Origin of the sequence: Sporolactobacillus pectinivorans (genome assembly GCF_002802965.1) — a bacterium.
In the GTDB taxonomy this organism is placed as follows: domain Bacteria; phylum Bacillota; class Bacilli; order Bacillales; family Sporolactobacillaceae; genus Sporolactobacillus; species Sporolactobacillus pectinivorans.
In genome coordinates, this window is sequence record NZ_NXGA01000001.1 from 3,037,041 (window position 1) to 3,152,383 (window position 115,343).

The window sequence follows — 115,343 nt, forward strand, 5'->3', positions numbered from 1 at the left end:
GGAATGTCCATTTCAGCATTAGCAGCCGCCTGCTCCACAACGCTTTCACGCTTGCTTGACTCGGCATCCGATTCTCTGTGCTCTTTCAGATGGTTTCTGGTTTTCTCTTTCAACTCAGCAAACGTGTCGACATCCTCGTCAACATCTTTGGCAAATTCATCATCAAGTTCGGGAAGCTGTTTCTGCTTGATTTCATGTATCTTGACTTTAAACGTTGCTTCCTTGCTCTTCAAATCTTCTGCATGGTAGTCTTCCGGGAACGTTACGACAACATCTTTTTCACTGTCAGCCTTCATGCCGATCAGCTGATCTTCGAAACCCGGAATAAATGAACCTGAGCCAATTTCAAGCGAGTAGTTTTCAGCTTTGCCGCCTTCAAACTGCTTACCATCCACATAACCATCGAAATCGATTACGACTGTGTCGCCTTTTTCAACTTCACCGTCGTCTTTGACAACCAGTTCAGCATAGCGTTCCTGTAGATGCCCGATTTCATGATCCACATCGGCATCCGTTACTTCGGTACTTTTTTCTTCCACTTCAAGGCCCTTATATTCACCAAGCTTGACTTCCGGCTTGACGGTGACATCTGCTTTCAGTACAAGCTTCTTGCCCTTGCCAATTTCCTCAACATCAACCTGAGGCTTGTCTACAGGTTCAATGCCGGTCTGGTCAATCGCTTCGGAATAAGCATCCGGAAGGACAAAGTCAATTGCGTCTTCATACAATGCTTCAACCCCGAAACGCTGTTCAAAGAGCACACGCGGCACACGGCCTTTTCGGAATCCTGGTACATTGACTTTTTTAACGACTTTTTTGAACGCCTTATCCAGCGCCTGGCTAAAACTGTCAGCATCCACTTCAAAAGTCAGCGTGCCGACATTTCCTTCTTTCTTTTCCCAACTTGCTTCTACAGTCATTTATTTTTACCTCCAACATCTATCTTTGCAGCACAACGGCTTTCTAATGGCGGGCGGACATCCGTCATGCCATTTTGCAGTCGGAACGTCTTTTTCACGCACATTAAAATAATGCAACTACGTTATTATAACATAAGAGTCTGACTGAAAAAACTGATTTGGACCAAATTATCATGGTTTGTACAATTCCAGCTTCTGAAAATTCACGCTGCCTAACGGATTCCGTACCCTTCAATTTCATGCACCATCCGACATGCGTTTTGAAATTCATTCCCTGAAACGCCGAAAAGTTCAAGCATATCCTCAACTTTTTCTCCCATTTCGCCGGTCTGAGAAGCCTGAATAGAAAAAACAGCTGCCCACACGCGGGCGGACGGAGGATCAAACGGTTTCGGATAAACGGTCATCGTAAAAAAGCGTTCTGTCTCAATAGCCAAAGTTGCCAGTGTCGGATTTTCCGAATTAAGAACCTGACCGATCTGCGCTTCAATTTGATCAGAAAACTCCTTATGCAGAAAATTGTGGTCGAATGTCACCCGATAAGCTTTCCCAAATTTCCATACGTCCATTTTTTCCGTCAGCCGGTTTTCCTTGACCGCGCACAGCAGCATGGTTTTAATCTCCGGGTTCTGTTGCTTATCAAGGAGAAAGTGCTGAATTTCCGGTATGCTTTCCTTGTCCAGCCGATCGGCAATGTTGTGAATCAACATCATTTGATCTTTAGGCTTAGCCTGCTTCAGCTCAGTCCAGTCAATCTGCCGTTCCTTTTTAGAGACGTTTGCCGTCCAGTCTGCATGGTACCGTTCACTGTTTTCCGGATCCCTAGCATCCGTTTCCCGTTCGTTAAGCCGGATTTCACAGAACTTTTTCATCTGACGAAGAAATTCCTTCGACTCTGGAGGAAGGTTCTTACGCCCGCCCAGCCGCCGGATTTCACTCAGTGCCCCGTGGTAATCCTTTTTTTCTATCAGGATCGTCAGATAAAGCCGGAAAACATCGTAGTAGTAGGGTGTATTACCCAAAAGCAGCTGCCGTGCGGCTTCTTCCGCCTGAGGATAATCGCCCAGCTCAACCGAACAGACCGCCCAGCCATACAATCCTTTCAGATCATGGCTGTTCAATTCGAGAAGTTTCCCGAACAGAGACCTAGCTTCACGATAGTGTTTTTCCGCAACAAGCGCCGTGGCCTTGTTGAGAAGTCTGCTCTCCAGATCTGGGAACAGAACGATATTGTCACCGCCGGGCACCGGCTTCTTTCTGTTTTTTTTCATCCTTCCCAGTCCCGTCCATGTGTCATTACCTTTAGAATATCAGTTTCACTGCCGGTTCGCAATGAACTTTGGAGAACGCCGCAGTGCACGTTTCAATATTATCTGAAATCGAAGGCCCAGTCCCCATGGCGAAAAACCGGTATCTGAGTCCCATCTGCCTTCACCCCGTCAATGTCCAGTTCAGCTGACCCAACCATAAAATCTTCATGCACAATGCTGTCATTGACGCCCGCTCGATCAAGCTGTTTTTCATTCATGACGTTCCCACCTTCGATGCAGATCGGATAAGCTTTTCCAAGCGCCAAATGACAGGAAGCATTCTCGTCAAATAAAGTATTGTAAAAAACCATGCCGGACTCTGAGACAGGTGAGTGGTGCGGCACCAGTGCGACTTCTCCGAGCCGGCGGGATCCTTCGTCTGTTGCCAGAAGGTGTTTCAGCGCTTCTTCCCCTTTTTCTGCTCTGAAGTCCACAATTTCCCCATCTTTAAAAGTCAGCGAGAACCGGTCGATAATCTGTCCGTTGCTGTTCAGGGGCATCGTGCTGGAGACTGTACCGTTCACCCCTCTTTTATCTGGCAGTGTAAACACCTCTTCTGTCGGGATGTTTGCATTGAAATCTATACCTGCTTCGGAAGTACCGGAACCCCCGCCCCAAATATGCCCTTCAGGCAGGCTGATTGCCAGATCTGTACCCTCAGAATGGTAAATCAGCTGTCTGAACTTCTGTGTGTTCAGAAAATCTCTGGCAGCATGCAGCCGCTTATTGTGTTCTTCCCACACTGCAACCGGATCCTCGTTTCCTGCCACGCGGCTGATTCTCAAGACTTCTTTCATGAGCAGCTCCTGAGCTTCGGCAACCGGCTTATCCGGAAACATTTTCTTTGACCAGGCAACTGTCGGGTATGCAACAATGGACCACTGTATCCTGTCATTCATCAAATATTCACGGAATGGCGCGGTTTCCTTGCCGGTAGATTTCATATAAGCAGCCACACGGATTCCGTCCATTTTTTCCAGAAGATCCGGATTGGGCCCGTAAACACTCAAAACGGCATAATCATCCCGCACGGCTGTGTTCCTTGCGTAAAATTTCCATGCCGGTATATGTTTCAGTGCTTCAAGTGGCGCATGCTGAAGACGGAGCAGGGAAATTGCATCATCCTCCCAATCCATCTCGACATTTCTGGCCCCCGCTTTGTAGGCCTCCTCCGCAATCAGATGTGCAAAGTGGCTGGCCTCAATCGGTGCGGAAATAACAAGCCCCTGTCCCTTCTGCAGATTGACGCCGGTTCTGACTGCAAGCCGGGCAAATTTCTTCAGTTCTTCCTCAAATTTTCCCATCTGATCCACCCTCAGTGCACCTGAACACCATGGATAGCCTATGCCGGACAGCTGCAGGAGGTGGTAACTTCGGCATGCGCACGATGTGTGTTTTTAGTCGAAAATCCCCTGCCTGTTCGGCCACTTTCCTCCGCCCAGGCGCTATGTATTTTTATTCTATTATAGGCTGTTCGAAAAGGAGGACAAGGTCATCAGATTTAGTCGAAATTTCACTCCGTGAAGCAGTACGAGACGTGTACGTATTTAGCGAAAGATCCTTTTGAAAGTTCCTTCTTCTGTTAGCAGAAGTCCCTCCCTACCTTTTTCCGAGCTTTTCGAACCCTTCCATTATTATAGCCGACTTGCTGTGGAACGGAAAAGAGCGAAAACGAGGCAGTAAAAAAGAACGTATGTTTTTATTTTCCTGTGATTAAGAACGTACATTCGTGTATAATGGAACCAAATTTAAAAAGTGGGGGATGAAAATGGATCGCGTGATTTTTCTCGTCGATATGCAGACTTTTTATGCTTCCTGTGAGAAAGCCGACCATCCGGAATTCAGATATAAACCGCTGATTGTCGCCGGCGATCCCCAGCAAAGGAGCGGCATTGTGCTGGCGGCCTGCCCGCTGGCTAAAGATCGTGGCGTGATCACCGTTGAGCCGCTGGGTCAGGCGCTGATCAAGTGCCCGGAAGCAGTTATACGTCGGCCGAGAATGCAGCATTATATTGACATGTCCGTCCGGATCACACAGATTCTGGAGCGGTTCACAGACGGGGTTGAGCCCTATTCAGTTGACGAACAGTTCATCGATGTGACCGGAAGTCTGCACTTCTTCGCGTCGCCGAACGAATTTGCCCATTGCATTCAGGACACATTGCTGGAACAGACCGGCATTTACGCCCGGATCGGCATTGGTCCGAATAAAGTGCTTGCAAAAATGGCCTGCGATCATTTTGGAAAAAAGAATAAGACAGGTATATTTGAACTCACTCGAGAGAACATTGAGCAAAAGCTCTGGCCATTGCCCATCAGTGAGTTATTCGGTGTGGGTCGCCGGATGGAACGAAATTTGATTGGCATGGGTATCCGAAAAATCGGCCATCTGGCTCACTACCCGCTTAATCTGCTGCGCAAAAGATGGGGTGTGAACGGTGAACTGCTTTGGATGACCGCGCACGGGATGGACACTTCTCCTGTTTCCGCGGGAACATTCAGGGAGCAGAAAGCAATCGGCCATCACATGACGCTGCCTTACGACTACTCGGAAATCAAAGATATCCGCGTGATTCTGCTCGAGCTCAGTGAAGAAATCGCCTACCGGGCTCGAACAAAGAAATACATGGGGCATGTCGTGTCTGTCAGCATATCCGGCAGTCTTGAGCGTCACGCAGGATTCCACCGACAAACCAGGCTGCCCGCTGCCACCAGTTTTGGCCTGGATATCTATCGGGCGGCCGATCGGCTGTTTACGGAAAACTGGGACCGGAAGCCGGTGCGCAGCGCCGCGGTGACTTTGTCGGAGCTCCAGACCAGAGATAATTGCCAGCTTGATTTGTTCGGACGGCTGGAGGAAAAGGAGAAGCTGAGCACCGCTGTCGACGCCATTTATCGAAAATACGGGAAAACAGCTATTTTTCGCGGGCCATCGCTCATGCCGGCAAGCCAGCTTCAAGTACGTGCGGCAAAGATTGGAGGGCATTATAAATGAAAGGTAATAAGCTGACAAAGGGTTCGAATATGCGCTGGGAATCCAGCCGGATGATGCTGCCGGAGCATGTACAGGCGCTGCGGAAACACTTCCGGAATAATGAAAAAATCAGCCGGCCGCTGCTGGATGAACAGGAATGGGAAGAAATTGGCCGCACCATCAACATCGCAATAGCTGAAGCCCGCCCTGTCAGCGTTCGCTATTACAAAAACGGATTCATCGAAACTATGACAGGCTGTGTCTCCCTGCCGGACGGTCCCGACAGTCATCTGCAGATTCACGATCCATTCGGTATCTCATGGAAAATTTTCTTTCGCGATATTACCGATGTGCAGTTTCAGTAGCAGGAAAAAATTCTTTTTCTTCCTCATCACATAGAGTTTTTCAAGCGAACAGCTTCAGTATCCTGTTTTTCTAAAATTTTCACACCCTTAGTGCAGGTCCCAGAACGCAAGAAGGCCGCCCCAATAAAATGGGGCAGCCGCTTTTTTGTGCTCAAAATCAGAGTGAGGCCCGGAGAATTGCCAGTGTATCTTCTCGGTTCAGCCGTTTAAACTGGCCAAATTCGCCTCTGGCCATAGCCCGATCGGCAATCAGATCGATTTTGCTGTCATCAATGTCGTAATCAGCCAGTCGGCTCGGCGCACCGATGCTTGTCCAAAAACGGCGCAGCGCTTCGATGCCCTCCAAAGCCGTGTCGCGATCCGATTTGCCCGCCGGATCAACACCAAACACGCGCACCGCCAACTGTTTGAAACGTCCGACATTCACATCCAGATTATGTTTCATCCAGTTCGGGAAAAGAATCGCAAGACCGCCGCCATGGGGAATATCATAAACCGCCGATACGGCATGTTCAATATTATGCGATGCCCAGTCGCCCGCAAAGCCCATAGAAACCATCCCATTCAGGGCCATTGTGCCGCAGTAGAGAATCGTTTCGCGCAGATCATAATTTTCGAGATCGTTAACCAGCTTTGGCGCGGTTTCCATAACCGTCTGCAGAATTGACTCGCACAGCCTGTCCTGAAGCGGTGTATGCTCAGTTGGATGGAAATAATGTTCAAAAACATGAGCCATCATATCAACCATGCCATAGATTGTCTGATTTTTCGGCACAGAAAAGGTAAATGTCGGATCAAGGATGGAGAATGCCGGGTAAGAATAAGCGCAGCTCCAGCCATATTTTTCATGAGTGTCCCAATTGGTGATGACCGAATTGGCATTCATTTCCGATCCGGTAGCAGCAAGCGTCAGCACCGTACCAAACGGAAGTGCATCATGCACCGCTTTTTTTCGAGTCACAAATTCCCACGGATCACCGTCAAATTTCGCACCGACCGCAATCGCTTTCGTGCAGTCGATCACACTCCCACCGCCAACCGCGAGCAGAAACTGAATATCTTCTGTCGCACAAATATCAATGCCCCGTTTCACGGTCGTCAGTCTCGGATTAGGCTCCACGCCGGACAGTTCCGAAACCTCCGCATGAAGCCCGTCCAGGATCTGCTTTACCTGATCGTAGAGGCCCGTCCGTTTGATACTGCCGCCCCCATAGACAAGCAGCACCCTTCTGCCGTACTTTGGAATCTCATTTTTCAACTGTTCAAGCTGTCCTTTTCCGAAAATAAGCTTCGTCGGATTGTGAAATGTAAAATTATCCAAGATCCATCGCCCCATTCAATAAAATCCAAATCTGAAAGAAAAACCTTTTCACTCATTTATTATAAACTTGTCCGTCTATTCTTTGCACGGAATCTACATGAACACCCATGCTATGTAATAGCGACAGAATTAGGTCAACTCGTTTCCTTTTATCATACTTCCGTCTATACTGGTACATGTACATAAGATAATGACGGCAATCCGCAGCATTGCTTCTCGTCCCGCATTTTCTTGACAGGTGACCTTAAATCGACACAATGATGCTCGTTACATCAACAGCTTAGGATGTGTGTTCCCTTGACTTTCTCACGTTATCGTCTTTTCCAGCTTATGCTCTCACTGTCTCTGGCCCTTTTCATTATCTGTCTTGCCGTGCAGCTGACCCTGCTGTTTACGCCGCTATACTACTTTGATGTCCGCCATCTGAACATTATGGCGCAGTCCGGCTTGAGCTACAGGCGGATCGTCGATAATTACAATTACATGATTTACTATCTGCTGAACCCGATGCCGCAGCCATTCCATCTCCCGTCCTTAGCTTACTCCGTGCACGGGCGCATCCATTTTGAAGATGTTAAAAGGATTTTCACCTTCATCGACATTCTGCTCATTGCAACCTTGCTGATCAACGTCACCGGTTTTTGGATCAAAATCAAACACAGAGATTATTATTTTTTAAAAACAGCGGCTATCGCTTTAGCATTTTTTACAATTGTTCCGCTGATTGCTTTTACACTGGACTTTAATGACTCATTTATTATTTTTCATAAAATTTTCTTCAGGAATAATTACTGGATCTTTAACGCTGCAACAGATCCCGTCATCACAATTCTGCCGGAAACCTTCTTTCTCCATGCTGCACTGCTTGTCCTGGGGATCATCATCCTTGGCATTATTGCGCTGACTGTTTTTTACAGAAAGCTGTCGGGAGAAAAATCCGCTAAATGAACAAACAAGCGGATTCTAACCTGAAAAATGAAAACAAACATTGACAGGACAAACATGAACCTCTAAAATAATATAGGTCGTCGTTAGTCTTTTTAAAGACGGGTTCATCTGTCCCAGTAGCTCAGCTGGATAGAGCAACGGCCTTCTAAGCCGTGGGTCACGGGTTCGAATCCCCTCTGGGACATACTAAAAAAGCCTTTATTTTAAAGGCTTTTTTTCTTTTGTTAAATCATGTTTTCTCCCACTAAAAATCATCAAGGTGCAAATCGGGTGCAAAAATGAATTAACACACGTTTATAGGTGGGGTCTAGAGTCAACCAATGTATCCAAACAATAAAATTGTTTAATCGCAAAACAAGTCGTTTAATTTACAATAAAGTGTAGATTTGAAATAAAGATGCACCATTTTGAAAAAAGTCGAATCGTTTATAAAAAAATTGCAACGTTTTCCCCCTTTGGATTGAATATCTAAGGGGTGTTTTTATGTCCAAAAGGAGATGAACATCTGAAGTTAAAAAGTAGATTACGCAAGGTCGAGATACAGAAATCGGCGCAGACTATCCGTGGTTAAAGGTTCAAGATGTCTCCTCATTAGCTCATTCAACTCTTTTGAAAGGAATTAAGAACTAATCGATCGGAATCCATTTAACGACAGAACTCTATATTTTTCATAGAGACAAAATTTTACTTTTAATGAAACATTATCATCAACTTCTCTACATTGCTCAACCGATATTAGGTGGGCATATTCCTGTTCTTATTTTGCAGATGCATTTATAATTGTTAGTAAAAATATTACAATTTTTCAAAAAGTGATTCTTACAAGCAACCCGCCCCATAATCGAAAGGAATGATGGATTTGGCTATTTTATCGACCTATGAAAACACTCAGATTTATTATGAAGAAAAAGGAAATGGCAATCCGCCTATCTTATTAATACACGGTGTAACAAATAGTCATTTAACATTTGATCAGGAATTTGAGTGGATGAGCAAAGAACACTTAGTCGTCCGCTATGATCTACGGGGCCACGGCAACTCATCAAAACCTGAAAAGTACACGCTTGACGATCATATCCATGACGGGATTGCGCTGATCACCCGATTAGGTCTCAGGAATGTCATACTTCTGGGCGAGTCTCTGGGAAGCTACATCGCACAAGGGATCGCAGTCAAACGGCCTGATTTGTTATCAAAGCTGATCCTTGTTGTCCCAGCATCGCATGGTGAAGGATCATCATTTGGGAAAGTGCAACGGGAACACGCCCATGAATTAATCGGTAAAACAAGCGACGAAGCATTCAGGATTTTATTTAAATATGTGATTCATACACCCTCAAGATTGGATCCAATCGTAGAGCAGACGTTACAACATGATCATCTGTCCGTTATCCAAAAACAGGCGGCGATCCAGTCGATCACCCGATTTGATTTCCGAGAAGATCTCCCAAAAATAAAGCTGCCTACACTCGTAATCAGCGGAAAGTTCGATAATTTAAATCCGCCTGACCTGGGAAAAGAAGTTTCAGATTTAATTCCGGATGCGCAATTCATTGAATTTGACAATGAAGGTCATTTGCTAAGACTGGAAAACCCTGAACGTTTTAAAAGGGTCATAAGCAAATTTTTAAACATAAGCTAAACAAATCAATTTAAGGTTCCCACAGATCAAACTTTTTCAAAGACAAAAATTAATCGTATTGATTGATATATGGACGTTCCTACCATATAATTAAACTTTTTTATAAAGCAGAAAGTTCATTCAAGAAGAAAAGTATGGTTTTGTCGAACGCTTTTTAACAAGCTTTATTTTAAAACTACATAAAGTTGTTAACGATACTGAGAAAGAAATCGGAAAGCAGGCCTCGAGTAGGAGGAGATGATTTTCCCCCCCGTCCTCTCAGTCGAGTAGACTTCCACCTACAGGCTCTTACAAACCGTACGTGAACCTCTCGATTCACACGGTTCCTATCATTCACCTTTTACGGTTTCCATCCGAGTGCCCAGTGGCCAAATAATCGAGGTTCTCTCTGGACCAGTTCTTCGAGCCATAATTCAACTCTTTGTGATCGACCTCTTAGATGTTTGAATTCACACATGATCCATTTGATGAGTCTTCGAAGGAAGCAACATACGATGAGAATCCAGATGGATGATCTTACCCCCGGGTGGCATTAATTTTTCCTCAAATGCATAGAATCAAGACAAACCATAAACTTGGACGAAGATGCTTTGCTGTCTATCTAGAATAACGCTTTTGGAGGAACTTAAATGGGAAAAAAAGCCTTTTTAATTCTCTGCTTGGCTCTTGTGACTATTGCTGCAGTTACTGCAGGGGTTTTTTCGATGAAGAATGGCTATGCAAGCAGCACAAAGCAGATCAAAATTCCAGATTCAGAACGATTTGACCTGAGCGGACAACCCTTTAACGGAAAAAAACAAGCAAAAAATATTATCATTGAATTCGGCGATTACCGCTGTCCCTGGTGCTATAAATTTCAGAATGAAGTCTACCCATCCATCCAAAAAAATTTGCTGGATACCGGTAAGGCAAAATTTTATTATATTAATTATACAGTCTTAGGTCCAAACTCATACAAAGCCGCTAACGCAGCTTACTATGTCTCAAAAAAATATCCCAAATCCTTCTTTGCTTTCCATGATGCCCTTTTTCATGCACAGCAAAATGAAAATAAAAATTGGGTGACAGATACATTGTTAATTAGACTTGCTAAAAAAGTTATTCCGAAACTAGACATCCGGCAATTTAAATCAATCATAAAAACCAATAAATATATGAGAAATGTTGAATCTCTTGAAAATAACGCTGAGAAAATTGGGGTTAGAGGAACGCCAACACTTCTTGTCAATGACAAAAACGTAAATCCATTTAATTACGAAGCCATCAAAAAAGAATTGAAATAACTGAATCAAACAGGAAGAAATGGAATCATTTCTGCAAGCATCTAAAAAATGATTCTGTGTTATTTTACTGGCTCTATGAGTTAAAGATTTAAAACGATATATGTGCGACTAAAGGTCACCTGTCAAGACTGAAGAATTTTCAAATAATACTTTAAACTGTTTAAAAATCAATTTTTTCCAAGTATAGTCCACATGCATCCGCCATTCGCCCTGTTTGATTTCGTTCTTTTGAATTTAAAATGCCAGGAATGTTTTCAGCATCTATTTCATTCAATCCGACTTCTATTAACGTTCCGACAATCTTTCTTACCATATTATAAAGAAATCCATTGCCGCTTACTCTAATTTGGATAAAGCCGGTATTTTTTTCGATATCCATAGCATATACTTTGCGCACCGACGTCTTTTTCTTGGACTTGGCATTTGAATAGGAAGTAAAGTCATGTTCGCCAATAAAATATTGGCATGCTTTTTTCATTCGATCAATATCCAGCTCTTTTTCAACGTGCATACTGTACTTTCGCATGAATGGATGCGTATATTCCTTATTCCATATCTTATATAAATAGGTTTTACCCTTAGCATTATAACGTGCATGGAAACGTTCAGGAACAAGCATCACTTCGCTAACACTAATATCTTGAGGTAAATATCTGTTTAGATAACTTTTGACTTCAGATTCAGCCAAATTCTTTTTCAACTTAACATTGGCTATTTGAGCCAGAGCATGCACTCCGGCATCTGTTCGACTGCTCCCAATAATTTCAACTTTTCCTCCCTCCAGCTCTGATAAAACATGCTCTATTTTCCCTTGAATGGTATTTTCATTATTCCCAAGCCGTTGCCAGCCTTTATAACGTCCGCCATCATATTGAATGATCAATTTATAATTCATTGTTTACTCCTTAATTTAGCACTTAATGATTCGCTCACGTGCCTAAAATACGTCTGTTCGTCCTTCACCAGTTGTAACAATTATTAACTTAGCGAACCACATTCTTTCAAATATTTTTATAAAACCTCATTTACTTATGATACGGTTCTCCGCAATCAATGTAAATGAGGTCTATTTTCAAAAACTGATCCTTTAAAGAGCCTGTTCAAAAACGTGGCGAAGGGGATGGTTGCAGGCTAAAAACGCAACATCGTGTTGCAACGCCTGCACTAGGTCATCCATGACCGTCGGAAGGTCGAGGTAGCGAAGTTTCGAGGACCAGAGGAACAAGCGTGCGTTGAGATTCGCCGTTGATCATTCGGTGACTTTTTGAACGCCCCCTTAAAATAAAATTTTACTCCAAGATAAAAGCTTTAATGTTCCTTATCTTGAAAACTTGTTTCTCACGTTGGCAGTGTAAAGAATTTCTTTTCGCCAGAGTTCTGTTGCGCATTAAGGCGCCACCCACCGAAGGCTTCTGATCTTAGGGATATAAAAATATATACAGCCGCAATCAAACAATCAAAACCATCGGGACATTTTATCGAAAACAAATAGCTCCGCATGATACTCTCTGGCAAAACATCGTTGAAAGTCGAGGAGACTTATTTTTCCTGCTTGCCGTAAAGATCATCTTCGAACGTGTATTCTCTACAATTCTTTTATATTGAATATGCTTTTGTGACTAAAGAGAAGTATAAGTTAATTGTATACTTATTTATTCTTTTTACACTATCATTCTGCCATTTGCCATTGTAGAAACTTTCTTTATTTCATTTCACAAATATGCTTAAGCTGTTTATTCATTGCTTCGAATCCAGCCTTAGTGCTTTTATCAAGCGTGTTTTTAAGAAGGGGAACCAATATACCATAAAATTTTTCCCGCTGAATAAATAGGGTAGCATTGTTTGGAATGTTTATTATTTCAAATATGTGCTCCCCATCAAATAAACCAGGTATAACTATGTGCCCCAGCCAACGAAATTCCTTGCATCTTTGGAACTTCAACACCTTTGGTTTAAGAATCATACCTTTAGATCCGGCAGAGGCCATTTTTACCTCTATCTTTGTACCTTCCATCGGTTTTCCCTTTAAATATTTAATGAACGGATTCCACTCAGGATAGCGTTTGAAGTCAGTCAACACATCCCACACCCTGTTTGCAGTCGCTTTAATTTGTATTTCTGTTCTTATTTCCCTCAAGGCACTCATCTCCTAAATACTTTTTCCTTCTATTACTTTGTGACTGCTGAATCAATAAGTGAAGGTAAGAATTAAATTTCTTTTTTTACAGTTCTGCAAGATCAAAAATCCATGTGTTCTCAAGATTTTTATTCAAAGGAGTCCAGGCAACTTGTTGAAGTAGTGATGTTCCCTAGTGTGATATATGGGATCTCCTCCGTTAAATCAAACTTTGCCTGACAACAATGAATCGAAAACTATCGGAAGAAGATTCAATCCAAATAAGTGTCTTTGCTTGGTAGCGCCTTGATTATCCATAGGTATGTTTAAAATCATCCGTATACTTGAGACCGTAGCCCAACATTCTATCCATAAAAATGTGGCACAACCATATCAATCCTAATGCGATCCAGATATCATCAGTCAAACACAGACCCAAAACAACAACAATCGTTGGAACAAACAGGACATGAAAGACGTTATAACAGTAGGCACCAATTGTTGTATTAATTCCATAACCAATTGCACTGATATCCGGAACTAAGAGCAGGGCAATGAACCAAAAGAAGGAATAATGAAAATGAGCAAAGTACAAATACAGGACCAAGATGAAAAATACGGTGTTTTCAATTTTCACCAAGAATATGGGCTGTGCGAATTTCATTTACTAACCCCATTTCTAGCCAATCTTTATCCAAATGTAAAAGTCCACAATTATTGCAAAGATTTGATGATTGCATCATAGGCGACTTGTTTATTACCTACCTGGCAATACTGTTCACCGCCAGTAGATTCATCAAGTACCACACCTGCTATGGACTTAACATTCACTAAACGTTGTTTGAAACAGTCGAAACGTTCAAAATTGTACATATTGGTCACAGATTCCAGCGAGCAGCAATACATCCTGAGTGATACGATCTTCAATTCCATTCAAAGTATACTGTATAACAGTTTTAATCATTATAGACGGTGTTGCAATACATGTAATACCATCGTGTTAACCGGATGATTCGGTTTGCTTAGCAAATGGCGCCCAAGCTGGAGAACCGGCTCTCAGTATCATGGATTTTAGTGGCTGCTTCACGAATGGATTGTCGCCCATAACGATTACAGTAATAAGGCTCCATAAATCGATTAATTTGAAAGTTAAACTGTTCGTTGCCCATATACGTTTGAAACATTGTCCGATTCCCCTCCCATAATATTATTGAACGTCATTTGCCCGATAGCCAGAATTAAAAAGCAGATGAATGGTACATAAGCCACAATTATAGTACAATGTGATCCATAAGTGACATATTGATTTATTTCGTCAAAGGGAGCCTTCCGATGAACAAGTCAGATTTACGAGTTATTAAAACAAAACGACTGCTGGGCGAAACCATGATTACTTTACTACAGCAAGAAAGTTTTAAGGATGTGACGGTCCAACAATTATGTGATGAATCGTTGACCGCACGCAGCACCTTTTATCGGCATTATTCAGATAAATACGCATTACTTGAAGAAATGGTTAAACACTATACCGATGATTTTGAAAAATACATTACCGAACGAATGCATCAAAAAGATATTACTGCTATTGTGCAGCAATTGGCCCATCACTTAGTAGAAAATCGACAGGCCATTTTGTCGTTATTAAATGTACACGAAGAACATGCGAATTTAAGCGATGCATTGCAAGCCATCTTATGTAAACATGTTTTACAATTAATCAATGCACGACAACTGGCAGTCCAGATTCAAGTGCCTGCTCACTATTTAGCTAATCTTTACGTTTCTAATACGATGACATTTATTACATGGACATTGACTAACGGTGAAGATAATCATATTGTGCACTTAATGAACCGGATTCAAAACAGCTTAGTAATCAATAAGTAAGGGAAAGATCCGATTTTTGCCGTTGGTAATGAATTAAACAGACAGGGTTAAATAAAAAAAAGAATCTGCAATGTTACTGCTCTATAATTGTTTAAAATACTGATTACATTACAAATTCAATTTAGGTAATTGTTTTTGTGATCGCGCAGCAGGACAGGAGACAGATGAAAAATCTGCTTTGAAATTGCCGGTAATTGAACAGATAACAAAATTCACCTGACAGGCTTGAAGATGTTTCTTGTCCGGATCATAAAAGTTGCCAGTAAATGCCCACTTTAGTATCAGAAATCGAGCAGCCAGTGCAAGCGATCCAGACTCTTCTTCGGATCAAATTGAATACCTTTAACATTGAACCCTCGGCCGATCGCGTTTTATAAGAGCTGAATCCGTCGCTCTGGAGGTCATTCCCTGCTCAAGTGCCGCTTAGGTAAAGACCTTCAGCGTATCACCACTGATATCCGTAACGATCTGCATTTTTACGCATTTGGGAAGCCCCGCAGGAAGGAGAGAGACAAACCGATCACCACTATCTCCGTGCCACGTCCACCATTTTTTCCCCCTTAAGCTGGCACACCGAAAGAAGCGTCATCCATTTCATTGAAAACAAATAGTTTTCGCACGCCTGCTCGGTAGCAGAACACTGTCGAAAATCGAAAAGATTCAGTTGTTCTGTTTCGAACATACATTCTTCATAGTTCACAGAGAACATATATTCTTAACAAAAGAGAAACATGAGCTAAAGGTACACTCATATTAACTAATTGATAGTTCAAGAGCGAGGTTAAGGTTATTATAAAATTCTGTAGCTGCTTCCGATAAAATTCTCTTTTTTATCTTGCTAATTCGTACCGAATGTTTTTCTGTCGAATGATCTGGATCCTTAGCTTAATAAAACATGCCTATCGCCTATTCCGCTAATCCCTATATCCGCATAGATTAAAAACGTACCTAAACATATTAGGGAGGAGCGGAAATATGAATATTGAGGATCAGCAATATTATGTTCCATATGGCGATTATGAAAATATAAATCCAAGTTGGTATCAACGGCCTGACAGCCTGCAGCAACAAGTTCTTCATTCGATTGACCCTGCTGTAAACCACGGTTTACGGGAAGCTCAGCATCTTGGCTATAAGCATGCATTAACAGAAGCTGTTGCGATCGGTTATTTAATGGGGAGAGGCTACGATTTCGATTCTGCTTGGAAAACCGTTGAATCTTGGTGGCATGGAACTCACCTTCCGACCCAGTATTAATCGCTGCCATCCGATGAAATATCCTATTTTTTACCTCAGCCAGACCATACGTGTAAATCAGACTAAGGGATGTCTCGCAAAATTATCCTATTGATCATTTACTCGCCCATTGAAATCTTCACACAAAGTTCTGGAGAATTATTTCTCACAAGAACCTTGACGGATTGAGGCGGAACAGTATTTCCACAGTGGGCAACTGTTTTGACTTCAGATAGTTTCTCTGTGTGGTCATGTTCATTGATGTAGCTGTTATACAAAAATAGTCTCTCTGGATAATTGAGCTGCTTAACTGGCAGGCGATGATTTTTTCTTTCAAACTTGCCTGCTCTTCAATTGGGCACTTTAGTCATCCCACATTCATTTATCCGCTCATATAATGCAGCATCAATTGATAAGGAGGGTGTCTCTAATGTGGGGTCATCCTGTTGACAGCGCATGCGGATGCGGTTCTGGTTATGGATATGGTGGCTATGGATATGGCTGAGGTTTCGCGTTGATCATCGTTTTGTTTATTCTGCTTATTATCATTGGCACAACTTTTGTTTATTGATGTAAATTTAATCAGTAACCATTGGCTCATATTACAGACCACTCTTTCAGAGGGCACCTGCACCCAGGTGCCCTCTGAAACATTTTTCAAAACGAATTGTTATCCCAACTCAATGAGTCATTTTACTGCATCCATTTGTCCTCTCTGGATCACTTGACCCGTTCATAATTACAAATATCCCGTGATGATTGGGAGATAAGTATCATCTGCAATACTGCTTATCCAGCGAGCGGATATGGTTTCGGGATTTGATGCACTTTCTGTCGATATGTTCTTACCTGACCACTTTCTCCATGTGATACAATGACTTTATTAAGCCGCCAACGGTCATGTATACTTTCTAAAACCTATAAGGGAGCGGATCAAAATGAATCACAAGACTTTGCACGCTCATCACCTGGATCTGCATAAGCAGCATAACGAACGTGTCGCTAAATTCCACAGATTCCATGCAGCACAAATCACCAAGGGCAGAAACGGAAGCGGCTTTTTTGCCAAACTCGAAAGGTACTTTTACAAAAAAGTGATTATTCGTTTCGTCAGATAAAAATTATCATTTAATCGGAATGCCAGGATGCCTGTAACTGGGTATCCTTTTTTTCCCACAGTCCACTGATACTTCTTCCTGCATCGCTCTGACATTTCCTTCAATTGGGCTTTTCAATTATTCCACATTCATCTATCCGCTCATATAATGCATCATCAATTGATAAGGGGGTGTCTTTTATGTGGGGTTATCCTGGTTATCCTGTTGATGGCGCGTGCGGATGTGGTCCTGGATATGGTGGTTATGGATTTGGTCGTGGTTTTGCCTTGATCATCGTTCTTTTCATCCTGTTGATTATCATTGGAGCAACTTTTGCTTATTAATGTTATTTCCGCTGCAATCAATAACTGAGCCACCACCAATTGCCCAAACCACTCCTTTAGAGGGCACCTCGCATCCAGGTGCTCTTTTGAGTATTCAAATTTTCCCCTGTCGTTCTTTCAATCTCTATAACGTAATCCATAGGCGGCGGCTCATGTCGCTATTTACCAGCAAGGAACGGTACCAGGCAGTCATCACGCTCACGCTCCTGCTTCTCTGCCTCACCTTCATTAAACGGGCTTTTTTACTCATCTATCTGTCCCTTTCGTGAATGTGTTTCATACATAAAATGTATTATCACGTGATGAGGAGGTGTTCGATTATGTGTTCTTGTGGTGGATACAGCGGTGGATATGGCAGCGGTAGCAGCTTTGCGCTTATCGTCGTTCTGTTTATTTTGTTGATCATTGTCGGTACTGCATTCGTTTACTAAAAATTTCCGTAACCGTCGACAACCCCATACAGTACCTCCTCTTTAGAGGACACCTTGCACCGGGTGTCCTATTTAACTATTTCCCCGCTATTTCTGTCCTGTGCTGGAGTCAGCGCTGTTAGAATAATCATTGCCCTATTTATTAAGAACACCAGCTTAGAACGATAACAGCACCAGCCAGACCAAGTAGTATGGCGTGTCTTGATGGTTTATCTAAATAGCTTCATGCCAGCCTAAGTTATTCAAAACACATTTTTCTGAAGCATCACTTATTTTGAGAATGATCAGATCCGGTCAGAGCTATAAGAAATATTTTATGCACCCTTTATTCATCAGCGGTACTTTCTTCCGTTTATGATTTTTTGTTTTTATCTGCGCATAATATCACTGAGGTGATATGAATGCTGCGAACGATGTGGAAAGGATCAATCCAATTTGGTTTGGTCTATATACCCATTAAACTTTACACGGCAACGGAAGATAAAGACATTAAACTGCGGATGCTTCATAAGGACTGTATGGCGCCGATTAATTATACAAGAACATGTTCAAAATGTGGTAAAGAGGTAAAGAATGAAGATATTGTGAAGGGATATGAATATACGCCTGGGCAATTCATCGCGATAAGCGAAGAAGAAATCAATGATTTACAGGATGACATGAGTAAAAGCGTTGAAATCATAAATTTTGTCAATCTCAGCGATATTGATCCTATTTACTTTGAAAAGTCTTATTTTATCGGACCTGATAGCGGTCAAGGATTACGGGCATATTCTCTGCTTCGGCAGACGATTAGCGATTCGGGAAAAATCGGGCTGGCCAATATCATTATGAGATCTAAGCAGCATCTTGCGGCGATCCGAAGTTATGGAAACGGGATGCTGCTTGAGACACTGTTTTATCCCGATGAAGTTCGGGCCATGAATGATGTCCCCGGTCTCAATGATATCATCGCTGAAAATGCACCGAAAGAAGTAGAGATCGCTACACAGCTGGTTGAACAGCTTACCGCTGAATTTAAACCGGAAAACTATAAAGATAATTATCGGCTCAAGCTTGAACAATTAATCACAAACAAAGTGGCCGGTGTGAAACCTGCGCAAAAAGAAGAGATACCGAAAGCTAATAATGTGGTTGATCTTTTATCTGCTCTGGAGGCCAGTGTCAAGCAAAACAAGCCCAAGAAGAAAACAACGTCACGACGGAAAAAGACAATATAATGAAACTTAAACCAATCAAACCGTTTGAACCGGTCATGGTCGATAAAATTCCAGCCGGCCCCGGCTGGATTCATCAGATAAAGTGGGACGGAGTCCGAATACTGACTTACTTTGATGGCAAAGAAATTAAACTGTTTAATCGAAATCAAAATGAACGAACACAAAATTACCCCGAACTCACAGATGTGAAATCATATGTTTCCGCTCAATCCGTTATCTTGGACGGCGAAGTCATCGCTCTAGGGGCCGACGGTAAGCCGTCGTTTCATGAAATTATGCGACGCGATGGTATCAGACGATATGAACGGGTGAAGACCATGATGCAAAAAGTGCCCATCTTTTACATGATTTACGATGTCATTTACTTCAACGGCGAGTGGATCAACAATGAGACGCTCAAAGCAAGAACGGGTTTGCTGTCTAAAATAATAAGAACAAACGATACGATCCAGGTCCTGTCAGCACAAACAAATGGCGTAGCCTTATTTGATACCGTCAGGCAGCAGAACATGGAGGGGATCGTTTCAAAAAGGCTTGACAGCAGCTATATTTTGAGCGGCAAAGATGATCGGTGGCAGAAAGTCAAAAATTATAAAGATCTGATCGCTGTTGTCGGCGGCGCGACCTACCGGCAAGGAAAAGTGAATGCCATTCTGCTTGGTCTCTACAATGAGCAGAATCAGCTCATCTATGTTGGACATTCGGGATCAGGAAAGCTGTCGTCGGCAGAGTGGGGTATCATCGCCCAATTTATTGAGCGTATAAAAATAGAAAAGTCACCTTTCTCTAATCAACCCAAAGAAGGAAGACAAGCTCAATGGATCCGGCCGGTTTTAACCGTTAAAGTGCACTATACAAATTGGACAGCTGACCGATCATTAAGGCAGCCTGTCATCCAGTCTTTTGTGAATCAAGATCCCAAATTGTGCAGATTTGAGGCATAGCATATGAATGTATCCATTAATAAAGACATCGAAATTACTCACCCTGAAAAAACGCTTTGGCAAAATCCATCGATTAACAAAGCACAATTCATTTCTTATCTTGTAAAAGTTTCACCCCACATGCTTCCTTTTTTGAGGAATAGAGCATTAACCGTCATCCGCTATCCGCACGGTGTCCCCGGAGAATCCTTTTTCCAAAAACATTGTCCCGACTACGCACCAGAATTTATTCAAACCGTAAATGTCAATGATGAAGAAAGCATTCTTTGTAATGACTTATCGACGCTTATTTGGCTTGGAAATCAGCTGGCTATTGAATATCATATTCCTTTTCAGGCCGTGAATAGCGACTATCCAAATGAAGTCGTCTTTGACCTAGATCCGCCCGACCGTCAGCATTTTTCTCTGGCCATTAAAGCGGCAAAAGAAATGCATGAGATGTTTATTCGTTTTGGTATCGTCAGCTATCCTAAGCTTTCCGGCAGCAGGGGTATTCAAATACACATTCCTGTTCACCATCTCACGCTACCCTACGCGGATACCCGTCTGTTCACATCCTTCATCGCCCGTGTGCTTACCGAAAAATTTTCTAGCGCTTTCACAATTGAACGGCTGAAGAAAAACCGGAACGGCCGGCTGTACATTGATTACGTCCAGCATGCCAGAGGAAAGACCATTGTCTGCCCCTACTCTCCCCGAGGGAAAGAAGGGGCGACAGTTGCTGCACCTCTGCGGTGGGAAGAAGTAAATGATCAATTAAACATGGAAACATTCACGATACCTTTTGTATTGAAGAGAATATCAAACGAGGAATGTCCCATGAAAGATTACTTCAATCAAAGTAATAAAACATTATTGCCCTTAATTGATTTCATTAAGAAAAACGCATAAATAATTAATGCGGCCTCCCTTCTTTAAAGAAGAATTATGAAGCGATCATCATTGAGAGAACAATGCGGGTTGTTTGCATTTGTACGATTCCCCTTTGTTTTTATATCCAATGTTTATTTGTCCGAATCAAGCCGAGTTTTGTCCAGTTATTGTCCCAATCCAAACCATTACTGTCCGGTTCAGGCCTGCTTCCGTCTTAATTCGATTCAGGGACACTATACCATTCATAAAGACAGCACGATTCAGTATTGATAATTTCCAATACCCGGTTTTGTTTAATCATTTTAGTAACTTTTATGTATCTGGAGAAACATGTTTTCTGTCCACCCATTTTTCAATGTACCAACACACCGTCAATTTCATACACTATCCAAAAACGTGGAGTTGATCGCATGGCGGTACGGATTGACATATCAACATCAAAACATGAATTAAAGCTGTTTGATGATCACAGTCTTATCAAAACTTATCCCATCGCCGTTGGTAAGAGATCGTCCCCCACGCCTATTGGAAGCTACCTGATTATTAATAAACAATCGAATCCCGGCGGCCCCTTTGGTGTGCTTTGGATGGGTTTGTCAAAACCCCATTACGGTATACATGGGACAAACACCCCATCCTCAATTGGCAAGGATGTGTCGCTCGGATGCATTAGGATGTTCAATTCGGATGTTTTAGACTTGTCGTCTAAAATTCCGATTGGGACCAGAGTTTTTATTCATCAATGATATTTTGTTATCTTGTCTGCTGGGCATTCGCCGTTAAACAATCACAAATGACCACACACAACTTTGTTGCTAAAATTAACAAAGCTGTCCCTATTGATGAGTCAGGCCATCAATAGCCTTATCAGTCGTAACAAGCCCTGATTGTTCCCCCCTCTTGTTTAAATGGTTGTTTCCACTGATTTATTTATCCCTGTCACATACACCAATCCCTCCATATACTGAATTAACACGTGATAAGGAGGTGTCACTTATGGGATATGATGGTGGATACAGTGGCGCTGGCAGCAGCTTTGCTCTGATCGTTGTTCTGTTCATTCTGTTGATCATTGTTGGCACAGCATTCGTCTATTAAAAAAAATCTTCCTGCGAGTCGCCGTGCACACATGCAGCGCTCCTTTAAGGGAATCCCCGCACCGGGTTCCCTTTTTATTATACCGTTAAGAATGGGTATCCCTTTTATCGACGTGAAGTGTTCCATCACTTTGAATTTCTGCAAAAAAGACGTCATTAATTGAACCAACTCCTGAATTTTTCAATTGAGTCTGAATCCATTCTCTGTCCAAATTTAATTCCTTTAAATTATGTTCCACTATTTTTCCATCGACTATGATTTCAGCCGGCAAAAAGAGTGGTTGATGCGTTGGAATATGAAGATCCTTTTTTGTAACCGTCTGCTGGCCGGACTTTTTAAGTACAGCCAGTTGACCGTCCGTTTCAAGAATGGCATAGTCTACGTCTTCAACGGAAAATACATTATTGCATCTGAGCAACATTTTCAAAGTATCCATATTCAGTTCTGCAGAGCGCATCGCCTTTTCAATAATTTTTCCTTTTTTTATAACGATTAAAGGTTCGCCATTAAGAATTAATCTTGCCCTGGGCGACTTAAGACTTAAGTAACCAATAAGAAGGGCAGCGAATGTCCAAATACCCAGGCTTATAAAGCCCTGAATGATACCAATAGTCTTGTCAATTACAATGTTTGCAGTAATCGAACCTAATGTAATCCCGGTTGCATAATTGAAAGAGGTCGAGTGATTTAATTGAATTTTCCCTAAAACGCGTGTTAGCAGCAGTAATACAAAAAATGCCCCCAGTGATCTTTCCAGCATCTCGAAGATATCCAAGGCAATGCCCCTTTAGCTTTTTATTTATTTTTACCTGAACATTGGAAAATAATCGCCTGTTGATAACAGGGCGTGATTTTCTTACCGCTTTTCTTTCAAGTACTCTCATTACCATTAACACGTGTCGATTTTCGAACATTCGCCTTCCTTCGCCAAATGTGATAAAAAATACTGGCGTGCTGTGTTGAGAAAACAACGCTTAATCATTTATCCCATTATTTCTCCCCTGCTTCGAGATCCGATCATCCATGTAATAAGTCCAATTTTGACGTTCTCAGCCTTTATCCGTATCTGTCCGCTATAGATTGCATTTACTAATAGTGAAAGAGGTGATCCATATGGGTGAAGAACACCATGATCCCGGCTGTAAAAATAAGCCAATTTACTGCGATCCTCGGTATATCGTTCACGACACTTTTGTGCCTCGATTCGTTCCAGTCATACATCCGATTGTTCATGTGAACAGGCAAAACATCGTCAACGTTCCGCGCCATATTTTTCAGAATTCCGAGCAAACAGAAGTCATTGATCCCGGCTATCCGGATAAGTGTCAAGTATGCTCGCGCCCCCAATGTCCGGGATGGTTTTGGTAAATATTCATGGCCTCTCTTTGTTTGAGAGGCTTTTCTTGTTTTCTTGAATCGCACGATCCATTTTTGGAACCTGGACTTCCGGAACAGACTGAGCCTTAGCACACCCGATACCCTATTTTTATACATAGCTTAATAACATAAGAAAAAGAGCCCCTTTCGGAGCCCTAAAATAATGAAACTAAAGAGAGTATCCCACTACTCAGATTCAGAATGGTCTTAGTGTCGAAAATTGTCAAAAAATATGCTTATGCAGATCTGCACAAAGTAAAAGATTTTCACATTCCAAAAAAAATAAGCACCATTAAAGGGCTTAAAATAAAATCTATTTTAACAGGGGTTAATCAATGCTTTAACAGTTATTACTATAACAGATTTGTTTTACAAAAAAATGACTGCTTTCTAAATGAATTGTAAATTATTGTCCGGAAGCATCATTCAATCTGATTCGCAATTTCACCTGATTGTCCATCCGATTTGATCCCAACTACGCCATGGCCTGCAATAAAATAAAAGAACACTTGTCAATGCTTGCTTCAACCAGTTAGATCGATTTTTATAACGATGCCACAATTATCCGCCTATGGTATAAATCAGGTCAAAATCAAATTTTCCAGTAACTCCGCTAAAATGACAACCCACTTAATATCTATGAATAATCTATCAGAAAAATTGATGAATTAGTAGACTGCGTAAGAGAAATATTGCTTTTATATTCCATGCATTCCGATTTTAAGAAGGATGCACTAAATTTCATACCTTCTGGAATAATAGCTGCAATTCAATAATTTTTTATCGATAAACAATAAATTAATACTGTATTTCGATAAATAACGGTGGTATACTCTTTTCGATGATCAATCAGAGGTAGGTGCTTATGTTGATTCTTGGTGAAAAGGGGCTTTCAGGACTCGTCAAGCGATTGCTGGATTTACTTTTTTTAGGCGGAATAGGGTTGTTCCTCAGTCTGCCATGGTCAGTGAAATGGTACATGAGTCTGCTTTTTTACAGACCGGGTGAAAAATATTGGTTTTTGCTCTTTTTTCTTTATGTTACCGGCTTTTTCGCGCTGCAGATTGTGTATGAAATAAGGCAGATTTTTAAAACGCTGAACAGACGAAATCCTTTTAAGATGGACAATGTCAAAAGCCTAAATCGAATTGCTACTGCATCTTTTCTTATTTCCATCGCCTACATTGTCAAAATTATTTTTTTCAACTCTTTTATGACGATTATTCTTGTGATGGTATTTATTATCACGGGCTTTTTTTCAGTTATTCTTGCTGAAGTATTCCGCCAGGCAGTAATCGTCAAAGAAGAAAACGACTTAACTATTTAAAGAGGTGCAAGATGGCTATTGCTGTAAATCTTGATGTCGTCATGGCTAAAAAGAAAATGAGCGCATCCGAGCTGGCATCGAAAGTGCACATTACACCTGCAAATCTTTCGATCTTGAAAAATAACAAAGCCAAAGCCATCCGTTTTTCTACATTGGAGGCCATATGCAAGGCTTTAGATTGCCAGCCGGGTGATTTATTGGAATATGTTGCTGATGATTAATGAGCAATGGGAAAAAATTGATTTTCGTAATAGGCAAAGGAGCGTTTGAAAATGGATGATCTTACAGTGAAAAACAGAACAGTTAACCGTCATCATGTTCCGATCCTGCATAGAAAAAGCAATCTCCTTCTGTTAAGTGCCGCGTTGCTTGGCACCCTTGTTGATGTGTTATTTTACGATAAATTTTTAGGTGTTTCGTATCCTGTCTTTGTCATTGCTTTTTATGTTTTGTTTCTTTGGAATGTGCGAAAGAAAGTTCAGGTAAAGTTGGATCTCGGCTGGCTCTTGCTGATCCCAATTTTTATGCTGTCATTTGCTTATTTGTTCTTTTCCAATCTTGTCTTTTATGCTTTGAATTTTATCGTCATCCCGGTCCTCGTTGTCATGCAGACCACATTGATCACCAAAAGCGCAAAAAGAAAATGGTATTCCGTTTATTTTATCGCTGATCTTCTTTATAGTTTTTTTTACCGGCCGTTTGCCTGTATTGCCCTACCATTTATGTTTGTGGCCAAGGCACTCAGTTCAAGAATCGGCATAAAGAAGGACAGTGCTTTTCTAAAAGTTTTCTTTGGCATCTTAATTACAATTCCTCTGCTCGCTCTGATTGTCTCGCTACTCGCCTCAGCCGATCAGGTGTTTGGACACTTTGTCGATCAGATTCCGTCTCTATTTGACGCTATTAATCTCGACGCACTGATGCCAAGGTTTCTGCTTGCAACACTTACGGCGCTCCTGTCGTTCAGCTATATCTGGAGCCTTATGAAACCGAAGCCGGTATCCATCCTCCTGCCGGAAGCAAGCACTCCATTCGCTAAAAACAATGGGTTTGATCCTGTTATCGCGATGACCTTTTTAAGCATCATCAATGCGATTTATGTGCTTTTTACCTTGATACAATTTTCATACTTATTTGGCGGTTTTTCGTTCGCACTCCCGGCAAATTTCACCTATGCGGAATACGCCCGCAGAGGTTTTTTTGAATTGATTGTTGTCACGTTAATCAATTTCAGCATTTTATTGTTTCTCCTTTATTTTACAAAACAGGATGGAAAGACCATCAATCGAATGATTCGGTTCTTAGAATCTCTGCTTGTTGTCTGTACTTTAGTCATGCTGGTTTCCGCTTTTGTCAGAATGTACTTATATGAACAGATGTATGGCTATACGTATCTACGTGTATTGACACATGCTTTTATGATCTTTCTGTTTGTCCTTTTCATCTTTACTTTTTACCGCGTTTGGAAGGAAAACGTGAAACTCTACAAATTTTATTTGCTGACCGCAATTACCGCCTTTGTAATCATTAATTATATGAACATTGATGTGCTGATTACGAAATTCAATATACAGAGATATGATCACACGGGAAAAATTGATGTTGATTATCTCACATCGCTCTCCGATGACGCAATTCCGGAGATGACAGAACTGCTTCATGCAAAGGATGCCACAACCGCAGGAAAAATTGAGAACTATTTATTGGAAAGGAGACAATACCTCGAAAAAAAGCACCCGTGGCAATCCTTCAACTTATCCCATTATAAAGCGGAAAAAGTGCTTTCTAATTATAATCTTCACCTGAACAACAAATAAAATTCTTTCCGATTTACCAAAGAAGACTAATCTTCAATGTCCCTGCCAATTTTTGCTCATTATCGAAGACGATCAGCGCGGACGGCATGCCAAATATCGTCGCACAATGATGATGTGCTGTTTCCTGTTTTTGTATCACATGTTTCCCGGCAAACAAACCAAAATAAATCTGTACCTAATTTATTGGAGGTGAAATCAAATGAGAAATAACAATGCTTTCTGGTCGTTTATCGCAGGATGCGGTGCAACGCTCGCCTTTTTTTGGATGAGAAATAATCAGAATGCCATGCCAAATTGGGCAAAACGTCCAATGAATCAAATGGGTAAAACGGCACAGCAGGTCGCCGGCGCTTTCAATCCCCAAGGCTAATCATTCGAATATCGCCATGATCAAATAAGTCCCGGTTGAAAAACCCGGGGCTTATTTGATGTATATTTATTTATTTTATGACTGTGTCCCGCAGACCGTGGATATTTTTTCACGCGCAGGAAATATTAATGTTGAATTCGTTTGAAAAAGGGGATATAGCACATGTCGAGACTGATGAATATTGCCGAAACAGCGCTGGATACAATGAAATCTCTAACGGACAACAAAAAAGGACCGCTTCATGTCGGTGAGATCATGGACTGTTGGACGTACGCTTCATATCTGGACGGAGTCATTGATCAATACCTGGTTGCACGGAATACGACACAGGATAAAGAACTCCTGGACTTGTTTAAAGAAGCGTCTGACGTCACGATGGCCCATAAAAAAGAACTGGATCAATTCATGAAGGAGGAACATATTCCGCCAACGGACGGCTATCATCCGAAACCAAAATCAGATGCCAACGCAATTCCAAACAGTGTGAGGCAAACAGATAAAGAGCTGATTAATGTACTGCAAATTAATGTTGTTTTTGCAGTAGAGCAATGTGCACGTGCAGCCACCAGAAGCCTTCGCGCAGATGTAGGCATCATGTTTTTTAAATTTCAGACGGACAAAATGATGATCGGGTTAAAATCAAAATCACTTGCGCAAAAAAAAGGATGGCTCAGAATTCCGCCTTCCTGCAACCAGACATTGTTAAATTGACTCATAAAAGATACTGACATCAGCTTAGGCAGAAGAACACATTTCCCTGTGGGTGAATATCCTGTTCATTGCAAAGGAGGAATGTGAAGTGAATGAAGAAATCGGCCAGTTTTATGATCAGCGGAATGTACCGAGTAATTTAACGAATAATTATCCGATGGCAGAAAATCCGGGCCATCACCACGATTACAAAAAGATTAAAGGTTTATGTCAAAAACACCTTAACCATTATGTGATCGGCCACTTAACCGATGGAAGGATCATTGAAGGCATCATTTTAAGCGTCGATGATGAATCAGTGACTATGCTCATTGTAGAAAAAGATCAGCATGCAAGGGAAGACGACAGCCGGCAATTCGGGCGTTTCCCCGGCTTTTTCCGTTTTTCTCCCTTTCGGGTTCCATTTTCTTTTTTCGGGCCCCCATTTTTTTCACCATTTTTTTCACCATTTTTCTGGATTTAAAGCATCAATGTCTGACCCCGCCGTCCGGGCGGGATTTTTTATACTGTTACCTTCAAAGTTCATACATTGACTGTAAAAACTTTATCAAGGTCGTGATCATTATGCCTTCAGAGCATATCAGCATGACTGCGGCCGAGTCAAGAAATCATTTGCGAATGCTCTGGGGGCAGCATGTTTACTGAACCGGCTGACGATTAGTGGAATTGTGTTGGGTTGGTCCGACAGTGAGTACACAGCGGCGCGCCTGTTCAGGAATCCAAAAGATTTTGAACAGGCTCCGGGCTCCACTTTACGGTCGTGGAACTGCATCAAAATTTGCAAAGCTTTTCATGAATCATTTGGCGATGGCAGTCCAAGAAACGCCGATAGTATTGCTGTTTTTCTTGAATGAATTGAAAGTGGTCCATGCGCGGAGTGGAGAAATAATGATCGGCAAAGTGTGAAGTTCCGATGAAGCAAACTATTTTATGTAGCGCCGGTATTGACCGGCGTTTAAAATCCGGGGCCCGTGAGTCAGTTAATTCAGATGAGTCCGATATCTGTCCCATAACACAGAACCAATACACGGAAGAATGACAACAATTATACCAAACACACCTACTGCTACCATCTCTCTCACTCTCCTTGTATAATTGAAAGCGCTTCATCATCTACATTATACTCCGCGATCCGTGACTGATACAATTAATTTGTCCTAAATCGACAATCCATCTTCAGCAGTTTTTCATAAAAAAAACAGGATCTGTTGCAGATCCTGAAATGGGGGGGTATTGCTTCATTCAGTTATAATAACAGCATCGGAATTTTTCCATGCTTTCCATATAATTACGATCCAACAGTATGTTTTGTTTCAAAACAACTGTCACCAGAAAGCACAATTACTGGAGCTGTCAAGCTGATAAATACACCTTAAATTCTAAACCTTAATTTTCGCTTAATTCGCGGATAAAAAAAGAACCTGCCGGGAAATAAGGGCAATTTTCCGCAGGATCTTACAAAATTATATTAAACTCCCCTTTAATACAGTAACAAAAGGATCTATACAAAAAATAGACAAAGCCTATATGTCTGACGATTTTCCGAAACGTTCCTCCTAAATACAAGGCTCAAATGGGCTTTTTCATGCCGTTATCCGCCTTGAGCACCACTCCAGTTAGCGGTGGATTCGTACATGGAAACAGTTCTGCATTGTTGCTTGTTCTGTTCATAATTATCGGAGCCGTTTTTTGCTATTAGCGCAGTAGGCACCTGCCAGGGACTCTTTGACTATAGGCTGTGTTTAAAAGTTCAATGTTGGTTTCACCAGTACATTGATTGAAGCGGAAGGTGCGAGACTCCTGCGGGAACAGTAAGCCAGGCAAGATCCCGCAGTGAAGTATTGAGCGAGGAGACTCGCGATCGCCCGCAGAAAACGAGCGCATGGAGCGAAAAGCAACAGATTAGTTTAACAAAGCCTCACTATAAAGAATTTCGTCAGATTATCCCGCACAAAAAAAGCTCTCTGCGTCCGGGCAGAGAGGTGAGAAAAAACAAAAACAGAAGGTAATTCATATTATACAGCTAGGTTATATATGAATTCCACTATTTAATAAAAATTTATCCTTTCTAAGAAATAATATATAATTCAGCGACTTCCGGCCAACAAATCTGTTTCATCTGCCGTTTGTGCAAAGCAGTGTAACCTATCCAATACAGAAAAATTTATGGGCAAGGGAATGATTTCCGATAAGGAATACTGTTGTGCATTTTACCGACATGGAAAGCTATATTTTTTCTGCGAAGAGGGATATATCTTGAGGACAAGCGATATTTCCTAGGGAAGATCGATCTATTTTTGCGGTGAGCGATAAAATCAGACTGGCCTTTGACTAATCAAATGCTTCTACAAAAAAGAAAAGAGCCCCATATGGGCTCAAAGGGGGACATTGCTTTAATAAAGTGCTCTACTAATATAGCAGAGAGTGAAATAATTTTCCATACTTTTTTAAAAATTTTTTAAAATTAACATCATAAAAAATACCGCCTTAGAGAGGACAGAACCTTCAGCGCCTGACTGACACAACTCACCCTTCGTCGCTGCAATTTTTACTCTTTGAAACAGTACCCGCCATGGGGGGCAACCGAATCAGAAGAACAAAATCAAAAAGACGACAGCAATCCAGAATGGCAAACAGAAAACCAGTGCCCATACCACACCTTTAAAAAAGTTTTCTTCCACAAAAACCACCTCAAGTTTATACCATGAATCGGCTCTATCTCCGATTCGCTGATACTGGGCAGTTTTTCCAGGTTTGTCACTTTCCATTCCGCAACTCGGAAAAAAGGCTTTTTTGCCCCTTCATCTAACCCTTTCATATGTATTCAGTGCTTCATAAAATAGAGAGTAACAGGCAGGCATTCAGGACTGTCTGAGGATCCGCCATATAATTGCTCCTCCCTATCACTCCTCGTGGCACTTGAAGAAGGCGTCACCTTGCAACGCGAGAAGCGGCCCGGTTTCGTTCATACTGAAGAAACCGGGCTGCTTTTTATTTAATAGCGTCTGCGGATCAATGATCCCATGTGTACTCCGCCGAGAACTTATTCACCGGTTGGCCTGCAAAATTGTAATAGTTTACCTTGATCTCTTTTTGATTCGCGCTGAGATCGAGGATTACATATGTACCTTCATTATAATTTCTTGGCAGGCGGAGACTCCCAGGATTAATGACGATCATGCCCTGTTCCTTGAACGATCCGGCAAAATGGGTGTGCCCGTAACAGATAATATCGGACTTTTCTTCGAGTCCGCGGTAAATCAAGTTGACCGGTGAATTCCTGACGCCGAGCAGATGTCCGTGAACAATCAGAAATTTGAGCGAACCCGACTGGCGGATCATTTCATCTGGAAAAGTCCCCGGGAAATCACAATTTCCTTCAACAGTCAGGTAATCCTGAATTTCCGGACTGTCCGCACGAAGTTCCGAATCGCCGCAGTGGATAAAAGCTGCCACTTCCCCCCGATAACGATTTTTCAACTCAGCAACTTCGCTCTTCAGGCCATGCGTGTCACTGACAATCAGCCATTTCATTTTTCTTCACCGACCCAGTTCTTCCAGTTTTCCCGCAGTTGCTGAAGTGCAAGGGCGCGATGGCTGATTCTGTTCTTCTCTTCATTACCCATTTCCGCAAAAGTTAATTTTGCACTGGGTACAAGAAAAACCGGATCGTAGCCGAATCCGTCATTCCCCCGCCGCTCCAGTGTGATTAGCCCGTTGCAGCGCCCCTCGGCAAAGCGGGTTGTTTTTCCGGGCCGGCTGAGCGCCAGCACACAGGTAAAATGAGCCGTGCGCTTTTCCAGAGGAATTCCGTCCAGTTTCCCAAGCAGCCTGTCAATGTTCCGCGCGCTGTCTTTCTCCGGGCCCGAGTAACGTGCCGAAAAAATTCCCGGTTCGCCGCCAATCGCGTCAACAGAAAGCCCAGAGTCGTCGGCAAGCGTGATCATATTTGTTTTTTTTGAGAGCGTTTCTGCCTTTAGAGCGGCATTTTCCTGAAAAGTCCTGCCCGTTTCCGGGACGTCTATGTCGATACCCAAATCCTTCAGCGAACGTACCTCCACCTGAAAATCCGCAAGCAGCGTTTTTATTTCCGTGATTTTCCCCTGATTATTGGATGCAATCAAAATTTGTGTCACTTGTTGATCCCTGCCTTTTGCTCCGTCAGTATATCGCCGATTACGGACTGTTCGGCAGCAATCAGTTCATGAATGCCCTTTTTTGCAAGCCGAATTAATTCAGTCAGCTCATCGTCGCTGAAAGTAGCCTCCTCGCCTGTGCCCTGAATCTCCACAAAACGATCTTTGCTGTTCATGACAATATTCATGTCCACATCTGTTGTCGCATCTTCTTTGTAGCACAGGTCAAGAATCGGACCGTAAACGGGATGAACACCTACCGAAGTCGCTGCCAGGTACGAATTAACGGGAATTTTATCAATCTGCCCTCGATCCATGGCTTTTTTAAACGCCAGAACCATGGCAACAAATGCACCGGTGATAGACGCTGTACGGGTGCCGCCATCCGCCTGGATGACATCACAGTCAATCCAGACCGTCCGCTCGCCAAGCGCGTCAAGCGCCACCACCGAGCGCAGCGCGCGGCCGATCAGGCGCTGGATTTCCATTGTCCGGCCTCCTACTTTCCCGCGGGAGGATTCACGGATTGTCCGTTCCGGAGTTGCCCGCGGGAGCATTGAGTATTCGGCAGTGATCCACCCTTTTTTCTGCCCACGCATAAACGGCGGAACCTTTTCCTCAATACTGGCATTGCAGATCACCTTTGTCCTGCCAATAGTGATCAGCACAGATCCCTCGGGATGAATGATAAAGTCAGGCTGTATTTGAATGGGTCGAAGTTCGTCATTCTTTCTTCCATCTGGTCTCATTGCACTTATTTCCTCCGATAACCATATTTTTATTCAAACTGAAGAGGGGCAGCACACTGCCCCTCTTACTATACCATAACTTGTATCTTGCCATTACAGCCCAGTCGCATTTACCATTGATCGCGATACCGGTCCCGTAATCGTTTTTCCTGATTCCAGCAGCACTTTGCCGGAATTGCCGATCTTTATCGATACCTGGCGTATGCCGCTTTCTCCCGTAAGCGTCAGAACCAGACTTCGCAATGCCTGATCACTGATCGCTTTCGATGCTTTGTCTTCATAAATCGCGCTGTTAAAGTGGAGGTGCACTACACCATCAGAAACGACCGGTTTCTCTAGCAGCTGTGTATCCGGGTTGAATGCCGAGATAAAATCGCTCCCTACCGGTTCATGAATCAGCGCATTGACCAGGCCAGACAACAAGTCACCCGTATCCGATATCCGAACCGTTACCGGCACATCAAAAGACTTTCCTTTGTCAGTGGCCAAGTAGTATACAGTCTGCGGCTGGCTGGCTGTCACATCAGCCACGCTCCCGAAAGTTGTATTAATTCCATCCGCTCGGGTCAGATCCCTGCCAACCGGAAGCCCACTGCCCGGCCACTCGTTCAGCGTTTTTCCGTTGACACTGATCGTCACGCTTTTGACCATATCAAATTGGGTTGCCGTCCAAACAATCGACTGAACAATCTTTTCCTGATCTTCAGGCCGTGCTCCGAGGAGTTCTTTGGAAAAGTCTGCCGTCAGCTGGCCGCGTGAGTCAACCACTGCGCTGTTGACCTCTGTATCAGATGGGAGAACAGCCTGAAATCCACTGGGCAGCAAATCAGTCACCGGACCGTCTTTCACCAGATAGCCAAGAACCTGCTTCACCGGTGCATGAGTTTCAGGAAGACCGGTCGGCTGTGGAACGAGCAGCCCGGAGGCATCGGTCAGAAACAATTCCCTCTGAATGTACTTATTACTCTTTGAAATCTTAGCCAAATCTGATTTGTTTTTAACATAGCTCACACTGTCCGGCTTCTGGTCGGCAGCTCCGCCACATGCGGCAAGCAGCATCAGTAGAAGCAGCACTGCCGCCACAATGGTGAGTGATCGACGACGATACATCATAGTTGACCCTCCCTGATCCCTATGGGTTGTACTACATGTATACGAGCACTGCCGCCAATTAGACCTGAATCTCTGTCAATCCTGTGAATAAGTGACCATACGGGACACAGGGCCGCCACCCAGTTCCCAATAAAAATCACATAAAATGGAAATAATGATTATAGACGGTACAGATCGCCGGCTGAAGAGTGCTGCAGCATTGAAAAGCGAATAGCACACGGACTATAATAGACACATTGTATGCTGAAAAAAGTTGAAAAAGAACGAATCGCTGCCGATTAATTTATTAAGAAAATATTTTTTATGGACAGCTGCTAAAGCTGTTGTTTGGAGGTTTTAAAAATCAGACTTGAGCCAACCCGCTGTGTGAAGGTACCCGTCCTGACCCAATTAGACGAAGAATCTGTTTCAGATCTATCGACCGGCAAAAATTTTTATCCATACATTGTGAAAGATGGGGAACATGTCTTTCCTAAAACATTTGCTTTTGAAACATGTGGAGCAAATATTATAGATTTTATCGGCGTTGCGCCCTTTTCATTGTGGATCGTTGAACAGCGCCGTCTGTTTCTTAATGGAGACCGCGTCATTGTCCAAATGGAGGATGGGCGGATTTTTGCAGGAAAATCAAAAATATTAACCCATAGTAGCCTGATCATCCGAAATACTGAAGGGATTAACTGCGAGGTCTTAGATTTTTCAAAAGTTCGTTTCATCGGGCGGTTTGTCAAAGGACTTAATCGTGATGAAAATCTGTAAAAAATACATTGTGACTTCTTTTTATACAGTATAAATGCGGATGATGCAGAACCACACTTTTCTATGAAATCATAGACACTGTTTTTAAAACACTCAAAGGCTAAAAACAAAAAACGACCCTATTGCAGACCTTTTTCGGATCGCATATACCCACGTTCAGAGTGTATAAGGATTTACACGGGAATTTGACTTCTAACGCTCTCTTCGCTTCGATCAGATACTTCCTCTGCGGCATCAATCTCCGGACGAGAAGGAACAACGAGATGAAGATCAATGTATCCATTCTGTATCCGGCTGGGTCTATGGCAATCTGCTTTCAGTGATGGATCTGACTTTTCGTAATAATCATATGTTTTGTATTAATAACATTATCCTGCGCACCTGGACAATCCGAATATACGCTTTTTGCGCTAATCATTCCCTTATAATTTCAAGCTTGGTTGAAAACTCATGGCGGCTTAACAAAGTTTCTCGATGCCCCATCGGCTTAGGCTAATCTTGTACCCGTGATAATCTCAAACTGTTCAGTGTAACGATCACCGTTGCGCCGACATCTGCAAAAACAGCCATCCAAAGGGTCAGCCATCCCGGGAAGATCAGCACTATGGAAACGGCTTTTATGGCTAAAGACAAGGACACGTTTTGCCTGATGACCGCCATTGCCTGATGGCTCAAGTTTATGATGTAGGGGAGTTTTGTTAAATCGTCGGACATGAGTGCAATGTCGGCTGTTTCCAGTGCCGTATCGGTTCCTGAAGCCCCCATGGCAATTCCTACGGTCGCCTCGGCGAGTGCCGGAGCATCGTTCACCCCATCACCGACCATCGCAGCTTCCTGATATCTTTCACAGAGATCTTTAATTAAGGCTAATTTATCCTCCGGAAGCAGCTCTGCCTGAACTATGGAAACACCGGCTGCTTTTCCAACGGATTCTGCCGCTTTTTTATTGTCACCCGTCAACATAACAGTCTGCCCAATGCCGGCCTGATGAAGCTTCCGAATGACGGCACTTGAAGCCTCACGCAATTCATCTGCGACCGCAATGAGGGATAAAATTTCACTTTCTGTTCCAAATACGATAACCGTTTTCCCTTGCTTCTGAAGACTTTGAATCTGCTTTCCGATCACCATGTCTATGCCATCCGGAAGTGTTTCTTCAAAAAGAAGCGGGCTGCCGATATAGAAATTTTCCTGATTGACTCTTGCTCTGACTCCCTTACCAATAACTGATTGAAATGCTTCAACGACAATATCATTAACGTTCAACCCGTCCTTTTCCGCCTTTCTGCAGATGGCCGATGCAAGCGGATGCTGTGATCCTTTTTCAATTGCAGCTGCGAGGGTCATAACACTCTGTTCATTTCTGCGAAGAGCCACTATATCCGTGACCTCTGGAACACCTTTGGTCAGCGTTCCTGTTTTATCAAAAGCGATCACTTTGAGCGCGCCCGCATTTTCCAGGGGAATCCCGCCTTTAATGATGACACCATTCCTTGCCGCGTTGCCAATCGCCGTGACAATAGCTACAGGCGTCGAGATTACCAGAGAGCAAGGGCAGCCAACAACGAGCAGTGCCAGCCCCCTGTAGAGCCAGTCGCCCCAGCTGGCACCCATAACTAACGGGGGAATGCCAGCCAGTAACAGAGAAGATACTATAATGACCGGTGTATAAACTTTTGCGAAACGATCGACAAATGTCTGGGTAGGTGCTTTTGCCGTTTGAGCCTCTTCAACCAGGTGAATAATTCTGGCAAGTGTTGTATCTTCTGCCCGTTTCGTAACTTTAACTTCCAATAAACCTTCTTCATTCAATGTTCCGGCATAAACCGGGTCATTGACTGCTTTTGTGACCGGAATGGACTCGCCGGTAATAGCCGCCTGATTAATTACCGACGCCCCCTTGACCACCCTGCCATCCATTGCCAGCTTCTGCCCGGGTTTGACGACCATGATATCACCGATCTTAATCTCTTCAACCGGTACCATCAATTCCAGTGTACCCCTGCGAATCAGCGTTTCTTTCGGCGCGATCTCCATCAATGAATGAATAGACTGCCTTGCCGCATCGACCGAATAACTCTCTAATGCTTCGCTGATTGCGAAAAGGATAACAACGGTCGCCCCTTCTTCCCATTTACCAATTGCCGCGGCACCTAAAATGGCAATGGTCATGAGTGTATCCATATCAAAATCCAGATGAAGCAAATTTTTAAGCCCCTCCATAAAAAGGGCGTATCCGCCAATCAGAATGGCTGCGGCATAGCCAATAATGGGCAGAGGGCTCTGTCCACCCCATTGCATGCTTAAGATCCAGCTCGCCATCAAAATGACTGCGGACAAATAAACCTTAAGACTTTTCTTTTGTTTCCAAATGGGCTGAGACTCCATGGTCCCTTCTTTTTCATCCTGTATTTTTAAATTTTCAAAAGCTCCGGCTTTTTCCAGTGCTTCAATTGTCGTACTGCCATAAACAACGATCTTTGACGCACCAAAATTTACTTTGGCGTCCTGTACCTCAGCCAGCCGTTTTACATTTCTTTCAAATTTATTCGCACATTCCACGCAATCTAATCCATGAACCCGATAAACTTTCATCTGCACTTCAGCCAATGGTTTTTACCTCTCTTTGATCATTAAAAACGATTGAAAGAAGCATCCGGATCTCTTCCTGATCCAAAGAGTAAAAAGCCATCTTTCCCTCCCTGCGATAGTTAACAAGGCCTTGTTTGCGCAGCGTGCGCAGATGATGGGAAGCCGTCGCGACTGAAGAACCGATAATGTTGGCAACATCACAGACGCACAGTTCCTTCTCGTGGCATAATGCGAAAGCAATTTTTGCACGATTTGCATCCGCAAGTGACTTAAACAGTTGTACGGGACGGGATATATCCTTATTCGATAACAGCCCTCGTATATGGTTCACCTTCTGCGCATCAAAACAATAAATATCACAAGTATCTTTTTCAGGCATCAGCAACCACCCTCAATCATTCAAATGTTCATTTGAATGTATTATAGTACAATGATCCGTTTCATTCAAATATTCTTTTGAATGAAACGGATCATTTAGGAAACTGATTAATGTTCACACAAAAAAAGTCTATCTCAAGTTGATGAAACCCTTGTTTGAAAAAAGTAACTTTACAAACAGTGAATGCAGAAGTAAACTACTGTTTAATATAAGAATAAAACTTTCCAACATCTTAAATCGCTTAATTCAAAGAAGCGGGGGAACCGGTTTTCAGGGGTGAATCCTTTTTAGGTAGGGCAACTTTCTTGCCCGAATCCGTCAGCTAACCTCGTCAGCGTTCGGAGAGAAGATGGGACAACTTTGTGTGCTGAAATCATGCCGCGAGCTTGTGCTCAGCGGTATTTTTATTTTGATACACTTCCATATTAAGTGATAAGACTGGAATCTGAAAAGGGTGGGACCTTTGGAAAACGTAGAGTGGTTAAATGTCTTATTGATTGTTATCGTGGCTGGCGGAGGCTGGCTGTGTCTGCAAAATTTTAGTCTGGTCAAGCGTGTGCTTATTGGCCGTCCAATGAAAACGGAGTCGCTTCATTCAAAAAGCAATCATTTATTCTGGCTCATCGCCCTTCCGATACTATCCGCCGACTTGTACTCATCAGTGGCCTATGGTCCTGAAGCGGGGATGACCGAGCTGGCTCAATTAGGACCGGATGCGAAATGGCTCATTCTGCCAATCACGGTTGCGGCCGTCCTTCTGCTCGCCATCTTGATTAATTCCTATATTATGGGTGTTCTTGCTTATCCGAATGGCGGAGGAGCCTACGCGATTGCACGGGACAATTTTAAACATTCCTGGGTGGCAGTTACAGCGTCGAGCGCTCTTCTCATCGATTATGTATTGACCGTCGCAGTTTCCGTTTCTGCGGCCATAGCCGCTATTTCCTCTGCGTATCCGGTCGTAACGCCCTACCGGACAACCATTGCCCTGATCTGTATTCTCGTTTTACTGCTCATCAATTTGCGCGGTGTTGCTGAGGCGGCAAAAGTACTTGCATGGCCGACTTTCTTTTTTATGGCCTGCATGATGGCACTTATTGCATTTGGCTTTTTCAATGAATTCAGATATGGTTTCGTTCAGGCAGCGACTCCATCTTTTGGCACTGTGCCGAAGGATTTGACAGCGCTGCTGGTGCTGAAAGCATTCAGCTCATCCTGTTCCGCTTTAACCGGCATTGAAACCATATCCAACTCCGTACCCATTTTCCGTAGTCCAAAACAAAAAAATGCTATCAAAACGTATATAGCGCTTGGTATTCTTGAAGGCATCACTCTGGTGGGTATCTCCTATCATCTGTACGTACACGGTATTTCTGTTAATCCCAGCAACACGATGCTCTCACAGCTGACTGCTTTGATTTTTGGCAATGGGCTGATTTATCAGCTGATCACTTGGTCAACGTTTGTTGTTCTGATTCTGGCAGCCAACTCAACGTTCAATGGATTTTCCCAGCTCGCAGCGATTGTTGCTTCCGACGGATTTCTCCCGCGTAAGCTGGCGCAGCGCGGTGACCGGCTTTCTTATTCAAACGGCCTGATCACACTGGCCGCGCTTGCCGGCTTACTGGTCGTATTCTTCCATGCGGAAACCAATGCGCTGATTCCACTTTATGCCATCGGCGTGTTTGTTTCATTCACGATTGCCCAGATCGGCCTTGTTCGTCGCTGGGGCCATATCAAGGGCCGTCACTGGAAAGTGAACTTAACTGTTAATGGCATTGGCGCTGTAGTGTCCGCATGTGTCGCACTGATTTTCGCAGTCACGAAGTTTACAGGCGGGGCCTGGATTATCATCGTCATTTTACCTTGGTTTGCCTGGATTTCCTTAACGATATCAAAGCACTATAAAGAAGTTGGTTCTCAGCTCCATATAGACTTGCTGAAAGATCGGCCAATTGCGCATGAGGTGACTTCGATCGTCCTGATATCTGGTATTCACCGTGTCGTTAATAACACATTGTCATTCGCAAAAAGCATTGACACAAATGTCATCGCCGTTTACGTCGGATTTGATGACGCTTCGATCGAAACCATTCAAAAGCAATGGAAAGAGTGGGGAACGCCATGCAAACTGATTGTGCTCCAAAGTCAGTATCGTTCTCTGATTGCGCCTATATCATCTTTTATACATGATATCCAGAAAGAAAAAGGAAAGGACAGCTATATCCATATCCTGATGCCGCAATTCATCATGAAGAAAAGCTGGCACAACCTCCTCCACAATCAGAGTGCTCTGATTCTGCGTACATGGCTTTTTCTGCACAAGGATGTCGTTATCACGACTGTTCCGTTCCATTTAAAAAAATAGACTAATGAAGAGGGTTCAATAATAAAACCACCATCTCCAAATGATCTTCCCCCTGTCAACTCAAAGGGGAGCATATCTCAAATAAGATGGTGGTTTTGTCTGTCCGTTTTTGTTAACCGATTACAAAATGACCTAAATACTTATTGAACTGTCGGTGCCTCGTTCGAGGCGATGCAGCTCATCTGCTTCGTTTCATGATTCTTCCAAAACCTTTTGTGCTGATTTTGGGCGGTGAATTATTCTTCGGTACTGAAATTCTAGAATTTTTTGGGAATACATTATTGCTCCCCTGGCCAGTATTCGATTTAAAGATTTTCCCGGTACTGTTTTCAGCTGAACGAATCGCCTGCCCCACATCATTCGTCACGCTGTTTTTAATTTTTGAAAATGTGCTTGATAACGTGTTCGGACTGTTACCGGAACGGCTTCTTTTAATAATCGAGCCTGTTGTCTGCTTCGTTATTGGAGGAATTGTTTTCTTTTCACTGGCAGTGGGTGGCTGATATTTTGCCGATGACGGGACCGTCCTACCACCTGTGTATCCGCGATAGCTGCCAAGGGAGCCACTGCCTAGTTGAAACAAATGATCCAAAAGAACTCCAGACAGAAAGCCCCTCAGAAACGACGAACTATAATTGTTACGTACAAATTCTTTGTTACTCACTTCAATCAGGGTATTTGCTGGATTCTTTTTGTCTCTTTGAATGTCGTATAATTCATTAGGATAGACAAGGAACATTTGCTGAACGCTGTTTTTGGATATCTGATCAGGCTTCTTCTGGCTGCTTAGTTTCTTGGCTACTTCGGGAACGGACTGCTTATCGGCCTGATAAATATAAGACTCCTGGTTCCCGTTTTTGGATACGGAGATCAGCGGATAACCTCCGCTTACAGCCTGTTGTCCGGGCCCGGACGCGGAACATCCGGCTAATATGGAAACACCGACTACTACGGCGAGAATCATTTTTATGGTTTTTGACAATCGTCTGAACATGTTCAACGCTCCCCTCTTTTCATGACTGAATGATGCTGACATCCATTGGCAGGATGTCTTCCCCTTCATAAAGCATCATCTGGCCGGCCTGCCATTCAATACGGAGCAGCTTCCCATTATCGGATTGAAAATCCCAAAGATAACGTTCCTCAGTGGATGAAAAAGGTGTATCGCCCGATGCATGAGCCGCGCCAATCGCCTGATCCTCCAGATGATACAAAGTCCCTTCCATTTCAATAGTTGTTGGAATTTCATTGATGTCTTCAAGACGCCCGTCAATCGCATCATAGAGTGCCAGATTCAGTTTTTCTCTCTTGGCCACTCGAAAATATTTAATGGCACTGCCGTCCTTTAAAGTGAAGAAAACCTCTCTGCGCTGTGGAAAAAGTGCTCTGCCGGCAACAGTATAGCTGGCCAGAGAGATATCCACAATATCACCAATTGTTAGCGTGTAAGGTGTTTTTTCTTCAATTGGAGGTTCAGGCTTTTTCACTAAATTGACAATTCGATGAAAAATCGACATTTTTTTCTCCTCTCAATCCATAAAAATAACGCCGACAGCCGTCATTAAAATCCACTCGGCATGCCGGCTCATTATTTTAGCCTATTGTTCTTTCTTTATTTTTTGTGCTCCGCGATTAATCTTGCCAGTTCGTTTTCAACTTTCTTGTCCTTTCCCAAATTCTCGAACTCTTCGTCAATGGATGTCTCTTTCTTATAAACTTCGCCACTCGCTTCGGCTTCTGCCTCCATTTGCAGTGTCTTTTCTTCCATGCGTTTTAAACCAGCCATGGCCGTATTCGCATCGAAACCGGACATGGTGTCATTGATCTTTTTCTGCGCCTGGGCGGCGTTGACTCTTGCGACCAGCGTTTCCCGCTTATCTTTCAGCTCGGCAACCTGCTTCCGCATATCATCCAGTTTGTGGCGGAGTTTTTCTGCAGCCGCCTGATTCTGATCATAGCGTTCTTTGTACTCGTTCATTTTCTGCTCAGCGCTCTGCTTGTCTTCAATAACCCTTCGCGCCAGATCGATGTTTCCGTCTTCAACAGCAAGGTGTGACTGTTCTTCACGTTTGGCTACAAGCGCTTTTTGCTCTTCATAGAGCGCTTTGAATTTCTTTTCAAGAGCGATTTGCGCGGCGACACCGTGTTCCGCTTCCTGTAGGTCCTCCTGCATATCGCGCAAATACTGGTCGGTCATCTTGACCGGATCTTCCGCCTTTTCAATTAAAGCATAGATATTTGAAACAGTAAGGTCACGCAGTCTTTTAAATAGCGACATTCAATAAAACCTCCTGATTGTTTTTCAAGTCAATACTCCTTTATTTTAAAGGATAATCAACTATTTTTAAACGGCTTGTAGTTTTTTTCTCCGATTAACGATTACATTCGATCACTTGTTTTACTCCAATAGCAGAACTCTTATTAATATAATATTACACGATGAAACTGAAGGAGTAATGAAAATAAATGATGTTTTTAATGAAAAAATAGTGGGTTTTATTTTAAATTCATGAGATGTGACAAATTCCGATAACATTCGATGACAATACTATTTCATTTCAACAATTTAAATGCGTCATTGATTCTCTTTAAAACGGTCTTTTCTTCACATTTTACGGTTTTTAGGAAGAATATTCCTCAACTTTTTAAATGCATAAGCCCTGATCTGTCAGTATCCCGTAACAACCGTTCACTCATTTACCTTGCCTCAACTACACCGTCCGTCTTCAACCGCAATAAGGTTACACGATAAATGTATAGAAACAATGTAAAATAAGTGATATTTCTCAAGAAACTCCATACTTGGCGCATTCTATGTATTAAAAAAGTGCCCCAGCCCATTTCAGGCGAGACACTTCTCTAAATTAATTCTGTCCAACGACATCGTAGCCCTGTTCTTCAACAGCTTCCTTCATCTTGCTAAACTGGACTTTAGTTTCATCATACTCAACAACGGCTTTACCTTTTTCAAGATTCACCGAAACATTTGATACACCGTCCAATTCCTTTAAAGCATTTGTGACGGACATCTTACAGTGTCCACAGTGCATGCCTTTTACATCAAGCGTGGTTTGTGCCATAATCTCAGTCTCCTTTTTTATGTGAAAAATTTGTTTGAATAATGGGTTACGGGGTTTCAAGATTAGTGCTGCCCGGCGACGTCGTAGCCTTGTTCTTCTACGGCTTCTTTCATCTTGCTGAATTGGACTTTAGCTTCATCATACACGACAGAAGCTTCACCGGATTTCAGATCAACGTCAACTGCCGATACGCCGTCAAGTCCTTTCAATGTCTTCGTCACCAGGTTTTTGCAGTGATCCCCCATCATGCCTTTAACATCCAATGTTGTTTTTGCCATAGTTATTCAAACCCCTTTATTATTTTTTTACAGCTTTTAAAATTCACCGGTTCAGACTTTGACTCGTTTCAGACGTAAACTGTTTGTGACAACTGAGACGGAACTGAAAGCCATCGCCGTACCGGCCACCCATGGAGCAAGCAAACCCAGGGCAGCAACCGGAATGCCTACCGTATTATAGAACAGAGCCCAGAACAGGTTCTGACGGATGTTCCGCATCGTTTTCCGGCTCAGGTCGATCGCTTTCGGAATATGCAGAAGGTCACCGCCAACCAGTGTGATATCAGCAGCTTCGATCGCCACATCCGTTCCGGTGCCAATCGCCATGCCAATATCCGCTGTAGCTAGGGCCGGAGCGTCATTGATTCCGTCACCGACCATCGCTACTTTCAATCCTTTTCCCTGCAGGATTTTGACTTTTGCCGCCTTCTCTTCAGGAAGGACTTCAGCAAAGACATGATCAATGCCTGCCTGTCTGGCAATCGCCTGTGCCGTCCGTTCATTGTCCCCCGTAATCATGTACACTGAGAGCCCGCGTGCCTTCAATTCTTCGATTGCCTGCTTCGAAGACTTCTTAATCGTGTCGGCTACAGCGATGATGCCCTGAAGTTTGCCCTCATAGGCAACAAACATTGCGGTCTTGCCTTCTGATTCGAGTTTCTTCATCTGATCCTCGGCGTCCGAATAAGGAATGCGCTCCTCTTTCATTAAGCGACGCGTCCCGATCGCGATTTTTTTTCCGGAAACGGCAGCTTTGATTCCATAACCGGCCAGTGCTTTAAATTCATTAGAAGAAGGAAGGTTATGGATTGCCTCTTTCCCATAGTTCACAATCGCCTGCGCGAGCGGATGCTCACTGGCCGATTCAGCCGAAGCGGCCAGTGCCACGAGCTTTTCCTTTTCAGCGCCATTTAGGGTAATAACGTCTGTGACTTCCGGTTTCCCATTGGTGATCGTACCCGTCTTATCGAACAGAACAGCCTGAAGATTTTGCGTCGTTTCGAGATATTCACCTCCTTTGAAGAGAATACCGTTCTCAGCCCCTTTACCGGTTCCAACCATAATTGATGTCGGTGTTGCCAAACCTAATGCGCATGGGCAGGCAATGACAAGCACACTGATTGCCGCAACCAGTGCCGGTGCGAATTGACCGGGTGTGACAAACAGGATCCAGACGAGAAAAGCAGCAGCAGAGATGCCAATGACAATCGGGACAAAAACACCTGAGATGCTGTCTGCCAGACGCTGAATCGGCGCTTTTGATCCCTGTGCTTCTTCAACAATTTTAACGATGCCGGCAAGTGCCGTCTCTTTGCCCACTTTCTCTGCTTTCATTATCAATGTACCGTTGGCATTCACAGTAGCACCGATCACCTTGTCATTCATTCCTTTTTCAACAGGAATGGACTCGCCGGTGATCATCGATTCGTCAACCGATGAACTGCCGTCAACAACAACACCGTCTACAGGAATTTTTTCACCGGGTCTTACTCGTAACAAATTTCCGACCGTAACCTGATCAATTGGTATTTTTCGTTCTTTTCCATCTTCAATAACCGTCGCTTCTTTTGCCTGAAGGCCCATGAGTTGCGTAATTGCCGCAGTCGTCCGGCGTTTCGCCCGGGTTTCAAAATATTTACCCAGCAGTACAAGCGTAATTAAAATCGCACTCGTCTCAAAATATAGATCTGGATGGATCAGCCCAGCAAACTGATAGCGTAAGGCTTCAAATGTACTGTAAAAGTAAGCAGCGCTCGTACCCAGTGCAACCAGAACATCCATATTAGCACTTTTATTTAAAAGAGCTTTTGTTCCACTGACATAAAACTGTCCGCCAATATAAAATTGTACAATACCGGCTACCACAAGTTGAAACCACGGATTCATTAACAAATGAGGAATCGGAAGACCTGTATTAAAGGGCAGATGAGCAATCATCGTATAGAGCAGCGGCAGCGAAAGAACAGCAGAAAGGATCAGCTTTTGAAGTTTTCCGCGCAGTTCCTTCGCTTTTTCATCTTCCGCCTGTGATTGTTTTGGAACAGCTTTGTAACCGAGTTTCTTGACCTGATTATATATCGCATTGGGTTCGGTAATCCCCGGCTGAAAGACCACAGTCCCTGACTCAGTTGCCAGGTTAACCTGGGCCGATACCACGCCAGCCAAACGATTTAATCCTTTTTCAATACGCGTGGCACAGGAAGCGCACGTCATGCCGAGAATATCGACGTCCAGTCTTTGTGCCCGTACCCCGTATCCCAGCTTCTCAATTCTTTGTACCACGTCTTCAGGTTTTGCCCTTTCTCCGTCAATTGTCACCTTCGCTTTTTCCAGAGCGAGGTTGACATTGGCCTCGACACCCTCCATCTTGTTGAGCGACTTTTCTATTCGTGTTGAGCATGAAGCGCATGTCATCCCAGTAATTCCAATCTGCATGGCCTTCGAACTCATGAATCTCATCCCCTTAACATCAATTCATATAGAAGAAAATGGCATATCCAGAATCGGCCAGTTGCATGGACTGAATCAAACCAGCTCTGTCCATGAAAGGATTTTCAGATGCTGCTATTTTCTTTTTCAGCTAAATCATACCCATTGGGGGTATTTATGTCAAATTATTTGTTCGACAGTTTTTTATCTATTTAGGTGGATCAACGTCTCTGCTCCTTCTTGACTTTCTATTTTGATGGACAAATATATAGTTTTCGTGGGAAAATAAAATATATCATATATTTTTCAGAAATCATTCATACGTACTGGAAGTACACTGGATAATCAGAAAGCCATAAAGCTCTGTCGTTGAAGCCATTTATAAATAAAACATCTTTATTGTCTCTTCATAATTTTCCTCTACAATTTCTGAAACCAAACTTGAGCAGGATTTTTTATATTGCGCCAGTGGGTTATGGTAAAATAAAAATTGAAAGGCTGGTGACCCGTCATGATGGGTTGGTATGGCAATGGTATGATGAACGGTTTTGGTATCGGTATGGGCCTGGTAGGATGGCTCGTTCAATTGTTGCTGTTCGCCGCTGTGATTTATTTAGTGATTATCCTGATCAAAAAATTGTTGAATCAACCTCAACCGCCAGCGACCGATAAAAGTCAGGCGATTTTAAATGAACGCCTGGCCAAGGGCGAGATTACGGAAGAAGAGTATCGGAAATTAAAGAATTTATTACATGAGTGAAATCAGCTTGAACAAAAAGGTACAGGGAGAGAGCCACTGGCTTTCTCCCTGTACCTTTTTTTATATACATATCGCAGAAACGATACTTTTACGTACTGTCAATGAAAACTGCAGGTTCATTGAGGCGGATTAGTCCCCTAATGAAATCATACAGATTAGGTGTTTTGCTGTTGATTCACCTCCCCCCGAACAGGTCCATGGAATAAATACCTCACCATAAGTCAGCATAGACCCGCCCGAATTTAGGAAGGGCTTCCAGGTTGAGATGATACCACAGAAAAAAGCACAAATCCCTCGATCACCGAATCATCCGGAGACACCGGCACGATGCTATTACCAAATCTAGTATCCTTCCCCGATTTCGGTACATCCTGTGAGGAAAAAGATTAAGAGTGCGCGCACCATCTATCTGTACTCACCCGCTTCAGCCAAAAATCAGGACGGATAAATACGCCCCGAACAACGTTACAAACAGAACCGGGAGTGTAATTACAACGCCAATTTTAAAATACTGTCCCCATTTGATTCTAATCCCTTTTTCGGACAGGACATGCAGCCAGAGCAATGTAGCAAGAGAACCAATCGGAGTCATTTTCGGGCCGAGATCCGCCCCGATCACATTTGCATAGACAAGTGCCTGATGCATCACACCGGAAATTGATGTCGCATCGATAGACAGCGCGTTAATCATAACCGTCGGCATGTTGTTCATCATCGCTGAAAGGATAGCGGACAGGAAACCCATCATCAGTGTTCCTGTGAAAAGTCCACCCTTGCTCCCTTGTTCAATTACACGGGCAAGGAGATGAATTAGGCCTGCATTTCTTAGTCCATAGACAACGACGTACATGCCCAGCGAAAAAAAGACAATGCTCCACGGTGCACTTTTTAGAATTTTTGTCGTATGAATGGCTGAACTCCGGACCCCAAGAAACAAGAAAAAGGCGGCAATCGCCAATGCAATAAAAGAAACCGGAATTTTGGCCAGGCTACTGAGAAAATAGCCAATGACTAGGACTGCGAGGACAAACCAAGAAATATGAAACATGCGGATATCCTTCAGAGCTGAGGACGGTTTCTTTAAGTCAGCGAGCTGATAGTGATCCGGCCAGTCTTTGCGGAAGTAGAGGTACAGAACGGTGATGCTTGCGATCAGCGAAAATATCGTCGGAAAGACCATGTGCAAAGCATAGTTTCCGAACGAGATACCGAAAAAATCAGCTGACACAATATTGACAAGGTTGCTGACGACAAGCGGCAGCGATGTTGTATCCGCGATAAACCCGCTTGCAATCACAAACGGAAAAATGCACCGCTCGTCAAAGTTAAGCGCACGAACCATTGCCAGAACAGTGGGCGTCAAAATCAGCGCGCCACCGTCATTAGCGAAAAGCGCCGAGATCAGCGCACCGAGAATGGATATGAAAATAAACATACAGATGCCGTTCCCGTGCGCGATCCGCGCCATATGCAAGGCGGCCCACTCGAAGAAGCCTATATGGTCTAGGATCAGTGAAATGATAATAATGGCGACAAAAGCAAGTGTCGCATTCCAGATGATACCGACAACGGTCAGGACATCACGCAAGTGTACTACACCGGCTAGCAGGGCGAGCAGCGCACCGCCGCAGGCCGACCAGCCAATTGATAGGTTTTTCGGTTGCCAGATCACGAGAATGAGCGTAAGCAAGAAAACAATAATAGCTAAGACTGCGGACATTTTCTGTACTCCTTCAGTAACTGAGAAAGTTGATGGACTAACCATAGGTTTTCCTTGTATTATTGATGGAGACCGGCTTTTTCACCTTCAGCGAATTGGCGGATCCGCAGGCCTATCCCATCACGGACACGCCGGAACACGGCCCATTTTTCTTCTTCTGTTCCTTCGGCTTTTGCAGGATCATCGAAGCCCCAATGCTCGCGCCTCACGCCCGGAGGCGTCATCGGGCAGCGTTCTTCGGCATCGCCGCACAGTGTAACGACGAGGTAAGCCTGGTTTAGAAGATTCATGTCAATAAGCTTGGATTTCTGGCTGGAAATATCTATTCCGGCTTCCTTCATTGCTTTCACGGCATTGGGATTCAGCCCGTGCGCCTCGATACCCGCGGAACGTACATCATATTCCGCTCCAAGGTATTTCTTGCCAAAACCTTCAGCCATCTGGCTTCGACAGGAGTTGCCGGTGCAAAGAAAATAGATGGTTTTTTTTGTCATGTTTCTTTTTTCCTCCATGTTGTTTCTTTTATGAGCAGCAGTCCGGATTATCACAGGCTTTAACGTCCTGATCCGGCAGTGAATCAATGACGGCTGACAGATAAACAGGAAGTTGTTCGTTTAAACGGTAGTACACCCATGTACCCTGTTTTCGTTCTCTGATGATCCCCGAAACGCGCAGCTTCTTCAGATGCTGACTGATGGCGGGCTGGGAAGCATTCAATAGATCGACCAATTCGCAGACACATAGCTCCTTTACTTTTAAATAAGACAGGATGGTCAGCCGCGTCCTGTCCCCCAGAAGTTTGAGTTTGGACGACAGATCGGAAATGTCATCGATTTTTGTTATCATACATTTTCCTCCGATTATATATACATATGATTATATTATTACTTACTTATGTATCGAGCAACTTAGAAGACACAAAGAGATATTTTTATAAATTAATTAGTACCTGATAATAATATCTGGTATAATAAGCATAAAAAAAGCAGGTAATATAATGAAATCAAAAGCAAGAATAGTTGCTATAGGTGCTTATGTACCAGAGCGAAAGCTAACAAACGATGATCTGGAACAGATGGTCGATACTTCAAATGAATGGATTGTAAGAAGAACCGGGATAAGAGAAAGAAGAATACTTCCGGAAGATCAATTTACCAGCGATCTGGCATTTGGAGCTGTACAGAATTTGACCGACAGATACCCTATTTCTCTGGATGATGTCGATTTGATTATTGTATCTACCTCAACGCCCGATTTTGCTTTTCCAAGTGTTGCCGCTCAGGTGCAGGCAAAATTTCATATAAGTGGAGCCGGTGCTTTTGATCTGAATGCGACATGCGCAGGATTTGAATATATCCTCCATGTTGCAAACGGACTTGTAACAAGTGGGCTAAATAAAAAAGTTTTAGTTGTGGCCGCTGAATCGATGTCGAAAGCAACGGATTATACAGATCGCTCGACATGTGTGCTTCTTGGTGATGGGGCTGGTGCCGCGATCGTTGAGTATAGTGAGGGCAGCTCTGATTTTTTAGGATCATTTATGGGCTCAGATGGCAGTATGGGCAAAATGCTTTATAGAACCGGGCTATCAAAAGTGATGAATGGTGCAAAACTAATCGACACTGGAAAAATGGTGCAAAACGGTCGTGAACTATATAAATGGGTAGTAAAAAACGTTACCAGAAGCGTTATACAATTAGTTGAAAACAGCGGATTTGATTTCACAGATATTGATTGGTTTATACCTCACAGTGCAAATCTTAGAATGGTTGAATCAATCTGCGAGCGATTAGATTTTCCAATGGAAAAAGTACTGTACAGCCTTGAGTATTACGGAAACACATCATCCGCCACGATTCCTCTTGCTCTTTCAGAAGCCATTAAGGCTGGAACAATCAAAAAGAATGATTGCCTGCTCCTTTATGGATTTGGAGGAGGACTGGTTCATTGCGGACAGATTATCAGATGCAGGCTTAATGAACAGGACAACAGCAACATTATGAAGCAGTAAAGTCATTTGTTGCGGGGATAAATCAGTCGTTCTCAAAAAGTATCGGTCGTCCAGCATCTATCACCCTTCACAGACATTTTTGTAGGCACTGATTTGGGTGAAATTCATTCTACATTTGAATTCATGCGACGTTAATTTTAAAAAAAGTGAACTGTCTATGAACAGCAAATATATTTCCAGGCTTGTTAAGCGTTGTCAATAATATCGGGGAAACGCGTAAAACTGAATATATTGAGCAGTGCAAAAAACTTGATCGTTCATCCTTCACCCAATCGCTCATTTCATTTTGCAGCTGCGCAGTAAAGACGAACTGCGAAGCTCATATGATCATTTCAAAATTTTTTACATATACAGCATTTCCAGTAACTTCAACATCATAAGTAGTACCACTTTTTGAGATGTTTACAATAACCCGACCATCTTTTTTAATTTCATTTCCTTGTTCGATGATAAGATTTAAAGATGCATCAAAGTTATTTTTTTTAATATATTTAGCGTAAAATGCCCCCATTACGCCTGAAGCAGTACCCGTAACAGGGTCTTCTGTAGTACCTGAATAGGGTGAAGAAAAGTGTCTGCCATGCATATCTGCAAGAAAATCAAACGTTTTCAAGCAAAAAGGATGAGTCGATGCTCGTGGTTCTTCTTTTAATAGAGATGGGAACGATGCGTTTTCTGGTTTCATTTTCTTAAAATCAGAAAGTTGACGAATCGGAACCAAAAGAGTCCAAGTCCCTGTACTCCCGTAAACGATGGGAAGATTGTCGTCAATATCACCCTCATTTAATCCGATTAAATTTGCGAGGTCCTTCTTAGAACCCTTAAATTCTTTAAATTGTGGGGCAGCTTGTTGCATTGTAATGGTTATTTCATTATTTGTATTTGAATTAACTCTTATTGGCAAAATTCCTGCCAGGGTTTCAACAGTTATTTCTTTGTCATCACCTATCATTCCTCTCGTTTTTAATGCATATAGGGTTGCAATAGTTGCGTTTCCACAAAGACTCATTTCTTGACCTGGTGTAAAGTAACGTAGCTTGAGGTCAGCAACTCCGGATTTTAAAACAAATGCTGTTTCATTAAAACCCACTTTATGGGCAATGTTATGCATCTCTTCTTCTGTCAGAGTGTCACTATCAAAAACGATGCCCGCTGGATTACCTTTATTGACTTCTTTAGTAAATGCATCATAATGATAAACTTTTATTGATTTCATTTTTATGGCCTCCTCTATGCAAATGTTATTCCTTGAGGTTAGACTAGGAAGAAATCACTTATGTTAAAAGATACATGAACGGTTTATCAAAAAATTATAATAAACAATCCAATTTTTTTAGTAGTCCGTCATAGTGTCTCAGTGTATCTTTATCTTCCACTTTTTCACCGGATTTATAAAATGTAATTAATCCGGTTCCTCCACCAATTTGATGACGTTTTTCTAGCGTTCTTTTCAAATTCATTGCGGTTCCCATACTCCCATCGATAATACTTGTACCCTTTGGAAATGATTTCTCGATGATATCCTTAAAAAATGGAAAATGAGTACACCCTAGGACAACAGTACCGTACTGGCTCAAATCAAAAGGTTTCAGCTGCTCTTCTAAATAAGGTACAATCTGTTCTTCTTGAAAGTTAAAGGCTTCAGCAAAAGTAATAAGTTCCGGTAGCGGGAGACCATCAACAATGTCATTCTTATCGATACGGTTAACCAGATGATGATACTTTTCTTCCTTAAGTGTCAGCCTTGTCGCCAAAACCAGTACCTTTTTATTTTCTGTCTCACTCTCCAAAACAGCGGGTTTGACAGCAGGTTCAATGCCGATAATTGGAAATGAATAACTCATTCGCAAATCTTCAATAGCTGCACTGGTCGCCGTATTGCATGCGACAACAAGAGCTTTAATATCATGATCAATCAGAAAATCAACTGCTTGGAAAATATATTTTTTCAAAATTTCTTTGGGCTTTTCACCGTAGGGGAGATGTGTTGTGTCTGCATAATAAATGTAATCTTCATTTGGCAATAATTTAATAATCTGATGGAGAACTGTCATTCCACCAATACCAGAATCGAATACAGCTATTTTCATGAATGTCACTCTCTTTATATGTTTGTTATTCACAGCGCTCAATTATATCATCTTTTAATTGCACAGTATTCGTCTACTGTTCATTATAAGGCACTCGTTATTGATAACTTTAAACAGCTTTATTTTATAATGGAACAATTTACAGCGTAGGAATGCGGCTTCACGCCTTCACTATTAAACAATTTTATTGTCACTGTACACCCGATTGTTATGTCAACGATCATGAATTTATCTCTTGCTCTGAGTGGGGTGGCATCCGGAATTTTCCTTTGCACAACTGGCTTATCTCAACCATTTTTTTATGGTCTCGGAAGATGGACTCCTTTTCATGTAACTGTGCTTTATTCGTGCAGCCCTTCTTCTCAGTATAAGCAGACCCAATTATTGCAAATGATCCAGCCTCTCCAACAATTTTTGATACTGGTTAAGAGTCACCTGATCTTCTACTTTTACACTTGATTTATAAAACGAAACAGCGCCCGTCCCGCCGCCGACTTGATGACGACCATCCAATACTCGTTTTAGATTCTTAGCCGTTCCTATACTTCCGTCGATAATATTCACGCTTTCAGGAAATATTTTCCTGATCATGTCTTTGAAAAATGGAAAATGGGTACAGCCTAACACCACAGTACCGTACTCTTTCAAATCAAACGGTTTCAGCTGTTCTCTTAAATAAGACGTGATCTGATCTTCGTGAAAATTAAAGTTTTCAGCAAATGTGACAAGCCCTGGAAGCGGGAGCCCGTCAACGATATCATGCTTATCAATGCGCTCCACCAAATGATGGAACTTCTCTTCCTTAAGCGTTAATCTTGTTGCCAGAACCAAAACTTTTTTCCTTTTTTTTTCACTTTCCAAAACAGCCGGTTTTACCGCAGGTTCAATCCCGAGTACAGGAAAACTGAACTTTTGGCGAAGGTCCTCGATCGCAACGCTTGTCGCCGTATTGCAAGCCACTACCAGCGCTTTTAAGTCTTGGGCAGCCAGAAAATCCGCCGCCTCAAGAACATATTTTTTTACGTTTTCTTTTGGTTTTTCTCCATAAGGCACGTGTGCCGTATCTGCATAAAAAATATAATCTTCGTCCGGCAGCAATTTCATCGCCTGATGAAGGACTGTCATCCCTCCGATACCGGAGTCAAAAATGGCTATCTTCACTGATTCCACTCTCTTTTTTTCTTTTTATCACTCATAATACCCAGTATATCTTCCCCGCATTAAAAATGCATGAAATATAATAAAAAAAAAAACAGTCAGCACGTACTGAAAAAAACCGGTTAATGACCTAAATTAGGGGAAATGAGTACCTCATAATTATAGATACTCCGATCGCTAAGTGCCAGAGAGCGGTCACACAAAACCGGCAGATATTTTTTTCATATACGAATGATCGACTATGACTGGCTACACCATGAAATGATCATTGACGGAAAGCCATTTCAGTTAACGATCTGGGAAACGATGCGGTTAAATGGATTATGGATACGGCTGACGAATGTCTTAAAGGAAACGAAGGCATGACGTGACTATCTATCTATGCATATGCTTTATTCCCTGTGCTGCGATGTGAGGATTTCTCGTATTAAAAAAGAGCCCGCACGCTCGCAGGCCCCACCTTTTAATCAAGCAAATCTTGGCTTCAGAATTTCAGTTGTATGCCTTCGCTCTATTTTTTCATCAATTCTCTTCATTTCCTCTTTATCCTTATTGATTTCCTCTCTATTATTTTTCAGAAGTTGAGTGTATGATAGTCTTTTTTTCATGCTTGATCATCCTTTCTTATATGTTACATCCAATTATAAAAACGAATTATGAATTTTCTATTAACTAATCAACAAAAAATGTATACTATCTAATCTATCCCGGTGTAACCGGGTGTCGTGCTCCCCCACAACTTTACGCTCTTATAAATAGTTTTACCGCTTATTTAAAAGAGGTGACTGTACTGTATTCGTCTCCGAAACAACAGCCGGCCCTTCATCAGGAACCGGCCGGTGTTATCATCGTGTTTATTCTTTTTCAATATGAACATATTTACTGTAAACCGGTTTCCCAACCAGTTTCTCAAGTGGAATAATATCCTCTATCCGCACTTCAGCCTCAAGATCAGATCGTTTAAAAATTTCATTTTTAATCATGTCAGCCGATATATCCTGATCCGGCTCATATTGCAGTATAAACGTAACGGTTTCTCCATTTTGTTTGACCTTCCACAATAGCGGTATACGATCCAAAGAATAGATCAATTCTTGTAAATCATAAAAGGTCCATTCTTTTCCATGCCAATTAATTGTATTTTCATCTCTGCCGTAGTGGATCAAGATAGGGGTTTGATCCTCACTTGCCGGATCCGGGTCCCTAATTTCTAACAGATCGTGATTATAATAACGTAATAGAGGCATTCCCTCCCGGGTGGTTGACAGGACACCATTGCCGCGGACGCCATGAGGCACCGGATAGCCGTTATCATCAACAACTTCAATCTTTACATGTGGATTATTCAATCGATAATAACCATCCTGATCGCTTACAAACAAGCCTCCTGTTTCTGTACTCCCAAAAAAAGTAAATACAGGAACACCCCAAAGTTTTTCAAAATATTCCTTTCGTTTGGGTGAAACTAATTCTCCCGCGAGAAGAAGGGCCCTTAATCCCTCTGTAGGGAATGGGATGTGGAGCTGTTTGGCAACTTCATATATTTTTTCAGCCTCTGACGGTAACAGTGCCAAGATACTTGGTTTTGCTCTTTGCATGATTTCTACAACTCTTTGATCAGGAGTAATCATGCTTGCCTTATCTGCGCCAATATGAGCAGCACCTGCCTCCTGACATGCCCAGTACAAAATAAAAGAAGGAATAGCTAGGGCAAAAGGGAATCGATTCAGAAGAATGTCACTTTTATTCAAATTTAATTTCGATTGAAGAATCACTTTGAATTCTTTAGTTACATCGGAATGACTGTACCAGCTTGGAGTAGGTGTACCTGTCGTACCACTTGTTTCATGGTATGTGGCAATGCTTTCAATAGGCGCACCTAACAGATCATATGCTGAAGTGTTTCGAAGCTCATCCTTTGTCGTAAAGGGAATATCCTCCCATCTATTAATGGATAACCCCGCTAATTTTTTCCGGTAAAAAGATGACCTTAATGCTGAAGTGACAAAGACATCATTCATGATCTTAACCCCCTGTAATTTCTTATTCGATACCTGATTCTAAGTCGCTATAATTTTTTTTCATCGTTTCAAAAGAAGACTTGAATTCTTTTAAAAGAGTATCCAGCTGGGTGATCTTAGCTGTTCCGCCTTGTTGCACTTTCATGGTGAATTCAGTAATATTTTTAACCTCTTCGGTTCCCGCCGACAGCTGCTGTACGGCAGCTGTCATCTCCATAATTTGATCAGAAGTACCGCTTACTTCCTGAATAATCGTCTCAAAATAGCTTTTCGTAGCGTTCATTGCTGTCATGCCGTCTGAGACTTTTTCCATACTGTTTGACACCATGTCGACCGCTTTTGCTACGTTTGATTGAATCGAAGATAAAATGTTGGAAATATGATCTGTTTCTTCTTTGGATTTATTCGATAGCTTTCCGATTTCATTAGCCACGACTGCGAAGCCTTTTCCGTATTCACCGGCTCTGGCCGCTTCAATATTCGCATTAAAAGACAATAATCTTGTTTGCTCGGCTATGCCTGTGATTGTATGGACAATCTGATCAACTTGACCTGAATGATCGGCAAGATTAGCTATGAACTTTGACAGCTGATCTGTCATCTGATAAATGGATTGCATTTTTGTGAGCAAATCACCGATTAATTTATAGCCCTCATCCGCTGCAACCGATGCTTTTCTTGATGTGTCTGAAACCTTTTCTGAACTGGAAGCAATCTGTTGAATACCACTTGTAATTTCTGTTATCGTATCTGTGCTTTTAACCACATTCTTCGTCTGGATCATTGCACCATGCGATATGTCTCCGGCAACATTAACGAGTGTCTCTACCCGATCATTTAACGCAACTGTTTGGTGAGACAAGTCAGAGACTGCATATTTCGTATTTTGCCCAGTATCACTTCCCCGAGAAGTTGATGTGTCATTTTCTGCAAACGCATCTGACAGCTTGTTAGGTGGCTGAAGCGGCACGCCCCGGTAAACTATGATAAGTCCAATGATGGTCGCGCAGAGGGAAATAAATGGTATAACCCCCTCCCACACTTTAAAACCGCTGCTTACAAAAAAATACGTAAGTAATAAATTTGGGAAAATGAAAATAGCAGATATGACTATGTACAACTTTAATCTGATGTTCATGCTCCAATTCCTTTCCCTAAATTATTTATATATTACGTTTTTAATATCGGCGATCAAAAATAAACATTTAGTTTTTAATTCGTGAAAATCAACGATAGATATATCTGAAGAAAACTTGCTGACTTGCAAGACTTTACAGTATAAAAAAGGGAGAACAGATTGATTGACCTGTTCCCCTAAAAGGACTACAGACATTATTTTCGAAAATCCAACGTGGAATGGCTCTGAATGAACGTTGCCGCCCATAAAAAGATCTTTCATTACTTGTATATAAAAAACAACAGCCGGCCCTTCATCAGGAACCGGCCGGTGCTATAATTTGAGTTCTCCGAGCCTGAGCAGTTCGACAACCGCCTGGGAGCGTCCTTTCACACCAAGCTTCTGCATCGTGTTTGAAATATGGTTGCGGACTGTTTTCTCGCTAATGAAGAGTTCTTTGGCAATATCTCTTGTTGTCTTGTCTTGAACGAGCAGTTCAAAGACTTCTCTTTCCCTCTTCGTCAGCAATGGTTTCGGACGATGATATTCTTCCTTCAACAATTCCCCCTCCTTGCTCAGCAAAAGAGCGGGCGGGGAAGGCTTTTAGTCACTAGTATTTTATGACAGCCGCGATTGATATGTGTGTACCATTTTAAATGCCGGTGCCGCTTCTCATGCCGCTTTATTGATTATCGCTGCCAAAAAAATCTTTAAATGATTGGGTAACCGTTGCCCGGTTCAATGCGGCAATCGATGTTGTCAGTGGGATGCCTTTAGGGCATGCCTCCACGCAGTTCTGGGAATTTCCGCAACCCTCGATGCCCCCCTTCCCCATAATAGCGCGCAGCCGCTCCGCTTTGTTCATCGTACCTGTCGGATGCGCGTTGAAAAGGCGAACCTGGGACAGCGGGGCCGGCCCCATAAAGCCGGACTTGCTATTAACATTGGGGCAGGCTTCCAGACAGACCCCACAGGTCATGCACTTGGACAATTCATAAGCCCACTGGCGCTTGTTTTCCGCCATGCGCGGGCCCGGGCCAAGATCATAGGTGCCATCTATGGGTATCCAAGCTTTGACTTTCTTCAGAGCGTTGAACATCCGGCTGCGATCAACAACCAGATCACGAACAATCGGAAAAGTTTTCATCGGTTCCAGGCGCACCGGCTGCTCCAGTTTATCAATGAGTGCGGTGCAGGCCTGGCGCGGGCGTCCGTTGATGACCATTGAACAGGCACCGCACACTTCTTCCAGACAGCTCATCTCCCATTGCGGCGGCGACGTTTTTTCACCTCTTGCATTGACCGGATTGCGCCGGATTGCCATCAGTGCGGAAATAACATTCATGTTCGGCCGATAGGGCACCGCAAATGTTTCTTTATAAGGGGTCGAATCCGGCCCATCCTGTCGTGTGATGATCAGCTGAATCGTTTTCGGATGACTCACTTCACTCATGTCCCTCTCCCCCTTATTTGCTGTGTGAATAGTCTCTCTTGCGCGGCTTGATCAGTGAGATATCAACATCTTCGTATTCAAAATCCGGCCCGTTTTTCCCATGATTGAATTTGGCCTTTGTTGTCTTCAGCCAGTCTTTGTCGTTTCGTTCCGGGAATTCCGGTTTATAATGTGCGCCGCGGCTTTCATTGCGATTGTAGGCACCCAGCGTAATAACCCTTGCAAGTTCAAGCATATCCCAAAGCTGGCGGGTGAACGAGGCGCCGCTGTTGCTCCATTTCGACGTGTCATTGATATTAATATTTTTATAACGCTCCATCAATTCCTGAATATGCCTATCTGCTTCCAGCAAAGTCTTGTTCTCGCGGACAACGGTCACATATTTTGTCATCCATTCACCCAGTTCCTGGTGCAGAACATAGGCATTTTCGCTGCCGTTCATCGATGTAATCCGGTGATATTTTTCCTGTTCACGCTTCAAAGCATCTTCAAAGAGCTCAGATGAAGTTTCCTGGCTGTCTTTACCCAGCCCGTCGATGTATTCCACCGCATTTGGACCGGCAACCATGCCGCCGTACAATGCGGAGAGCAGCGAATTCGCGCCGAGCCGGTTCGCACCGTGATACTGGTAATCACACTCGCCGCAGGCAAACAGGCCCTTGATATTGGTCATTTGATTAAAATCAACCCAGAGCCCGCCCATCGAGTAATGGACAGCCGGGAAAACCTTCATCGGTACTTTGTGCGGATCTTCACCGACAAATTTTTCATAGATTTCGATGATCCCGCCCAGCTTGATATCCAGTTCATGCGGATCTTTATGAGACAGATCGAGATAAACCATGTTTTCTCCATTGATACCCAAGTGCTGATTGATACAGACATCGAAAATAGCCCGGGTTGCTACATCACGGGGCACGAGATTTCCATATGCCGGGTACATCTCTTCAAGGAAATACCACGGTTTTCCGTCCTTGTAAGTCCAGAGCCGTCCGCCCTCGCCGCGCGCCGACTCGCTCATCAGCCTTAGTTTATCTTCACCAGGGATCGCTGTCGGATGAATTTGGATAAATTCCCCGTTCGCAAAGTAAGCCCCCTGCTGATATAAAGTTGATGCCGCCGAACCGGTGTTGATCATTGAATTCGTTGATTTTCCAAAAATCACACCCAGACCGCCGGTTGCCATAATGACAGCATCCGCGCGGAAAACCGAAATTTCCATCGTTTTCATGTCCTGAACCACAATCCCGCGGCAGACGTTGTCTTCATCAGTGACTGCTGAAAGAAACTCTTCATACTCATGTTTATGGACCAGTCCGTTGACTTCCTGGCGCCTCGCTTGCTCGTCCAGCGCGTATAACAGCTGCTGACCCGTCGTCGCTCCGGCATAAGCCGTACGGTGATATTGCGTGCCTCCGAACCTGCGAAAATCAAGCAATCCTTCCGGCGTACGGTTGAACATCACGCCCATGCGGTCCAACAGATGAATGATACCCGGCGCCGCTTCGCACATCGCTTTTACAGGCGGCTGGTTGGCAAGAAAGTCTCCGCCATAAATTGTATCGTCAAAGTGTTCCCACGGAGAATCTCCTTCGCCCTTCGTGTTCACTGCGCCGTTAATACCGCCCTGCGCACAGACAGAGTGTGAGCGTTTAACAGGAACAACTGAAAAAAGATCAACTTCCACGCCTGCCTCCGCGGCCTTAACCGCGGACATCAAACCACCGAGACCTCCGCCGACAATGATGATTTTTCCTTTACTCATTTGGGGTCACTCCTTTTTGCCATTTGATAGCGGGTGTTCGAAAAGTCAATGATCAGCGGTGAATCTCTCTGTCATCCCTTCGAACACTAGCCTGATAGTCTGTAAGATTAAATGAACGCGAACAGCGCCCGTATACCGACATAAGACAACAGCACGAAAATAACGAGCGTGACATAAGTTCCTATTTTCTGGGACTTTGGCGAGACAAGAATCCCCCAATGCACACCAAACGACCAGAGACCGTTTGAAAAATGATAGACGGCACACAAGATCCCAATAATATAAAAAATAATAATTCCCGGATTGCTAAGAATATGAGCCATCAATTCATAATTGAGGGGCGTGCCGAGCGCCATCGCTATTCTTGTCTGCCAGACATGCCAGGCTAGAAAAATTACAAGAAACAGTCCTGAGAGCCGTTGGAGCAGAAACATCCAGTTCCTGAAAAAGCTGAAATTTCCGACATTATTTTTGGCAGTAAACGCGATGTAAACACCATAAACAGCATGAAACAAGATCGGCAAATAAATCAGAACGATCTCCAGAAAAAGCAGATACGGCAAACTTTCCATAATTGACGCTGCCTGATTGAAAGCCGCAGGCCCTTTTGTCGCCTGATAATTAATTGTCAGGTGAACAACAAGAAATAAACCGACCGGTATGACTCCTAACAAAGAATGCAATCGGTGATTGGCATAATCGTGATCAGCCATGCTTCTCCTCCCCCTCCAATGGATGATAGCGCTTTTATTTAATTATAGTACATATAGATTGTAGTCATTTGCTTCGAATAAATATAACCACAATCACTTCAAATTAATTGTAAACCCCGGATTTTTCAGAGTCAATTCTCAGCTGAAAACGCTATCTTCTATGTTTTCATAGTGAATGGCGATAAAAAAAGATATAATAGTGCGTGGAGGGATTTAGAGATGACAAAAAAAGAAACCAGTCCGCAGCCCGAACAATATGGAGACACCACTGTTCCGGCCTTTGGCTATGAATTAATCAGAAATCAGCTGATTCCGGAATTGCTTGGAAAAGAGACTGCATCGATCCTGTATTGGGCCGGTCGCAAACTGGCACGACTGCATCCGCTTGAAAACGAGGAAAAAATTGCGGTTTTCTTTGAACAGGCAGGCTGGGGAAACCTTGAATTAACTGAAAAAGGAAAAAGCAAAATGGTTTTCGAATGCCATTCAGCTCTCATAGAATCGAGAATTAAAGATAATCCCGGATCCGTGCAGTTCACAATGGAGGCCGGATTTATCGCCGAACAGATCCAGAAGATCCATGGTTTCATTGCTGAGGCCTACACAGAGGTGCGTACGGGCCGCGCCAAAAAGGTGGTTTTTCTTGTCAAATGGGATGCACAGGATACTGTTGAGGACCTATCGGATTCAGAATAACAGGCAAAAATTGAAAGGGTAATTAAGCGCATCAAATGCCGGGCGATCTGTCCGGCATTTTGACTAATCATATTCAAACCGTTCCAAAGCTGAAAGGTAAAGGGGGGCTCCCATGTTTACCATTTTTGTTGTAGAAGACGACCCGATAATGAAAGAAATAATCATCGACACGTTGAAAAAGTGGCGTTTCAACGGGATTGGCGTGGCTGACTTTGATCACATCATCCAGGCATTCATCAATTGCAAGCCCCATCTTGTCCTTCTTGATATCAATCTGCCAGCGTTTGACGGTTACTACTGGTGTCAGCAATTGCGTGCAATCTCCAAAGTTCCGATCATCTTTATTTCTTCACGGGATACACGGATGGACAAGATTATGGCCATGAACATGGGAGGCGATGATTTTATTCAGAAGCCGATTGACATGGATGTGCTGATGGCTAAAATCAACGCGCTGCTGAGACGTACCTACTCTTATCCAGATCATGAGCCGCAAGTTCTGGGGTACGGGGGCACCGTGCTGAACCTGAAAGATTCCCGCCTTATTTATCACGATCATCAGATCGATCTGACAAAGAATGAATTCAGGATTCTCTATATGCTGATGAAGCACGCAGGAGAAGTGCTGTCACGCGATAAAATCATGAGGGCGCTCTGGGAGGATGAAAGCTTTGTGGATGACAACACGCTGACTGTCAATGTTGTCCGTCTGAGGAAGAAACTGACGGAAATCGGACTTGAATCACTGATCAAAACAAAGAAAGGACAAGGGTATCTGCTGGAGTGAGAGTGACAGAATATATAAGAGACCGTGTGTTTCTTTTTATTTTTTACATAGCTGCTATGGTATTCATTACGATTTTCCTTTATCTGGAACCCTCTGTCCGGTTGAGAATCGGCAACCTGATCTATCTGCATGCCGTGGTCCTTTTTTTATTTCTGCTCTACTTGCTTTTTGATTTTCTCAGATGCAGCCGCTTTTTGTCAGGTTTGGTACAGGCAGCGAATGCCTTGTCCGGGTATCGGCTGACCGCTATGCCTGCCCCAAAAACGGCCGGGCAGAAAAAAATTTGCCGACTGCTGGACAAAATAGAGCGGGACAACCGACAGAAGGTTCAAGATTTGCAGCACAGCATTGAAGAAAACAAAGATTTCGTCATGGCATGGGTCCACCAGGTGAAAACGCCGATCGCAGCCGGAAAGATGCTGATCAATCATAACGAAGGGCAGTCTCAGGAACAGATTCTTGACAGACTGGAAGATGAATTTTCAAAGATTGACTACTTCGTCGAGCAGGCACTGTATTACTCACGTACGGACAGTTTTTCAAACGACTATTTTATCAGTGAGTACGCGTTCCATGATCTTGTGAATCCTGTGCTCAAAAAATATGCCAAGCTTTTTATTGCAAAAAAAATCAGTGTGGCGCTCTCTGACTTGGATCTACAAATTTTAACCGATAAAAAATGGCTGGAATTTATCATTGATCAGCTTATTTCTAATGCCTTAAAATACACAGATGTCCGGGGCAGGGTCAGGATCAGCGGAAGAAAATACAGCTCAGGAAACCGGCTGATCATTGAAGATAACGGCCGGGGCATCAGTCCTGAAAATATCAGGCGTGTTTTTGAGAAAGGGTTTACCGGTGCAATCGGCAGGAAAGCGCGTCATTCAACAGGTATCGGGTTGTATCTCGCAAAGACACTGGCGCTGAAGCTGGGGCATAACATCTCAATTTCGTCGGAAGAAGGCAAGGGAACGACGGTTATCCTGGATTTCCCGAATAACATAGATTACACGGGAGTCGCAAGAGAACATTCAATGTGACAAGAATGTAAGGCAGCAGTACCCAATTGTAAGATAGATCGAGGGAACCGCCCTGTTTTGCAGCTTACAATCATAAGTGTAAGGTCCGAACATAAGCGCCGCGTCCTGCGGCATGTTCGGCACTAGGCCGTCCTGGCCGCCGCAATGAATAGAAACGGGGGTTCTTAATTTATGAGTGAACTGTTAGAAGCAAAGGGGATTCAGAAAATTTATGGACGGAAGGGCAACACCTATACGGCGATCCGAAGCATTGATCTGACAATTGTTAAAGGCGAATTTATCGGCATTATGGGACCATCGGGTTCCGGGAAGACCACGTTGTTAAATGCGTTGTCAACGATCGACAGGCCGACATCAGGAAGCGTAACGATTAACGGTGCAGACATTGTCCAAATGAACGAACAGGATCTCGCTACTTTCCGTAGAAAACGGCTCGGTTTTATTTTTCAGGATTACAATTTGCTGGACACCCTGTCCGTCGAAGAGAATATTGCGCTCCCTCTTGTTTTGGCAAAAGCCAATGCAACTGAAATTGTCAGCCGTGTGCAGCGCATCGCTGCAAAACTCGGCCTGGAGGAGATATTAAACAAGTTTCCTTACGAAATTTCCGGAGGACAAAAACAGCGCACTGCTGCAGCAAGAGCGATGATCATAAGCCCCGATCTGATTTTTGCCGATGAACCGACGGGCGCGCTGGATTCGAAATCGGCGACTGCGCTGCTGCAGATGATGGCGCAGATGAACGTGGAAGAAAACGCGACAATCCTGATGGTCACACATGATGCCTTCTCTGCCAGCTATTGCCACCGGATTTTATTTATTAAGGATGGTGAAATTTTTACGGAGCTGGATCGGGGCGATCTGACGCGCAAAGTTTATTTTCAGAAAATCCTCGATGTCCTTTCCGCACTGGGGGGTGGGCAAAGTGACATTATTTAATCTCGCCCGCCGCAATATGTCACGCAACTTTTACCGCTATTTTCTTTATTTCGCTTCGATGATTTTCAGCGTAATGATTTTCTTCACCTTCGTCTCCATCCAGTTTAATCATCAGGTGGCGCAGGCATCCTCAGTCAAAATCGATACATCATTTAAAGCGGCTTCGATTGTCCTGATTATCTTCGTATCGATTTTTATATGGTATTCGAACAGTTTCTTTACCAAGCAGCGAAAAAGGGAAGTCGGGCTTTACGCCCTGCTCGGTCTGCGAAAGAAACAGATCGGCCGGATGCTTTTTTATGAAAATCTGATTCTAGGGCTGCTGTCACTATTAATCGGTATGCTGATCGGCATGCTGCTGTCCAAGTTTTTTGTCATGATCCTGATGAAACTGATGGACGCGGCAGTCCATGTCCGTTTTTCGATTTCTTCGCAAGCGGTCCTGGAAACGACCGCTGTTTTTCTTCTGATTATCTTGCTGACTTCTCTGGATGGCTATCGGCTGATTTATCGGTTCCAACTAATCGATTTGTTTCATGCAGAAAAGGAAGGAGAGAAAGCGCCTAAAGTGTCTGCGATTCAGGCGTTACTGGCTGTGTTGCTGATTGCAGGCGGTTACTGGATGGCACTGCAGAGCCTGAATTCAAGGCTTTGGCATCTCGGCCTTCTTCCGGTCGCCCTGATTATTTTATTTTGCATCATTACCGGGACCTTTTTGTTGTTCCGTTCACTGACCGTCTATTTTCTAAAGAAGTCCAAAAAGCGTAAAACGCACTATTACCGGGGAATGAATATGATCAGCACCGCTCAGCTTTTCTATCGCATCCGGGGGAATGCACGAGTGCTGACTGTGATTGCGACGCTGAGTGCCGTCACGCTTTGTGCCGTCGGAACAAGCTTCAGCCTCTATTATGAAACCGGAAAATACACAAAAGAATCCAAGCCGTTCAGCTACGCTTACATGGCTCAAAAAGGGGATCAGACCAAAGCGGATAACACTTTTGAACAAGTGGTTAAAGCTGAAGGCCGTCATCGGATTTTGAATCAAACAGCGGTGCGCATGATCCCGGTCACAGGCAGACTGAACGGATTCAAATCGCCTATCTCTCCCCAGTTCCTGACACTTATTTCCAAGTCTTCATTCAATGAACTTGAGAAGATTATAGGATTAAAAGACCCTGCCAGACTCAATTCCAGTGACGCTCTTATACTGGACAGATATTACAGCAACCAATTTTCGCCAGATTTTCAAGGAAAGACCGGAAGCATTCATACGACAACAGGACAAAATACAACGCTTCATTTTATCGGTTACAGACCCTACAGCGTTCTGAACAGCCCGTTTGCCAATTTTACCATTGTCGTTTCCGATGCCCAGTTCAATCAACTGGAGCAGCGTAACCATCCGCTCACCGTAACCCAGATCAATATAACCGATCCCGGTCATTCCGGTCCGCTGACGGCGCAATTGTCTGCGAAATTAAATCCTTTAATTATGTCCGCTACTTTTTCAATCGGAAGCTATTACGACTCGTATCATGGAATGATGTCTGCATACGGACTGGTGATGTTTCTGGGCGCCTTCCTCGCGCTTGTTTTCCTGCTTGCCACCGGCAGCATTATCTACTTCAAACAGCTGACGGAAGCAGAACAGGAGAAGGCGCAATATGGCATACTCCGAAAAATTGGTGTAACAAGGAAGGAAATCCAGGAAGCCGTTGCCAAACAGGTCGGCTTTGTCTTCGCCCTGCCGCTTGTTCTTGGAATTGTTCACAGCATCGTAGCCCTCACCGCGCTGTCGAAGATGCTGGACCAGAGCCTTCTGATGCCGGTTGGGGTATGCATGCTCGCCTACACCTTGATTTATCTCGGCTACTACTTCTTTACCATTCACTCATATACGAGAATTGTAAATTTGGAAAGCCAGTGAACGACCCTCTACTTAGCGTTCAGTCCTTAGAGAAGGGAAAGACTTCTCGTCAGTTACGTTAAAACTCATTCTCATACACCAAAAAGGCACTCGGATTCGGGTGCCTTTTTGGTGATTCGATAAAAGATCAGTGACACTGCCGCAAGTTTTCTATCAAACATTCAGGTCCCTTTTCCGATAAAAAAAGTACGTTGATACAGAAAAAGCAGCAATAAGCAAAAGAGTGAGGATCACAACAACCAGGCTGAGTCCGTCCCCGTTCACAATGTCCGTGTAACTGAAGTATTTGAAGGGCGAGAGTATATTCAGAAAATCGAGATGATTCGCCAGATCCGTGATTTTAGAGATTACATACGAACCGAGCAGAATCGAGGTGGCCAGAGATCCTGAAGCTTTCGGGTTCTTCATAAAGGCCGAAAGCAAGGCTCCCAGTGACAGGAAGATTAACTGAACAATAAACATTGTCAGAAGGAACACGGCTATTTCACCGAAAATATCTTTTCCCTTATTATAAGCGGCAACCAGAAAGAATGAGGAAAGCAGCGTCACAACATTAATGACAACGATGTTCACCAGTGCTGCAAGAAGTTTTGAGGTAATCACTGCTGTCCGTGAAACAGGTTTAACCATCAGGAACTCCGAAGTTTTATCGCGCTCTTCTTTTGCGATAATGCTACTTCCCAGCAATGCAGCATGTATGGCAGCTGCAAGTACAATATAAGAGAACAGGAATGCGAAAAAACCGCTCATGGTTGAGACATTGAACGACCCCATTCCGAACAGCGCCCTCATCGAATGAGGCAATTCGGTCAATGCCTGGCTTGCTGCACCGCCGGAGGAATAAGTTGTATATTTGCTCATGCCGCTTAATACTCCCAGAAACATGCAGACACTCCAGATGATCAAGGCTTTACGGTTAGCCTTCAGTTCTCTCAGAAAGATATTCATCATCATGCCTCCTCGTTAAGTCAGTCCCGTAAGCCATTCAGCTCACGGCATGGATATCCTTTCGGGAATAAATGATATAGCTTGCCACGATAGGCGCGATAACAATGACTGCTCCGGTAATCAGATATGAAGCTTCATAATTTGCGTTTTTAATGATATTCGTGACATTAAAGTAATTGAAGGGCGAGAGGTATCTGGCCGCATCATCATTTTTTCCAGTCGAAATCAGTGCACCGATCATGTAGAAACCGAGTACGACACCGAGAGAGATCGGAAGCACAGACTTAAGTTTACTGAACAACACAGAAATAACCAAACCAATCGCAAAGAACATGAATTGGAGAAAAAGCAGCGTTAAATTGATCAGGAAGAAAATCTTCTCATCGAAACTGCCCGTATTTATGAAGTGAACCATAATGGACAAAGCGGCGTAAAAGACGATGTCCAGTGCAAGGATCATCGTCAGCGAAGCCAGAAGTTTTGCCGTGACGATCGCCGGACGCGACACCGGCTTAACCAGAAGAAAATCTGCCGTCCGTTCCCTCGATTCTTTCGAGAGAATGGAAACACCGAGATTCATAGACTGAATGGCCCCGCACAGTGTAATAAAAGAAAAAATCATCGAATAAAACCCAACGATTGATGTAATATAGTTAAGATTAATGCCAAGCATGGCTCTCACTGGTGCCGGGTAGTTGCCGAGCAATTTTTTAAAGCCCTCCGCATCTTTGACCATACCCGGATAAACAGATAGGTAAAGTGCCGCCAGTGCAATGATGACGATCGTCCACACGATGGTTGATTTCCTCAGTGATTTCAGTTCGTGAAGGTACATATTCATGTTGATCAGCCCTCCTTTTCGTAATAATGCATGAAAATTTCCTCAAGGTCAGGCTCTTCAATAGATATGTTCAGAAGGTCCATCCGGGCAACTTTTTGAATAATTGTATTGACGTTGCCTTTATAGATGAACTTTGCTGTATTTTCTTTGACTTTGAAGTCGCTCACACCGTCAAGTTGAAAATCCTCGGAACTGATCCCGGATCTTGCCTCAATACTGATCCTCTTGTAATTGTTCTCCTGCAGAGTGCTAATTTTTTCAAGTTTGATGATTCTTCCTTCCTTGATGAAAGCAACGCGATCGCACATTTTCTGAACTTCAGTGAGAATATGAGAAGAAAAGAAAATGGTCGCGCCTTTCTGATTTTCCTCTCTGATAAGTTCAAAAAATTTCTGCTGCATCAGAGGATCGAGACCACCAGTCGGTTCATCAAGAATGATCAGTTTAGGTTCATGAAGCAGTCCCTGCACGATGCCGACCTTCTTCTTATTGCCATACGACAGGTCGTTTATTTTCTTTTTCAGATCAAGATTCATAGCTTCCGCCAGTTCATGGATCCGTTTTGTACAATCCTTTTTATAAAAACTGGCAGAATATTTGAGGAGATCGATCACCCTCATGTTATCATAATAGAAAACTTCTGAAGGCAGATAGCCTAATTCTTGCCTCACTTCGGGATGATCAAAGCAGCTTTTTCCAAAAATGGTTGCACTTCCGTTCGTCGGGTGAATCAGCCCCAGCAGTGTCCGGATCGTCGTTGATTTTCCTGCTCCGTTCGGCCCGATAAAGCCGAATATTTCACCCTGTTCGACATTTAAATTCACATTAATAATGCCTCTCGCCTTGCCAAACTGTTTTGTGAGATTTTTAATTTCAATGACGTTCATGAGTGGTCCCCTCCCGGATGATCATTTATAACAGACTTGTTTAAGCAAAGTCAGGCAGTCAAGGAATTCTTTATAAAAAACATCTATAGCCTCTAAGTCCGCATCCGCATTGCCCGTTATATCAGTGAAATACCCTTCGGACATCCACGTCAGCATTTTGACGATCAGTTTCAGATCAACACCGTCTTTGAATTTTGAAGTATCCATGTCTTCAAAAACGACATTTTCCTGGAATTTCACGACATTCAAATCGGCAAGAAGATTGCGGATATCCTGCCTGACTTCACTATCGTTCTCATGAAGCATATTTTTGAAAAAAGAGAGCATTCCCGGGTGTTGTTGTATCACCGCAAGTTTAATGTCACCAGCGAGCCTGATTCTGTCAAAGAAATCAGTGACACTTTTATCGAGCTTTTTACTTATTTCATCCATGAAAGTAGTCCCGCTCAGCTCGATCAAATATAAATACAGTGCCTTTTTTGTACCAAAGTAATGAAAAACCATCGCTTTTGAGATTCCGGCGGCTGCGGCGATATCACTCACGGATGTTTTTTTATAACCGTTCGTGCCAAAGGATATCAGCGCTCCATCGACAATCGCATTTTGTTTCTCTAAGGGCAAACTCATAAACTTATTCAATAAAATCACCTCACAGTTTGCATTGACCGAATCGGTTTACAAGATAAGTATATTCCCATAAACCGATTCGGTCAATATTTTTTAGATTTAGATTGGAAAATTCAGCCAGGCTGCGGCTTTTTTTTCGACCAGACGAGATCTATTTAAACACGCTTGGTATTTCGCGGTTTCCATCTTATTTTTCCACATAATTCAAAAAAGGCCTCAAGGGATCACACACCCTTGGGGCCTTGGCCTTAATTATTTATTCCGTTCAATTTTAAAGGCTGATTGATTCCTCTTCAGCGAGATGAAAGGTCGTATGCAGTGTTTCAAGTGCTTCGAGCAAGTTTTCTTCATCGATAATTGTTGAAACTTTGATCTCCGATGTACTGATCATTTTAACTTTAATGCCGTTCTCAGCCAATGCGTGGAACATCTGTGCAGCGACACCAGGATTGGAAGCCATGCCGGAGCCGACAATCGATACTTTGGCCAGTTCTGATTCAAAAATCAACTGGTGGAACTCAAGATCCTTTTCCTGCGTGCGCAGAACATCCAGCGTTTCATTCTGCAGATCCCGGTCAACTGTAAAGGACAGGCTCGTCTTTGCTTCATCCAGTACATTCTGGACAATGACATCAATATTGATGTGTTTGGCAGCGATTGCATCAAAGACACGCGATACTGCACTAACATTATTCGGCAGTCCGAGCAGTGTTATCTTAGTTACATTTTTTTCAAAAGCAAGTCCTCTGACTGTTTTAGTCGTCTCCATTGATACTTCCTCCTTAATCACCGTTCCCTCTTCTTCAGAGAATGAGGAGCAGACAACCAGTTCGATGTGGCTGTTCTTAGCGTATTCGACAGCGCGCGGGTGGAGTACACCCGCACCCAGATAAGCCATTTCAAGCATTTCATCGTAACTGATTTCTTTAAGCTTTCTCGCCTTGCTTACGTAGCGCGGATCAGTCGTGAAAACGCCAGTCACATCTGTGTAAATTTCACACCTAGCCGCACCGAAAGCAGCGGCCAGCGCAACGGCCGATGTGTCCGAACCGCCCCGCCCGAGCGTCGTGATTTCTCCGGCGTTAGTCACACCCTGAAAGCCCGCAACAATCACTATCGTTCCTTTTTTCAGCTGCGGACGGATCAATGAGGTGTCAATAGAGCTGATTCTTGCGCTTTCATGGACATCTTCCGTCTTGATCCCCGCCTGCCAGCCCGTATACGAGATCGCATCATAGCCGCGTTCAATCAGCACCATGGCCAGAAGGGCAATAGTCACCTGTTCACCGGTAGAAAGGAGCACATCCATCTCACGTTTCGACGGCCGGTCCGAAATTTCTCCCGCCATGCTCACCAGTGAATCCGTTGTTTTGCCCATTGCCGACACAACGACAATAATCTGGTCGCCAGCCGTTTTCTTTTTAATAATTCTTTCCGCTACCCTCTGCAGTCGTTCAACCGTTGCCACCGATGTTCCACCAAACTTCATCACTGTTAAAGCCACTCTTCACTCGCTCCTTTAGATTATGAACGGCAAATAAATACCGCTGCTCTTCCCCATCCTCTCTGTACCATCTGCGGGACGATCTTTGAAAGAGCCTACACCTTTGCTTTTTTCCCTTCAGTGATAAAAAGAACAGCGAGCATCTCCCCGCTGTTGAACAGACAATCTTTTTCAGCATGCTGAGATAGTTCTCCACACTTTCGCTCGTGTGACAGCCCTACACTTGTTCAATGCAGATCCAGCCCGGAAACGTGATGAAACATTTCCTACTTCGGCAGTGTCCCCTTTAATCCGCGGTCAGTGAATCTCATCCTTCTCGCGCGGCCTACTCATGAAGACTGCTCCTCTATCACTTCAGATATTTGAAAAAATTAAGTTATGTGAATTATAGCAGAACTGTGATTAAGAGACAACACTTTTCAGGTTGGATTGTCCAAATATTTCTTAACGGTCTCAGCGATTTTCTGTGGCAATCCTGCTTCTCTCAGCATTTCACTGCTCGCTTCCCTGATTTTTTTAATTGAACCAAAGTTTCTGAGCAGCGCCTGCTTTCTCTGCGCGCCAATGCCTGGTATATCGTCGAGAACCGAGTGAAGCATTTCCTTCTGGTGTACCTGTCTGTGAAAAGTAATGGCAAAGCGGTGCACCTCATCCTGTATCCGCTGCAGCAGATAAAAAGCCTGGCTGTTTCTCGCCAACGGAACAAATGACGGCGGATCTCCGGCCACCAGCTGGGCCGTCCGATGCTTATCATCTTTCGCCAGACCGCAGACCGGAATATAAAGTCCGAATTCATTTTCCAGAACATCAATGGCGGCGGACAACTGACCCTTGCCACCGTCGATCAGAATCAGATCGGGCAGGACGGCTCCTTCCTTAAGCAGTCTGGAGTAACGTCTGCGAACCACTTCCTTCATCGTCGCATAGTCATCCGGCCCACTTACTGTTTTCACCCGGTATTTGCGATAGTCGCTTTTCTTCGGACGCCCGTCTTCAAACACCACCATCGCCGATACAGGATCCGCGCCCTGAATATTTGAGTTATCGAATGTCTCGATTCGGCGCGGTGCGAGCATATCCAGAGCTTCTCCCAGCTGTTCCACGGCGCCTACCGTTCGTTTCTCGTCCCGTTCAATCAATGCGAACTTTTCCTTGAGCGCAATCTGCCCGTTTTTGATCGCCATATTGACGAGATCTTTTTTCCGGCCACGCTGCGGCTGGAGGACCGAGATGCCAAGCATCTGTTCGATAAGCTGCTGATCGACATGATCCGGAATTAGAACTTCCTTTGGTTTAATATGATTCTGGTGTGAATAGAACTGTCCGATAAATGTCAGAAAATCTTCTTCCGGTTCCTGATAGAACGGGAACATGGAAGCCGCCCGCTCGATCAGTTTTCCCTGGCGCATGAAGAAAACCTGAACACACATCCATCCCTTGTCAAAGGCATAGCCGAAAACATCGCGATCATCCAGATCATTGAAGACGATTTTCTGCTTCTCCATAACCGTTTCAATGTGCTGGATCTGGTCACGGAACTCTTTTGCCTTCTCGAAATGGAGCTGTTCCGCTTCATTCAGCATTTTTTCCTTCAGAATCTTTTTGACATCCTGATAGCCACCGTTCAGAAAATGGGTGATATCCTCTGCCATGTTCTGATAGGTCTCGGCTGGAATGTCGTTGACACAGGGGGCCAGACACTGGCCGATATGATAATAAAGGCAGACACGATTAGGCAGCGTGTGGCATTTACGCAGCGGATAAAGCCGATCAAGCAGCCGTTTTGTTTCATTCGCCGCCGTCACGTTCGGATACGGTCCAAAATATTTGCCGCTCCTTCGATTAACTTTCCGTGTGATGATCAGCCGCGGATACTTTTCTGAAGTAAGTTTGATATAGGGATAACTTTTGTCATCCTTCAGCATGATGTTATATCTTGGTTCATACTTTTTAATCAGATTGATTTCAAGAAGCAGCGATTCGATTTCTGATGAAACAACGATATATTCAAAATCGGCTATATCCGCAACAAGGCGCTGCGTCTTCGCATCGTGGGATCCGCTGAAATATGAATGAACGCGGTTGAACAGATTTTTTGCTTTGCCGACATAAATAATCTGCCCTTGGCTGTTCTTCATTTGATAACAACCCGGCTGTTTCGGGAGTAAACTAAGTTTTTCTCTAATTTTCTGACTCACCATATTTTTACTCATCCTCTAATAAAAAATCAGGCTTGCCGCGACTGCGAACAAACTATCTCTTTTTATTATTATAAAGATTTTAGGAACATTCAACTGCTAAGATTGAAAAGAAATCTGATCGCAGCATCTGCAAGTTCCGATATATTCTTCTGAGTTCCGATAAATTGGCGTGAGTTCCGATATATTCCTCTGAGTTCTGATAAATTGGCGTGAGTTCCGATATATTCTTCTGAGTTCTGATACGCTCCTGTGTCGCTTCCATTTCCGATCATTTAAACAAACGGTAAGAAAAAAGGGACTGCCAAAAAGGCAGCCCCTCCGGGTAAAGATTTTTAACTAGGAACAACCGGATCAGCCGACGTGCTCTTTGATCCGGTCTACCAGAGCTTCTTTCGGTGTGAAGCCAACGATCTTATCAACAACTTCGCCGTCTTTGAACAGAAACATCGTCGGAATGCTCATGACACCGTATTTGCTGGCTGTCGCCTGATTTTCATCAACGTCCAGCTTAACAATTTTAAGATTATCTGCTAATTCTGAATCCACTTCTTCGAGAACAGGAGCCATCATTTTGCATGGCCCGCACCATGTCGCCCAAAAGTCGGTGAGAACAAGTCCCTTTGATGTTTCATCCGCAAAATTTGTATCGTTTACCTGATTGATTGCCATTGTGTATAAACCTCCTCAATTGATTCATTATGCTTCATGTCACAAAGTATAGCATCTCCAGTTCAGATAATCCATTAACCTGCTTACGAACATCTTTTCACTTAAAGTCGACAACCGTGACACCGCTGCCGCCTTCACCCTGGCTGCCAAGCCGCGAACTTTTCACACGCGGATGGCGCTCAATTAGTTTGGAAACCCCGTTCCGCAGTGCACCGGTTCCTTTACCATGAATGATTGAGACCCGTGGAAAGCCGGCGAGCATCGCTTCATCAAGATATTTTTCAACCTTGAGCATGGCGTCCTCATAGCGTTCACCACGCAGATCGAGTTCCGGTTTCACCGTCACTCCAGACGTGCGAACATTGACGACAGGACGCACTTTTTTCTCCTCTCTCACTTTCTTCAGGTCATTTTCGGCAACATTCATTTTCAGAATGCCTGCCTGAACCAGATATTCATGATTACTGATCTTCTCAACGATATAGCCTTCCTGGCCAAAACTGATCATTTTAACATGGTCGCCAACTGCGAATCCTGCGAGTTCGTGTTTTACCGGGGCCGCCGGCGCAGCCTGCCTGTCCGGCTGATCCAATGCATCCAGCGCATGTGAAAGTTTGGTTTTTGCATCAATCAGCTGATGTTCCTTAACCTGACCGCGATTTTTGTAACTGCGCAGTTCATCAATAATTTCTTCTGCTTCCCGCCGGGCCTCTTTAACCGCGCGCTCCGCTTTTTCTTTCGCCTGTTTGAGAATTAGTTCCTTATTGCGCTCCAGATCGTTCAGTTTCTTTGTAAGAGCAGCTTCCTTTTCCTCAGCATCAAGTTTCAGCCTACGAGCGTTCTCTTCCTCAACCTCCGCAGCCTTACGGTTTTTTTCGAGTGAAGCAATCATTTTATCAATCTGATTTGTTTCACGGCTGATCTGAAGCCTTGCTCCATCAATGATATCAGTGGGGAGACCTAACTTTTTCGAAATTTCAAATGCGTTGCTTCGTCCCGGCACGCCGAGCAACAGCCGATATGTCGGGCTGAGTGTTTCCACATCGAATTCAACGCTGGCATTCATCACGCCGTTCCGCTCGTACGCATACGCCTTCAGTTCACTGTAGTGTGTCGTACAGATAATTGTCGCCCCACAGCCATATACAGCGTCCAGAATGGCAATCGACAGTGCTGCGCCTTCCTGAGGGTCGGTGCCGGCTCCCAGTTCGTCAAACAGCACAAGGCTCTGAAAATCGACTTCTTTGAGGATGCCGATGATGTTGGTCATGTGTGACGAAAAGGTACTGAGACTTTGCTCAATTGATTGTTCATCCCCGATATCGGCAAAAATCTTTTTAAAAACACTGACTTCGGATTCCTCTTCTGCAGGAATTTGCAGACCGGACTGAGCCATTAACGTAATCAGACCCGTCGTCTTCAGTGAAACCGTCTTGCCGCCGGTATTCGGACCGGTAATGATCAGCGCATGGGTATGTTCATCAAAAATGACATCAATCGGTACAACCCGCTCAAGGCTGATTAGCGGATGGCGCGCTTTTTTGAGCCGAATAATCCCCTGATCATTTAACTTTGGCCTGGAAGCTTTCATTTGGTGTCCGTAAGATGCCTTGGCAAAAATAAAATCGAGCTGTGCCAGTCCTTCGACCGATTCAAGAAGCTCGTCAGCATATTCGGCGGTTTCTTGAGACAGAACACGCAGAATCCGTTCAACTTCATGCCGCTCTTTGGCCCGGGCTTCACTCAACTGGTTATTCAGGTCGACAATCGCCTGCGGTTCAATGAACAGCGTCGCACCGGATGCCGACTGATCGTGCACAATCCCCCCGAAAGATGTGCGGTATTCCTGTTTTACCGGGATAACCTGTCTGTCGTTGCGGATCGTGATGATCGCTTCCGACAGCATCTTCCCGTTTGAATGAACAATGTTTTCCAATTTCTGTTTCACCCGGCTGTCAAATGTGCGGATCTGTCCGCGGATGTGCCGCAAGGCAGTGCTCGCCGAATCCATCACACCGCCCTGATCGTCGACTGCACTGCGGATTTTCCGTTCCAGGCCGCCGGGAACCTCCATTCCTTCCACAAGACCGGCCAGGATCGGCAGCTCAAGTTCCTCATCTTCCGCCAAATCAAGAATAAACGACTTGATCAGCCGTACACCGCGTATCGTATCGGCAATATCAATCAGTTCCTTCGCCTGGAGGATGCTGCCGATTTTTGATCGTTTCAGGCCGGGCCTGACATCCGTGATGCCGCCGAAGGGCACTGATCCCTTCAATCGAAGTACCGTTGCTCCTTCATCTGTTTCTTCCTGCAGCTTTCTGACTTCTTCCAGATCGCCGGATGGCTGCAGCTGTCCGATCCGGCTTTTACCAAGCGATGACGCAGTGTAATCCATTAGCTGCTGCTTGATCTTTTTATATTCCAATGCTTTTAAAGCATGTTCGTTCAAAAGGTACATCTCCCTCATTGAGAATAAGCGCCGGATTAAACCGGTTTCTTTTCTTTATAAGGAAAACTTGGGCGAAACCAACCCTGGGCAGGCTGAGCCTTAGTTGACCTCACTAAATCCACTAAATTTTATATTTTCTTACAGTGTAAAAAAGCGGCAAACTGTTCCGCAGTCATTGTATTCAGCACAGTTCCCGGACGGATCCAGCCGCGCACTGCCGTTTGCACGCCAAGCGCCATGTCCTCAATCATTTTCTTGGAGTGGCTGTCAGTATCAATGGCGATTCTGACCCCGGCCTCCTGGGCCTTGCAAACCCATTCAGAGGAAAGGTCAAGACGATTGCGATTGCTGTTCAGCTCAAGCGCCGTTCCAGTTTCTTTGGCCAGCCGGATCAGGCCCTCGACGTCTATCGCATAGCTGCTCCGTTTGCCAAGCAGCCGTCCGGTCGGATGGGCGATCAGCCGCACGTAAGGATTTCTGCACGCGTTTTCCAGACGTTTCATGATCTGGTTCTTGCTCTGTGAAAAAGAAGAATGGATCGACGCAATAACAAAATCCAGACATTTCAAAATTTCATCCGAATAATCAAGCGAACCGTCCGGAAGTATGTCCATTTCCACCCCGGAAAAAAGTGTAAAATCCTCATAAAGGGCATTCACGCGCGCCACTTCCTCGAGCTGTTTCAGCAGCCGCTCCTCGGAAAGACCAGTGGCGACCCTCAGTGACTTTGAGTGGTCGGTCAGGCACGCGTAGGCATATCCTTTCGCCCTCATCGCGTCTGCCATTTCCTGAACCGTATACGATCCATCGCTCCAGGTCGAGTGCATGTGCAGGTCGCCCTTAATATCCTCCAGCCGTATCAGCCCCAGCGGACCGGATTCAGCCCTTTCAATTTCACTTGCACCTTCCCGCACCTCCGGAGGAATCTCACTGAGCCCGAAGTGGTGGTATAGATCGGCCTCGCTCGAAAAAGTCTGGACCGGTTCATTTTCCGATTCGATCCCGTATTCACTGATTTTTTCGCCGCGCTCTTTTGCCAGATGGCGAATCAATATGTTGTGCTCTTTAGAACCAGTGAAATGATGCAATGTGGTCACAAAAGCTTCAGCTGTTGAAAAACGAAAGTCGACAGAAACATGATAGGGGTCATTGAGCACTACCGTCATTTTTGCATCGCCCCGCCCGGTTATTTCATATATGGGCAGAAGCTCAACAATCTGATTTGCCGTTTGTTCCGGATCGTCTGTCTCGATGACGAAATCCAAGTCTTTCATCTTTTCTTTTGCCCGACGGAGGCTCCCGGCGCGTGAAAAATGTCTGATATCCTGATCCGAGCGCAGAGCCGCTTCGATTTTTTCAGCCAGACCAACCATGTAAGCAATAGAAAGTTCGCTTGGACGCTGATTTATTTTTTTAACTGCATCCAATAATTTTTCTTCCGTCTTTTCGCCGAAACCCGGGAGCGCGCGGACCTGCTCCCCTTCGCATGCTTCCCGCAGCGCCGCCAGATCAGTCACATTCAGTGCCTGGTACAGTTTGCCGATTTTCTTCCCGCCAAGCCCGGGGATTTTCACAAGCTCAAGCAAATCGGGTGGAATCTCTTTCTGCAGATCGCGCAGCACAGCAGATTCGCCGGTCAACATCAAATCTTTGATAACATCCGCCGTTCCGCGGCCGATGCCTTTAATTTTACTGAAGTCGTCAATGCCTGCCACCGAACGCTGATCCGTTTCCAACGCCTGTCCGGCGCGGCGGTACGCGGCAATTTTAAAGGGATTGTCACCGCGGATTTCCAAATAAAGGGCAATCCGGTCCAATTGGTCAATAATCTGTTTTTTATTCACTTAGATCACTCTTTTCCAGTTGAAAGGAGAGAGATTTTATCAAAGCAACTGTCAGCGGACGAAAATCAAGGCCATCCACATATTATGCAGCATTTTTGAAAATACCGGCGTACTCCCGATAATCGATTGAGCCAAAGATGAACTGTTAATGGAGGACTGAAGCCCGCTGATCGGCGTCAGTGCCCCAACATAGAGCAGAATAAAGATCACCAGATAAAATTCCGCGAAGCCGAACAGCCCGCCTGTCAAATGATTCACTGAACGGATCAAAGGCAGCTCCGCGAGAAAATCAAGCATGTGTCCGAAAATCGCCAGCACAATCTTGGTTGCGATAAACAGCATCAGGAAAGCAATTGCCTGATAATAAGCCGACTGCAGGTTCATATTGCCCAGAAAGCTGAACGTGCCGCTTTGTGCAGCCGATGTCGGGAAGGGCACCCAGAGCTTGACTACCGGAGTCAGCTGCTTATAGTACATGAACGCTACAATGTAGGCAACGACAAATCCGGCCAGATGGACAAGCTGCAGGACAAGACCCCGCTTAAATCCGATAAAAAAACCCCAAGCAAGTAAAACTAAAATAATTATATTAAACAGCATCGATTGATCCCATCTTTCTTTAATTGACATAGTTCTTGTGGAACATTCGAAAAGCGTCACATTAGCTATCCATTCTTAACCTTTGGCGCAGTAATAAATCAAGGGAAAAAGACAAGCTTCAACCCTATGTGATTTTATCATATCAAAAACACTCCAAATATAGAAGAGCGAGCAGCTTCTGTGACACTATATTCGTTTTTTCTCAGAAAGATTGGGGTGCCAATCACTTTTTCCTTTTGTTGCCTGATCTCCCGTTCGCAAAGTTACCAACAGTTTCGTCCAGTTTCGCCTGCTTGACTCAAATTTTTAAGAAAAACCGGGCAAGGCTCAGCCTCTGGCGCAGGCTGAGCCTTAGTTGTGACGGCCATGGATGGCCAGCCCGAATATGCCAGAGGACGTACTGCCGCAGGATGCGGTGACTCTGACGTTGTGCACAGGACCGTGCATGTTCTTAGTCTAAGATCCAATGCCTGTCCGGCTACTTATAATCCGCTAAAATTTATATTTTAGCATGAAAAGAAACCGGTGCGCCCCCATTGCTCACACCGGTTTCTTCGATTTCATTTGTATCAGCCACGCAATTCTGCGCCACATTCCTGCTCGCAGGCTTTGAGAATTTTTTCGTGAACCGTGTTGACTTCATTATCTGTCAGTGTGCGTTCCGGATCGAAATAAGTAAGCGAGAACGCCATCGATTTCTCATTCTCGGCGACGTGATCACCTTCATACACGTCAAACAGTTTGACTGACTGAAGCAAAGGGCCGCCATTTTTTCGGATCACCTGATAGAGATCCGCCGCCGGAACAGAACGTTTTACAACGAGAGCAATGTCCCGTGCAGTCGACGGAAAGCGTGGAAGCCCGGTGTAGTCGATTTCCGGCTGTTCGCCGCGCAGCAGCGGTTCAATGGCCACTTCGAAAACAAACGTTTCATTCAGGTCCGCCTCTTTCTGAACCGATGGATGAAGCGCACCGAGGTAGCCGATCACCTTGCCATCGAGCAGGATGTCGGCCGTCTGTCCCGGATGCATTCCCTCCCGCCTGGCGGGTTGGTAAGCAATTCGTTCGGCCAGTGCCAACGAATCAAACAGCTTTTCAATGACTCCTTTAGCCGTATAGAAATCAACAGGGAGTGCCTCACCTTCCCAGTTTCTCTCGGCACGGCTTCCCGTAATCGCTCCTGCAAGGTGCTCCTCTTCGTCCGGACGCGCGCTGCCTGCATTGGGAATGAACACTTTACCGATTTCGTACAAAGCGACATCCGGCATCTGACGGTGCAGATGATATTTCACAACATCGATCAGCTGACGCACGATGCTCTGGCGGAGAACCGCATGCTCTTCACTCATCGGCCAGATCACTTTGGTTGGCTTTTCAGCAGACGGATGGACCGCATAAGCTGTTGCATGCTCGTCTGTAGTCAATGAATAGGTATACACCTGGTAAAGGCCAGCGCTTTCCATCAGTTCCTCCGTCCGTCTCCTTAAATTCTGATAAGGGGTCAGTGCCGCATGGATTGCGGCGCCTTCCGGCAAAGTCGCCGCGATGTGATTATACCCATAAATACGCCCGACCTCTTCGACAAGATCTTCTGGAATTGATACATCGAATCGCCGGGTAGGAACTTTAACCCGGATGATTTCACCGTCAGCTTCTGCATCAAAGCCAAGACGCGCGAGCGTTCCGCTGATTACGCCAAGAGAAAGATCCGTACCCAGTACCTGATTTATCTTCTGCCATGGCATTTCTATCACTGATTCAGGCACTGTCCGTTCGCCCTGTTCCACGATTCCTTTTAGGACATGGGCGGAGGCATATTGAGTCAGCAGCTCCGCGGCCCTGTCGGAGGCCAGCGCCACTCGATTGCGGTCGAGTCCCTTCTCGTAGCGGCTGCTGGCATCTGTCCTCATTTGCAGACGTGCCGCGGTTTTCCGGATTGATATCGGATCAAAAACCGCTGATTCAAGCAGTACTTTACTCGTTGAGCCTGTAACTTCCGAACTTTCTCCGCCCATCACGCCGGCAACTGCGGCCGCTTCTTTGCCGTTCGTTATGACAATATCTTCAGGCGTCAGTTTCCGTTCCTGATCGTCCAGCGTCTTCATGGTTTCATTCTTTCCGGCAAACCGGACAAGCACACGGTTCGATCCGAACGCGTCAAAGTCAAAAGTGTGGAGCGGCTGGCCATACTCAAGCATTACGTAGTTGGAAATATCAACCACATTGCTGATCGGCCGGACACCGGCTGCTATCAGGCGCAGCTGCATCCAGCGGGGCGACGGGGCAATCCTGATTCCCTCAATCAACCGGGCGCCGTAATACGGCACTTTCTCTGCAGCTTCGACAGAAACACTGACTTTTTCCGCAGCGGCTTCATCTGTTTCTTTTGGATCCGGTACAGGAATGCGCACAGGACGGTTTAAAAGGGCAGCCACTTCATAGGCGACGCCGATCATGTTCATGCAATGCGCACTGTTGACCAGTATGTCGAGATCAAGAATCGCGTCGTCCAGATTCAGGTACGGGAGCGCGTCCGCGCCGATCGGAACATCATCGTCGAACACGTAAATTCCGTCAGCATACGGTGCAAGAGTTTTATCTACACCCAGCTCACTCAGCGCGCAAATCATGCCGTTCGATTCCTCGCCGCGGAAATTTGAGCGCCTGATTTTGACATTGCCGGCAATCCTGGCACCATTTGTTGCAACAGGAACCTTCTGGCCGGCCGCAACGTTCGGTGCCCCGCAGACAATCTGCACGGTTTCCGATCCGAGATCAACTTGGCACAAATGCAGGTGATCTGATTCGGGATGCGGCTCACACGTCAAAACTTTTCCGATCACGATGCCCTTCAGCCCTTCGCCAGGGTATGTCAGGTGCTCCACTTCAATCCCGGAATTCGTGATCCGATTCGCAAGTTCTTCAGGCGTTACTCCTTCCAAGTCTACATAGTCTTTTAACCATTTATAAGAAACCAGCATGTTATGATTCTCCCCTCTTATGCCCGATCGAATTGTTTCAGGAAACGGATATCATCTGTATAGAAATGTCGGATGTCCTCAATGCCGTACTTGAGCATTGCAATCCGCTCAGGTCCCATGCCGAAAGCAAATCCGGTATAGACAGCCGGATCAAAACCGGACATGCGCAGCACATTCGGATGCACCATACCGGCACCCAGAATTTCAATCCATCCCGTGCCCTTGCAAACGGAACATCCATGCCCGCCGCACCTGAAGCAGGAAATATCCATTTCTACGGACGGTTCCGTAAAGGGGAAGAAGCTGGGCCGCAGGCGGATTTCACGTTCGGCGCCAAACATGTGCCTGGCAAAAACCGTCAAAACGCCCTTCAAATCGCTCAGTCTAACATTCTTGTCCACGCAGAGACCTTCAATCTGCATAAACTGATGCGAGTGCGTCGCGTCGTCATTGTCACGTCGATAAACTTTTCCGGGACAAATAATTTTAACTGGCCCCTTCCCCTTGTGAGCTTCGAGCGTTCTCGCCTGCATCGGCGAAGTATGGGGCCGGAGCAGAATTTCATCCGTGATGTAAAAAGAGTCCTGCATATCGCGGGCCGGATGATCTTTTGGAAGATTCAGCGCTTCAAAGGCGTAATAGTCTTCTTCCACTTCAGGTCCTTCAGCAACTGAGAAGCCAAGTCCAATAAAAAGATCCTCCACTTCGCGAATCACCGATGCGAGCAAATGGTGACTGCCCGTCTGCACCTTTCTTCCCGGAAGCGTGACATCAATTTTGTCGCTTGCCAGCTTCCTTTCGAGCAATCTGGCCTCAATCTCGGCCTTCTTCTCTTCAATCAAGGTTCCAATCACGTTTCTGACATCATTCGCCAGCTGGCCGATGACAGGGCGCTCCTCCTTGGTCAGCTTGCCCATGCCTTTCAGAACTTCCGTAATCGGTCCTTTTTTGCCGAGAAAATTCACGCGGATGTCCTGCAGCTTTTTCAGATCGTCCGCGGACTTCACATTTTCCAAAGCCTTCTCCCGCAGTTCCAGCAGCTTTTCCTTCAGCATCTTCTGTTCCAACCCTTCTGTTGATCTGATTTTCGAACATCAAAAAACGCCCCGTCCCTGAAAAGGGACGAAGCGTCGCGGTACCACCCTTGTTGACAATGTAAGAACAAATGCCCACTCAAAACCGTTTAACGGCGGTCGGCCGGCGCCCTCTAGGCTGAAATCAGCGTTCAAGCGGCAGCTCCGGAGTGAATTCCTTTTACCCTTCCCGCAAATGCGCTTCCAGTCGATGACGCATTCTCCCTTAGCGGCGGTATAAAAGTACTGCTCCCCATCTCAGCTTTTAGTCTAAGTTCGATAAAATCCAGAATAGTAAGACGAGCTTCGACTAAAACGTGCAAATCCTGTGCACAACGTCGGAGCCACCCAATCCTGTGGAAATTCTTTTCCAGTCGGTACTTTTTAGTATAAGCATTTTATCATTCAGTTGCAAGCCCTTCCGCACTCAGCCAGTACAACAGGATGCCCGCCGCCACAGCAACGTTCATCGATTCCGCACGCCCGGCCATCGGTATTTTAATTTCTTCATCCGTTTCCGCCAACAGTTCCGGCTGCGCACCATTGCCCTCATTGCCGACAATGAGAGCGAAATCTTTCTTTCCACCGGCATTTTTTTTCATGTTTTCTCCCTGAAGGGATGAACCAAAGACAGGAATACGATGTTTCTTCATTTCCGCTACTACGTCAAACAGGCTGCGGTGAATCACGGGAAGATGAAAGTGGGAACCCTGAGCCGAACGCAGTGTTTTTCCATTATATCCATCAACGCAGCCTTCACCTAAAAAGACGGCGTCCAGCCCGAAAGCATCCGCCGTCCGGATCAAAGTACCGAGGTTGCCCGGATCCTGCACACCGTCAATCAGCAGATAACGGCCCTGATGAATCGTCACCGACGGCTGGACCATCTTGCAGACGCCAATGATTCCCTGCGGTGTTTCCGTCTGTGACAGTTCGGTAAAAATTTTATGTGTCACCTGATAAACTTCCACATCGTCAAGCAGCCAGTCCGCTGGAAGATGGAACGCCTCATCAATCAGAACAGCGGACAGCAAATGGCGTGCAGAAAATACCGCCTCCTGTACGAGATGCGGCCCTTCGAGGAGATAGGTTTGTTCCTTTTCCCGCCACTTTCTGATTTTTAACTTTTTCCACAACTTAACTTTTTCATTCTGCATCGATACCATTCGTCTCAAAAAAAAGAACCCCTTTGTCCTGTCCAGCACATAAACCGTTGCTTTTAATCCATACTATACCATATTGCCTGAATACATTGCTTAAAGAAAGGGGCATGACTCACTATGGATCTGGACATCCGCCGTGCGGTGCTGCATAACCTGTCCGGCAACAGCAAAACCCAGCTTCAGGAAACGATCGTCGACGCCATAAAGGACGGCGAAGAAAAAATGCTCCCGGGACTCGGCGTACTGATGGAAGTGATTTGGAACAAATCGGACCCCTCATTCCGCGATCAGATGCTGACACGGCTGGAGCAAGGTGTTTAAAAAAATCGGGGCGGACCCCCGATTTTTTTTATTAGTTGATTTTTCCCGGGTTGTGCTGATTCTTGCACCAGTTCTGTCGATTCTTTTCACTTTTGTGTTGATTCCGTCGGCCTGAGACAAAGTAGATATCGCCCACTCACTTTTGGTACGCAGCTCTCGTTTGCTGATTATCATCAGTTACTGGTAGCATCATTTTTAGTATGAACATTACAAAAGCGCCGATATTTCTTTGTCAAGATCCTCGGGCTCAACCCTGGAACCAAAGTACTTAAAGCGATCCCCCTGACGATTGACAAGGAATTTGTTGAAATTCCAGGTGATCTTTTTCTCACCGGACAATTCAAGAAGTTCCTTAAATAAAGGATTCATTTCTTTCCCTTTCATTTTGCTCTTTTTAAAGAGTGGAAAAGTGACGCCGTAATTTATTTTACAGAACTCCGCCGTTTTTTCACTGTCGGCAAATTCCTGTTTAAGAAAACTGTCGCTTGGAAATCCCAAGACACTGAAACCTTGATCCTTGTACCTCTCATAAAGAGATTCAAGTCCCTCATATTGCGGAGTGAACCCACATTTGCTGGCAGTATTGACAATAAGTAAAACTTTTCCCTGATAGTTGCTTATTGACTCCGTTTCATTTCCGGTCAGTCTTTCAAACGTGTAATCGTAAATGGACATGATTTTTACCTCATTTCCTGTTTGAACTTTAATTATTTTTAACGATACTATTTTTCAGATTTTCCTTAATCAGGGACACAAGACGGAATAGTTCAAGAGATAAAATCATCCCGCTGATCCAAACTGCTCCGAAAACGTATCCCGCCATTAAGTCGCTTGGATTAATGTGAGCGATATAAACGCCACAAACAGAATACGCCAGCAAGAAAGAGAGAAACACAAAAAACAGCACCGCGCCCGAAAAATAATTTTTCTGGTGACGGATTAACATCATCAGAAGAAGGCCATAAAAAACAATTAAGATCAAAGATTGTTCATTGGGAAAGTCTGAGACGATATACTTTCCACTTAACATAAAACGAAACAGCCAGTGGATCGCGCCCGAAAAGAGAAAACTTCCACTCAGAGTAAGAGCCAGAAAAAGCATTTCAAGCCACTTGTTTGTATTGTTGACCAGAATAACAGCGACAGTGATCAAGCCAATTGCGACAAAAGCGGCCCACGAAGAAAAGAAAAGGAAGGCGCTCATAATTCCCCGCCAATTAGAATTGAAAAGTGAAAAAATGATTGTTCTGGAAACGGTGTCAAACGGATCAAATTCATCGCTTAAGAAATCCTGAATCATACCAACCATTAAAGTAAAAAGGGAGACAAACAAAACCAGGATCAAAAAAATAAACAATTTTATTTTCACGAAGCTTTTGTATCGTTTAAAAACGGACTGAAACAAAAGCAGCGCGGATTCTTTAATATACTTTTTATTCGCTTTGAAAACAATATAACAAAGAACTAAAACACCGATGACAATGCAGGCCAGTACCAGCCATTTTTTAATGATGCCCTGATATTTATCCCACTCGGGCCCAAGCAAATAGCCAAGCGAAATAAAGGTCCCTGTCCAGAGAAACACGCCTATATAAGAAAAAATACTGAAATATCGAAAGGGAAGGCGGATAACACCGGAAATAATACTTGCTACATGACGTATGCCCGGGATAAAGTATGAAAAGATTAACAGCACTTTCCCGTAGTGCTCATACCATTTTGACAGTCTATCCAATTTTTCCGGTCCCATATGTATATAATGGCCGAATTTTCGGAAGAAGGGTGCACCAAGCTTATAGCCGATCCAATAAGAAATCGTGACACCACAAATTGCCCCTGCCTCTGCAGCAAGAAGGCAAAAAACGATATTCAGCTTCCCGTGAAATGACAGGACGCCCACATAGCTCAAAAGTGCCTCATTCGGGATGGGGATGAGAATAAGTTCTAACATTAATGATAAAAAAAGAGTGATGTACCCGTATTCATTTAATAAATGGATCATTCCGCTCATAAAGGTCTCCCTCCGCGACAAGACAGACAGTTGATTTTAAAAAGAGAAACAGAATAAACTTCGTGACGGATATTGTAGAAATGACTGCAAAACGTGAAATACACATTTCATTATAAGTGCCCGCTCTGTATTACTTCGCCTTTTCGAGATGGATCATTACTTTATTGCCCGTTGACCTTCTTTCAGGCAGTTGCTCATATTCTCTAAAGGTTAGTTCCAATTCCGGATAATTATCCGGCAGCGGGGGTGATATAATATAGTCCATATTGAACGTTCCGCCGCTGCCTGAACCTGAGTCGGAACAGCAGTCATATCCTTCAATTTCCAGTTCAAACCTCAGAAATTGTTGATGGTTCATCGGCGCATGGAGAGGATCATCGGGCGGCGGATATTCAGCGTCAGTATACTTGCATTACCGTATTGCTGGATATACGTTACATAGAAGAAGCTATCACCTTTTTGTGTCCCCTGCATGACCGGCAGAAATTTACGGAAACCTTTTGGTTCGACACGTGATTTGAAGTTTTCCTCATTACGGAGTTTGGTAAACAACGCGCTTAACAAGTTTTCATAAATACCGTATTTTTGGGACCAGTTTTGCAGAAGGGCTTCACCCGGAAGTCCGGGATTCTCACCGCAAATCGATCTGCGCTTCTGAAAAAGGGTGCAGATTTTCTCATCAACAGATGCAAGACAAGACGTTCGTCATAATACATTGAATCCGGTACGTTTCGATGATAGCAATACATGATCGTCACCTCTTTAAAACTTAACCTTATAAATGAAGCATATCGCTCATGTTATAACGCGTCAATCCGGACGTGCATTGAAGCAGCTCAGCCGACAGACCGATCGCGCCTCCATCTTATGTCTCTTGGCTGATTAATTTTGAATCATGTATGATAGACTTATCAATTCATAGTTAGGGTCTGACAACGATGAAAATTGCGGTCTGTGACGATGACAAAACCCAGCGCGACTACCTGGCCTCACTTGTGCATAAGTGGGCGGAACAGAGCGATGGACACACGGTCGTTGAAACTTTTGCAAGTGCTCAAAGGTTCCTTTTTTCATGGCAAGCAGATAAAAGCTACGATGCACTGTTGCTCGATATTCAGATGCCCGGACTGAACGGTATGGATCTGGCCCGGACCATACGTCAAAGCGATGAATGGCTGGCAATCATTTTTATCACAGGTTATTCGGACTACATGAATGAAGGTTACGAAGTCTCCGCGCTTCATTACCTGATCAAACCTGTAAAAGAAGAGAAACTTTTTTCCTGCCTGGATAGAGCCTCAAAAAGAATGAAGATTGAGCCGAAGATGCTGCTCTTTGAATCAGAGAGTGAAATGATCCGTATTCGTCAGGATGAGATCATCTGTGCTGAAGCATTTGCCCACTCAGTCGAAATAACAACTGTGACTCAGCGTTATAAAATAAATCTGAACATAGCTCAACTGGAAAGAGCGCTTGAGCCTGCCTTATTTTTCCGCCCGCATCGTTCTTATCTGGTCGGGCTTAACTATATCCGAAGATTTGGAAAAAATGAAATGATCCTTGATAATGGACTTCTGATACCCGTTAGCAGGCGCCGCTATCAGGCCGCTAATCAAGCTTTCATCGATTTTTTCAAGGGGGCACAGTAATATGATCTATTTATGGATACTGGTCCCTCCCGCCGCTGTCATTTTAGCCGCCATATTATACCGGATCATCAGCAGCGGCATTTCCCGCCATATTGACAAGCGCATTGCCGGGTACCAGAACGATCTCCTGGCCAAGCATTATGAGGAAGTTCAGAATATCTATATGAAAATGCGCGGCTGGCGCCATGACTACCATAACCATATTCAAGTGATGAAAGCGCATCTGGCAATGGAACAGCTGGATGAGTTGAAAGACTACCTCGACATGCTGGATCATGATCTGCAGACGGTGGACACCGTCATTAAAACAGGGAATATTAGGCTGGACGCCATTCTGAACAGCAAGCTCTCATTGATGGCTGTCTATCGGATCAAGGTCAATGCCAAAGCGCAAGTCCCCGCCTCACTCTCCGTCAATGAATACGACCTGTGCAGCATCATCGGCAACTTGCTCGATAACGCAATGGAGGGCTGTGAAAAAGTAACACAGATTGAAGATCGCTTTATCCGGATCTATATTGGTGTATTCAAGGGACAACTTTACATATCTGTCACAAATTCAGCCGGCGAGATGAAAAAAATCCGAGCCGGAAACTATCTGACCACAAAAGGCAACGGGCATGGATTCGGATTGAAGCGAATCGACACCCTAGTTAAAAAATATCACGGGTACCTCAACCGCCAGAATGAACCCGGTGTCTTTGCAACCGAGGTGATGCTTCCGCTGTAACAACTTGTAGCAGGGGAATATTTGTACTTCTGCTGTAACCAATCTGATGGGAGCAAGCTGATCTGGCCCCGCTTTGACTGAAACACAGAAGGTGAATAAAACCCCTTTTTAATAAAAATAACCGTTCGTGCGCGATTCCATACCATTCGTGCACGTTTTCTTATATCCGGCAGGCCGCATGCTACAGTAAGACCATAAGGAGCTGATTCTTTTGAAGGCACAAAAAACGAATGCCAAGCCCGCATATTCCACATTTCAAAATGTCGGCTATGTTCTTAAAAATTTATGGCACTGGAACAAGAAATTGTTTCTTGCTTGCGTTACGCGTGTTCCCGTTCTCGTCTTCCTGCCTTTTCTAGGCATTCTGATGCCAAAACTCGTCATTGACTGCCTGACCGAAAAAGTGAGCCCCTGGCAATTTGCAGCAGTGATTGGACTGGCGACGCTGGGTATTATCACCTGCAATGTGATCAGCCAGTCTCTGGACGGGTGGATTAGATGGAATGTAACGTCCATCCGAACCAATTATATTGTGCTGATGTATCGCAAAATCATGGACACAGACTATGAAAACCTGGAAAGTCCGGAAGGGCAGAATAAGCTGGAAAAAGCCCACCAGGCGACGAATTCCAACAGTAAGGGAACTGAAGCGATCGTTCATGCACTGATCCTGCTGGCCGCCAATCTTTTCGGTATCGTGCTTTACGGGGGCGTACTCGCTGCATTAAATCCGCTGATTATCGCTTTTCTGCTAGGCACCGCAGCGGTCGGTTTTTTATTCTCGCGGCACGCTCAAAACTATGAGCACTGGCACAAAGACGACTGGACACCAATTGAAAAAAAGCTGGATTATCTGATTGACAAGTGCGACGATTTTTCATCCGGCAAAGACCTGCGTCTTTACCGGATGACCCGCTGGTTCGGACAACGGTTCGGCTCACTGATGGCCGAACGCACCCTCTGGCTCCAGCGCATCGCCCTTCGCCATTATCTGGCCGACGGTGCAGTCGGAATCATGGCACTTTGCCGGGATAGTCTGGCCTATGCTTACTTGCTATATCTTGTTCTGAACGGCCGGATGACAGTCGCAAATTTTACCCTCTATTTCGGAACAATTGCCGGATTTTCGACCTGGCTCACCGGTCTGACGGACCAGCTCTCGAAGGTCCAGCACATGAGCCTGGAAATCTGCGACGTCCGCGGTTATCTGGACATCAAAGATCATTTCAATCGCGGCAAGGGAACCCCTCTTCCTGAAAAAGAAAAATGGCCCTGTTCAATAACGTTTGATCATGTCACATTTTCCTATCCCGGGGGAGATAGAAAAATTCTCGACGATGTCAGCCTGCATATCCGTGCGGGCGAGAAGATTGCTCTTGTCGGCCTGAACGGTGCCGGAAAAACGACGTGTATCAAATTGTTGTGCGGTTTCTATCATCCGACATCCGGACGGATTCTTATCGATGGCAAAGATATGGCCACTTTCAACAGAGATAACTATTACAAGCTGTTCACTGCAGTTTTTCAGGATATCCATATACTTCCGGTTTCCATTGCACGCAACATTGCACCCCGGCTGAACCAGCCGATTGATTTTGATAAAATCAATCGTTGTCTGCAGCTTGCCGGATTAAAAGAAAAAATAGACAGTCTGCCAGGCGGGCTGAATGCAATGATGGTCAAGGAAGTGAATGAAGGCGCTGTGCAGTTCTCCGGCGGGGAGCTTCAGAAATTACTGCTCGCGCGTGCATTGTACAAAGAGTCTCCCGTTCTGATACTTGACGAACCAACCGCCGCGCTCGACCCGATTGCCGAGAACGAGCTCTACCAGCGCTATGGAACACTTGCATCGGGGAGAACATCACTGTTTATTTCTCACAGGCTGTCGAGCACCCGATTCTGTGACCGGATTATTTTCCTGTCGGACGGCAAGATCGCCGAATCCGGAACACATGACGAACTGATGAAACAGAGCGGAAAATATGCGCGATTATTCGCGATCCAGAGCCATTACTATCAGGATCATGTCGCAGAAAAAGCAGCCGGAGGTGAAGCTTATGAATCAATCAGTACATGCATCTGTAGTAAAAAATAAACTTCACATTCTTTGGCACAGTCTGGGACTGATCCAGCGGAAGATCCCTTCCCTGCTTCCGGCGACCGTCGCCGGAGCTCTGCTGAAATCATTCAGCCCTTTTATCACAATCTTTTTAACGGCACGAATAATTGATGAACTTTTTGGCGCACGATCGATTACCCGGCTTGCCTGGTATGTCGGCGTTGCAGTTTCTCTGAATCTGATTATTTTCCTCACGCAAAAAGCGATGGAACGGATTAAAGACATGGGCACGTACCAGCTATACTATCATGGTTTTAACGAGCTCGATCAATTGATTCTGAGCACCGATTATGAGAATGTGGAGAAACCCGATTTCCATCTGAAGAAACAGAAAATCGATGAAGCCTGCAACATGAGCATGAGAGGAATCTGGCAGCTTCCGGAGCTGACAGATCTGTTCATTTCCAATCTCTGTGCCGTTATTTTTTCAATCGTGCTCGCCTTTCCTCTCTTTATTGTTTCTTCAGCCAGATCCCACTCCTTTTTCGATTCACCTTGGCTGTCTCTGCTGTTTTTGGGGCTAATTATACTTTCATCCGCTTATTCGGTTATGTCGAATTCCCGGTTCAGCAAAGTAGTTTTCAAAAAAATGGACGGCATGATGCCGATCAATCGTGCTTTTTCGTTTTACTGCAAGTTAATGGAAGATCACCATTCGGGAAAGGATGTCCGGATTTATCAGCAGCAAAAACTGATCGACCAGGCCTATTATCATTTTAATCAAAAATTTCTCCGGCTTTTCTGCATCGATGCTTCAAAAATGCAGAGCCGTTTCTTTGGCATCAGTGCCGCCATCTCCTCGCTGATCAGCGGATTCGTTTATCTGTTCGTCGGCATAAAGGCGCTGGTCGGCCTGATCAGCATCGGCTCGGTCGTTCAGTACGTCGGGGCGATCAGCCAATTCACTGCCGGTTTTTCACAGTTAATCACATCGGCGGCTGACAGCTGGCAGAATCTCGATTACATCAAACTTTATTTTGATTTTCTTGATACACCGAATCCAAAATACAACGGCACACTGCCTGTCGAAAAACGGACGGACAACGATTATGAAATAGAATTTCGGAATGTGTCCTTCACGTATCCAGGCGCCAAGACGTATGCCCTGAAAAATCTTTCACTAAAAATAAAGATCGGGCAGCATCTCGCGGTCGTCGGCAGGAACGGATCAGGAAAAACGACAGCCATCAAACTGCTCTGCCGCCTCTATGATCCCCAGGAAGGCGAAATTCTGCTCAATGGGATCAATATACAGAAATATGATTATCAGGAATACCTAAGTCTTTTCTCCGTTGTTTTTCAGGACTTTCGGCTGTTCGCCTTCTCTGCCGGCCAGAATGTCGCAGCAGATGTGAATTACGACCGGAAACGCGCGATGGATTGCCTGGATGAGGCCGGTGTCGGTGAACGTATCCGAAAGATGGCTAAAGGTCTGGACACGCCTCTTTATAAGATCGATGACGGCGGCGTTGAAATCTCCGGCGGTGAAGCTCAGAAAATTGCGATTGCCCGTGCGCTTTATAAAAATGCCCCTTTTGTTGTTCTTGACGAACCGACTGCCGCGCTGGATCCTGTGGCAGAATACGATATCTATTCCAAATTCCAGAAAATTGTCGGTAATAAAACGGCCATCTATATTTCGCATCGGCTGTCTTCCTGCCGTTTCTGCGACACTATTCTCGTGTTCAACAAGGGTGAAATGATTCAGCATGGCAGTCATAACGAATTGATTCATGATGAAAAAGGCCAGTACTACGCGCTGTGGCAGGCGCAGGCACAGTATTATAAAGATGATAAACGAGCTTTTTCCAGTTGATTGTTTTCGCCCATAAAAATTTATGATATTGTTTTCATAGTATAGGATTTTAAAGATGGGGATGAGTTATTTTATGAGTGACAGCCTTTTTTACGGCAGTCTAGTGCGGCTTGCCGCCCGAAGAACTGACGATATTGATGTCATGGTCCGGTGGTATGAAGATGCGGAATATCTTCGCAACGTGGATACAGATATCGCTCTTCCCAAATCGAAAAACCAGCTGGAAGCGGAAGAAAACAATGAATCCACTTCTATTGAATTCAGACTGCGGACGATTGACAAGGATGACCTGATCGGCTTCGTGGCCCTTCACAGTATAGAATGGAATAATCATTCAGGGCTTTTGGCAATCGGCATCGGAGAATCCCAAAACCGCAATAAAGGCTATGGAACAGATGCCTTGAAAATCATTCTTCGCTATGCTTTTCATGAACTGAATTTAAATCGTGTTGGTCTGGATGTCATTGAATATAATACACGTGCTATCCGGGCTTATGAGAAAGCCGGATTTCGGCACGAGGGGAAAATGCGCGCCGCCGTGAACCGCGATGGAAAGTTCTATGATCGTCTGATCATGGGTATTTTACGTTCAGAATGGGAAGCGTTGAACCAGGACTGACAATATAGCTATTTTTCTTAGCTCTGAAGCACAACTAATTGGCAAAGAAGGAGCGCGCTCTGCCGTTGCCCTCAGCCATAAAAATATGTTGCCTCACAATAAGAAATCGGTCGCTGCACAGAAAAATCATTTATCACTGTTATTTTCCTTACACGATTAGCTTCGGGGGACATGACTCGCTTGATCTTCAAGTCTATGATGTCCGTGTTTTAAAAAAACGTGAATGAGAGCCCGCTTAAGCTAAGCAGGCTCTCATTTATGATCCATTTATTTCTATTATTTTGCAGCTTTAGCTTTTTCAGCGAGCGTTGCAAATGCTTTTTCGTCATGAACAGCCAAGTCGGCCAGCATCTTACGGTTAACTTCAATGCCGGCTGTTTTCAGTCCGTAAATCAATTTGCTGTAAGACAGGCCGTTGATACGCGCCGCAGCGTTGATACGCGCAATCCACAGTTTGCGGAAATTACGCTTTGTCTGACGACGATCACGATAAGCGTAAGTAAGGGATTTGAAGACCTGTTGCTGAGCTACTTTGAATAATTTATGTTTTGCGCCGAAATAACCCTTCGCAAGTTTGAGCACTCTTTTGCGTCTGCGCCGAGTCACATATCCACCTTTAACTCTTGCCATTGTAAAAACCTCCTAAAATAGGTCGTCCGAAACATCCGGGAAAAAAGCTGTTCTCCCTTTCGGACGAACATAAAAAAATATAACAAATCTTGTTGTGTTCTTTTGATTAAGCGTTGATCATTTTTTTGACTTTTTTCGCTAAAGTAGATGTTGCGATGGCACTCTTGCGAAGATTGCGCTTTTGTTTCTGAGACTTGTGAATCATCATATGGCTTGTATATGAGTGGTTCCGTTTCATTTTTCCGGTACCTGTTTTCTTGAAGCGTTTTGCGGCACCTTTGTGCGTTTTCATTTTTGGCATGAAAATTCCTCCCGACGGAGCTGGCTAAAAGCAGCCGATGAAACCTTTGCCTCCTGCTCCAATAATTGCTGTTTTACTTCTCGGCTTTCGGGGCCAGCACAAGGAACATGCTACGGCCTTCCATTTTTGGCCTGGCCTCAACGACACTGACTTCGGCACATTCTTCAGCGAGTTTTTCAAGAACCTGGCGTCCAAGATCAGAGTGCGTGATTGCACGTCCCCTGAACCGAACCGATACCTTGACTTTGTCGCCCTTTTCAAGAAACTTTTTCGCATTGCGCATTTTGGTATTAAAGTCATGATCCTCAATGCTTGGGCTTAAACGAATTTCTTTGATGCTGATTACTTTTTGATTTTTACGGGCTTCCCGATCCTTTTTCTGCTGTTCGAAACGGAACTTGCCATAGTCCATAATGCGGCATACCGGCGGTTTCGCACCGGGAGCCACCATGACTAAATCAAGATTGGCATTCTGAGCCATCACCAAAGCTTCCGCCTTGGTCTTAATGCCAATCTGTTCCCCATTCTGACCAATCAGACGAACTTGCTGAGAACGGATCCCCTCGTTGACAATCATGTCTTTGCTAATATTGAGCCACCTCCAGATTAATTTGAGCAAAGCCTTTGGCTGTAAGAACATAACAAAAGATGCAGGCACACAAACGCCCGCATCATTAATTCAGTCAAATATTCAAACCTGACAACAACATTTCTGCATCGTTCAGGTGAGAAGCCGGGCGCCTCTGCTTTTACTCATTATTCATTAACCTATTCACTATAGCATGTCAATGCTCATATGGCAAGGCTGTGATCAGCACTTTCTCATTGTAGAGAAAAAAGTTGCATTTGTAAAGAAGAGATGCGAAATTTTTTTCACACCATTCTCAAAGATTCATTATTTGAGCGTGTCAGCCAATATCTGTTTCCCGATTATTTGACAACAGGTTTTTTCGTTATCCGATTTTTAATTTCTTCGAGTATCTGAGTTTTGAATGCTTCGTATGGAACTGTATTTGTTTCTTTTTCTCCGTATTTACGGACATTGAGCGTGTTGTCTTCGATCTCATGATCGCCAATGACCAGCGTATACGGAATCTTATGTGTCTGAGCATCCCGGATCTTATAATTAAGTTTCTCCGCACGACGATCAGCGTGCACGCGGATACCGGCCATTTTCAGATCATGTTCGAGTTTAGAGACATAGTCCAAGTGCACGTCCGCAACCGGAATCAATTCAACCTGAACAGGCGCCAGCCAGGTTGGGAACGCTCCTGCAAAATGCTCGATCAGTATTGCGAAGAATCGGTCAAGCGAGCCGTATATCGCACGGTGAATAACAACCGGGCGTACCTTTGCGTTATTCTCATCAATGTAGGTGAGATCAAATTTTTCCGGCATTTGATAATCGAGCTGAATCGTCGCGCACTGGTGGCTCCGCCCAATCGCGTCCTTAATGTGAAAATCAATCTTCGGACCATAGAAAGCACCGTCGCCTTCGTTAATTGTGTACGGCATGTTGATCGCCTTCAGCACGCGGCTCAAAGCAGCCTCCGCCTGATCCCACATTTCAATGCTTCCCATGTGGTCTTCAGGGCGGGTAGAAAGCTCAACCGTATACTCGAAACCGAATGTACTGTAAATTTTGCCGATCAGCCTGAAGATATTCTTAATTTCACTTTCAATCTGATCCGGGCGAACGAAAATATGCGCGTCGTCCTGACAGAATGTGCGGACACGAAGCATACCGTTCAGCGCTCCGCTGAGTTCGTGGCGGTGAACCTGACCGAATTCAGCAATGCGTATCGGCAGATCGCGATAGGAATGCAGCGTATCTTTATAGATGAGCATGTGACCCGGGCAGTTCATTGGCTTCAGCGCATAATTAACATCGTCCACTTTTGTGAAGTACATATTTTCATGATAATGATCCCAGTGTCCGGAGTTCTCCCAGAGCCTCTGATTCATCATCAGAGGCGTGCGCACTTCTTCATAATCATCCTGACGCTGCAGCTCGCGTGAGAAATTTTCCAGCTCCGTGCGAATAATCTGTCCGTTCGCCAGATAGAAGGGCATGCCGGGCGCCTCTTCAGAAAACATGAAAAGTTCGAGCTGCTTGCCAAGCTTGCGATGATCTCTTTTCTGTGCCTCCTCGCGGAAATGAATGTAGCTGTCCAGATCCTTCTGGCTGAAAAATGCCGTTCCGTAAATGCGCTGCAGCATTTGATTATCGCTGTTGCCGCGCCAGTATGCACCGGAAATAGTCATCAGTTTGAACGCTTTGATTTTTCCGGTTGACGGCAGGTGCGGGCCGCGGCACAGGTCAAAGTATTCGCCCTGCGAATAGATTGTAATCTTCTCACCTTCCGGGATATCGCGGATCAATTCTATCTTCAGTTCATCCCCTGCCTCTTTAAAGCGGCGGATCGCTTCCTCACGGCTGACTTCTTCACGCCTGATTTCCAGGTTTTCTGAAATGATTTTCTTCATTTCCTTCTCAATTTTCGGCAAATCTTCAGGTGTCAGATTCTGATCCAGATCAATGTCATAGTAGAACCCGTCTTTGATCGCAGGTCCGACGCCCAGCTGAATCTTGCCATAAATTCTGCGGATCGCCTGCGCCATTACATGCGTTGTGGTATGGCGCATGATCTGCAGAACTTCCGGATCATCAGCTTTTAAAATTTCCAGCGTTCCGTCTTCTTCCAGTGGATGCCTCAAATCGATAAACTGACCATTGAATTTTCCGGCAAGCGCCTGTTTCTTCAGCCCTTGGCTGATTGAACCGGCAATATCTTCGGTGGTCACTCCGGACTCGAATGCTTTGACACTTTGATCAGGAAATGTAATGTGAATGGCCGACATAAGTAACACCCCTTCTGTATTTGTTTCGGCGATTTCTTTGAAAGAATAGGTGATTGGTGAAATCGCGAAAATGCAAAAAGAAAGCACCCGTTCCCAAAAGGGACGAGTGCTTTCTCGTGGTTCCACCCTTGTTCCTGCGCAGCCGGATACTGCAGGCTAACAAAAATTTTTGTCATGCCGCTTGTATCATGCTGACACAGCTCAAGATTTTGATAACGGAAAAAACCCGTTGGCAGGTACTTAGGTTCTCCGCCAAAGTTCAGAGGTGGTAAATTCTTCCTGCCGCCGGAAACTCCCACCAACGTCCCCTCTCTGAAAACGGCACCGAAAAATTCATGTCCTCATCTTCACCGATCTTCTATCAAAGTATAAATCGATTATAGGACGTCCGCCGATGAAAATCAAGCCCGCCCAGCACGGCCATTAAAAGTTCAAGCTTTGACTTTATCATGATGATCCATCAGAAAGTCAAAAAGCATGGCATGGCTAACCTGATCCGCCTCTTTTTCCAGATCAAGCTGGCGAAGAATTTCCAGCCCGATCGGGAGCGTCGTGCCCGCAGCCCGCGACGTGATAATATTGCCGGAGACAACAACCGGGTCCTCCGAATAGTCTGCATCTTTGATATGGCTGCGAAAATCCGGATTACTTGTTACTGTCTCGCCCTTCAATACCCCAGCGCGTTCAAGGGCAATCGGTGCCGCGCAAATTGCGGCAACCTTTTTCCCGTTATTTTTATAAAAACGAATCAGCTTCTGAGCCCGTTCATCATCCCTCAGTGTCGTCGCGCCCTTAGTACCGCCGGGAAGATAGATTCCGTCAAAGTCAGTCAGCCCGTCGTCCTCAATCGTTGTATCCGCCTGTATCACAATATGCCGCGATCCCTCAACAAGTTTGCCGCCAAGCGAACAGAGCACCACTTCGACGCCTCCCCTGCGCAGCACATCAATCGCCGTAACCGCTTCTGTTTCTTCAAAACCTTCCGCGAGCAAGACCAGAATCCGCTTCACGTCCATCGCCCCCAATAAAGAATTTCAACTGCTCCTATCGTAGCATAACCATGAGAAGCCTGACAAAGATCCGGTACTGAGGTTATGTTAATTAACAGTCCAAGAAAAGACGATTACGCTGTCTCCAGGGTGTAAAAAAAGCCGACAGTCTATTGACTGCCGGCAATTACTGAATCAGAATACTTTGGTCTGGTCTAATCCCGCCTGTTTCTTTTGTTTCAAGTTTTATCATCATTTTCTTCTCCTCCTGTAGACTTATTTTTTCTCTGCCCGAAATTAGTGGATATAACGGGAATATACCATACGCCTGGTCAGTATTTCATCGCTCATTGATTTGATCCGCTGAAGATCCTCGTAACGGCTGCCCGATAGTTTCTGCTGCCGTACTGAGACAGTCAGATTCAGCGCAAATAAGTTGATACTTAGCATACGTAACCCTCCTTCCTGTCGCGGAATTGTTTCTTTTAAGAACCCGTTCCCTGCAATAATGCTATTTTCCCTTGTAAGCAATGTTTGCATGTTTGTCTCCCCCAATTAAATTTATATTTATATAAAAGTGCTCCGGAAAGGAACAGCTTTATACGCAAAAAAGCCGCAGGACAGTGAGCCTGAGCAGTCTTTTTATAAAAGGGCACAAAAAGACCGCAGTCAGCTTTTGACCTGCGGTTGGTTTCAGTTCATATTCAAAATTTAAAAATTAACGAAGTGAAAGTGTCATTGCCGAGGCCATCAGAAAACGATATGCAATTGTTGAAAATGAATGAACTGTTTTGTTAATCGTCAACATATCCTGATGCCTCCTTAAAGTTCTTAAATCATACTTCTACAGTATATATGGAAAACTTTTCTTTGTAAAGCTTATTTAGCCCGGATTATTGATACCCCGCCTCATTTTCTGCATGAAAACTGCCGGGAAGAAAGCACACACGATCTTCAAAAACCTGGTGCAGTGTCCGCATGATGCTATGCTCTGGGCGGTCTGTGTAAACAATCACCTGCTTCGGTGCCAGAGCGATCAGCGTCAGTATAATCGACGGCTCCGCCTCAATGCCCCACTGCTTGAGCAATGGATAGAAAGAACGGACGGATTGGACATTTTTGATCAGCCGATGCTTGTCATCAAAAAGTCTGAAAGGGTGTTCATCAAATACCTCGATTTTATCACAGAGAGGACGATAAGCACGGATAATCCGCCGCAGCTTATCGATAAAAACCTGATATTCCTGTTCAAGCTTGTATTCGTCAATAGCAATCTCCACAAATTGGCGGAGTACATCACGGTAAGCAGTCAGCCTGAAGCGGAGGATGGACTGAAAAGTAAAAGTGCTGTGATCTGAAAGGATACCCTCCATGGATTTAATGATCAGTTGCCGTCTGTCAGGAAGTGTCCCGGTCTGTGGCAGGTCGCTTTTCTCTCCGGCAAAAATTGCCGTAATAATGCTCAGAATCTCAATTTTTTCTTCAGGCTCCGTGAAGAAGTAATGCTTTTCAATAATTTCAAGCAACCATTTTCTTTCAAATCTTTCAATAATATAACGAGATATTAAAAAAGCCAGTTCCCCATAATCCGCTGCTGTAGCGGGAAATATCACCAGTCGGCTGTTGATCAGGAGAGCACTGGCCTCCTGCCGAAGTGCGGCGGGCAGTTGTCTGTAAAGGTCCACTGCTTCCTGTGTCGTTTCAAACACGATCTCCAATCGCTTATCCTCCCCGTCCTATTCTTTATAACCACTATATGGGGGAAAGTTCCGGATCATGCGCTGAATGACCTGTTCCAGTGAAAAAATCTTTTCTCTCATCGACTTGAATGATGGCCAAAAAACAAATTTCGGTCTGAGGGCCTGGGATTGATTTAAGAAAAAGCAGTTATCTGCGGTTCGCTCCCTCCATTTTCACAAGCGTTGTGAAATGGCGGATCCGCTCCATAAGACGCTTCGCTTTTACATTCTCAACGCCACTCTTTTGAGAATAAGAAAAGTGGTCTTCAAGTTCATCATAATTAAAATTGGAAGTATATAAAGTTGGCAGATGCTCCATCATGCGATATTGCAGAATGCTGCCAAGCACTTCATCACGAATCCACGGGGTCATGGTCTCCGCACCAATATCATCAAGTATCAATACAGGCACCTTTTTCAGGACATCAAGTTTCTTGTCCACCGTATTATCCTGAATGGCACCCTTGATCTCTCTGAAAAAATCGGGTGTGTAAACAATCAATGAAGCAATGTGCCGGCTTTCGGCAAGGCTGTTCATGATTGCTCCCATTAGGTACGTTTTTCCGACACCGAATTGCCCGCAGAGATACAGCCCTTTTGCCGCTTCAGGTTTGCTGAGATAAGAACGGACAAAATCGCCGGCCGCCTTAAGCGCCAGCTGACGCCCTCTTTCAAGCTTGTCGATACTTTTAAATGTTGCCTGCAGAATATCCTTAGGAACGTAATAGCTTCTGATCAAGTCACTCTGACGCTTTCGGACTTCACTTTCGAGCAACAACGGACAAGGGGTAAAGGTCAACGTCAGGCTGCCCTTATCATTCAGCAGAAGCGGTCTGTAACCGGCCATCATATTGGGGCAGTGGTCAAGACCGGGGCAGTGATCACAATGTTCCCATTCCTCGGTAAACTGATAGAGCCTGGAAAGATGCCTTTCCCACTCATTCCTGCCCATTTGCGGATTTTGCTCAGCAAAACTGAGGACTCTGGGATTTTCTTTAATTTTTATCATGATGCGATCACGTTCGGCTTGAATTGCCTGCTGATCAGCTACGTCTTGAATCAGCGATTTAATCGGCTCCATTTCCTCACCCCCTTGTCATTCGTAATTCAGATACTGTTTAAATAATCGTCAAGCCATTTTGCCCTTTTTTCTGCCTCTTCATCAGGCACTTCCAATAGCTTACTGCTCTGCTTCCCATTCATCCATTCCGGAACAACTTCCTGATGCACGCGATCCGCTGTTTTGCGCCCTGTCGCCGTCGTATTTTTTTTAGGCACCTGAGCCTGACGTTTGCGTTTCTCATCGCGGGCTATCGACATGGCCTGACGTACAGTCCGGACATTCGCCCTCGACCACTGCGCCGCAATTTTTTCAACGAATGACTTGTTTAAATTGTTATGGTTCACTTGCACGATATAATCAACTAAAACATTGATCACGCCCGGGTTCAGTTTCGTACTGAACATTAGATTCTCGATCAGGCGCAGGTCCGGAAGCTGCGGTTTGCTTCCATGTCCCAGCTGTTCGAGCAGCTGATACGGGGAACTTGTCTCGTACCAGGCAATCAGTTGTTCTTCCTCGTTTTGCGGTTTTTTGCCGTCCATTTCACGATCTCTTGCCGGCTGTGTCCGTTCATAAAGGGACGGCATTTCATCGGTACCGTGTTCCAGGCGATAGAAATCACGTACTTCCTTTCTCAACGCATCAATGTCAACCACTCCTGTGTGAAGCGATGCAGTTTCAATCGCGCGACTCATATCAAAGGGATCGGTATTATAAACAAAAGCCAGTTTTTCAACGGCGGAACGGATCTTATCGTCCAGCGCGTCTTCCGGAAGGATAGCATCTGAGAGATACCCTTTCAAGGCCTTAAAATCAAAGGGCTTTCTAAAGCGTATCGCCCCTGATTTACCGCGCTTTTCCCAGCTCAGGCCACCGGGATCAAGCTGCCGCTCCTCATTGGCTTCGCTGGTGGGCACGGACTCAAATACTTCATCAAAAGAAACAGAAAGATCCTCGAAATCATCTTCAGGGCGTGTTTTATCAATAAAAAGATTACTGAGCCGTTCAAAGTCCCGTGGACCGACCTGATGATACAAAAAAGTACTGAGCAAATCATCATGAAAAAACTGTTCCGGTTTCAGAGGTGGAAGGATTTGATAAATAAACAAGCCGGAATCTGAATGCTTCTTCTTCAATGTCCGAAGCAACCCGACGGCTTCAAGTTTCTTCCTGGCTTTCAGTATCCGGTCCAGTGAAAGATTCATGAACCCCATCAGCTGGTGATGGGTCACTGAAAAATGACCGTCCTGTGCATCTTTTTCCTGCCAGAAAGTAAAGTACAAACTGGTTGCCTCGATTCCAATGAGCGGCTGATAGAGACAGGTAATGATTTTCTGATCATAAAAATAAAGCAGGCTTGCTGCCCTGACTTCATACCGGTCACCCGGCAGCACCTCCTTCCAGGATTGAATCATGCCTGTTCCCCCTTTTTTATAGCTCAGTTATTAACTGCATCTGGAAAAACCCGAAATTCCCGCAGCCTTTTTAATCCAAAAACGTTTAAGCCCGGGCAATTTTATTTTCGAATTTCTTCAAAAAGCTACTAAATGATTAGCAGCGAATTCTCCGTCATCCCTTCGAAAAAACTCTTTTAGGCGGCGTAAAAAGTCATCGAATGATCAGCGGCGAATCTCAACGCCCTCCTCAGTTAAAAGGATCTTCTGCTAATAGGAAAAGGATCTTTCGCTAATACGTACACGTCCTGTGTACAACGCAGAAATCAGCACATCCTGTGCCAGTTCATGTAGCGTCAATCTACGCTCCGGCCCTCGCAACTTCGCTGCCTCCACCTTCCGACGGTCATGGATGACCTGGTGCAGGCGTTGTAACACGATGTTGCATTTTTGGCCCGCGACTGTTCTCCCTCGTCACTTTTTTAAACAGGCTCTTTTATGAGTTTTTTCTGTTGTTTTTTTCTGTTTCCAGTTGGTCCTTAAGTTCCTGAATTTCCCGTGCGAAGACATTAATGTCCTTAAACTGCCGATAAACCGACGCAAAGCGCACATACGCAACCTCGTCCACCTTTGCCAGCTCATTCATAACCAGTTCACCGATTTCATGGCTCCTGACTTCAGAACGTCCTTCATCACGAAGCGCTTTTTCCACTCGATTGGCAATACGTTCCAGCTCTTCAAGCGGAACCGGGCGCTTTTCACAGGCTTTAATTAATCCGCGCAATATTTTATCCCGGCTGAATGCTTCACGGGCATCTTCTTTCTTTACAACAACAAGCGGAATTTCTTCTACTTTTTCAAATGTAGTAAAGCGATAGTGGCAGTACTCGCATTCTCTCCGTCTGCGGATCGCCCTTCCACTGTTCACAGGACGAGAGTCCAGAACTTTGGTCCCATCTTTTTTACAGCTTGGACAGCGCATAATTCCCACCTCAATCGCAGTTTTGGATGATAATTTTATTTTATCCTAACAGAGGCCGGATGAAAAGCGGCCGCCTGGCCAAGAGTTTAAAATCTAAACGATCTGTCACATGATCATCCATTGTTTTAACAGTTTCACCAGTTGTTCCTCAGTTTCCCGAATTGTTCCGTTGTTATCGATCACCGCGCTCGCTCGCTTTTTCTTCTCCTCCAATGGCATCTGGGTGTTAATCCGTGACAGCGCTTCGGCCTTTGTCAAACTATTTCTGGTCATCAGCCTCTGAATCTGGTTGTCTTTTGTGGCATAAACAACGATCGTTTTGTCAGTCCAACCTTCAAACGAGCCTTCAAATAAAAGCGGCACATCCAGAAACACAACAGGAGCCCCCAGAGTTTCAAGTAATTTAAGCTGCTTACGCATCTCAGTGCGAATCAGCGGATGAATCATCCGATTCAGATTTTTCCTCTGATCCTCATTATGAAAAATCAGGTTGCCCAGCTTCGAGCGGTTCAATCTTCCGTCTTCAAGCAAGATCCTGTCACCAAAGACGGCGGCAATCCGTCTCAGCCCTTCGCTGCCGGGGATAACAACATCGCGAGCGATCCGGTCGGCATCGATCAAATGATAGTTGTGGTTTCTCAGCCAGTCCGATACAGTGCTTTTGCCGCTGGCTATCCCTCCGGTCAGTCCGATTTTCAGCATTATTTTTTCCTTCTCTTCTGGCATTTCGGGCAGAAATGTGTACCGCGGCCATTAACTTTCATTTTTTCAATCGCAGTGCCGCAGCGGACACAGGGCATTCCTTCACGGCCGTATACTTCCAGCTTCTGCTGAAAAAGGCCCATATGACCCTGGCTGTTTACAAAAGTCCGGACACTGCTTCCGCCCAGCTCAACCGCTTCACCCAATACGTTAACAATCGCCTGACGTAAAGCGGAAATCTCGGAATCCGAAAGTTCTGCGGCCGGAGTCAGCGGATGAATCCGGGCGCGGAACAATGATTCGTCAACATATATATTTCCAAGTCCGACAACAGCCCTCTGATCAAGCAGCAGGGGTTTGACGGACCTTTTCGTTCCACGGCAGGCGGTTGTCAGGGCAGGAATAGAAAATTCAGGAGAGAAGGGCTCAGGACCGAGCTTTTTAAGCGGAAGGCTGTTCCATTCTTCACCCTTCCGGAACAGATGCATCGTGCCGAATTTGCGGACATCGCGATAGCGGAGTGCCGTCCCGTCCGTAAAATGAAAAATGACATGCGTATACCGGTCGACAGGAACATCTTCTCGTTCCAATCTGTATCTTCCTTCCATCCGCAGATGTGAAACCACAACCTGACTGTCAAAACAGAGCAGCAGGAACTTGCCTCTCCGCCCAACATTGTGTAACGTCTCACCTGTAAGCAAACGAGCGAATTGTTGAACATCGCGCGGCCTGCGGATGATATTGGGCCAGAGAATTTCTACATTCTTGACCGTTTTTCCGATCACCAGCTCATTCAATGTTTGCTTGACAGTTTCTACTTCAGGCAATTCCGGCACAAAAAATATCCCCTTTAATTTTTATTTACTATAGAGAGTAAAAAAGAGAAAAAGCCGCAGATGATGCAGCTGTTTCCCGCTTTTTTTGCAGTCGTTTTTTATTTTGCATCATACCAGGTTGATCCATAGGCACATTCAACGCTAAGCGGCACTTTCAAATGAATGGCGTTCCCCATAACCTCCGGAACAATCTGTTCCATAATTCCGAGTTCATCTTCAGGCACTTCAAAGATCAGTTCGTCGTGCACCTGAAGCAGCATTCTTGACTTCAGCTGCTCTTCTTTCAAACGTCGGTCCATCTGAATCATCGCCAGCTTAATGACGTCGGCAGCACTGCCTTGAATCGGAGTATTCATGGCCGTCCGCTCAGCAAAACTGCGTGTATTGAAATTGCGGCTGTTGATATCCGGAAGATAGCGACGCCTGTTCAGAAGTGTAGTCACGAATCCATCTTTCCGGGCTTTTTTCACGATTTGTTCCATGTATTGTTTGACGCCCGGATAGCTCCTCAGATACGTTTCAATAAATCGGGCGGCGTCTTTCCGTGTAATCCCAATGTTCTGGGAGAGACCATAATCACTGATCCCGTAAATGATGCCAAAATTGACTGCTTTTGCATGCCGACGCATCAGAGGCGTGACCTCCTCTTTTGCCACACCAAATACATCCATCGCGGTTTTTGTATGAATATCCATTCCGTCAATAAATGCCTGCTGCAGCTTTACATCGTCGGCAATGTGGGCAAGCACACGCAATTCAATTTGCGAATAATCAGCCGAAAATATCTGCCAGCCCGGTTCTGACGGAAGGAACGCCTTGCGTATCTTGCGCCCTTCCTCCAGACGGATTGGAATGTTCTGCAGATTCGGATCTGTTGAACTCAAACGTCCGGTTTGCGTCAGCGCCTGATTGTAGCACGTATGGATTTTTCCGGTCCCCGGATGGATGACCTTAAGAAGCCCTTCAACATAAGTTGACTTCAGTTTGCCAAGCTGCCGGAAATCAAGGATCCGGTCGATGATTTCATGCCGCCCTTTGAGCTTTTCCAGCACGTCGGCCGCCGTTGAGTAGCCGGTTTTCGTTTTTTTTATGGTTGGCAATTGTAATTTTTCGAACAGAATTTCACCCAATTGTTTGGGTGAATTGATATTGAATGTGACTCCCGCCATTTGGTATATATCCTGCTCAATGACGCTAAGCGTCCGGTCAAGTTCCTCGCCCATTTCTCTTAACGTTTCTCTGCTTGTTTTAACGCCGGTAAATTCCATTTTGGACAAAACTCTGGCCAAAGGCATTTCGAGATCAAAAAGCAACTGTTCCTGTTTGTTTTCCTTCAGTTCTTCAAGCAACCTCGGTTCCAGCTTCAGCAGTGCATCCGCCTTTGTTCCCAGATGCTGTGCCTGAGCATCCCCCTCCGGTACTTGGCGTTTCGCGCCTTTTCCATAAAAGGCTTCATCTGTTTCAAGGCCTGATATACCGCGTTTTCCGGCAAGAAGTGCCAGATCCATGCCTGCTTCGGAGGGATCGATCAGATAGGAGGCGAGGCGCGTGTCAAACGATACGCCGTTCAGTTGAATGCCCTGCCACTTCAGTGCCACTTCAGCCTGTTTGCTGCTGAGAACCACCTTTTCGCGCGAACTGTCAGAAAGCCATTCCTTGAAATTCTGGTCCCGCAACCCCTTTTCCGTTTGTATAAAATACGTGCCGGTTTCATTTGACACCGCAAAACCGGTAATTTTTCCATAGTGATAATTTTCATCAAGCATACCGACAATCAGTGCGCCGGGTGACGTCAGCTGCTCACGGTTGAATCCGTCAACAGGTGTAACTTTAACATCTGCCGCACTCTGCCCTTCCTGGTTTGTGGAATGCGCGCCAGCCAGCTTGTCCAGCAGTGACTGAAAGCCCAGTTCATGAAGCAAGTCGGTTAGCTCAGGGGTTGCTTTGTTTTCAAAAATGCAGTCTTCAACTGTAACAGCAATCGGCGAGTCACGGTCAATCGTTGCGATTTTTTTGCTCATCAGCGCCTGCTTCTGATTGTTTTCGAGATTCTCTTTCAACTTCTTCCCGGAGACTTCATCAATCCGCGCGTAGACGCCTTCTACTGTTTTAAATTGTCCAAGCAACTTAACAGCCGTTTTCTCACCTATCCCGGGCACACCCGGAATGTTGTCGGAAGCGTCGCCCATCAGTCCTTTTAAATCAATGACTCCCTCGGGTTCAATGCCATATCGTTCACGAACCTGATCGATATCATAGTCGACGGTATCAGTTATCCCTTTTTTGATCAGCGATACATTGACGTGCTCACCGACAAGCTGAAGATAATCTTTGTCCCCTGTCACAATCCGGACGGCATAACCTTCCTGCCGCGCTCTTTTCGACAATGTGCCGACAATGTCATCAGCCTCATAGTTCTCCAGTTCATAGTGCCTGATCCCCATTGCATCCAATAATTGATAAACGAAGGGAAACTGCTGAGAGAGCTCAGGAGGCGTTTTCTGTCTCCCACCTTTATAATCTTTAAAAGTTTCATGTCTGAAAGTCGTTTTGCCTGCATCAAAAGCGACCAGGAGATGTGTTGGTTTCTCCTCGGCAATTATCTTCATCAGCATCGTTGTAAATCCATATATTGCGTTTGTATACATCCCTTGGTTATTGCTTAACAGAGGGAGTGCAAAAAAAGCGCGGTAAACGACGTTATTGCCGTCAATTAAAACAAGTTTCTTCATGACTGTCCTCCCGGAAACTCAACATCACACAATCCTTTTCTCTTATTTTAAAGCAAGAAAAGTGATTTATCCAATCGGCGGTGTTGTTTTCTTGAAAGAGATCACGAAGGTCGTTCCTTTTCCCGGCTCACTCTCAACATCGATCTGACCTTCATGCGCTTCTACGAGGTGCTTGACAATAGCCAGGCCAAGTCCCGTTCCGCCTGAATCCCTGCTTCTCGCTTTGTCCACACGGTAAAAGCGCTCAAAAACTCTTGGAATCTGATCCCTTTCAATACCAATGCCCGTATCTGAAATGATAAATTTTGAGTGTTTTGCAGTCTCAGTGACCGACAGAGTGATTGTCCCATTTTCCGGTGTGTAAGAAATAGCATTTGTGATTAGGTTAATCATGATCTGACGTATACGGTATGGATCGCCAAGCGCCCAACCTTCATCACTGCGGAGTCTGTTGATTTTAATATTTTTTTTCTCTGCCTTTTCTTTAAAAATCAGCAGCGCGGCGTCCATTAATTTCGAGAGTGAAATCGTCTGCCAGTCGATGGAGAAATGCTCACGCTCAATCTTTGAGAGTTCAAGCAAATCTTTAACCAGACTCTGAAGCCGTTTTGCTTCATGGAGCATAATATTCAGAAACTGCTCCTCCATCTCTTTGTCATCTTTTGCTCCATCCAGGAGAGTCTCAGTAAAACCGATCACGGATGTAATTGGCGTTTTCAGTTCGTGGGAAACATTTGCCACAAAATCTTTGCGCATATTTTCAAGTTTCTTAATGCCCGTGATGTCATGAAAAACAACGACAATACCCCTGACATTTTTTTGTCTATCAAGGATTGGCGCACAGGATACATCGAAATGCTTGCGTTCGATGTGGACATAGAGCTGGAGCTGACGCGCCATCCTTTCCCTTGACCTGAATACTTCGGCAATTATTTCATTGACTTCGGCGTAAGGAATGACTTCGTGAAAGTCGGCCAGTTCCCAATGTGCAGCTTCTGTTTTAAAATCGTCTCTGAAGGTCTGATTAACGTATTCTATCCTGCCTTTTCCATCAATGAAAATAAGGCCGTTGCCAATATTTTCGATCAGAGTTTCCATACTGTCTCTTTGATTGGCATAGGACCGGCTGATTTCATGCAGGGACTCTGAAAGCCGGTTCATTGCCAGATTAAGCCGAAGCACGCTTTCATGCGGTTCATCATTAGAAGCAATCATATTATATTTTCCATCCAAAATATTTTCAGCCATTCTCGCAGCAAAGCGGATAGGGTTTCTGTAGGAGCGTACAAGAAAATCGCGATAGAACAGTAGACCCACGCCAAAAAGAAAGATAAACCAATAGAGCAGGTTCAAACCGACAATGACTGTTCTGGTTCCTTTAAGTTCCAGATAGCCTACAGTTTTCTGATCTGCTCTGATGGGCGTTATGTAAATTGCGGAATCTCCGGTATCTCTGAAAGTCTCCCATTTTTTAGAGAGAACTGTTTCACTGAGTGGTGCAGAGGAATACTTGATATGGCGCCCCGCATCAAAAATATTGATCCGAAGATTTTCTTTTTTAGCATATGCTTTTAATCCATCATGAATCTGTGACACATCCATTTTTCCATTGCGAACTGCCATAATCGCGATCCATTCCGAATGGTCTTCCATTCGTGTTCGATCCTGCTGTGCACAGGCCACCTGAATAACCTGATCCGAAACATAGATCATAAAAAGCAGACAAAAAATTACGAATCCCCAGCGAATCCACAGTCTTGAATCAACTCTTTGGTTCTTCAAGTTTATAACCCAACCCTCGCACTGTCTTAATATAGAGTGGTTTTCTCGTCACGTCTTCTATCTTTTCTCTCAGATGGCTGACATGGACATCTACAATTCGTGTGTCTCCGGCAAAGTCATAATTCCAGACTGCATTGAGCAGCTGTTCACGTGTCAGCACTCTACCCTTATGCTTCATCATATAGACGAGCAGTTCAAATTCTTTGGGTGTCAGAAGCATCTCTTTATCTTTGAACATGGCCTCGAACTTATTCGGGTAGACTTTCAGGTCACCGGAAACAAGCACTTCATTCTGTTCCTGATGCCCCATCTCAGTTCGCCTGAATATGGCCTTGACCCGTGCTACAACTTCACGCGGGCTGAAGGGTTTGGTCATATAATCGTCTGCACCAAGCTCCAGTCCCAGCACCTTGTCAAGCTCATCGTCCCGGGCTGTCAGCATAATAATCGGTACATAGATAAATTCCTGGCGTAACTTTTTGCAGACATCCATCCCGTCCATTTCCGGAAGCATCAAGTCCAGCACGATCAGATCCGGACGCTGCTCCTGAACGATAGGCAAAACTTCTGTGCCCGTCCCGGCTGAAATCACATCATAACCGGCCTTCTTCAGATTAAAAGAAAGCAGTGTTACAATGGATGGCTCATCATCAACGACCAGTATCTTTTTTGGCATATCGAACCTCCTTGCCTGTCCTTTTAATCCTTTAACGATCATATCTGTTTCTGCAGACAGATACAGCAGATCTTCAGGTTAAAAAAGGCCAATTTCTGCTCTATCGCAATACACCAGATTATCACGGACATTGGAGGACAGTACGTTCAATCAATCATCCAAAACGTCCTGAAATGTAGTCAGCCGTACTCTTTTTCCCCGGATTAGTAAACAAATCTTTCGTCATGCCGAATTCAACGAGCTCCCCTTGATAAAAGAAAGCTGTATAGTCAGCAATTCGAGCCGCCTGCTGCATATTATGTGTCACGATAACGATCGTATACTCTTCCTTCAGCTTAAGAAGGAGTTCTTCAATTTTGGAAGTAGATACAGGGTCAAGCGCTGAAGTCGGTTCATCGAGCAGGAGTACACTTGGCTTTAAAGCCAAAGCCCTTGCAATGCATAAACGTTGCTGCTGCCCACCTGACAGACCTGTCGCCGAATGGTCGAGACGGTTTTTCACTTCATCCCATAACCCGACTTCCTTCAGGCAACTTTCTGTGGTCTCTTTCAGTATTTTTTTATTGTGCATCCCTGCAAACTTCAGAGGAAGCTGGATATTCTCACTGATTGACTTTGGAAACGGATTGGGCTGCTGAAAAACCATACCGATTTCCTTACGCAGCTGAACAACATCAATCTTTGAATTTAAAATATTATTATCACGATAAAGAATATTGCCCTCGCATCGGGCGGTTGGTATCAAGTCGTTCATTCGGTTAATCGTGCGGATGAATGTCGACTTGCCGCAGCCTGAAGGGCCGATCAGCGCTGTAATCGATTTTTCATGGATCGGCATATTCACATCTTTAACCGCATGATTGCTGCCGTAATAAATATTAACGTCCTTAACATCAATCTGTACCGGTGTCTCTTCGCTTTTACCCTTGGCAAAGTTTGCGATGTTGGTATCCAATTGAATCATCATTCAATACTCCCCCTCATGATTTTCCTGATAATTTTTGATTGATTACTTTTCCTAGTGCACGTGCCAGCAGGTTAAACAGCAGAACGCAGATAACAAGGACAGCAGCGGACCCATTTGCAACAGTCTGAATGTCTGGGATAATACCCGAAGTATTCACAGCCCAAATGTGAACCGAAAGTGTCTCAGCTGAACGGAACAGGTTTAACGGCGAAGTGGGTGCAGCAGGATTCCAGTTTGTGAAATCCAGACTTGGCGTAGACATGCCTGCTGTAAACAGTAAAGCCGCAGATTCGCCGAATACTCTGCCTGCAGACAGAATGATTCCTGTCAATATGCTCGGAAAAGCCGCCGGGAGCAGAATGGTTTTAATCGTGTGCCAGTGAGTGAGGCCGAGCGCGAGGCCGCCTTCTTTCTGGTGTAACGATAGAGAGCGGAAACCGTCTTCTGTTACACGCACAATTACCGGAAGGTTAAATACGGTGAGCGCAAGAGCACCGGAAAGTACAGAAAAATGAAACTGAAAATAATCTACAAAAACGAGCATCCCAAACATACCGACAACAATAGAAGGCAGAGATGCAAGCACCTCAACACAAGAGCGGATGAAAGATGTCATTTTGCCGGGTCTAGCGTATTCTGCAAGATAAATTCCGCCACTCGTCCCAATCGGCACAGTCAAAATCATCGTAATAATCAACACGTAAAAAGAATTCCAGAGTTGATCCTTGATCCCGCCGCCCGCTTGGAATGTACTGGACTCCGAAGTAAGAAAATGCCAAGAAATACTTGTCACACCATTGACTAATATATAGCCAAGCAACGCTGCGAGAATACCAGCCATGATCACGGCACAAAGAACAATGAGTGATAGAGCGATTCTATTCGTCACCTTGCTGCTCATCACGCATTCCTCCTTCTTGAGAGCATCCGAATAATTAAAATAAATATATAGGAAATAACAAGCAGAATCAGTCCAAGTGTCCAGAGGACATCGTTCGGTATGCTTCCCGCTGTCGTATCACCCATGCTCAATGTAATAATTGTCGTTAAAGTAGCCGCCGGATCAAAAATAGAGTGAGGCATCGTATTCGTATTGCCAATCACCATTTGAACAGCGAGCGCCTCTCCGAAAGCTCTTGACATACCGAGGATGATTGCTGTGACGAGACTTGAACCCGCTGCAGGGATGACCACCCGCCAGATGGTTTGCCACTTCGTTCCGCCTATGGCATAAGATGCTTCACGCAATGTATCTGGTACCGCGCGCAGGCTGTCGGCTGCAATGCTGGCAACGGTGGGCAATATCATAACGCCGACAACCAGCGCACCTGCAAGCAGATTAAAACCGGACCCTCCAAAATGCACGCGCATGAAGGGTACAATAACAGTAAGGCCGATCAAACCATAAACAACTGAGGGTATGCCGACAAGAATCTCTATCACAGGCTGCAATACTCTCTGGCCCCATTTTTTTGCCAGTTCAGCCATGAAAACGGCGCATCCAACAGCTACTGGTGTCGCGAAAACAGCTGCAAGCAGCGTTACTGCTAGCGAGCCGAAAATAAACGGGAACGCTCCATAAGAAACTTTTCCTGCTATCGATTGATCCGGATTCCATGTTGTGCCTGTAATAAATGACCAAAAATTTATATGGTCGACAACAAAAGATCGAAGCCCCTGTACAGTCAAAAATAGCGTAATCGCAACCACCGCAATAATCATGAGAAGAGCGCTACCATATATAACTATTTTGCCTCTAGTCTCACTATAATGGTCGATGAGGCCTTTCGCCAGCCCTTTTTCTCTCAATAAAGATGGTTTGGGAGATTTTCCCGGTGCTTGAGCGATTGCGGCCCTATTGATTTTCATCCCTACACCTCATTTTACTACTAATTATAAATACAACGGTAAGCGGGATGTAAAATACTAATCCCGCTTCGCCGTTTTTCTGCATAACATTATTATGTCAGTGTTGTATATTAAATTTAATTTTACTTTGCAGTTATTTTCCCAGTAGCATCACGCTGAACAGTTAACTTGTCCACCGCAATATAACCCTGAGCCGAAAGATCTTTGGTCTGAACAGTGCTGCTCATCATGTAATCGAGGAATGCCTTAGCCAAAGCAGAAGGTTTGCCTTTTGTATACATGTGTTCATAAGCCCAAACCGGGAACTTGCCGGAAGCAACGTTGGCTTCAGTTGCCTGTACACCGTCGATGGAAAGTGCTACTACTGATTTATCGCCAGGTGTGAAATAAGACAATGCGAGATAGCCAATAGCGCCAGGAGTCTGAGCGACAATTTTTTTAACCGTGTTCGAAGAATCCTGCGTAATGCCGTTAGCCGGTGTCTTACCATCCAAAGCGAACTGATCAAACGTTTTCCGTGTACCTGAACTTGCCGAGCGGTTTACCAATGTAATTTTAACATTTTTTCCGCCAACCTGGCTCCAGTTTGTAACCTGGCCAGTGAATACTTTCTGAAGATCAGCTTTTGAAAGATTTGTTACGCCTGCTTTTGGGTTAACAGCAGCAGTCATAGCAACAACAGCTACTTTGTAGTCCGTAAGAGCTTTTGCATCGATATTCTTTCCGTTTTCAGCAAAAATGTCGGAATCACCGATGTCAAAGTTTCCAGCCTGTACCTGGCTCAAGCCGGTGCCGCTTCCGCCGCCCTGAACATCAATCTGGACGTTAGGATTGTTGGCCATAAATTCTTTTGCGGCCTGCGCAGCTAACGGCTGCAACGCTGTAGAACCACCCAGTGTAAGTTTACCGGAAAGTGCCTTTGAACTCGAGCTTGAACTTGAAGAAGAGCTTGAACTGCTGCTCGAACTGCTGCTTGAGCTGCTTCCGCTGCCGTTCCCGCATGCTCCGAGAACAAGAATAACTGATAAAGCAAGGAGCAGGCCAAGCGTTAGCAAACTTTTCTTTTTCATAAGAAATTTTTCCCCCTCAGTTTTAACGTACCCTTATTGCACTACTAATAATAAAACGATAGTTTTAAAAACATATAAACGCAATGTAAATTTATTGTAAAGATGTGCAGCTTGTCACATATATAGTTTTCCCTGTCCGTTTTCAAATTACTCAAGAAAAAATAAAACTGATGAACTCAGAAAAAAATGGGATCATCAGCCATTATTATTTTAATTAAATGAATTTCATATTTCTTAGCCCTTATGCCCCAAGGGTTTCAAAATGCCAAAAAGGAAGTACCTCCCCAAGTCTTGTATAATGGTAATGGACTAGAAAACCAAAAAGAAGACTGGAGAGATACTGCCTGTGCCCATTATACGACAAATGAGTTTATTTGGCGTCCAGGAATTATTTGAAATGGAACCTACCCATCGCTATGACGCCATTATTTCAGCTTTGAATCTGGATAAAATCTACCATGCGGTAAGCAAAAAAACGCATCTTGGAGCACCTGAAGAATTAAACTATTCAGCCATGATTATTTCCGCTTTTATTCGGATTGTTGAACGCATTCCAACGATCAAAGACCTGATCAAACGACTCAATCAAGACATTGCTTTTAAACTGAACTGTGACTTTCTTGTTTCCGATCCTACCCCTTCCGAATCCTCCTATTCCCGGTTGATTACCAAACTGGAGGAGTCAAAGATCTTGGAAGTCGTTCAGGAACAAGTCATTGCCCAAGCCATCGCCGAAGGATTTATCAGGGACGATACCGTTGCCATTGATGCCACACATTTCGAAGCGCGTGATCAGGCCCCACCCAAAGAAGAAAAGCCGGACAAAGAGCCGAAAAAGCGTGGCCGAAAGTCCAAAGAGGAACGTGAAAACTGGCTCGCTGACCAAGCGAAAAAAGAAGCGAATCTGCCCCTTTTTGAAAAGAAAATTGAGGCTCAACTGGACGCTCCTCTTTCAGAGCTGCGTGCACAAGTTCCGAAAGACCCGAAGTGGGGCATTAAAAAGAACAGCGAAGGCAAGAATGTGTTTTGGTTTGGCTATAAGGGCCATTTAGCCGTGAGCACGACCAGCCAATATATTTTGCAGGCTTTGTTCTCCTCAGGCAACCTGAATGGCGGAAAGGCGGCCATTCCATTGCTTAAAGGAATAAAAGAACGGTTATCCTTGCCCACTTTACGTTATGAAACCATGGATGCCGGTTACGATTACGAACCGATCTATCAACAGATTTACACTATGGGTCATCAATCCGTGATCGCGTACAACAAACGGAATGAATCAAAGCCAGAAGGGTTCAATAAGTACTTCGCACTCACCTGTTTCAGAGAGCATGCTTATCGCTATGACAGCTATGATGCCAAGTATGAAACCTTAAAATATACGCAACCCAAAGAATGTGTGGATTGCCCACTAGCCCATGAAGGGATCTGTCAAAAAGTGTATAAATTAAAAATCACGACAGATCTTCGACGATACACGGCACCTGCCCGAGGATCTAAAGCATGGCGAAACATTTTTAAACGCCGAACTGCAGTAGAACGAGTAAACGCCTATTTGAAGGAATTCTTTCAACTCAACAATGTGCGTTACCGAACCGGAAAACGGGCAAAAGTACATTTCGATCTTGTGACATTGATTTACAATGCATCAAAATTAGCTGCAGACCGCATCAATGCTTTATTAAATCAAAAGTACCCAGCAGCATCATCAAAAAAGATTTAAAAAACAGCAAATTAGAAATTCTGCAAGTCTCTACTTTTTAAAAAAGAGCAATTATGAAATTGATTCAATTCAATATACTATATTGTTTCGAGTACCGCCTTTACCGATTCAACAGATTGATCCAAAGCGTCTTTTTCTTCTTTGGTCAGGCTCAGCTCAATGATTTGTTCAATTCCGTTCTTTCCCAGAACAACCGGGACACCCAGATAGATATCGCTGTAGCCGTATTCGCCATCTAGGCAGGCAATGGCAGGTACAATGCGCCGCTTATCTTTAAGT

The 115,343-nt window shown here is 44.5% G+C and carries 107 protein-coding genes, 1 tRNA gene, 1 pseudogene and 2 riboswitches (2 of these 111 cut by a window edge); of the genes and pseudogenes, 39 read left to right on the forward strand and 70 right to left on the reverse strand.

Going from position 1 to position 115,343, the window contains the following annotated elements; genetic code table 11:
• The 3 genes from tig to COP04_RS14925 form a co-directional block, all read right to left on the reverse strand.
• Positions 1-920: the 5' portion of a trigger factor gene (tig, locus tag COP04_RS14915; protein WP_100488731.1), read on the reverse strand. It extends 409 nt beyond the left edge of the window; only the first 920 of its 1,329 coding nucleotides appear in the window; the start codon lies at positions 918-920; the stop codon falls past the left edge of the window.
• Between the two features lie 212 nt (positions 921-1,132).
• A complete protein-coding gene (locus tag COP04_RS14920) occupies positions 1,133-2,191 on the reverse strand; it encodes a tetratricopeptide repeat protein (protein WP_100488732.1) in 1,059 nt (352 codons plus the stop codon).
• A gap of 98 nt (positions 2,192-2,289) precedes the next feature.
• Positions 2,290-3,534: an aminopeptidase gene (locus COP04_RS14925; RefSeq protein ID WP_100488733.1), complete on the reverse strand. Its 1,245-nt coding sequence runs from the start codon at positions 3,532-3,534 to the stop codon at positions 2,290-2,292.
• Positions 3,535-3,998: 464 nt separating this feature from the next.
• On the opposite strand from COP04_RS14925, the gene COP04_RS14930 reads away from it, so the two are divergent.
• Positions 3,999-5,225, forward strand: coding sequence for a DNA polymerase IV (locus tag COP04_RS14930; RefSeq protein WP_100488734.1), 1,227 nt, complete (start codon positions 3,999-4,001; stop codon positions 5,223-5,225).
• On the forward strand, positions 5,222-5,569 hold the full coding sequence (locus COP04_RS14935; RefSeq protein ID WP_100488735.1) for a YolD-like family protein: 348 nt from the start codon (positions 5,222-5,224) through the stop codon (positions 5,567-5,569). Before COP04_RS14930 ends, COP04_RS14935 begins: the two co-directional genes overlap by 4 nt.
• Positions 5,570-5,726: 157 nt before the next feature.
• On the opposite strand, the gene COP04_RS14940 is transcribed toward COP04_RS14935, so the two are convergent.
• Positions 5,727-6,890, reverse strand: a complete 1,164-nt coding sequence (locus COP04_RS14940; RefSeq protein WP_100488736.1) for an iron-containing alcohol dehydrogenase — start codon at positions 6,888-6,890, stop codon at positions 5,727-5,729.
• A 297-nt stretch (positions 6,891-7,187) separates the two neighbouring features.
• Here COP04_RS14940 and COP04_RS14945 point away from each other — a divergent pair, with 297 nt between their 5' ends.
• From COP04_RS14945 to COP04_RS14965, 4 genes are all read left to right on the forward strand, one after another.
• On the forward strand, positions 7,188-7,838 hold the full coding sequence (locus COP04_RS14945; protein ID WP_100488737.1) for a TIGR01906 family membrane protein: 651 nt from the start codon (positions 7,188-7,190) through the stop codon (positions 7,836-7,838).
• Between the two features lie 110 nt (positions 7,839-7,948).
• Positions 7,949-8,022 (forward strand) — tRNA-Arg (locus COP04_RS14950).
• Positions 8,023-8,697: 675 nt separating this feature from the next.
• Positions 8,698-9,480 carry an alpha/beta fold hydrolase gene (locus tag COP04_RS14960; RefSeq protein ID WP_162297112.1) on the forward strand — a complete coding sequence of 261 codons (783 nt, stop codon included), beginning with the start codon at positions 8,698-8,700 and terminating at the stop codon, positions 9,478-9,480.
• 629 nt (positions 9,481-10,109) lie between these two features.
• Entirely contained in the window at positions 10,110-10,763 is a 654-nt protein-coding gene (locus tag COP04_RS14965; RefSeq protein ID WP_100488739.1) for a DsbA family protein, read from the forward strand.
• Positions 10,764-10,923: 160 nt separating this feature from the next.
• Here COP04_RS14965 and truA read toward each other — a convergent pair whose 3' ends face one another.
• The 4 genes from truA to COP04_RS19720 all read right to left on the reverse strand — a co-directional run bounded on the left by truA (position 10,924) and on the right by COP04_RS19720 (position 14,063).
• Positions 10,924-11,658: a tRNA pseudouridine(38-40) synthase TruA gene (gene truA, locus COP04_RS14970; protein ID WP_100488740.1), complete on the reverse strand. Its 735-nt coding sequence runs from the start codon at positions 11,656-11,658 to the stop codon at positions 10,924-10,926.
• Between the two features lie 807 nt (positions 11,659-12,465).
• The gene (locus COP04_RS14975) at positions 12,466-12,900 is read right to left on the reverse strand and encodes an SRPBCC domain-containing protein (RefSeq protein ID WP_100488741.1); all 435 of its coding nucleotides are present in this window, start codon (positions 12,898-12,900) and stop codon (positions 12,466-12,468) included.
• Between the two features lie 289 nt (positions 12,901-13,189).
• A complete protein-coding gene (locus COP04_RS14980) occupies positions 13,190-13,543 on the reverse strand; it encodes a DUF4260 domain-containing protein (protein ID WP_100488742.1) in 354 nt (117 codons plus the stop codon).
• A gap of 358 nt (positions 13,544-13,901) precedes the next feature.
• Entirely contained in the window at positions 13,902-14,063 is a 162-nt protein-coding gene (locus tag COP04_RS19720; RefSeq protein ID WP_157800328.1) for a hypothetical protein, read from the reverse strand.
• A gap of 148 nt (positions 14,064-14,211) precedes the next feature.
• On the opposite strand from COP04_RS19720, the gene COP04_RS14985 reads away from it, so the two are divergent.
• From COP04_RS14985 to COP04_RS15035, 11 genes and pseudogenes are all read left to right on the forward strand, one after another.
• Positions 14,212-14,766 carry a TetR/AcrR family transcriptional regulator gene (locus COP04_RS14985; protein ID WP_100488743.1) on the forward strand — a complete coding sequence of 185 codons (555 nt, stop codon included), beginning with the start codon at positions 14,212-14,214 and terminating at the stop codon, positions 14,764-14,766.
• 975 nt (positions 14,767-15,741) lie between these two features.
• Positions 15,742-16,023 (forward strand): hypothetical protein, encoded by a 282-nt coding sequence (locus COP04_RS14990; protein WP_100488744.1) that lies wholly within the window; start codon positions 15,742-15,744, stop codon positions 16,021-16,023.
• 487 nt (positions 16,024-16,510) lie between these two features.
• A pseudogene (locus COP04_RS20615) lies at positions 16,511-16,573 on the forward strand (YjcZ family sporulation protein); the annotation flags it as partial.
• A 367-nt stretch (positions 16,574-16,940) separates the two neighbouring features.
• Positions 16,941-17,120: a hypothetical protein gene (locus COP04_RS15000; RefSeq protein WP_100488745.1), complete on the forward strand. Its 180-nt coding sequence runs from the start codon at positions 16,941-16,943 to the stop codon at positions 17,118-17,120.
• Between the two features lie 179 nt (positions 17,121-17,299).
• Complete coding sequence (locus COP04_RS15005; protein ID WP_100488746.1) at positions 17,300-17,443, forward strand: YjcZ family sporulation protein; 144 nt, start codon at positions 17,300-17,302, stop codon at positions 17,441-17,443.
• A 320-nt stretch (positions 17,444-17,763) separates the two neighbouring features.
• Positions 17,764-17,874, forward strand: a complete 111-nt coding sequence (locus COP04_RS15010) for a YjcZ family sporulation protein (protein WP_100488747.1) — start codon at positions 17,764-17,766, stop codon at positions 17,872-17,874.
• Between the two features lie 401 nt (positions 17,875-18,275).
• Entirely contained in the window at positions 18,276-19,094 is an 819-nt protein-coding gene (gene ku, locus COP04_RS15015) for a non-homologous end joining protein Ku (protein ID WP_100488748.1), read from the forward strand.
• On the forward strand, positions 19,094-20,038 hold the full coding sequence (locus COP04_RS15020; RefSeq protein ID WP_100488749.1) for an ATP-dependent DNA ligase: 945 nt from the start codon (positions 19,094-19,096) through the stop codon (positions 20,036-20,038). The genes ku and COP04_RS15020 overlap by 1 nt, the downstream gene beginning before the upstream one ends.
• 3 nt (positions 20,039-20,041) lie before the next feature.
• On the forward strand, positions 20,042-20,929 hold the full coding sequence (gene ligD / locus COP04_RS15025) for a non-homologous end-joining DNA ligase (RefSeq protein ID WP_100488750.1): 888 nt from the start codon (positions 20,042-20,044) through the stop codon (positions 20,927-20,929).
• A 392-nt stretch (positions 20,930-21,321) separates the two neighbouring features.
• A complete protein-coding gene (locus tag COP04_RS15030) occupies positions 21,322-21,657 on the forward strand; it encodes a L,D-transpeptidase (protein WP_100488751.1) in 336 nt (111 codons plus the stop codon).
• A gap of 250 nt (positions 21,658-21,907) precedes the next feature.
• A complete protein-coding gene (locus COP04_RS15035; protein ID WP_100488752.1) occupies positions 21,908-22,009 on the forward strand; it encodes a YjcZ family sporulation protein in 102 nt (33 codons plus the stop codon).
• Between the two features lie 85 nt (positions 22,010-22,094).
• Here COP04_RS15035 and COP04_RS15040 read toward each other — a convergent pair whose 3' ends face one another.
• Positions 22,095-22,784, reverse strand: coding sequence for a YetF domain-containing protein (locus tag COP04_RS15040; RefSeq protein ID WP_239984896.1), 690 nt, complete (start codon positions 22,782-22,784; stop codon positions 22,095-22,097).
• Positions 22,785-23,098: 314 nt separating this feature from the next.
• Positions 23,099-23,338, reverse strand: coding sequence for a hypothetical protein (locus tag COP04_RS19725; protein ID WP_157800329.1), 240 nt, complete (start codon positions 23,336-23,338; stop codon positions 23,099-23,101).
• 913 nt (positions 23,339-24,251) lie between these two features.
• Between COP04_RS19725 and COP04_RS15055 the strand changes: the two genes are divergently transcribed.
• From COP04_RS15055 to COP04_RS15075, 6 genes are all read left to right on the forward strand, one after another.
• A complete protein-coding gene (locus COP04_RS15055) occupies positions 24,252-24,713 on the forward strand; it encodes a DUF2975 domain-containing protein (protein ID WP_100488755.1) in 462 nt (153 codons plus the stop codon).
• 11 nt (positions 24,714-24,724) lie between these two features.
• A complete protein-coding gene (locus tag COP04_RS15060; RefSeq protein WP_100488756.1) occupies positions 24,725-24,934 on the forward strand; it encodes a helix-turn-helix domain-containing protein in 210 nt (69 codons plus the stop codon).
• A gap of 51 nt (positions 24,935-24,985) precedes the next feature.
• Positions 24,986-26,530 (forward strand): DUF4153 domain-containing protein, encoded by a 1,545-nt coding sequence (locus COP04_RS15065; protein WP_100488757.1) that lies wholly within the window; start codon positions 24,986-24,988, stop codon positions 26,528-26,530.
• A 199-nt stretch (positions 26,531-26,729) separates the two neighbouring features.
• Positions 26,730-26,900 carry a hypothetical protein gene (locus COP04_RS19730; RefSeq protein WP_157800330.1) on the forward strand — a complete coding sequence of 57 codons (171 nt, stop codon included), beginning with the start codon at positions 26,730-26,732 and terminating at the stop codon, positions 26,898-26,900.
• A gap of 162 nt (positions 26,901-27,062) precedes the next feature.
• Positions 27,063-27,611 (forward strand): DUF3231 family protein, encoded by a 549-nt coding sequence (locus tag COP04_RS15070; RefSeq protein WP_100488758.1) that lies wholly within the window; start codon positions 27,063-27,065, stop codon positions 27,609-27,611.
• A gap of 88 nt (positions 27,612-27,699) precedes the next feature.
• Positions 27,700-28,074: a hypothetical protein gene (locus COP04_RS15075; protein WP_193437426.1), complete on the forward strand. Its 375-nt coding sequence runs from the start codon at positions 27,700-27,702 to the stop codon at positions 28,072-28,074.
• 2,549 nt (positions 28,075-30,623) lie between these two features.
• Here COP04_RS15075 and COP04_RS15090 read toward each other — a convergent pair.
• From COP04_RS15090 to COP04_RS15105, 4 genes are all read right to left on the reverse strand, one after another.
• The gene (locus COP04_RS15090) at positions 30,624-31,145 is read right to left on the reverse strand and encodes a metallophosphoesterase family protein (RefSeq protein ID WP_100488761.1); all 522 of its coding nucleotides are present in this window, start codon (positions 31,143-31,145) and stop codon (positions 30,624-30,626) included.
• Positions 31,142-31,747 carry an XTP/dITP diphosphatase gene (locus COP04_RS15095; protein ID WP_100488762.1) on the reverse strand — a complete coding sequence of 202 codons (606 nt, stop codon included), beginning with the start codon at positions 31,745-31,747 and terminating at the stop codon, positions 31,142-31,144. The genes COP04_RS15090 and COP04_RS15095 overlap by 4 nt, the downstream gene beginning before the upstream one ends.
• Positions 31,744-32,496 carry a ribonuclease PH gene (rph, locus tag COP04_RS15100; RefSeq protein ID WP_100488763.1) on the reverse strand — a complete coding sequence of 251 codons (753 nt, stop codon included), beginning with the start codon at positions 32,494-32,496 and terminating at the stop codon, positions 31,744-31,746. The genes COP04_RS15095 and rph overlap by 4 nt, the downstream gene beginning before the upstream one ends.
• Positions 32,497-32,589: 93 nt before the next feature.
• On the reverse strand, positions 32,590-33,609 hold the full coding sequence (locus COP04_RS15105) for a GerMN domain-containing protein (protein WP_100488764.1): 1,020 nt from the start codon (positions 33,607-33,609) through the stop codon (positions 32,590-32,592).
• A gap of 366 nt (positions 33,610-33,975) precedes the next feature.
• Here COP04_RS15105 and COP04_RS15110 point away from each other — a divergent pair, with 366 nt between their 5' ends.
• Positions 33,976-34,368: a hypothetical protein gene (locus tag COP04_RS15110; RefSeq protein ID WP_100488765.1), complete on the forward strand. Its 393-nt coding sequence runs from the start codon at positions 33,976-33,978 to the stop codon at positions 34,366-34,368.
• Positions 34,369-34,860: 492 nt separating this feature from the next.
• Here COP04_RS15110 and COP04_RS15115 read toward each other — a convergent pair whose 3' ends face one another.
• The gene (locus COP04_RS15115; protein WP_100489714.1) at positions 34,861-36,963 is read right to left on the reverse strand and encodes a heavy metal translocating P-type ATPase; all 2,103 of its coding nucleotides are present in this window, start codon (positions 36,961-36,963) and stop codon (positions 34,861-34,863) included.
• Between the two features lie 7 nt (positions 36,964-36,970).
• Positions 36,971-37,339, reverse strand: a complete 369-nt coding sequence (locus COP04_RS15120) for an ArsR/SmtB family transcription factor (protein WP_100488766.1) — start codon at positions 37,337-37,339, stop codon at positions 36,971-36,973.
• Between the two features lie 228 nt (positions 37,340-37,567).
• A riboswitch (cyclic di-AMP (ydaO/yuaA leader) is annotated at positions 37,568-37,690 on the forward strand.
• 103 nt (positions 37,691-37,793) lie between these two features.
• Here COP04_RS15120 and COP04_RS15125 point away from each other — a divergent pair.
• Positions 37,794-39,707 carry an APC family permease gene (locus COP04_RS15125; RefSeq protein ID WP_338062853.1) on the forward strand — a complete coding sequence of 638 codons (1,914 nt, stop codon included), beginning with the start codon at positions 37,794-37,796 and terminating at the stop codon, positions 39,705-39,707.
• Between the two features lie 178 nt (positions 39,708-39,885).
• Here COP04_RS15125 and COP04_RS15130 read toward each other — a convergent pair whose 3' ends face one another.
• The 6 genes from COP04_RS15130 to COP04_RS15155 all read right to left on the reverse strand — a co-directional run bounded on the left by COP04_RS15130 (position 39,886) and on the right by COP04_RS15155 (position 45,516).
• Entirely contained in the window at positions 39,886-40,701 is an 816-nt protein-coding gene (locus tag COP04_RS15130) for a DUF4247 domain-containing protein (protein ID WP_157800332.1), read from the reverse strand.
• A gap of 19 nt (positions 40,702-40,720) precedes the next feature.
• A complete protein-coding gene (locus COP04_RS15135; RefSeq protein WP_100488768.1) occupies positions 40,721-41,224 on the reverse strand; it encodes a DUF4178 domain-containing protein in 504 nt (167 codons plus the stop codon).
• A 95-nt stretch (positions 41,225-41,319) separates the two neighbouring features.
• Complete coding sequence (locus tag COP04_RS15140) at positions 41,320-41,985, reverse strand: PspA/IM30 family protein (protein WP_100488769.1); 666 nt, start codon at positions 41,983-41,985, stop codon at positions 41,320-41,322.
• Between the two features lie 586 nt (positions 41,986-42,571).
• Positions 42,572-42,787: a copper chaperone CopZ gene (gene copZ, locus COP04_RS15145; protein ID WP_100488770.1), complete on the reverse strand. Its 216-nt coding sequence runs from the start codon at positions 42,785-42,787 to the stop codon at positions 42,572-42,574.
• Positions 42,788-42,849: 62 nt separating this feature from the next.
• A complete protein-coding gene (locus tag COP04_RS15150) occupies positions 42,850-43,065 on the reverse strand; it encodes a copper ion binding protein (protein WP_100488771.1) in 216 nt (71 codons plus the stop codon).
• 51 nt (positions 43,066-43,116) lie between these two features.
• Complete coding sequence (locus COP04_RS15155) at positions 43,117-45,516, reverse strand: heavy metal translocating P-type ATPase (RefSeq protein ID WP_100488772.1); 2,400 nt, start codon at positions 45,514-45,516, stop codon at positions 43,117-43,119.
• A 490-nt stretch (positions 45,517-46,006) separates the two neighbouring features.
• Between COP04_RS15155 and COP04_RS15160 the strand changes: the two genes are divergently transcribed.
• Positions 46,007-46,255 (forward strand): SHOCT domain-containing protein, encoded by a 249-nt coding sequence (locus tag COP04_RS15160; RefSeq protein WP_239984897.1) that lies wholly within the window; start codon positions 46,007-46,009, stop codon positions 46,253-46,255.
• 424 nt (positions 46,256-46,679) lie between these two features.
• On the opposite strand, the gene COP04_RS15165 is transcribed toward COP04_RS15160, so the two are convergent.
• From COP04_RS15165 to COP04_RS15175, 3 genes are read right to left on the reverse strand one after another with little or no spacing between them, the layout of a single operon-like run.
• Positions 46,680-47,975 (reverse strand): arsenic transporter, encoded by a 1,296-nt coding sequence (locus tag COP04_RS15165; protein WP_100488774.1) that lies wholly within the window; start codon positions 47,973-47,975, stop codon positions 46,680-46,682.
• A 59-nt stretch (positions 47,976-48,034) separates the two neighbouring features.
• Complete coding sequence (gene arsC, locus COP04_RS15170; RefSeq protein ID WP_100488775.1) at positions 48,035-48,469, reverse strand: arsenate reductase (thioredoxin); 435 nt, start codon at positions 48,467-48,469, stop codon at positions 48,035-48,037.
• A 28-nt stretch (positions 48,470-48,497) separates the two neighbouring features.
• Positions 48,498-48,821 carry an ArsR/SmtB family transcription factor gene (locus tag COP04_RS15175; protein ID WP_100488777.1) on the reverse strand — a complete coding sequence of 108 codons (324 nt, stop codon included), beginning with the start codon at positions 48,819-48,821 and terminating at the stop codon, positions 48,498-48,500.
• A gap of 151 nt (positions 48,822-48,972) precedes the next feature.
• Between COP04_RS15175 and COP04_RS15180 the strand changes: the two genes are divergently transcribed.
• Positions 48,973-49,986 (forward strand): ketoacyl-ACP synthase III, encoded by a 1,014-nt coding sequence (locus tag COP04_RS15180; protein WP_100488779.1) that lies wholly within the window; start codon positions 48,973-48,975, stop codon positions 49,984-49,986.
• Between the two features lie 319 nt (positions 49,987-50,305).
• Here COP04_RS15180 and COP04_RS15185 read toward each other — a convergent pair whose 3' ends face one another.
• The 10 genes from COP04_RS15185 to COP04_RS15235 all read right to left on the reverse strand — a co-directional run bounded on the left by COP04_RS15185 (position 50,306) and on the right by COP04_RS15235 (position 60,303).
• On the reverse strand, positions 50,306-51,202 hold the full coding sequence (locus COP04_RS15185) for a PhzF family phenazine biosynthesis isomerase (RefSeq protein ID WP_100488780.1): 897 nt from the start codon (positions 51,200-51,202) through the stop codon (positions 50,306-50,308).
• Positions 51,203-51,296: 94 nt separating this feature from the next.
• A complete protein-coding gene (gene murI, locus COP04_RS15190; protein ID WP_100488782.1) occupies positions 51,297-52,076 on the reverse strand; it encodes a glutamate racemase in 780 nt (259 codons plus the stop codon).
• Positions 52,077-52,457: 381 nt separating this feature from the next.
• Complete coding sequence (murI, locus tag COP04_RS15195; RefSeq protein WP_100488784.1) at positions 52,458-53,237, reverse strand: glutamate racemase; 780 nt, start codon at positions 53,235-53,237, stop codon at positions 52,458-52,460.
• A gap of 464 nt (positions 53,238-53,701) precedes the next feature.
• A complete protein-coding gene (locus COP04_RS15200; protein WP_100488785.1) occupies positions 53,702-53,842 on the reverse strand; it encodes an FbpB family small basic protein in 141 nt (46 codons plus the stop codon).
• Positions 53,843-54,088: 246 nt separating this feature from the next.
• A complete protein-coding gene (locus COP04_RS15205) occupies positions 54,089-55,255 on the reverse strand; it encodes a phenylacetate--CoA ligase family protein (protein ID WP_100488787.1) in 1,167 nt (388 codons plus the stop codon).
• Between the two features lie 22 nt (positions 55,256-55,277).
• Positions 55,278-56,393, reverse strand: a complete 1,116-nt coding sequence (locus COP04_RS15210; protein ID WP_100488788.1) for a methyl-accepting chemotaxis protein — start codon at positions 56,391-56,393, stop codon at positions 55,278-55,280.
• A 312-nt stretch (positions 56,394-56,705) separates the two neighbouring features.
• Positions 56,706-56,930 carry a helix-turn-helix domain-containing protein gene (locus COP04_RS15220; RefSeq protein ID WP_010026148.1) on the reverse strand — a complete coding sequence of 75 codons (225 nt, stop codon included), beginning with the start codon at positions 56,928-56,930 and terminating at the stop codon, positions 56,706-56,708.
• 124 nt (positions 56,931-57,054) lie between these two features.
• Entirely contained in the window at positions 57,055-57,825 is a 771-nt protein-coding gene (sdhB, locus tag COP04_RS15225; protein WP_420852764.1) for a succinate dehydrogenase iron-sulfur subunit, read from the reverse strand.
• A 13-nt stretch (positions 57,826-57,838) separates the two neighbouring features.
• A complete protein-coding gene (gene sdhA / locus COP04_RS15230) occupies positions 57,839-59,590 on the reverse strand; it encodes a succinate dehydrogenase flavoprotein subunit (protein WP_100488790.1) in 1,752 nt (583 codons plus the stop codon).
• Between the two features lie 107 nt (positions 59,591-59,697).
• Positions 59,698-60,303 carry a succinate dehydrogenase cytochrome b558 subunit gene (locus tag COP04_RS15235; protein ID WP_100488791.1) on the reverse strand — a complete coding sequence of 202 codons (606 nt, stop codon included), beginning with the start codon at positions 60,301-60,303 and terminating at the stop codon, positions 59,698-59,700.
• 219 nt (positions 60,304-60,522) lie between these two features.
• Here COP04_RS15235 and COP04_RS15240 point away from each other — a divergent pair, with 219 nt between their 5' ends.
• From COP04_RS15240 to COP04_RS15260, 5 genes are all read left to right on the forward strand, one after another.
• Positions 60,523-60,999: a YslB family protein gene (locus COP04_RS15240; protein ID WP_100488792.1), complete on the forward strand. Its 477-nt coding sequence runs from the start codon at positions 60,523-60,525 to the stop codon at positions 60,997-60,999.
• A gap of 112 nt (positions 61,000-61,111) precedes the next feature.
• The gene (locus COP04_RS15245; RefSeq protein WP_100488794.1) at positions 61,112-61,786 is read left to right on the forward strand and encodes a response regulator transcription factor; all 675 of its coding nucleotides are present in this window, start codon (positions 61,112-61,114) and stop codon (positions 61,784-61,786) included.
• 2 nt (positions 61,787-61,788) lie between these two features.
• Positions 61,789-62,826, forward strand: coding sequence for a sensor histidine kinase (locus COP04_RS15250; protein ID WP_100488795.1), 1,038 nt, complete (start codon positions 61,789-61,791; stop codon positions 62,824-62,826).
• Between the two features lie 171 nt (positions 62,827-62,997).
• Positions 62,998-63,765 carry an ABC transporter ATP-binding protein gene (locus COP04_RS15255; RefSeq protein ID WP_100488796.1) on the forward strand — a complete coding sequence of 256 codons (768 nt, stop codon included), beginning with the start codon at positions 62,998-63,000 and terminating at the stop codon, positions 63,763-63,765.
• Positions 63,752-65,695, forward strand: a complete 1,944-nt coding sequence (locus COP04_RS15260) for an ABC transporter permease (protein ID WP_162297113.1) — start codon at positions 63,752-63,754, stop codon at positions 65,693-65,695. The genes COP04_RS15255 and COP04_RS15260 overlap by 14 nt, the downstream gene beginning before the upstream one ends.
• A 153-nt stretch (positions 65,696-65,848) precedes the next feature.
• Here COP04_RS15260 and COP04_RS15265 read toward each other — a convergent pair whose 3' ends face one another.
• The 13 genes from COP04_RS15265 to COP04_RS15325 all read right to left on the reverse strand — a co-directional run bounded on the left by COP04_RS15265 (position 65,849) and on the right by COP04_RS15325 (position 83,488).
• Positions 65,849-66,643 carry an ABC transporter permease subunit gene (locus COP04_RS15265; protein WP_100488799.1) on the reverse strand — a complete coding sequence of 265 codons (795 nt, stop codon included), beginning with the start codon at positions 66,641-66,643 and terminating at the stop codon, positions 65,849-65,851.
• 37 nt (positions 66,644-66,680) lie between these two features.
• Positions 66,681-67,484, reverse strand: coding sequence for an ABC transporter permease subunit (locus COP04_RS15270; protein WP_100488800.1), 804 nt, complete (start codon positions 67,482-67,484; stop codon positions 66,681-66,683).
• Between the two features lie 5 nt (positions 67,485-67,489).
• Positions 67,490-68,371, reverse strand: a complete 882-nt coding sequence (locus COP04_RS15275) for an ABC transporter ATP-binding protein (protein ID WP_100488801.1) — start codon at positions 68,369-68,371, stop codon at positions 67,490-67,492.
• Positions 68,372-68,392: 21 nt separating this feature from the next.
• Positions 68,393-69,019, reverse strand: a complete 627-nt coding sequence (locus COP04_RS15280; protein WP_100488802.1) for a TetR/AcrR family transcriptional regulator — start codon at positions 69,017-69,019, stop codon at positions 68,393-68,395.
• Between the two features lie 250 nt (positions 69,020-69,269).
• On the reverse strand, positions 69,270-70,502 hold the full coding sequence (locus COP04_RS15285; RefSeq protein WP_100488804.1) for an aspartate kinase: 1,233 nt from the start codon (positions 70,500-70,502) through the stop codon (positions 69,270-69,272).
• A 177-nt stretch (positions 70,503-70,679) separates the two neighbouring features.
• Positions 70,680-70,859, reverse strand: a riboswitch (Lysine riboswitch).
• A gap of 62 nt (positions 70,860-70,921) precedes the next feature.
• Complete coding sequence (gene uvrC, locus COP04_RS15290) at positions 70,922-72,703, reverse strand: excinuclease ABC subunit UvrC (RefSeq protein ID WP_100488805.1); 1,782 nt, start codon at positions 72,701-72,703, stop codon at positions 70,922-70,924.
• A gap of 351 nt (positions 72,704-73,054) precedes the next feature.
• On the reverse strand, positions 73,055-73,372 hold the full coding sequence (gene trxA / locus COP04_RS15295) for a thioredoxin (protein WP_100488807.1): 318 nt from the start codon (positions 73,370-73,372) through the stop codon (positions 73,055-73,057).
• Positions 73,373-73,469: 97 nt separating this feature from the next.
• Positions 73,470-75,824, reverse strand: a complete 2,355-nt coding sequence (locus COP04_RS15300) for an endonuclease MutS2 (protein ID WP_100488809.1) — start codon at positions 75,822-75,824, stop codon at positions 73,470-73,472.
• A 128-nt stretch (positions 75,825-75,952) separates the two neighbouring features.
• Positions 75,953-77,668, reverse strand: a complete 1,716-nt coding sequence (polX, locus tag COP04_RS15305; protein WP_100488811.1) for a DNA polymerase/3'-5' exonuclease PolX — start codon at positions 77,666-77,668, stop codon at positions 75,953-75,955.
• A gap of 51 nt (positions 77,669-77,719) precedes the next feature.
• Complete coding sequence (locus tag COP04_RS15310; RefSeq protein WP_239984898.1) at positions 77,720-78,268, reverse strand: CvpA family protein; 549 nt, start codon at positions 78,266-78,268, stop codon at positions 77,720-77,722.
• A 569-nt stretch (positions 78,269-78,837) separates the two neighbouring features.
• Entirely contained in the window at positions 78,838-81,249 is a 2,412-nt protein-coding gene (gene pheT, locus COP04_RS15315) for a phenylalanine--tRNA ligase subunit beta (protein ID WP_100488812.1), read from the reverse strand.
• 17 nt (positions 81,250-81,266) lie between these two features.
• Entirely contained in the window at positions 81,267-82,301 is a 1,035-nt protein-coding gene (gene pheS / locus COP04_RS15320) for a phenylalanine--tRNA ligase subunit alpha (RefSeq protein ID WP_100489718.1), read from the reverse strand.
• 422 nt (positions 82,302-82,723) lie between these two features.
• The gene (locus tag COP04_RS15325; RefSeq protein ID WP_100489719.1) at positions 82,724-83,488 is read right to left on the reverse strand and encodes a TrmH family RNA methyltransferase; all 765 of its coding nucleotides are present in this window, start codon (positions 83,486-83,488) and stop codon (positions 82,724-82,726) included.
• 114 nt (positions 83,489-83,602) lie between these two features.
• Here COP04_RS15325 and sspI point away from each other — a divergent pair, with 114 nt between their 5' ends.
• A complete protein-coding gene (sspI, locus tag COP04_RS15330; RefSeq protein WP_100488813.1) occupies positions 83,603-83,806 on the forward strand; it encodes a small acid-soluble spore protein SspI in 204 nt (67 codons plus the stop codon).
• A 207-nt stretch (positions 83,807-84,013) separates the two neighbouring features.
• On the opposite strand, the gene COP04_RS15335 is transcribed toward sspI, so the two are convergent.
• Together COP04_RS15335 and COP04_RS15340 are read right to left on the reverse strand one after the other, a co-directional pair.
• Positions 84,014-84,481, reverse strand: coding sequence for a glutathione peroxidase (locus COP04_RS15335; protein ID WP_100488814.1), 468 nt, complete (start codon positions 84,479-84,481; stop codon positions 84,014-84,016).
• 28 nt (positions 84,482-84,509) lie between these two features.
• Positions 84,510-85,817, reverse strand: coding sequence for a VTT domain-containing protein (locus COP04_RS15340; RefSeq protein ID WP_100488815.1), 1,308 nt, complete (start codon positions 85,815-85,817; stop codon positions 84,510-84,512).
• 938 nt (positions 85,818-86,755) lie between these two features.
• Between COP04_RS15340 and COP04_RS15350 the strand changes: the two genes are divergently transcribed.
• From COP04_RS15350 to COP04_RS15370, 5 genes are all read left to right on the forward strand, one after another.
• Entirely contained in the window at positions 86,756-87,466 is a 711-nt protein-coding gene (locus tag COP04_RS15350; protein WP_100488817.1) for a LytR/AlgR family response regulator transcription factor, read from the forward strand.
• Position 87,467: 1 nt separating this feature from the next.
• Positions 87,468-88,196: a sensor histidine kinase gene (locus tag COP04_RS15355; RefSeq protein ID WP_100488818.1), complete on the forward strand. Its 729-nt coding sequence runs from the start codon at positions 87,468-87,470 to the stop codon at positions 88,194-88,196.
• 211 nt (positions 88,197-88,407) lie between these two features.
• A complete protein-coding gene (locus tag COP04_RS15360; RefSeq protein ID WP_100488819.1) occupies positions 88,408-90,291 on the forward strand; it encodes an ABC transporter ATP-binding protein in 1,884 nt (627 codons plus the stop codon).
• Positions 90,254-92,131: an ABC transporter ATP-binding protein gene (locus tag COP04_RS15365; protein ID WP_157800336.1), complete on the forward strand. Its 1,878-nt coding sequence runs from the start codon at positions 90,254-90,256 to the stop codon at positions 92,129-92,131. Before COP04_RS15360 ends, COP04_RS15365 begins: the two co-directional genes overlap by 38 nt.
• A 73-nt stretch (positions 92,132-92,204) precedes the next feature.
• Positions 92,205-92,750 carry a GNAT family N-acetyltransferase gene (locus COP04_RS15370; RefSeq protein ID WP_100488821.1) on the forward strand — a complete coding sequence of 182 codons (546 nt, stop codon included), beginning with the start codon at positions 92,205-92,207 and terminating at the stop codon, positions 92,748-92,750.
• A gap of 276 nt (positions 92,751-93,026) precedes the next feature.
• Here COP04_RS15370 and rplT read toward each other — a convergent pair whose 3' ends face one another.
• From rplT to COP04_RS15465, 19 genes are all read right to left on the reverse strand, one after another.
• Positions 93,027-93,380, reverse strand: a complete 354-nt coding sequence (rplT, locus tag COP04_RS15375) for a 50S ribosomal protein L20 (RefSeq protein ID WP_100488823.1) — start codon at positions 93,378-93,380, stop codon at positions 93,027-93,029.
• A gap of 106 nt (positions 93,381-93,486) precedes the next feature.
• The gene (rpmI, locus tag COP04_RS15380) at positions 93,487-93,681 is read right to left on the reverse strand and encodes a 50S ribosomal protein L35 (RefSeq protein WP_100488824.1); all 195 of its coding nucleotides are present in this window, start codon (positions 93,679-93,681) and stop codon (positions 93,487-93,489) included.
• A gap of 73 nt (positions 93,682-93,754) precedes the next feature.
• Entirely contained in the window at positions 93,755-94,258 is a 504-nt protein-coding gene (gene infC / locus COP04_RS15385) for a translation initiation factor IF-3 (RefSeq protein ID WP_157800404.1), read from the reverse strand.
• A 353-nt stretch (positions 94,259-94,611) separates the two neighbouring features.
• Positions 94,612-96,543 (reverse strand): threonine--tRNA ligase, encoded by a 1,932-nt coding sequence (gene thrS / locus COP04_RS15390; protein WP_100488826.1) that lies wholly within the window; start codon positions 96,541-96,543, stop codon positions 94,612-94,614.
• Positions 96,544-96,974: 431 nt separating this feature from the next.
• A complete protein-coding gene (locus COP04_RS15395; protein ID WP_100488828.1) occupies positions 96,975-97,553 on the reverse strand; it encodes a DJ-1 family glyoxalase III in 579 nt (192 codons plus the stop codon).
• Between the two features lie 276 nt (positions 97,554-97,829).
• Entirely contained in the window at positions 97,830-97,982 is a 153-nt protein-coding gene (locus tag COP04_RS19745) for a hypothetical protein (protein ID WP_157800337.1), read from the reverse strand.
• 443 nt (positions 97,983-98,425) lie between these two features.
• Positions 98,426-99,241 (reverse strand): putative sporulation protein YtxC, encoded by an 816-nt coding sequence (locus tag COP04_RS15405; protein ID WP_239984999.1) that lies wholly within the window; start codon positions 99,239-99,241, stop codon positions 98,426-98,428.
• Positions 99,242-99,419: 178 nt separating this feature from the next.
• Positions 99,420-100,352 (reverse strand): primosomal protein DnaI, encoded by a 933-nt coding sequence (gene dnaI / locus COP04_RS15410; protein WP_100488831.1) that lies wholly within the window; start codon positions 100,350-100,352, stop codon positions 99,420-99,422.
• 26 nt (positions 100,353-100,378) lie between these two features.
• Complete coding sequence (locus COP04_RS15415; protein ID WP_100488832.1) at positions 100,379-101,749, reverse strand: replication initiation and membrane attachment family protein; 1,371 nt, start codon at positions 101,747-101,749, stop codon at positions 100,379-100,381.
• A gap of 475 nt (positions 101,750-102,224) precedes the next feature.
• Positions 102,225-102,710: a transcriptional regulator NrdR gene (nrdR, locus tag COP04_RS15420; RefSeq protein WP_100488833.1), complete on the reverse strand. Its 486-nt coding sequence runs from the start codon at positions 102,708-102,710 to the stop codon at positions 102,225-102,227.
• Positions 102,711-102,815: 105 nt separating this feature from the next.
• Complete coding sequence (gene coaE / locus COP04_RS15425; RefSeq protein ID WP_193437480.1) at positions 102,816-103,415, reverse strand: dephospho-CoA kinase; 600 nt, start codon at positions 103,413-103,415, stop codon at positions 102,816-102,818.
• Positions 103,412-104,248: a DNA-formamidopyrimidine glycosylase gene (gene mutM, locus COP04_RS15430; RefSeq protein ID WP_100488835.1), complete on the reverse strand. Its 837-nt coding sequence runs from the start codon at positions 104,246-104,248 to the stop codon at positions 103,412-103,414. The genes coaE and mutM overlap by 4 nt, the downstream gene beginning before the upstream one ends.
• 98 nt (positions 104,249-104,346) lie before the next feature.
• Positions 104,347-106,980: a DNA polymerase I gene (gene polA, locus COP04_RS15435; RefSeq protein WP_100488836.1), complete on the reverse strand. Its 2,634-nt coding sequence runs from the start codon at positions 106,978-106,980 to the stop codon at positions 104,347-104,349.
• Between the two features lie 66 nt (positions 106,981-107,046).
• Positions 107,047-108,762: a two-component system histidine kinase PnpS gene (gene pnpS, locus COP04_RS15440; protein WP_100488837.1), complete on the reverse strand. Its 1,716-nt coding sequence runs from the start codon at positions 108,760-108,762 to the stop codon at positions 107,047-107,049.
• Positions 108,743-109,438 (reverse strand): response regulator transcription factor, encoded by a 696-nt coding sequence (locus tag COP04_RS15445; protein ID WP_100488838.1) that lies wholly within the window; start codon positions 109,436-109,438, stop codon positions 108,743-108,745. The genes pnpS and COP04_RS15445 overlap by 20 nt, the downstream gene beginning before the upstream one ends.
• Before the next feature lie 154 nt (positions 109,439-109,592).
• Positions 109,593-110,405 carry a phosphate ABC transporter ATP-binding protein PstB gene (gene pstB, locus COP04_RS15450; RefSeq protein WP_100488839.1) on the reverse strand — a complete coding sequence of 271 codons (813 nt, stop codon included), beginning with the start codon at positions 110,403-110,405 and terminating at the stop codon, positions 109,593-109,595.
• Between the two features lie 13 nt (positions 110,406-110,418).
• A complete protein-coding gene (pstA, locus tag COP04_RS15455) occupies positions 110,419-111,306 on the reverse strand; it encodes a phosphate ABC transporter permease PstA (protein WP_100488840.1) in 888 nt (295 codons plus the stop codon).
• A complete protein-coding gene (pstC, locus tag COP04_RS15460) occupies positions 111,306-112,274 on the reverse strand; it encodes a phosphate ABC transporter permease subunit PstC (RefSeq protein ID WP_100488841.1) in 969 nt (322 codons plus the stop codon). Before pstC ends, pstA begins: the two co-directional genes overlap by 1 nt.
• A gap of 122 nt (positions 112,275-112,396) precedes the next feature.
• Positions 112,397-113,344: a phosphate ABC transporter substrate-binding protein gene (locus COP04_RS15465; RefSeq protein ID WP_100488842.1), complete on the reverse strand. Its 948-nt coding sequence runs from the start codon at positions 113,342-113,344 to the stop codon at positions 112,397-112,399.
• A gap of 346 nt (positions 113,345-113,690) precedes the next feature.
• Here COP04_RS15465 and COP04_RS15470 point away from each other — a divergent pair, with 346 nt between their 5' ends.
• A complete protein-coding gene (locus COP04_RS15470) occupies positions 113,691-115,064 on the forward strand; it encodes an IS1182 family transposase (RefSeq protein ID WP_100488843.1) in 1,374 nt (457 codons plus the stop codon).
• Positions 115,065-115,141: 77 nt separating this feature from the next.
• On the opposite strand, the gene mdh is transcribed toward COP04_RS15470, so the two are convergent.
• On the reverse strand, positions 115,142-115,343 hold the 3' portion of the coding sequence (gene mdh, locus COP04_RS15475; RefSeq protein WP_100488844.1) for a malate dehydrogenase. 734 nt of this gene lie beyond the right edge of the window; 202 of the gene's 936 nt are visible here — the last part of the coding sequence; its start codon lies beyond the right edge, outside the window — the gene reads right to left on this strand; it ends in the stop codon at positions 115,142-115,144.

Excerpts from the sequence above, each read along its gene's own strand:
- nrdR (WP_100488833.1), bottom strand. The coding sequence starts at position 102,710 with ATGCGCTGTCCAAGCTGTAAAAAAGATGGGACCAAAGTTCTGGACTCT.
- COP04_RS15155 (WP_100488772.1), bottom strand. The coding sequence starts at position 45,516 with ATGAGTTCGAAGGCCATGCAGATTGGAATTACTGGGATGACATGCGCT.
- COP04_RS15185 (WP_100488780.1), bottom strand. The coding sequence starts at position 51,202 with ATGAAATCAATAAAAGTTTATCATTATGATGCATTTACTAAAGAAGTC.
- COP04_RS14925 (WP_100488733.1), bottom strand. The coding sequence starts at position 3,534 with ATGGGAAAATTTGAGGAAGAACTGAAGAAATTTGCCCGGCTTGCAGTC.
- COP04_RS15090 (WP_100488761.1), bottom strand. The coding sequence starts at position 31,145 with ATGAAATGGCTGATTGTCAGTGACACGCATGGCCTGAAGAGCGAAGTT.
- COP04_RS15070 (WP_100488758.1), top strand. The coding sequence starts at position 27,063 with ATGTCGAGACTGATGAATATTGCCGAAACAGCGCTGGATACAATGAAA.
- polA (WP_100488836.1), bottom strand. The coding sequence starts at position 106,980 with ATGAAGAAACTTGTTTTAATTGACGGCAATAACGTCGTTTACCGCGCT.
- COP04_RS15175 (WP_100488777.1), bottom strand. The coding sequence starts at position 48,821 with ATGATAACAAAAATCGATGACATTTCCGATCTGTCGTCCAAACTCAAA.
- COP04_RS15165 (WP_100488774.1), bottom strand. The coding sequence starts at position 47,975 with ATGTCCGCAGTCTTAGCTATTATTGTTTTCTTGCTTACGCTCATTCTC.
- COP04_RS19745 (WP_157800337.1), bottom strand. The coding sequence starts at position 97,982 with ATGCTAAGTATCAACTTATTTGCGCTGAATCTGACTGTCTCAGTACGG.
- COP04_RS15060 (WP_100488756.1), top strand. The coding sequence starts at position 24,725 with ATGGCTATTGCTGTAAATCTTGATGTCGTCATGGCTAAAAAGAAAATG.
- COP04_RS15005 (WP_100488746.1), top strand. The coding sequence starts at position 17,300 with ATGTGGGGTTATCCTGGTTATCCTGTTGATGGCGCGTGCGGATGTGGT.
- copZ (WP_100488770.1), bottom strand. The coding sequence starts at position 42,787 with ATGGCACAAACCACGCTTGATGTAAAAGGCATGCACTGTGGACACTGT.
- COP04_RS15350 (WP_100488817.1), top strand. The coding sequence starts at position 86,756 with ATGAAAATTGCGGTCTGTGACGATGACAAAACCCAGCGCGACTACCTG.
- COP04_RS15255 (WP_100488796.1), top strand. The coding sequence starts at position 62,998 with ATGAGTGAACTGTTAGAAGCAAAGGGGATTCAGAAAATTTATGGACGG.
- COP04_RS15240 (WP_100488792.1), top strand. The coding sequence starts at position 60,523 with ATGACAAAAAAAGAAACCAGTCCGCAGCCCGAACAATATGGAGACACC.
- pstB (WP_100488839.1), bottom strand. The coding sequence starts at position 110,405 with ATGATGATTCAATTGGATACCAACATCGCAAACTTTGCCAAGGGTAAA.
- COP04_RS15140 (WP_100488769.1), bottom strand. The coding sequence starts at position 41,985 with ATGTCGCTATTTAAAAGACTGCGTGACCTTACTGTTTCAAATATCTAT.
- arsC (WP_100488775.1), bottom strand. The coding sequence starts at position 48,469 with ATGACAAAAAAAACCATCTATTTTCTTTGCACCGGCAACTCCTGTCGA.
- COP04_RS15035 (WP_100488752.1), top strand. The coding sequence starts at position 21,908 with ATGGGATATGATGGTGGATACAGTGGCGCTGGCAGCAGCTTTGCTCTG.
- COP04_RS15120 (WP_100488766.1), bottom strand. The coding sequence starts at position 37,339 with ATGCCTGAAAAAGATACTTGTGATATTTATTGTTTTGATGCGCAGAAG.
- COP04_RS15445 (WP_100488838.1), bottom strand. The coding sequence starts at position 109,438 with ATGCCAAAAAAGATACTGGTCGTTGATGATGAGCCATCCATTGTAACA.
- infC (WP_157800404.1), bottom strand. The coding sequence starts at position 94,258 with ATGATTGTCAACGAGGGGATCCGTTCTCAGCAAGTTCGTCTGATTGGT.
- dnaI (WP_100488831.1), bottom strand. The coding sequence starts at position 100,352 with ATGGAGCCGATTAAATCGCTGATTCAAGACGTAGCTGATCAGCAGGCA.
- uvrC (WP_100488805.1), bottom strand. The coding sequence starts at position 72,703 with ATGGTGAGTCAGAAAATTAGAGAAAAACTTAGTTTACTCCCGAAACAG.
- murI (WP_100488782.1), bottom strand. The coding sequence starts at position 52,076 with ATGAAAATAGCTGTATTCGATTCTGGTATTGGTGGAATGACAGTTCTC.
- COP04_RS15265 (WP_100488799.1), bottom strand. The coding sequence starts at position 66,643 with ATGAATATCTTTCTGAGAGAACTGAAGGCTAACCGTAAAGCCTTGATC.
- COP04_RS15200 (WP_100488785.1), bottom strand. The coding sequence starts at position 53,842 with ATGAAAAAAAGACTATCATACACTCAACTTCTGAAAAATAATAGAGAG.
- COP04_RS14985 (WP_100488743.1), top strand. The coding sequence starts at position 14,212 with ATGAACAAGTCAGATTTACGAGTTATTAAAACAAAACGACTGCTGGGC.
- sdhB (WP_420852764.1), bottom strand. The coding sequence starts at position 57,825 with ATGAGTGAAGTGAGTCATCCGAAAACGATTCAGCTGATCATCACACGA.
- COP04_RS15325 (WP_100489719.1), bottom strand. The coding sequence starts at position 83,488 with ATGGTATCGATGCAGAATGAAAAAGTTAAGTTGTGGAAAAAGTTAAAA.
- COP04_RS15310 (WP_239984898.1), bottom strand. The coding sequence starts at position 78,268 with ATGCTGTTTAATATAATTATTTTAGTTTTACTTGCTTGGGGTTTTTTT.
- COP04_RS15065 (WP_100488757.1), top strand. The coding sequence starts at position 24,986 with ATGGATGATCTTACAGTGAAAAACAGAACAGTTAACCGTCATCATGTT.
- COP04_RS15210 (WP_100488788.1), bottom strand. The coding sequence starts at position 56,393 with ATGAACATCAGATTAAAGTTGTACATAGTCATATCTGCTATTTTCATT.
- rpmI (WP_100488824.1), bottom strand. The coding sequence starts at position 93,681 with ATGCCAAAAATGAAAACGCACAAAGGTGCCGCAAAACGCTTCAAGAAA.
- COP04_RS15130 (WP_157800332.1), bottom strand. The coding sequence starts at position 40,701 with ATGTTCAGACGATTGTCAAAAACCATAAAAATGATTCTCGCCGTAGTA.
- COP04_RS15365 (WP_157800336.1), top strand. The coding sequence starts at position 90,254 with ATGAATCAATCAGTACATGCATCTGTAGTAAAAAATAAACTTCACATT.
- pheT (WP_100488812.1), bottom strand. The coding sequence starts at position 81,249 with ATGCTGGTTTCTTATAAATGGTTAAAAGACTATGTAGACTTGGAAGGA.
- COP04_RS15270 (WP_100488800.1), bottom strand. The coding sequence starts at position 67,484 with ATGAATATGTACCTTCACGAACTGAAATCACTGAGGAAATCAACCATC.
- pstA (WP_100488840.1), bottom strand. The coding sequence starts at position 111,306 with ATGAGCAGCAAGGTGACGAATAGAATCGCTCTATCACTCATTGTTCTT.
- ku (WP_100488748.1), top strand. The coding sequence starts at position 18,276 with ATGCTGCGAACGATGTGGAAAGGATCAATCCAATTTGGTTTGGTCTAT.
- COP04_RS15340 (WP_100488815.1), bottom strand. The coding sequence starts at position 85,817 with ATGAGCGGAATGATCCATTTATTAAATGAATACGGGTACATCACTCTT.
- COP04_RS14980 (WP_100488742.1), bottom strand. The coding sequence starts at position 13,543 with ATGAAATTCGCACAGCCCATATTCTTGGTGAAAATTGAAAACACCGTA.
- trxA (WP_100488807.1), bottom strand. The coding sequence starts at position 73,372 with ATGGCAATCAATCAGGTAAACGATACAAATTTTGCGGATGAAACATCA.
- ligD (WP_100488750.1), top strand. The coding sequence starts at position 20,042 with ATGAATGTATCCATTAATAAAGACATCGAAATTACTCACCCTGAAAAA.
- COP04_RS15465 (WP_100488842.1), bottom strand. The coding sequence starts at position 113,344 with ATGAAAAAGAAAAGTTTGCTAACGCTTGGCCTGCTCCTTGCTTTATCA.
- COP04_RS15020 (WP_100488749.1), top strand. The coding sequence starts at position 19,094 with ATGAAACTTAAACCAATCAAACCGTTTGAACCGGTCATGGTCGATAAA.
- COP04_RS15355 (WP_100488818.1), top strand. The coding sequence starts at position 87,468 with ATGATCTATTTATGGATACTGGTCCCTCCCGCCGCTGTCATTTTAGCC.
- COP04_RS15275 (WP_100488801.1), bottom strand. The coding sequence starts at position 68,371 with ATGAACGTCATTGAAATTAAAAATCTCACAAAACAGTTTGGCAAGGCG.
- COP04_RS15235 (WP_100488791.1), bottom strand. The coding sequence starts at position 60,303 with ATGGCTGATCACGATTATGCCAATCACCGATTGCATTCTTTGTTAGGA.
- COP04_RS15370 (WP_100488821.1), top strand. The coding sequence starts at position 92,205 with ATGAGTGACAGCCTTTTTTACGGCAGTCTAGTGCGGCTTGCCGCCCGA.
- COP04_RS14920 (WP_100488732.1), bottom strand. The coding sequence starts at position 2,191 with ATGAAAAAAAACAGAAAGAAGCCGGTGCCCGGCGGTGACAATATCGTT.
- sdhA (WP_100488790.1), bottom strand. The coding sequence starts at position 59,590 with ATGAGTAAAGGAAAAATCATCATTGTCGGCGGAGGTCTCGGTGGTTTG.
- COP04_RS15115 (WP_100489714.1), bottom strand. The coding sequence starts at position 36,963 with ATGAAAGTTTATCGGGTTCATGGATTAGATTGCGTGGAATGTGCGAAT.
- truA (WP_100488740.1), bottom strand. The coding sequence starts at position 11,658 with ATGAATTATAAATTGATCATTCAATATGATGGCGGACGTTATAAAGGC.
- COP04_RS14935 (WP_100488735.1), top strand. The coding sequence starts at position 5,222 with ATGAAAGGTAATAAGCTGACAAAGGGTTCGAATATGCGCTGGGAATCC.
- COP04_RS15135 (WP_100488768.1), bottom strand. The coding sequence starts at position 41,224 with ATGTCGATTTTTCATCGAATTGTCAATTTAGTGAAAAAGCCTGAACCT.
- COP04_RS15160 (WP_239984897.1), top strand. The coding sequence starts at position 46,007 with ATGATGGGTTGGTATGGCAATGGTATGATGAACGGTTTTGGTATCGGT.
- COP04_RS15030 (WP_100488751.1), top strand. The coding sequence starts at position 21,322 with ATGGCGGTACGGATTGACATATCAACATCAAAACATGAATTAAAGCTG.
- COP04_RS14965 (WP_100488739.1), top strand. The coding sequence starts at position 10,110 with ATGGGAAAAAAAGCCTTTTTAATTCTCTGCTTGGCTCTTGTGACTATT.
- COP04_RS15055 (WP_100488755.1), top strand. The coding sequence starts at position 24,252 with ATGTTGATTCTTGGTGAAAAGGGGCTTTCAGGACTCGTCAAGCGATTG.
- thrS (WP_100488826.1), bottom strand. The coding sequence starts at position 96,543 with ATGTCGGCCATTCACATTACATTTCCTGATCAAAGTGTCAAAGCATTC.
- COP04_RS14990 (WP_100488744.1), top strand. The coding sequence starts at position 15,742 with ATGAATATTGAGGATCAGCAATATTATGTTCCATATGGCGATTATGAA.
- sspI (WP_100488813.1), top strand. The coding sequence starts at position 83,603 with ATGGATCTGGACATCCGCCGTGCGGTGCTGCATAACCTGTCCGGCAAC.
- COP04_RS15415 (WP_100488832.1), bottom strand. The coding sequence starts at position 101,749 with ATGATTCAATCCTGGAAGGAGGTGCTGCCGGGTGACCGGTATGAAGTC.
- rplT (WP_100488823.1), bottom strand. The coding sequence starts at position 93,380 with ATGGCAAGAGTTAAAGGTGGATATGTGACTCGGCGCAGACGCAAAAGA.
- COP04_RS15335 (WP_100488814.1), bottom strand. The coding sequence starts at position 84,481 with ATGTCCATTTACGATTACACGTTTGAAAGACTGACCGGAAATGAAACG.
- COP04_RS15105 (WP_100488764.1), bottom strand. The coding sequence starts at position 33,609 with ATGATGTATCGTCGTCGATCACTCACCATTGTGGCGGCAGTGCTGCTT.
- COP04_RS15180 (WP_100488779.1), top strand. The coding sequence starts at position 48,973 with ATGAAATCAAAAGCAAGAATAGTTGCTATAGGTGCTTATGTACCAGAG.
- COP04_RS15150 (WP_100488771.1), bottom strand. The coding sequence starts at position 43,065 with ATGGCAAAAACAACATTGGATGTTAAAGGCATGATGGGGGATCACTGC.
- COP04_RS15000 (WP_100488745.1), top strand. The coding sequence starts at position 16,941 with ATGAATCACAAGACTTTGCACGCTCATCACCTGGATCTGCATAAGCAG.
- COP04_RS19730 (WP_157800330.1), top strand. The coding sequence starts at position 26,730 with ATGAGAAATAACAATGCTTTCTGGTCGTTTATCGCAGGATGCGGTGCA.
- COP04_RS19720 (WP_157800328.1), bottom strand. The coding sequence starts at position 14,063 with ATGTTTCAAACGTATATGGGCAACGAACAGTTTAACTTTCAAATTAAT.
- COP04_RS15245 (WP_100488794.1), top strand. The coding sequence starts at position 61,112 with ATGTTTACCATTTTTGTTGTAGAAGACGACCCGATAATGAAAGAAATA.
- COP04_RS14930 (WP_100488734.1), top strand. The coding sequence starts at position 3,999 with ATGGATCGCGTGATTTTTCTCGTCGATATGCAGACTTTTTATGCTTCC.
- rph (WP_100488763.1), bottom strand. The coding sequence starts at position 32,496 with ATGAGACCAGATGGAAGAAAGAATGACGAACTTCGACCCATTCAAATA.
- COP04_RS15205 (WP_100488787.1), bottom strand. The coding sequence starts at position 55,255 with ATGAATGATGTCTTTGTCACTTCAGCATTAAGGTCATCTTTTTACCGG.
- COP04_RS15010 (WP_100488747.1), top strand. The coding sequence starts at position 17,764 with ATGTGTTCTTGTGGTGGATACAGCGGTGGATATGGCAGCGGTAGCAGC.
- pstC (WP_100488841.1), bottom strand. The coding sequence starts at position 112,274 with ATGAAAATCAATAGGGCCGCAATCGCTCAAGCACCGGGAAAATCTCCC.